This window comes from Plantibacter sp. MMLR14_011 (assembly GCF_001865025.1).
GTDB classification, from domain to species: Bacteria; Actinomycetota; Actinomycetes; order Actinomycetales; family Microbacteriaceae; genus Plantibacter; species Plantibacter flavus_A.
This window is the reverse complement of record NZ_MJGW01000008.1, coordinates 330,383-445,358: the sequence shown is the minus strand read 5'-3', so window position 1 is coordinate 445,358 and position 114,976 is coordinate 330,383. Positions and strand designations below refer to the sequence as shown.

The window sequence follows — 114,976 nt, the reverse complement described above, 5'->3', positions numbered from 1 at the left end:
CCTGCGGTCGTAGCCATCCCTCAAGTATGACAGCGGGATCGGGGATGCCGAGACCGTCCGATGGGCGGCAGAATGGAGACAATCATGACGACGACACCGCGACCTCGAGCCCCACGTCCACAGATCATCCTCGAGGTGGTCCGCAGTTCCTGGGTCACACCGCACCTCGTGCGCCTCACCCTCGGCGGTCCAGGCTTCGCCGACTTCCAGCCCAAGGACGCCACCGACAGCTACGTGAAGATCTCCTTCGCCAAGCCCGAACTCGGCCTCGAGCCACCGTATGACCTCGCGGCGCTCCGTGAGACGCTGGCACCCGCCGACCTCCCGGTCACCCGCACCTACACGGTGCGACGCGTGGACCAGGCGGCAGGCACCATCGACATCGACTTCGTGGTGCACGGCGACGAGGGCATCGCCGGCCCGTGGGCCGCTGCCGCTCAGCCGGGAGACCGCGTCGTGCTCGCCGGCCCCGGCGGTGCCTACCGGCCCGACCCGACCGCCGACTGGCACCTCTTCGCGGGCGACGAGTCGGCGATCCCCGCGATCGCCGCCGCCCTCGAGGCGCTCCCGGCGGACGCGAAGGGGCTCGCGTTCCTCGAGATCGGTGGGCGGGACGACCTCGTCGAGCTCGACCACCCGGCCGGGGTGCAGCTCATCTGGGTCGGCCGTGCGGCCCGCGACGAATCGACGGCCGCGCTCCTCGCGACCGCCATCGCCGGACACCCGTGGCCCGACGGACGCGTGCAGGTCTTCGCCCACGGCGAGCGGGAGTCGATGAAAGCACTTCGTGAGGTGTTCCTCACCCAGCGCGGGCTCGACCGCTCCCAGCTCTCACTGTCCGGGTACTGGGCCTACGGACGCACCGAAGACCGCTTCCAGGCGGAGAAGCGCGAACCGATCGGGGTCGTCCTGCCGGCCTCGTGACGCCCGCCCCGGCGCCGCGCTGCGGGCGGGCGCCTGACTCAATGTGAGGGGTCGGCCGGCTTGCTGCGCGTCCGGCGGACCCGCGACGGACGCTCGACGCGTGCCCGGATGTCCGGTGGAACGAGGTCGAGCAGCTGATCGCGACGCAACGGGAGGTCGAGCAGGCTGAGTTTCATCCGGCCCTTGCGCGAGTGCCGGCTCGGGTCGAGTCGCACGACGTTGGCTGCGTCGCGCACGAGCCGGACGGTCACGACCGCGCCACTTGCGACATCGGACAGGACCTGGCCGTCGATCTCGACGGCGGCCTGCTTCGTCGCCGTGCCGATCGAGAACTGCAGGCGCTCCGCCGGCCCGAGGATGAACGAGCGGTCGATGCCCGACATGGGCGCGACCGGCGTGACGACGGTGGCGGCGACGGCGGGGGAGAGCACCGGCCCGCCGGCCGCGTAGTTGTAGGCCGTCGATCCGGTCGGGGTGGCGATCACGATCGCATCGGCTTTGAAGTACCCGTAGGCGGTGCCGTCCACGGCGAGGTCGGCCATGACCACGCCGGTTCCCGGGCGCCGGGCGATGGAGACGTCGTTGAAGGCGAGGAGATGGGCGACCTGCTCGCCGGTGGTGATCGTCACCTCGAGGCCGTGGTGCGGTTCGAGGGAGAACTCGTTGTCGCTGACCCGTTGGAGTGCCTCAGCGAGCGCGGCCGGCTCGACCTCGACGAGGAAGCCGACGTTGCCGTAGTTGACGCCGAGCACCGGTGCGGATCGGCCGGCGAGCAGCCGCATCGCGCCGAGCATCGTGCCGTCGCCGCCCATCGCCACGGCGACGTCGACCGACGACGCGAAGGCGTCCTCGTCGAGCAGTTCGACGTCGTCGCCGAGCCGGTTGGCCTCCGCGCGGAGTCCGACGAGGCGCGCGCCGTGTTCGAGCCGCCATGAGCGGAGGATGCGGACGGAGTCGTCGATGTTCTTCGTCGGGTGCGTGATGAGGCCGATCGTCATCGACGGCCCGGTGGGGTGCTTCGTGCGAGTGGTGGTCACCCGTCGAGCATAGGCCGATCGCCTGACAGCACGACCGGGACGCGGGCTCCCGGCGGGCAGTGGCGTGCCTCGCGACCGACGCGCCCTGGGCCGCGTTTGGGATACTGGAGGGAGCCGGTCCGCCGTGATCCTCGCGGGGCGCCGAGCGTGGAGGAACGACATGAGCGATGTGACCGAGCACCCTGGCCGACCGCGGCGGGCGGGGCGGCTGACGTCGATCCTCATCGGAATCCTCTGCGCGGTGCTCGTCGTCGTCCTCGGGTTCGTCGTCTGGACCCAGATCGTCATGCAGGGCACGCGTCCCGCCGCACTCGCGGTGTGGGAGGACCCTGCGGTCTCCGTCACCGACGTCGGCGACGCCGTGATCCTCGCCCCGACCGCGGACGCCGAGCGTCCGGCCTCCGGTACCGGTCTCGTCTTCATCCCCGGGGCGAAGGTCGACCCCTACGCCTACCTGTACAAGCTGTCCGGCGTCGTCGAGGAGGCCGGCGTGACCGTGGTCATCACGAAGCCGACGCTCAACCTGGCGTTCTTCGACCAGCGGCCGCTGGAGACGTTCACCGCCGCCGCCCCGGACGTCGACACCTGGTTCGTCGGCGGCCACTCGCTCGGCGGGGTGCGCGCCTGCCAGCTCGCAGAGGATCCCGCGGTGACGGGTCTCGTCCTGTTCGGGAGTTACTGCGCGAACGACCTCTCCGGCTCGGCTCTCGAGGTGCTGAGCCTCGCGGGGAGCGATGACGGACTGAGTACCCCGGAGAAGGTCGCCGACGCGCGCGTCCGGCTGCCCGCCGACGCGACGATGGTCGAAATCGGCGGGGCGAACCACGCGAGCTTCGGTGACTACGGGGTGCAGCCCGGTGACGGTTCGGCGACGATCTCCGGTGATGAGGCCCGCTCCGAGATCACGCGGAATCTGGTCGAGCTGCTCGGCTGAGCGGACGGGGTGGGCCCCGGCGGTCCGCAGGGACCCTGACGATCAGCCCTTCGGGACCGGCGGCCCGACGACGAGCAGGGCCGTGAAGACGGCGACGACCACGAGGCCGCCGACGACCACGAGCAGGACCGGGTGTCGGACGAGCCAGCGGGTCAGGCGGTCGAGCACGCGCTGGTCGCGCGGGTCGGCACCCGCCTCACGGCGCCATGTCCCGTCGAGTCGGCCGGTGCGGTCCGCCCAGAGGTCGAAGGGGATGGTCGCGTACGGGACGACGGCGCTCACGAGGCCCACGAGGATCGTGCCGATGGGCCAGCGCTGGTTGATCCCGATGAGCAGGACCATCGCGCCGTAGACGAGGAACACGAAGCCGTGCAGCGCGCCACCGATGCTCACGCCGAGGTCGGTCGTCTTCGTGACGTACTTGAGGATCATCCCGATGATGAGCAGGGTCCAGGTGATCGCCTCGGCGATCGCGATCAGGCGGAAGAGGCGGCGCGGCGACACAGGGGCTCCAAGGCTCGGGGTGCAGGTCTTCCAGCTTGCCAGGCACTGCTGAGAGGGTGCTCCCAGCGGGCGCCCGGTTCTGCCACCCTGGGTGGATCGGGAATACGCGTCGGAGCGACGCGGTTCACCGAGATGTATGCAAACACATACAATCGCCGTGACAGCTCGCGGCGAGCCACACGACGTTGGAGAACCCCATGACCACACCCCTCGAGTTCGGCATCGACACCTTCGGTGACGTCACGGTCGACGCCGACGGCGCACCACTGTCCCAGGCGCAGGTCCTGCGCAACGTCGTGGAGCAGGGTGTCCACGCCGAGGCGGTCGGCCTCGACTTCATCGGGGTGGGGGAGCACCACCGCGAGGACTTCGCGGTCTCGTCGCCCGAGGTCGTGCTGGCGGCGATCGCGGCCCGCACCGAGCGCATCCGTCTCGGATCCGCCGTCACGGTGCTGAGTTCCGACGACCCGGTGCGCGTCTACCAGCGGTTCGCGACGCTCGACGGCATCTCGGGAGGGCGGGCCGAAGCCATCCTGGGCCGCGGATCCTTCACCGAGTCGTTCCCGCTCTTCGGGTACGAGCTGTCGCAGTACGAGGAGCTCTTCGAGGAGAAGCTCGAGCTGTTCGTCGCCCTCCTCGAGCAGCGACCGGTCACCTGGTCGGGCAAGACGCGCGCGCCGCTCCGGGAGCAGTCGGTCTACCCGCGGGTGGAACACGGGAAGCTGAAGACGTGGGTCGGTGTGGGTGGAAGCCCCGAGTCGGTCGTGCGGACCGCTCGATACGGCCTGCCGATGATGCTGGCCGTTATCGGTGGTGGGCCGCTGCGGTTCGCCCCCTTCGTCGACCTCTACCATCGCGCACTCGCGCAGTTCCAGCTGCCGACCCAGCCCGTGGGCATGCACTCTCCGGCGCACATCGCCGAGACCGATGAGCTCGCGCAGGAGCAGCTCTGGCCGCACTACCGGGCGATGATGGACCGGATCGGCCGCGAGCGGGGCTGGAGCCCGATGACCCGTGGGCACTTCGAGCAGGAGGCCGGCCCGGAGGGTGCCCTGTTCGTCGGTTCGCCGGAGACGGTCGCACGGAAGGTCGCGACCGCGGTCGACGGCTTGGGGCTGTCCCGCGTGGATCTGAAGATCAGCAACGGTTCGCTGTCGCACGAGCACCTCATGGACAGCATCGGTCTGTACGGCTCCGCGGTCGTCCCGCGCGTCCGCGAACTGCTGACCGAGATTTCGACCGCCTGATCCGGTTCAGCGGATCGCCGGCGGGCGGTAGGGCATCGTCAGCGTCAGGACGGTGCCGCCGGTCTCGTCGTCGGCTGCCGGGCCGACCCTGAGGGACCCGCCGAACGCGCCGGCCCGTCGATCCAGTTGCAGCAGGCCGCCGGACGGTTCGGTGCCCTCGCGGAGACCGGAGCCGTTGTCGACGACGCGCAGCTCGACGGCGCCCGCAATCGTCCCGCGCCGCTCGGTGGCTGGCGACGAGACCCGGAGGTCCACGACGAGTCGATCGGCCGCCCCGTGGGTCAGCGCGTTCGTGACGCCCTCCTCGAGCGTGCGGACGACGACCGCGCGCTCCGCCGTCGTGAAGACGTTGTCGATCGGGTCGTCGAGGAGCCGGAAGTCCGGCGAGACGTCGAGACTGGTGGTGATCGACGGGGGGAGCCGTTGCAGGATCGCGCGGATGCTCGGTGCGATCCCGACCTCGAGCAGCGGCGGTGACAGGAGCCGGCTGAGCTCGCGCACGTCGCGCTCGCGCACGGTCCGGAGTTCCTCGCCGAGGGACCGAAGGGTCCTGGCCGCATCCGACCCGACGTCCGGGCCGCCCTGTTCGAGTGCTGTCGTGACGGACGCGAGCTGGGCGCTGATCAGGACGAGGTGCTGCTGCAACGTGCCGTGCAGCCCTTCCGCGACCTCCCGCTTCACCCGCAGCTCCTCACCCTGCAGGGATTGGAGGGCGAGGTCGGCCCGGTGTCGCTGATCGGCGTGCGCGCGCTCCTGCTCGCGGGCGCGTCGCCGGGCGGCACTGAGGCTGAACCCGAACGTCGCGCAGACCGCCAGGGCGAGCGTCGTCGTCCCGGCCTCGACGAGGACCGTCTGCAAGCTCGGGTCGCGGTACACGCCCAGTAGGAGCTGGAGGCCGCTCCGCAGCAGCCCCGTCAGCACCGCCACGAGGAGGACACCCCCGAGCACCTTCGGGCGCCACCACTCGTGGAGCGACGGCCCCCACCTCGACCACAGCAGGAGTGCGAGTACGAGGATCGCCGCGCTCAACGAGACGAGGTTGGCGGTGACCCGTTCGGCGAGCATGCCACGCGTCCCACCCGGGGCGACCCAGGTGTAGATGTAGACGCTCTGGAAGGACACCGCGAGTCCGAAGACCGCTGCCATGGCACCACTGGCCGTGATGAACGCCCGGCTGTCGCTCCAGCGCTCAGCGCGAGCGGTCCGGGCCTCCTGGGTCATGGCTCCATTCTGACCTGCCGTGCGCGCCACCGCCGACATCGACGTGCGGTCGCTCGGGAGCTTCCCCCTCGGTCGTTCCCATCTCGATCCGGGATACTCGGAACATGCACCACCAGTCGCACTCCGACCCCTCGCCCGCCGCGCTGTCCACGGTCGACGATGCGACGACGGACGTCTCGACCACCAGGCCGCTGCGTGTCGGGGTGATCGAGGACCAGCCGCTGCTCGGCGGCATGCTCGCCGAGCTGCTCGACGGGGCGCCAGGCGTGACGTTCGTCGGGCGTGCGGGTACGGTCGCTGAGGCCCGCAGGCTGTTCCTCCCGGGGACGGTGGACGTGCTGACCATGGACATCGAGCTGCCCGACGGCAACGGGGTGAGCCTCGGCGTCTCCCTCCGCCGGGCGCAACCCGGCCTCGGTGTCGTCCTGCTGTCCGCCTACGACCTGATGGACATGCTGCTCGAGATGCCGGCCGACGTCCGCGAAGGGTGGAGCTACCTGTCGAAGACCTCGTCACTCACGCGCGAGATCCTCCTCGAGGCCATCCGGGTCTCCGCTCGCGGCGAGACGATGCTCGATCCCGAACTCATCGACCGGACCAGGCCCAGGGCGGGGTCGAGTCTCGAGTCGCTCACCGACCGGCAGTACGCCGTGCTGCAGCTGCTCGCGACCGGTCGCTCGAACACGGGGATCGCGACCAGGCTCGGGATCGCGGAGAAGTCCGTTCAGAACCACCTCACGGCGATCTACGCCGCACTCGGGATCGAGCATGACACCTCGAGCAACCCACGGGTGTCGGCCGTTCTCGCCCTCCTCTCCGAATCCGGCCGCTTGTCCTGACCGGACGTCCGCGGTCGATGCGCGGGCTCAGCGTCCGCGGTCCGGCGCTTCGAGATCGTCCACCGTCCGATCAGGGCGCCATCCGCGCCAGACCGGATGCCTGAACCGTCCATCCGGTGTCCACTCGCTGAAGCGGACCTCCCCGATGAGGACCGGTTCCACCCAGTTGGCGTCGGCCGCGTCGGCCGGCGGGACACCCACGAGAGCCGTCGACGCCCGACCCAACCGTTCGAAGCGCAGCGCGGTCGCCGCCAACTCCCGATCGCTGAAGCCGCTCCCGACCCGCCCCGCGTAGTGCAGCAGCCCATCCGCGCCCGGCACCCCGAGCAGGAGGGACCCGATCCCACCCGAGCGCCCGCCCCGACCGGGACGCCAGCCCGCGACCACCACCTCCTCCATGCGTTCGTGCTTGAACTTGACCCAGGTGCTGCTGCGCCGACCCGGTCGGTAGCGGCCGTCGAGCTCCTTCGCCATCACCCCCTCCAACCGCAACCCCCGACTCACCTCGAGCGCATCGTCGAGCGAGCCGTCGATCGTCGGCGGCACCTGGACGACGGTCCCGGACGCGATCGTCCGCTCGAGCAGCTCCCGACGCTCCCGGTACGGCAGTTCCGTCCGATCCGTGTCGTCCAGCGCGAGCAGGTCGAACAGCAGCAGACGGACCGGTGTCCGACGGCGCTCCCGTTCGACGTCCCGCTCCGCGGTGAGCTGCATCCGACGCTGCAGGAGCGAGAAGTCGGGACGGCCGTCAGGCCCTGACGCCACGATCTCACCGTCGAGGACGACCGCACGGCCGGCGAGCGACGTCGCGAGCTCCTCGACCACCTCCGGGTACGCCATCGTGAGGTCCTTGCCGTTCCGGCTCGACAACCGCACCCGCCCCGTCGAGCCGTCGACGCTCGCGATCGCACGGATGCCGTCCCACTTCATCTCGAACGCCCAGTATCCGTCGTCGACCAGCTCGCCGGGTGCCGCGACACTCGCGAGCATGGGGGTGGGGATCCCACGAGGCCGTACGACCGGTGGAGCCGGCGGGTCACCCGGCGCGCGCATCCGGTGGATGAGCCACGACGGCGCCTCCCGTCCCGTTCCGCCCGCGGTCCGGATGAGCGCGAACCGCATCGGCCCGCCGAGCGCGCCTCCCGCCCGGCCGTGCAGGGTCCCGATGACCTCGTCGTCGCGCCATTTCTCCAGCTCGTAGGTGCCCGCGTCCCAGATGGTCACCTCGCCGGCCCCGTACTCCCCAGCCGGGATCCTCCCCTCGAAACTGCCGTACTCGATGGGGTGGTCCTCCGTGCGCACCGCCAGGTGGTTGCTGCTCGGATCCGTCGGGACCCCCTTCGGCAGGGCCCACGACACCAGCACACCGTCGTGCTCGAGCCGGAAGTCATGGTGCAGTTTCCGGGCCTCGTGTCGCTGGATCACGAACGAGGGCGGTGTCCCGGCAGCGGCAGGCGACGGCGGTCCGTCCGGGACGGGCTCGGGCGTCCGCTCCGCGTCCCGCTTCCGCCGGTACTCCGCGAGCCGGTCCTCGTGTTCCGACGGGCGGATCGTGATCGACGGACGCGGGTCGCCGAGCACCCGCAACGGGTCCTCACCGTCCGCCAGACGCTCGAGCACCGCAGGGAACTCCAGCTGTACCAGCCCCGGATCGTCGAGCTCCTCCCACCGGCGGGGAGCCGCCACCGTCGGCCGCGACCGACCACGCAACGAGAACGGCGCGATCGTCGTCTTCGACCCGTTGTTCTGACTCCAATCGACGAAGACCTTCCCCGTGCGTCGCTGCTTCGACATCTCGCTCACCACGAGGCCCGGCTCGTCCGCGGCCAGCGCCCGCGCGAGCTCATGCGCCACGAGCGACACCTCCTCGGAACTCTGCCGGCCGTCCAACGCCGCATACAGGTGGATCCCTTTGCTCCCACTCGTGAGCGGGACCGGATCCAGCCCCATGTCCACCAACACCGCCCGCGCCAGGCCCGCGACCCCCGCGCACTCTGCGAGGGACACCCCCTCACCCGGATCGAGGTCGAGGACGAGACGGTCGGGCGGACGGCGCTCGCCGGATCGGTCGAACCGCCACTGCGGCACATGCAGCTCCAGCGCACCCAACTGCGCCAGCCACGTGAGCGTCGCGAGATCGTCGACGATCGGGTACTCGTTCGTGTGATCGCTGTGCTCGATGGGGAGCCGCTGGACCCAGTCGGGAGCCGCGGTGCCCAGATCCTTCTGGAAGAACCCGGACTCCGGCGCCGCAGCCGTCCCGACGCCGTGCACCCAGCGTTTCCGGGTCACCGGCCGATCGGCGAGGTGCGGGAGGAGGTGTTCGGCGACCGCGGCGTAGTAGGCGAGGACCTCGGCCTTCGTCGTGCCGGTCTCGGGGTACAGCACCTTGTCGAGATGGGTCAGTTGGATCCGGCGTCCGTCGACGTCGACCCACTGCGTCTGCGCGCCGCCACCGCTCGTCCTCGCCATGGCGATCAGCCTGCCGCCCACGGGCGTCAAGGGCTAGCCCTTGACGATGTTCCGGGTGTCTACTGGTCACCACGACAGCGCGGGCGGATCCGCCGGCGGACGGGAGCGGTCATGCGGGCGATCTGGAAGGGTGCGGTCACCTTCGGCCTGGTGAACGTCCCGGTGAAGGTGTACAGCGCCACGGAGGACCACGACCTGTCGCTGCACCAGGTCCACGACGCCGACGGCGGGCGCATCCGGTACCAGCGCAAGTGCGAGGTCTGCGGCAAGGTCGTCAGCTACGACCACATCGACAAGGCCTACCAGGACGGCGAGCAGACGGTGGTCCTCACCGCCGACGACCTGGCATCGCTCCCCGAGGAACGCAGCCGCGAGATCGAGGTCGTCGAGTTCGTGCCGAGCGACGACCTCGACCCGATCATGTTCGACCGCAGCTACTTCCTCGAACCCGACTCCTCGTCGTCGAAGGCCTACGTCCTGCTCCGGCGGACGCTCGAGGAGACCGACCGCACGGCCATCGTGCGGTTCGCTCTCCGCCAGAAGACGCGTCTCGGCGCCCTCCGGGTGCGCGAGGACGTCATCCTCCTGCAGACTTTGCTGTGGGAGGACGAGGTCCGCGAGGTGCGGTTCCCGGCCCTCGAGGAACGCGTCCGCATCTCCGCCAAGGAACTCGAGATGTCGGAGGCGCTCGTCGAGTCCTTCTCGTCCCGCTTCCGCCCGGACGCGTTCGTCGACGAATACCAGGCACAGCTCCGGAAGCTCATCGAGGCGAAACTCGAGCAGGGCGACGCACTCGACACCGCCGCCACCTTCGGCGAGCAGCCCGAACCCGACGACGACACGGGCGCCGAGCCGATCGACCTCATGGAGGTGCTGCAACGCAGCATCGAACGGCAGCGCGGCACGACCGGCGCGAAGACGGCGAGCGGGGCGAAGCGATCCGGCACCGCCAAGCCCGCCGCGACGAGCAGCTCGGCGAAGACCGGTACTGCGAAGACTGGTACCGCGAAGACCGGTACAGCGAAGACGGGTACCGCCAAGACGAGTGGCGCGAAGACCGGTACCGCCAAGACCGCGCCGTCGAAAGCGTCGACCGCGACGAAACGCAAGAAGAGCGCCTGAGCGACGACGCCCGGGCCGAGAGGGAGCACGACATGATGGAGCACCGCATCACCCCGTTCCTCTGGTACGACTCACAGGCCGAGGAGGCGGCGACCTTCTACGTGTCGCTGTTCCCCGACTCCCGGATCACCTCGGTGAGCCGCTACCCGGAAGGCGGACCCATGCCGGCCGGCCAGGCGATGGTCGTCGAGTTCGAGCTCGAAGGCCTCCCCGTCAGCGCGATGAACGCCGGGCCCATCTTCTCCTTCACCGAGGCGTTCTCCTTCTCCGTCAGAGCCGACACCCAGGACGACATCGACCGACTCTGGGACGCCCTCATCGCCGACGGCGGCGCCCCGAGCCAATGCGGCTGGCTCAAGGACCGCTGGGGACTGTCCTGGCAGATCGTGCCCGGCATCCTCGCCGAACTGCAGAACGACCCCGACCGTGAACGCGCGGCACGAGCCATGCGATGCATGATGGGGCAGACCAAGCTCGTCATCGCCGAACTCGTCGCCGCAGCGGACGATCGCTAGCGGCTCCTCCACAATCGACCGACCGACGGGACACCGCCCCTCCGAGACACCGACGCAGTCCACCGTCAGCAGCTCCTGACAGACTTGCCGCATGTCCCACCCCAGCACGCCCACCCCCGCCCACCCCGAACCAGCCCCCACCGGATCGGTCGCCGAGGCCACATCGGCGCTCGCCGCACTCACGGGCGTTCCGGGGGCCACGTTCCACGACGGTCAGCTCGAGGCGATCCTCGCGCTCGTCGACGAACATCGTCGTGCGCTCGTCGTCCAGCGCACCGGTTGGGGCAAGTCCGCCGTCTACTTCATCGCGACTGCCCTCCTGCGCCGACGGGGCGCCGGGCCGACCCTGTTGGTCTCGCCGTTGCTCGCGCTCATGCGCGACCAGGTGGCGGCCGCCGAGCGCGCCGGTGTGCGCGCGGTGGCGATCAACTCGGCGAACGCGCACGAATGGGACGACGTCCGGGCGCGGCTGGAGGCCGACGAGGTCGACGTCCTGCTCGTTTCACCCGAGCGGCTCAACAATCCGCGCTTCCGCGATGAGCAGCTCCCGACCCTCGTGGCCCGCACGGGCATGCTGGTGGTGGACGAGGCGCACTGCATCTCCGACTGGGGTCACGATTTCCGACCCGACTACCGGCGGCTCGCGGAACTGATCGGGCGTCTTCCTACCGAGGTCCCGGTCTTGGCGACCACCGCGACGGCCAACGCACGCGTCGTCCGCGACATCGCCGAGCAGCTCACCGCACCCGGTGCCGCAGCCTCCCGCGGAGCCGAGGTGCTCACCATCCGTGGCTCGCTCGCGAGGGCGTCCCTCCGGCTCGGCGTGCTCCGGCTGCCGGAGTCACGGGACCGCCTCACCTGGCTGCTCAGCCACCTCGGCGGGCTCACCGGGTCCGGCATCATCTACACGCTCACGGTGTCGGCCGCGGAGGACACCGCGCGGCTGCTGCGCGAGGCCGGTCACGAGGTCCGGGCGTACACCGGCCGGACCGATCCCGACGAACGCGAGGAGTCCGAGCGGCTCCTCAAGGAGAACCGCCTGAAGGCGCTGGTCGCGACGAGCGCGCTCGGCATGGGGTTCGACAAGCCGGACCTCGGGTTCGTCGTGCATCTCGGCGCTCCGTCCTCGCCGGTGGCGTACTACCAGCAGGTCGGCCGTGCAGGCCGTGCCACCGAGCACGCGGACGTCCTGCTCCTGCCCGGAGCGGAGGACGAGGAGATCTGGCAGTACTTCGCGACCGCGTCGATGCCGGACGAAGCGCGGGCCACCGCGGTCCTCGACGCACTCGACAGCCAGCCGCGGTCCACGCCCGCGCTCGAGGCGCTTGTGAACCTGCGTCGCACACCCCTCGAACTCCTCCTCAAGGTGCTCGACGTGGACGGCGCGGTCCAGCGGGTGGCCGGGGGGTGGGTGTCGACCGGGCAGCCGTGGGTCTACGACCGGGAGCGGTACCGGCGGATCGCCGAGGCCAGGGTGGCGGAGCAGCAGGCGATGCTGGCCTACGAGCGGGGCGACGAGTGCCGGATGCTCGTGCTGCAACGTGAGCTCGACGACGCAAGCGCGGTGCCCTGTGGCCGATGCGACCGGTGCGCCGGGCCGTGGTTCCCCACCGAACTCGACAGTGCGGCGGCCGCTTCGGCGTCGGAGGCGCTCGGGCGGGTGGGCGTCGAGCTCGAACCGCGGGCGCAATGGCCGACGGGAGCCGACCGCCTCGGCGTCACCGCGGACGGCGCAGCGGTGAAGGGACGCATCGCGCTCGAGGACCGCCTCGAGGCCGGGCGCGCCCTCGCTCGGCTCACCGACCTCGGCTGGGGCGGTGTCCTCCGCGAGCTCTTCGCCGCGGGCGCGCCCGATGCTCCCGCCTCCCGCGCGGTCATCGACGCGAGCGTCCGCGTCCTGGCGGATTGGCCGTGGACGCAACGACCGGCCGCCGTGGTCAGTGTGCCGTCACGGTCGCGTCCGCAGCTCGTCGACTCCGTGGCGAGGGGCATCGCGTCGCTCGGGCGACTGCCCTACCTCGGGGAGCTCGACCTCGTCGGCGACGGCCCGCGCGGTGGTCCCGGCGGCAACAGCGCCTACCGGCTGGCCGGGGTCTGGGACGCCTTCACCGTCGGATCCGAACTCCGCGCGCAGCTCGCAGCGCTCGAGGGTGCGCCGGTCCTGCTCGTCGACGACCGCGCCGACAGTCGGTGGACGCTCACCGTCGCCGGTCGCGCGCTCCGCCGCGCAGGGGCCGGCCCGGTCCTCCCGTTCGCGCTCGGGATCGTGGGCTGATCGCCCGTCAGCCCTCGTGGAGACTGGAGCGGGTGTCCTTGGCCAGGTGCCGCGGCAGCAGGATCGTGCAGACGAGTCCGACGACGGCTGCTGCAGCGCAGATCGCGAAGCTCAGGCGGAAGGCGTCCGCACTGGGTGTCGTGACAGCTCCGTCGGTCACGACCTGGGAGGCCAGGATGGCGCCGATCACCGCACTCGCGATCGTGGAACCGAGCGTCCGCATGACGGAGTTGAGTCCGTTGGACGCCGCCGTCTCGCTGGGCGGGACGGCACCCATGATGAGCGTCGGCATGGCGGCGTAGGCGAACCCCACTCCGAAGCCGACCGCGGTGGCCGTGAGCACGGTGTGCCAGACCTCGGTCATGAGTCCGATCGCGATCGCGTACCCGACCGCGATGATCGCGATGCCGATCAGCAGGCTCAACCGGGCGCCCTTGGCTGCGGTCAACCGCGCGGCGACCGGCGACATCGCCCACATGATGAGACCGCTCGGCATGAGGCAGAGGCTCGCGATGAGCATGTTCTGCCCGAGACCGACCCCGGTGCCGACCGGCGCCTCGAGGATGCCCGGGAGGACGACCGTGCTGCCGAAGAAGGCGAAGCCGACCGTGATGGATGCGAGGTTCGTGAAGAGCACCGTCCGCCTGGCGGCGATGCGCAGGTCGACGAGCGGGCTGGAGGACCGTACCTCGAACCACCCCCAGAGCAGGAGCACGACGACGCCGCCGATCAAGCAGCCGAGGGTCCCGACGCTCGTCCAACCCCACTCGTTTCCTTTCGAGACGGCGAGGAGGATGGGGACGAGTCCGGCGGCGAGACCGATCGCGCCGATCCAGTCGAAACCGCCTTCGCTCCGAAGGGTGCTCACCGGGACGAAGCGCGCGACGAGGACGAAGCCGATGAGGCCGAGGGCACCTGCGACCCAGAACAGCACGTGCCAGTCCAGGTACTGCGAGATCACGGCGGAGATCGGCAGGCCGACGGCACCACCGATACCGAGCGTGGCGCTCACGAGCGCGACCGCGGGGCCGAGGCGCTTCGCGTGGAGCACGTCGCGCAGGATACTGATGCCGAGCGGGATCACGCCCATCGCCATCCCCTGGAGGGCCCGGGCGACGATGAGCGGGACGATCGTGGATGAGAAGGCGGCGAGCACCGATCCGGTCATCATGATCCCGAGCAGGACGAGCACCATCCGTCGTTTGCCGTAGAGGTCGCCGAGCCGCCCGGCGATCGGGGTCGCGACCGCGGCCGACAGGAGCGTCGCCGTCACGACCCACATGCTGTCGGAGGCGTGTACGCCGAGGATCGTCGGGAGCGACGGCACGAGCGGGGTGACGAGCGTCATCATGAACGCCGCGACGAGACCGGTGAAGGCGAGGCTCGTGACGACCGCGCGCTCCGGAAGCGGCTTGCGGAGCGCCTCCCGCTCCTCGTCGCTGAGCCAGGGACGCTCGGCCTCAGGCTGGTCCTCGTCGTGGTCGTCGGGCTGCGCTGAATCCTGCGTCACGGGTCCTGTTCCTGTGGAGAGTCGATGCGGCCGAGGCCACTCGGAGTCGAACACCGTCCGTCGGTGCGGTATTCCCGGCTCGGCCGGGCCGATGTCGTCCGGCCTCGTCGTCGGTTCAGCGCGGGAGGCGGGGGATCGCCGCGATGAGCTGCTTCGTGTAGGCCTCGGCGGGATCATGGAGGATCTGAGCGGTGGCGCCGGCCTCGACGACCTGCCCGTGTCGGAGGACCACCGTGCGTTCACACAGCGCTGCCACCGTGCCGAGGTCGTGCGAGACCATGACGAGGGCCAGGCCGTTCGAAGCCCGCAGCTCGGCGAGGAGCTCGATGATCTGGATCCGGGTGCTCATGTCGAGGGCGCTGACGGGCTCGTCGGCGAGGAGGAGCCGGGGGTTCGGGACGATCGCGCGGGCGATGGCGATCCGCTGCCGCTGGCCGCCCGAGAACTCGTGCGGGAACCGCGACGCCGCGTCGGCGGGCAGTCCCACCGCCTCGAGCGCCGCGGACGCGCGGACGGCCGCCTGCTCGGTGGTCGCCAGCCGGAGGGAGCGCAACGGTTCGGCCACGATGCGCCCGATACGTTGCCGCGGGTCGAGCGAGGAGTACGGATCCTGGAAGACGGCCTGCACCGATGTGCGGAACCGACGGACCCGCGTCCGGTCGCGGGGGTCCAGCGCGCCACCGTCGAACCGGACCGAGCCCGAGGTCGGCCGGTCGAGGCCGAGCAGCAGTCGGAGGAGGGTGCTCTTGCCGGCGCCGGACTGACCGACGATCCCGACGGCCTCGCCTGCGCCGACGGCCAGCGAGACGTCGTCCAGGGCCTCCTGACCACCGCGGTATCGGAAACCGACTGCGTCCAGCTCGAGGATCGGCGTCGCCGTGATCGGTGCATCGGTCATCGTGGGTCCTCCAGCGCGTCGTCGAGCGCGCGGGCGCTGGCGACCAGACGACGGGTGTCCTCGTGCTGCGGTGCCGTCAGTACCTGCGCCACCGCGCCGCGTTCCACGGCCCGACCATCGCTCAGCACGACGACCTCGTCGACCATGGCCGACACGACGGCGAGGTCGTGACTGATGAACAGGAGCGCCATGCCGCGTTCCCGGACGAGCCGGTCGATGAGTGCGAGCACCTCCGCCTGGACGGTCACGTCGAGGGCCGTCGTCGGCTCGTCCGCGATCAGGAGCTGCGGGCGACCGGCGAGCGCGATGGCGATCGCGACCCGCTGCCGCTGCCCGCCGGACAGCTCATGGGGGTAGGAGGCGGCGATGCGGGTGGTGTCGGTGAGGGACACCTCGACGAGGGCCGCTTCGACGGCCTCCTCGAGCCGTTCGCCCCGGAGCCCCCGATGGCGACGCAGAGGCTCGGCGAGTTGGGCGCCGACCCGCATGAGCGGGTCGAGTGCGGTCAGCGGCTCCTGGAAGACGAGTCCCGCCACCCGGCCGCGGAGCGGCCGCAGCGCGCGGTCCGGGGCGCCGATCACCTGGGTGCCGGCCAGTTCGACGCTTCCGCTCGCGCTCAGCTGCTCGCCGAGCAGCCCGATCACCGCGAGGGAGGTCAAGGACTTCCCGGACCCGGAACCGCCGATGAGGCCGAGGCGACCCCCGGCGGCGATGGTCAGGTCCAGCCCGTCGAGGAGCGGCCGATCAGCGCCGTCGGGACCTCCGCGCCGGATGCCTCGGGTGATGGTCAGGCCGGAGATGTCGAGGAGATCGCTCATGCGCCGCGCCTCCTCGTCGGATCGCCGAGGTCCCGCAGGCCGTCCGCGATGAAGTTCACGCCCACCACGAGCATCACCACGGCGACGCCCGGAGCGATCGCGCCGATCGGTGCCGTCGTGACGGTGGCCTGGGCCTCCTGCAGCAGGCGTCCCCAGGAGGCGTTCGGCGGTGGCGCGCCGAGACCGAGGTACGACAGGCTCGCTTCGGCGAGGACGGCGATGCCGAACTGCAGTGCGAGGTTGACGCTCAGGGTGGGCCAGATGTTCGGGAGCACGTGCTGGCCGATGACACCGGCCCAGCTCGTCCCGGCGGTCCTGGCCGCGACGACGTACTGCTCGCTGAGGACCCGCTTCGTGAGGATCCGGGTCAGGCGGGCCACGATGGCCGACATGGCGAGTCCGATCGCGATGATCGCGGTGCCGAGTGACGCGCCCTGCGCGGCCACGATGAGCATGGCGAGCAAGAGCACCGGGAAGGCGATCACGACGTCGAGCGCGGCGGAGATCGTGTCGTCAAGCCAGGCCGATGCGAAGGCCGCGGCGAGTCCCACGGCGATCCCGATGACCGCCCCGACCGCGACGGCCCCGGCGCCGGTCACGAGCGCGATGCGCGCGCCGATCATGAGCTGGGTCATGAGGTCGCGACCGAGCTTGTCGGTACCGAGCCAGTGGGTGCCGGTCGGACCCTCGAGACGACCGCCGGAGGTGTCCGTGGGGGCGAAGGGCAACCACACGAGCGAGACGGCCGCCAGGACGGCGATGACGCCGACGAGGACCAGTCCGACGGTCAGCGTCGCGGACCTGGCGCGTCGCCGCACCGGGCGGCGGTCGGCGAGCGCGGTCTGGGCGTCGACGGCGCTCATCGGAGCCCGCTCCCCGAGATCGAGGTGCGCAGACGCGGATCGATGAGCCGCTGCGCGATGTCGGCGACGAAGCCCGTCAGGAGGACGACGAGAGTCGAGACGAGGAGGATGCCCTGGATGTTCGGGTAGTCGTGCTGCTGGATCGCCGTCAGGAGCATCGACCCGAGGCCCGGCAGGCTGAACACGCTCTCGACCACGACCGCGCCGAGGAAGGTGGTGGCGAGCTCGATGCCGAGGATCGCGACGACGGGCACCGCGGCGTTCCGGGCGCCGTGTCGGAGCAGGGCCTCGCCGAAGCCGGCTCCCTGCGCCCGTGCGGAGCGCAGATAGTCGCTGCCGACCACGTCGAGCGTGGCGGAACGGACGTACCGGGTGATCGACGCACTCATGACGATGGCGATGGTGATGACCGGAAGGGCGAGGCTCGTGAGCGCCGAGGCGGGGTCGGCCCAGTCGTCGCGCGGGAAGCCACCGGACGGGAACAGCCGGAGCGTCACCGCGAACACGCTGACGAGCAGGATGCCGACCCAGAACACCGGCACGGCTATCCCGAGCTGCGAGAGGCCGGACAACGCGATGCCGTACCAGCGGTCGGCTCGGAGCGCGGACACGACCCCGGCCACGAGGGCGAGCACCACGGCGAGGAAGAACGCGAGGAGCGTCAGCGGCACGGTGACCTGGAGGCGCGACGCGATCTCGGGTCCGACCGGGAGCGAACTCACGAACGAGGAACCGAGGTCGAGGGTCAGGACGCCGCCGAACCAGGCCGCGAACTGCTCGCCGAGCGGCCGGTCGGCTCCCACCTGCTCGCGTGCAGCGTCGATCTGCTCCTGCGTGGCGTTCACCGAGAGGAGGGCGTTCGACGGGTCGCCCGGCAGCAGGCGGAGCAGCACGAACAGCACGGTCATGGCGACGAGGAACGACACCACGAGGAACGCGGATCGGCGCAGCAGGTAAGCGAGCATGGTGGACCTCAGCGTAGCGAGGCCCGGGCCGACCGGGCGGTGCCGGTCGGCCCGGGCGACGACTACTTGCGGACGATGTCCGCCACGAAGAACTGCGAGTTCAGGCCGTTGACGCCGTATCCCGAGACATCACTCGCGGCGACGACGATCTGCGGGTAGAGGTACAGCCACACGCTCGCTGCGTCCTCGGCGATCTGCTCGTTGACGAGCTTCAGCTTCGCGGTCTGCTCCTCGGTGGTCGTCGCCTGTTCGGCCTCCGACACCCACTGGGTCACCTCGGGGTTGTCGTAGCCCCAGTAGAAGTCCGGGTTGCCGTACCAGACGACGTCACGGTCGTTCACGTGCTCCTGGAGCGTCGCCTGGAAGTCGCGTTCCTTGAACACCTTCGAGTACCACTCGTCCGCACTGATCGTGTTGATCTCGACCGTGATGCCGACCTTCGCGAGTTCACTCTGGAGGAACTCGGCGACGGCCGGGTGCGGGTCGTAGCTCGGGGTGTCGAGCGTGAACGTGAAGCCGTCGGCGAAGCCCGCCTCGGCGAGCTGTTGCTTGGCGAGCTCGGGGTCGTAGGGGTTCACCTGCGTGAGGTCTTCGTACCAGGGGTCCGTCGGCGGGACCATCGACCCGATGAGTGTGCCGTAGTCACCCCAGATGGACGAGAGCAGCTTCTTGGTGTCGATCGCGGAGTACACGGCCTTCCGGACGAGCGCCTGGTCGAACGGGGCGACCCGGTCGTTGAAGGCGAGCAGCTCCTTCGTCGTGGAGTCACCGTCGGAGACGACGTAGTCCGCGTTGTCGGTGAACTGGCTCAGCTGGTCGGGGCTCTGCACGCTCGTGATGATGTCGATCTGCTTGGTGACGAGCGCATTGCTGAGCGCGGTCGCGTCGGTGAAGTAGGTGAAGACCACCTCCGCGTTCTTGGCGGGCTCACCCCAGTAGTCGTCCCAGCGCTCGAGGCTCAGGGTGCTGCCGCGCTTCCAGTCGCCGAGCGTGTACGGACCTGTGCCGTCCTCGGTGGTCTTGAGGTCCTTCGCCGCGTCGTTGACGATCCAGACGTAGCTCAGGTTGTAGATGAAGGAGATGGAGCGCTCGGAGAGGGTGATGACGACGGTCTTGTCGTCGGGGGTCGCGATGTCCGAGATCACCGCGAAGCTGCTCTTCCGCGCCGACTGCGAGTCCTCGGCGGTCACGGCCTCGATGCTCGACTTCACATCTGCCGAGGTGAGTGGGTCGCCGGAGTGGAAGGTGACGCCGTCCTTGAGGGTGAAGGTGTACGTCAGGCCGTCGTCGCTCACGGTGCTGTCGGCGGCGAGCACGGGCTCGACCTCGCCGTCGTCCGTGAGGCGGTAGAGGCCCTCGTACACGTTGCCGGTGAAGGCCTCCGTGACGCCCTGGCCGCCGCCGCCGGTGTTGCTGAGGTTCTGCGGCTCGTAGAGCGAGCCGACGGCGATGGTCGCGTCGTCGCCCGTCGCCGAGCTGCCACCACCACCGGCGCAGCCGGCGAGGGCGACGGCGGCGGCGACGGACAGGGCGACGAGCCCGATGGTTCTCTTCACGGATACTCCTGTGGTGTGGGGGGTGCTGGTGCTGGGTGCGGGCTGTGGGGTGTGGCGGTGTGGACGGGTCAGACGGCGTAGAGGTCGAAGCCCTCGCGGAACCGGACGATCCGTTCCCCGGCGAGGACCGCTCCGGCGAACCGGTTCTGCGGCGGCGGCATCGGACAGTTGTACTGCACGGAGAAGCCGCAGGGCGGCACGAACGCGCGGTTGAAGTCGAGGACGACCTCGCCCGCCGTGCCGAAGCCGCCGTCGTCGGTCCGCTGCACGAACAGGAACCGGCCGGCGCCGTAGGTGCCCGATTCGTCGTCGCGACCGTTCGTCGCGTCGCCGAACACGAGGAGCAGCCTGCCGCCGTCGTCGAAGGCGCTCATCGTGTACTCGACCCCGTCTCGCGTGAACACGATGTCGCCGGGGACGACGAGCTCCCGTGATCCGCCGTTGTCGCGGATGTGCTCGAACGGCACGGTCCGCGAGCCGTCGACCGGCGTGAACCGCGCCGTCTGGACCCAGGCGGGGTCGTACGGGAAGACGTCGATGCCCTCGAACGCGCGGATAGCGGGTGCGTTCGCGTCCCAGCGGCGGACACCGACCTCGTCCTGGCCCGTGTCGAGGTGGGTGCGGCGGAGCGTCGTCACCGTGACGCCGCTCGGCTGCTCGGCGTCGATGGCGGCTGCGGCCTCGTCGACGGTGGCCGGCGTCTCCTCCGCGAGCCACCGTGTCTCGACGAGGGCGAGGTTGCCGAGCGGCGAGGTCACGGCGGCTCGGCGGTCGTCGCGCCAGGCGTCGTGCTCGGCGATCGCGTTCGGCTGCGGGGCGGTGTGGATCGGCATGTCTCGATTCTCCGGATGACGGCGGGCGGGTCCCAATCATGTGTCCTTCGGAGTCCAGCTCGTTTCGGGCGGGAACTATTCCCGAGCCCGGCGACGACCCTGCGCAGGACGGCGAGCGACGGGGTCGCGCCGTTCTGGGAGGATGTCCTCATGAACGCCACGCTCGTCCGCATGCCCGCCGATCGACTGCGGGGGTGGATGCTCGCCGCGAACGCGCAGTACCGCCTCGAACGCATCGAAGCGGGGGAGACCGAGGCGGAGGCGACGGCGAAGGCGGCGCAGTCCCTCGCCGAGACGTTCCCGGCCGGCCGGCTCCAGGTCGGACACCTCGTCTTCGAGGTGGTCCTCGACGACGCCGCGGTCGGCGTGCTCTGGATCGGACCGCGGAGCACGAGCCACCCGGACGAGTGGTGGGTCTGGGACGTGGAGATCGACGAGTCGTTCCGTGGCCGTGGGCTCGGTCGGCAGGCCATGCAGCTCGCCGAGACGGCGGCCAAGGAGCAGGGCGCGAAGACGCTGGGGCTGAACGTGTTCGGGTTCAACCGGATCGCGCGCGGCCTGTACGAGTCGCTCGGCTACGAGACGATGGCCGTGCAGATGCGCAAGGCGCTCTAACGCGGGTCCAGCCCGTCGATCAGCTCGGTCATGACCCGGTCGGCGAGTGATGGAGGCTTCGGGTGCCCGTCGGCGGTGGTCCGCGAGGTCGTCGCGCGGTCGAGCGCGAGGACCTCTCCGTGGAGGTGCTCCATCTTCGCGTCGAGCCTGGAGGCCGCCTCGGCGGCGTGCTTGAGCTCGGCGAGCAGACTGTCCGGCACGGCCTTGTCGTATTTGTAGTAGATCTTGTGTTCGAGGCTCGCCCAGAAGTCCATGGCGATCGTCCGGAACTGGATCTCGACGGGCACCTGTACGACGCCGTCGGACATGAACACCGGAACCTCGACGATCACGTGGAGGCTCTGGTACCCGTTCGGCTTCGGGTTCGCGATGTAGTCCTTGACCTTCACCACGGTGATGTCCTGCTGGCTCGTCAGGAGTTCGAACACCTTGTACGTGTCGGAGATGAAGCTGCAGGTGACGCGGATGCCCGCGATGTCCGTGATGTGTTCGCGGATGTCGTCGATGTCCTGCCCGTACTGCTTGCGTTCGATCTTGCCGATGATGCTCTCCGGCGACTTCAACCGCGAGCTGATGTGCTCGATCGGGTTGTAGTCGTGGATCTGCGTGAACTCCTCCTTGAGGATGTTGAGCTTCGTGGTGATCTCGTCGATGCCGAACTTGTACAGCATCATGAACCGCGTGAACTCGTCCTTGAGGCGCTTCAGCTCCTCGAGGTTGTCCGACGACGTTGGTCCGGTCATGGGCGTGCACTCCAGCTCTGTCTCCGACGGGCCGACGGCCCGCTCGCACTCTACTGAAGCGGCCTTGGAACGCCTCTCAGCCTCCTGTGAATCAGGACCGTGCCGGGCGCTTCAGTGCTGCAGGGCCGCGCGGCGGCGTGACGAGGCCTGGAGCCGGCGGGCGCGCCCGGCGGTCAGCATCAGGCCGAGGACGACCCCGGCGACGGCACCGGACGTGTTCGCGAGGAGGTCGCGGGGATCGCTCACGCGTCCGGGGATCGCGAGCTGCGCGGCCTCGATGCCGACCGTCAGCGCCGCTGCGACGAGGATGGCGAGCCACCAGCGCCGCCGTCCGAGCAGGAGCAGGAAGAAGACGCCGATCGGGACGAACATGGCGATGTTCGCCCCGAACTCGAGGCGTTCGTAGGTGATCCAAGCCGTCGACTCCCACCGAGCGAGGACGTCGACGAGTCGGTACACGAGGGATTCGGTCCTGCCGTCGAAGGGCCGAGGGCCGAGGGTGATGGTCGCCACGAGCGCGAGGTACACCACGGTGAGGGTGCTGAGCACGGGATGGCGGCGGAACATCGGCCCAGCATGCCCCAGTCACCTTGGCGGCGCTTGAGTGTTCCCTGGACGGGGTCGATGCGTCGCCGATGAGGCCGGTCGGATCGTCAGCAGCGCGTCAGCGCCCTCGCAACCGCTCGATGTCGCGTCGTTCACGCTTCGTCGGTCGACCGGCGCCCCGGTCGCGGACGGCCACGACCTGCCGTTCCGCCGGCGTCGGCAGCGGGGGAGAGCGGTCGATGAGACACTCCGCCGCGACGTCCGTGCCGACCCGTTTCGCGATGAGGCGCCGGACCTCCACGATCCGGTCGAAGCCCGCCACGCGGAGCCGGACCTCGTCGCCGATCCTGACGGCCTGTGCCGGTTTCGCCCGATCGCCGTTGACCCGGACGTGGCCGGCTCGGCAGGCGGTCGCGCCGGCCGAGCGGGTCTTCGTCAGCCGGACCGCCCAGATCCATGCGTCGACGCGCACGCTCGACGGGCTGTCCATCCTCCGATGGTAGAGCAGCCCATCGGTAGACTCGACCCGTGACTGACGGGGCGGGGCGCGGGGCTCGACGGACCGGTGAGGACCGCGTCGTCACCCTCCCGAACGCGCTCAGTGTCTTCCGGATCCTCCTCGTCCCGGTCTTCCTGATCCTCCTCGTGCAGGGGCAGGACCTGTTGGCCCTCGCGACGCTCGCGTTCTCCGGCGTCACCGACCTGCTCGACGGATGGATCGCGCGACGGTTCGACCAGATGACGAAGCTCGGCCGTCAACTCGATCCGGCCGCCGATCGCCTCTACATCCTCGCGGCGTTGATCGGTCTCGCGGCCCGCGGACTCATCCCGTGGTGGTTGCTCGTCGTCGTGTTCGCCCGCGACCTGCTGCTCGTCGGGCTCGCCGTCGCGCTCCACCGGTCCGGCACCGGCGTGCTGCCGGTCATCCGCGTGGGGAAGTGGGGTACGGCGCTGCTCTTCATCGGGCTCCCGGTCCTCATGCTCGGCCAGGCGTTCCCCGCCGTCGCGATGATCGCGGCGCCGCTCGGTTGGGTGTCGGTGATCGCCGGAGCGACGCTCTACTGGTGGGCCGGCATCCTCTATCTGCTGCAGACCGTGCGCATCTCGGGGGATGCCCGTTCGAAGCAGCGGGAACGGGCCGGATCCGGCGGGTCACCCTCGACCGGGCGGCTCGACACCGACGCCACATCGGATACGCTTGACGGAGAGGAGGTCGACGGTGGCTGAGCACGATGAGAAGTATCCCGCGACCGGGGCGTACACGCCGGGAGCTGTCGACGACGGCGGCCCGACGAGCGGCTCGGGCGATCGGGAAGTCGACACGACACTCACCTTCGGTGAAGACCTCGGAGCGGCCCTCGCGGCGATCGACTCCGACGTCACCGCTGAGGAGCACGAGGCGATCGCGGCCCTGCCGTCCGGTTCCGCCCTGCTGATCGTCCGTCGTGGTCCGAACGCCGGTGCGCGGTTCCTCCTCGACGCCGACGTCACGACCGTCGGACGTCACCCCGAGGCAGACATCTTCCTCGACGACGTCACGGTGTCGCGTCGGCACACCGAGTTCCACCGTCACGGGACCGCGTTCGAGATCCGCGACCTCAACTCGCTGAACGGCACGTACTTCGACGGTGTCCGCATCGACAAGGCGATCCTGCGTGACGCCGCCGAGGTGCAGATCGGCAAGTTCCGCCTCACCTTCTACGCGTCGCGGATCGACCTCGCCTCCCAGCTGGGAAGCTAGTGGCGGCAGCCAGCGCGAACGCGCGAAGCGATGGCGCTCCGCTGCTGAGCATCGGGCAGGTGCTCGCACGCCTCACTCCGGAGTTCCCCGAACTGAGCAATTCGAAGCTCCGGTTCCTCGAGGAGCAGGGGCTGGTGTCCCCGGCACGGACGAAGTCGGGTTACCGGAAGTTCTCGAGTGAGGACCTCGAACGTCTGCGGCTGATCCTGTCGATGCAGCGCGACCACTACTTCCCCCTCAAGGTCATCCGCACCTACCTCGTCGAGGTCGACGCGGGGCGGTCGCCCCTGTTCCCGGGCAGCGGGCAGGCCGTCGGCGCGCCGTCGATCCATCCCGGCGTTCGCAGGTTCTCGCGGAACGAACTGATCCGTGAAGCCGGCGCCACCCCGATGCTCTTCAACGACGCCGTGAGCGCGTCGCTGATCCTGCCCGCCGAGAACTACGGCGAGGACGTCGCGTCCCTCCTGCGGATCCTGGTGGAGTTGCAGCGCTCCGGCATCGAACCCCGGCACCTCCGCGGGTTCCGCGCCTCGATCGAGCGCGAGGTCGGGCTCATCGAGAGCGCGTTGAGCGCCGTCGCCAAGCGGAACGACGCCGCCGGCCGGGCACGCACCGCCGACCGGGCGCTGGAGATCGCCGCACAGCTCGAGGGCGTGCGGTCGAACCTCGTCCGCTCGGCACTCGAGCGACACCAATCCTCCTGATCGACCTCCCAGGGCGTAGACTGCCCTCATCCATCACGGCCAGGTCACAGTTCGATCACTCGTCACGACACGCCGTCCGTTTCGAACGGATGTCGCAGCGTTGACCGGGGCGGATCGGTAGCGTGGTGGGAGTGGTCAAGCCGTCTCGACGCCCCCGTCGAGACCGAACCGACCGTGCAGCGAACATCGAGGAGAAGCAGACATGAGTGAACTCAGTCGCGACGGGGCGTCACGGTACGGTGACCTCGGGCTGCTGTTCACCGACGGGCTTCCAGAACTCGAAGAGGGCCAGGGCTACCGCGGAGCGGTCGCCGCCCGCGCAGCCGGCATCAGCTACCGCCAGCTCGACTACTGGGCCCGGACGGGTCTGGTCGAGCCGACCGTGCGCGGTGCATCCGGGTCCGGAACGCAGCGCCTCTACGGCTTCCGCGACATCCTCGTCCTCAAGCTCGTCAAGCGACTGCTCGACACGGGCATCTCCCTGCAGCAGATCCGCACGGCGGTCGACCAGCTCCGCGAAGCGGGCATCGTCGACCTCGCCCAGACCACGCTCATGAGCGACGGCGCGAGTGTGTACCTCTGCACCTCCAACGACGAGGTCATCGACCTCGTCAGTCGCGGACAGGGCGTCTTCGGCATCGCCGTCGGCAAGGTGCTGCGCGAGGTGGAGTCCACGCTCATCGAGTTCGACGCACAGTCGGCCGACCCCATGGACGAGCTCGCAGCACGTCGCTCCGCTCGTAGCGCCTGACCCGAGCTGAAGGCGCAGGTCCTGAGCCTGTCGAAGGGCTCACCGACGCGCGCCACACGTTCCCTGAGCACGCATCCCGGGTACTTGGTGCTCCTGCCGGTCTCTGAGCCTGTCGAAGGGCGACCCGAGCGAGCGCCTGGGCCGGGAGGCGGCCGAGCGTTCTCGCCGCGACCTCAGCTGTCGGTGGAGGGCGCTTCGACGGCGGCGGGGCTGGTGACGGCAGCCGGCTCCGGGGGAGCGCCGTCGGCGTACTCGCCGACGCGGCCCGTGCGCAACACGCGGTCGAGGAGGGAGTCGAAGTTCTTCGCCATCTCCTGCGCCGTGTCACCCGGCCACACGTGGACGGGCTTGGCGGCACCCTGCGCCTGCTGGAGGGACGTGCGCTCCAGCAGCTGCGGGTTGAGGATGAGGGGACCGAACATGTCGCGCAGTTCCTTGATGCGGAACTGGTGCTCCATCGACTGCGGACGCACCCGGTTGACGATGATGCCGAGCGGCTGCAGCCGGGGGCTCAGCCCGCGACGGATCTCCTCGACGGCGCGGAGGGCGCGGTCGGCGGCGGAGACCGAGAACAGGCCCGGCTCCGTGACGACGGCGACGCGGTCGCTCGCCGCCCAGGCGGTGCGGGTGAGCGCGTTGAGCGAGGGGGCGCTGTCGATGAGGACGAGGTCGTACTCCTCCTCGACGTGCGCGAGTGCCTCTTCCAGGCGCCAGATGTCGCGGATGCTGGGGTGCGGGCCGTCGAAGTTGATCGCAGACGGGCTGCCGATCATGACGTCCATCTTGCCCGGGTGGATCTTCGTCCAGCCGCTCGCCACGATCGCCTGCTCGACGATCTTCTTCTTCGGCGAGGTCAGCACATCCGTCACCGTGAGGTGCCCTGCGACGTCGACGGCCATGCCGGTCGAGACGTCGGATTGGGGGTCGAGATCCACGACCAGCGTGCGGATGTCCTTCGAGAACGCGGCGGAAGCCAGGCCAAGGGTGACGGTGGTCTTGCCGACGCCCCCCTTCAGGGAGCTAACGCTGAGTACATGCACAAGGCTCAACGTTACCGTGACTAGGCTAGGGAATCTCAACGTTTGCTGAGTTGGCTGTTGTGGGAAGGGTTCCATGTTCAGGAAGATTCTTGTCGCCAATCGCGGAGAGATCGCCATCCGGGCGTTCCGTGCCGCGTACGAGCTGGGGGCGAAGACGGTTGCGGTGTTCCCCTATGAGGACCGCAACTCGATGCATCGGCTGAAGGCCGATGAGGCTTACCAGATCGGCACGGAGGGTCATCCGGTGCGCGCCTACCTCGACGTCTCGGAGATCATCCGCGTCGCGAAGGAGTCGGGCGCCGACGCGATCTACCCCGGGTACGGCTTCCTCTCCGAGAATCCGGAACTGGCCGAGGCCGCCCGGGCAGCCGGCATCACCTTCATCGGTCCGCCGTCCTCCGTCCTGGAGATGGCCGGTAACAAGGTGACCGCCAAGGAGCACGCCATCGCGGCCGGGGTCCCGGTCCTGAAGTCGACGCCGGCCAGCCGCGACATCGAAGAGTTGCTCGCCGGTGCCGCCGACATCGGGTTCCCGATCTTCGCGAAGGCGGTCGCCGGTGGTGGTGGACGTGGCATGCGCCGCGTCGACAACGCCGAGGACCTCCGCGGAGCCCTCGAGGCCGCCATGCGCGAGGCGGACAGCGCCTTCGGCGACCCGACGATGTTCCTCGAGCAGGCCGTCGTCCGCCCCCGGCACATCGAGGTCCAGATCCTGGCGAGCGCCGACGGCGAGACCATCCACCTCTTCGAGCGCGACTGCTCGGTGCAGCGCCGACACCAGAAGGTCGTCGAGATCGCGCCGGCCCCGAACCTCGACGAGGACACCCGCCAGGCGATGTACCGCGACGCCATCGCGTTCGCCAAGTCGATCGGCTACGTCAACGCCGGGACGGTCGAGTTCCTCCTCGACACCGCGGGGGAGCGGGCCGGCCAGCACGTGTTCATCGAGATGAACCCGCGCATCCAGGTCGAGCACACCGTGACCGAGGAGGTCACCGACGTCGACCTCGTCCAGTCGCAGATGCGCATCGCCGCCGGCGAGTCGCTCGGCGACCTCGGCCTCACGCAGGAGTCCCTGCACCTCCGCGGCTTCGCGCTCCAGTGCCGCATCACCACCGAGGACCCCACGGCGGGCTTCCGTCCCGACACCGGGAAGATCACGACCTACCGTTCTCCGGGCGGCGGCGGCATCCGACTCGACGGCGGTACGGTCGCCTCCGGCGCCCAGATCAGCCCCCACTTCGACTCGATGCTCGCGAAGCTCACCTGCCGCGGGCGCACCTTCGAGGCGGCCGTCACCCGCGCCAAGCGCGCCCTCGCCGAGTTCCGCATCCGCGGCGTCTCCACGAACATCCCGTTCCTGCAGGCGGTCCTCGAAGACGCCTCGTTCGTGGCCGGCGACCTCAGCACCTCCTTCATCGACGAGCGTCCGCAGCTCCTCCGCGGGCACGTCTCGAAGGACCGCGGGACGAAGATCGTGAACTGGCTCGCCGACGTCACGGTCAACCAGCCCAACGGGTCGCGTCCGTCCGGACCGGACCCGGTCGAGAAGCTGCCCGCGATCGACATCACGGCCGACGCCCCGGCCGGCTCGCGTCAGCGGCTGCTCGAGCTCGGACCGAAGGGCTTCGCTGACGCCCTCCGCGCCCAGACCGCCCTCGCCGTGACCGAGACCACCTTCCGCGACGCCCACCAGTCGCTCCTGGCCACGCGCGTCCGGACGAAGGACCTGCTCGCGGTCGCACCGTTCGTGTCGCGGCTCACCCCGGAACTGCTCTCCGTCGAGGCCTGGGGTGGCGCGACGTACGACGTGGCCCTCCGCTTCCTCGGTGAGGAGCCGTGGGAGCGACTGGCCTCGCTGCGTCAGGCGATGCCGAACATCGCGATCCAGATGCTGCTGCGCGGCCGGAACACCGTCGGCTACACGCCCTATCCCACGGAGGTGACGAACGCCTTCGTGCGGGAGGCCGCCGACACCGGTATCGACATCTTCCGGATCTTCGACGCCCTCAACGACGTGTCGCAGATGCGCCCGGCCATCGATGCGGTCCTGGAGACGGGGACGACCGTCGCAGAGGTCGCGGTCTGCTACACCGGGGACCTGCTGAACCCGGCCGAGGACCTGTACACCCTCGACTACTACCTCCGTCTCGCCGAGAAGATCGTCGAGTCCGGTGCCCACGTGCTCGCCATCAAGGACATGGCGGGGCTCCTCCGTCCATCCGCGGCGGCCAAGCTCGTCGCGGCGTTCCGCGAGCGGTTCGACCTGCCGGTCCACGTGCACACGCACGACACCCCCGGTGGACAGCTGGCGACCCTCCTCGCGGCGAGCAACGCGGGCGCCGACGCGGTCGACGTCGCGAGCGCGCCGATGGCCGGCACGACGAGTCAGCCGTCCGCGTCCTCGCTGGTCGCCGCGCTGGCCCACACCGAGCGCGACACCGGCATCTCCCTGCAGGGGATCGCCGACCTCGAGCCCTACTGGGAGGCCGTCCGCGCGATGTACCGGCCGTTCGAGTCAGGACTCGCGGGCCCGACCGGTCGCGTGTACACGCACGAGATCCCGGGCGGTCAGCTGTCGAACCTCCGCCAGCAGGCGATCGCGCTCGGACTCGCAGACCACTTCGAGCTCATCGAGGACATGTACGCGGCCTCCAACAAGATCCTCGGTCGGGTGCCCAAGGTGACCCCGTCGAGCAAGGTCGTCGGCGACCTCGCCCTCCACCTCGCCGCCGTCAAGGCTGATCCGGCGGACTTCGAGGCCAACCCCGACAAGTACGACGTCCCGGATTCCGTCGTGGGGTTCATGGCGGGCGAACTCGGGGAGCTCCCGGGCGGATGGCCGGAGCCCTTCCGCTCGAAGGTCCTCGCCGGTCGTTCGGTCGACATCGGGATCACGCCGATCTCCGCTGAGGACCAGGCCTCGCTCGACGGCGAGTCCACCGAGCGCCGCTCGACCCTCAACCGCCTGTTGTTCCCGGCGCCGACCAAGCAGTTCGAGCAGCAGCGCGACCTGTACGGCGACCTCTCCGTCGTCGACACCGCCGACTACCTGTACGGCCTCGAGCCGGGCATGGAGCACGTCGTCGAGATCGACAAGGGCGTCCGGCTGTTCGTCGGGCTCGAAGCGATCGGTGCGGCCGACGAGAAGGGCATGCGCACCGTCATGGCGACCCTCAACGGTCAGCTGCGGCCGGTGTTCGTCCGCGACCGCAGCATCGAGGTCGACTCCCGCGCGGCCGAGAAGGCCGACACCTCCGTCCCCGGCCAGGTGGCCGCCCCGTTCTCCGGTGTCGTGACCGTGAAGGTCGCCGTCGGCGACCGCGTCGAGGCCGGCCAGCCGGTCGCCTCGATCGAGGCCATGAAGATGGAGGCGGCGATCACGACCGCCGTCGCCGGCGTCGTCGAGCGCCTCGCCATCCCGGCGACCCAGCAGGTCGAGGCGGGCGACCTGCTCGTCGTCGTGAAGCCGAGCGCCTGACCCTCCCGAGACCGGCCGCGTCCCTCCTCGAGGCGACGCGGCCGGTCTCCGCGTCCACCACACCTGTCCCGCCCGGAAGGATCCAACCCGTGACGACACGACCCATCAGACACTTCGGCGACCCGGTCCTGAAGGCTCCGACGGCCGAGGTCGTCACGATCGACGACGACATCCGCAGCCTCGTCCGCGATCTCGTGGACAGCGTGGAGCTCCCCGGCCGTGCCGGCGTCGCCGCGACGCAGATCGGCGTCGGACTCCGCGTGTTCAGCTACAACGTCGACGGCGTCATCGGGTACCTCATCAACCCGAAGCTCGTCGAGGTGCGCGGCGAACTCGAGGAGATCGGCGAGGGCTGCCTGTCGGTGCCCGGACTCTGGTTCCCGACGCCGCGCCATCCCTACGCCCGTGCCGTCGGCATCGACCTCGACGGGCAGGAGCTCGTCGTCGAGGGTGAAGGACTCCTCGCCCAGGCGTTGCAGCACGAGACCGACCACCTCGACGGCATGCTCTACCTCGACCGGCTGTCGAAGGAGCACCGCCGCGAGGCGATGAAGCAGGTCCGCGAGAGCGACTGGTTCTAGACGCCGGTCGACGGGCCCGGCGGTCGTCGACCGACCGCCGAGCCCGTCGAGGCGCTACTTCAGGGACATCCCCTGGGTCTCGGGCGAACCCGCTCCGAGGTACATGCCCTCGATCGTCTCCGCGAAGTCCTTGAGGATCACGTTCCGCTTGATGCTGAGCTTCGGCGTGAGGTGCCCGCTCGCCTCCGTGAGCTCGTCGTCGAGGATGACGAACTTGCGGATCGACTCCGCGCGGGACACCTTGGTGTTGGCCTCGTCGATGGCGCGCTGGACGGCGGCGAGCACCGCGGGGTTCCGAGCAGCCTCGGCGGCGCTCATCGAGGCGTCCTGGCCGTTGTTGGCGAGCCATGACGGCAGCATCTCGGTGTCGAGCGTGATGAGGGCGCTGATGAACGGCTTCTGATCGCCGACGACGACGACCTGGCCGACGACCGGGGTCGCGCGGATCGGGTCCTCGAGCGCCGCCGGGGCGACGTTCTTCCCGCCGGCGGTGACGATGATCTCCTTCTTCCGCCCGGTGATCGTGAGGAAGCCGTCGGCGTCGAAGGAGCCGATGTCGCCGGTGCGGAACCAGCCGTCGTCGAAGGCCTCCGCCGTCGCCTCGGGGTTCTGCCAGTACTCCTTGAAGACGTTGATCCCGCGCACCTCGACCTCGCCGTCGTCGGCAATGCGGAGGGAGACGCCGGGGAGCGCCGGTCCGACCGTCCCGATCTTCGACTTCTGGGCGAGGTTGACCGTCGCGGGCGCGGTGGTCTCGGTGAGGCCGTAGCCCTCGAGGATCACGATGCCGAGCGCGTGGAAGAAGTGACCGAGTCGCGGACCGAGTGGAGCGCTGCCGGAGACCGCGTACCGCACCCGGCCGCCCATGGCCGTGCGGATCTTCGACAGCACGAGGCGGTCGAGGACCCGGAACTTCACCTTCAGGCCGAACGGCACGGAACCGCTCTCGAGGGCCTTCGAGTAGGCGATCCCGGTCTCGGCGGCTGCACGGAAGATCTTGCCCTTGCCGCCGGCCTCCGCCTTCTGCTCGGAGGAGTTGTAGACCTTCTCGAAGACCCGGGGGACCGCGAGGAGGAACGTCGGCTTGAACGTGCCGAGCGAGGGGAGCAGCTGCTTCGTGTCGGGCTGATGGCCCGTCTTCACGCCGGAGTGCACGCACAGCACGGCGATGAAGCGCGCGAAGATGTGCGCCGTCGTGATGAAGAGGAGGGTGGAGGCACCGGGAGCGGACACGACGTCCTTGAGTGCGACTGCCGAGTTCCGCGACAGCTCGACGAAGTTCGAGTGGGTGAGGACGCACCCCTTCGGCCGACCGGTCGAGCCGGAGGTGTAGATGAGGGTCGCCATGTCGGAACCCACGGCGAGGTTGCGACGGCGTTCGATCTCCTCGTCGGGGACGTCGACGCCGGCGGCCGCGATCTTGTCGAGGTCACCGAGGTCGATCTGCCAGACCCGCGCGACGTCGGGGAGGTCACCGTGCACCTCGTCGAAGCGGGCGAACTGGTCGGGTGTCTCGACCAGCACGCTGGTCGCTCCCGAGTCGCTGAGGATCCACTGCACCTGGCTCGGCGAGCTGGTCTCGTAGATCGGGACGAGGAGTGCTCCGGCGAACCAGACGGCGAAGTCGATGAGGGTCCACTCGTACCGGGTCTTGCACATGAGCCCGATCTTGTCGCCGGGTTCGATCCCCGCGGCGACGAGGCCCTTCGCCAGGGCGACGACCTGCGCGTGGAATTCGGCGGTGGTCACGTCCACCCACTCCGACCCGCGGGGAACGGCGAACAGCGCGGCGTCGGGCGCAGCAGCCAGGCGCTTCACGAGCAGATCGGTCGCATTGGCGGATGGGTCTGCTGCGACGACTGCAGGGACGTCGAACTGTTCCACGGCAACTCCTTCGGTACCAGGTCGGCAAGATGTTGCTCCATCCTAGAGCACGGGTGTTTGCGCGGTTTCTGTGGCGCGCAGACGCTCAGTAGACTCGACTGCGGCGCGCGGGCGACCGACTCGACTGACGGTCGGTCACACGCCGCTGCCGGTATCGGCGACATCAGGACAGGGAGACGGCACCGTTATGGCAAACGCGATCGGCATCGACATCGGCGGGACGAAGATCGCGGGCGGGGTCGTCGACGACGACGGCCGGATCCTCGCGGCCGGGCGCACGCCGACGCAGGCCTCCGATCCCGACGCCATCATCGACGACGTCGTCGCCATGGTCCGGTCCTTGGACGACGGCAGCATCTCGAGCGTGGGCGTCGCAGCGCCGGGGTTCTTCGACGCCACGCGCTCGACCGTCTACTACTCGCCGAACATCGCCTGGCGGAACGAGCCCCTGCAGGCCCGGCTGGCCGCGCGGCTGCCCGACAAGGTCGTGACGATCGAGAACGACGCGAACGCCGCGGGTTGGGCCGAGTTCCGGTTCGGTGCGGGGCGCGAGGAACGCAGCATGGTCATGGTGACGATCGGCACGGGAGTGGGCGGGGCGATCGTCCTCGACGACCGGCTGCTGACCGGTGGCTTCGGCAGCGGTGCGGAACTGGGACACATGCGCCTCATCCCGGACGGTCTGCCCTGCGGCTGCGGCGCGCGTGGCTGCGTCGAGCAGTACTGCTCGGGGAACGCGTTGCTCCGGCTCGCGAACGAGGCAGCGGACGCCGGTGGCGACGGTGCCGCCCTCGCCCGAGCCCGTGCCGCGGCCGGCGGGCTGCTGAACGGACACCACGTCTCCGCCCTGCTCGAGTCCGGCGATCCCGGCGCGCTCCGGTGCCTCAATGAGCTCGCCGATCTGCTGGGGCAGGCTCTTGCGAGCATGTCGGCCATCCTCGACCCCAACATCTTCGTGATCGGCGGCGGCGTCGCCCAGGCCGGCGACCTCCTCCTGGACCCCGTTCGTGAGGCGTTCCTGACACACCTCCCGGCGCGCGGGTTCCACCCGGAGCCGTCCTTCAGCATCGCGCAGCTCGTGAACGACGCCGGGGTCATCGGCGCCGGCGATCTCGCCAGGAGCGCCCTCGTCCTCGGCTGACGACGACGGCAAGACGGAGGAGCACGATGTTCTACTGGTTCATGAAGTACCTGGTCGCCGGCCCGATCCTCAAGTCGATCTTCCGGCCGTGGGTGATCGGCGCCGAGAACATCCCGGAGCACGGCGGCGCGATCATCGCCAGCAACCACCTGTCCTTCATCGACTCGGTGATCCTCCCGCTGTGCGTCGATCGGCGGATCTCCTTCCTGGCCAAGAGCGAGTACTTCCGCGGCAAGGGTTTCGGCGGCTGGGCCACGAAGACCTTCATGCTCGGCACGGGGCAGCTCCCGATCGACCGGTCGGGAGGTAAGGCCTCCGAGGCCTCGCTCAACACCGGACTCGCGGTCCTCGGTGGCGGTCACCTGCTGGGGATCTATCCGGAGGGCACCCGTAGCCCCGACGGGACGATGTACCGCGGCCGCACCGGCGTCGCGCGGATGGTGCTCGAGGCCGGGGTCCCCATCGTCCCCGTCGCGATGATCGACACCGAGAAGGTCATGCCCATCGGCACGAAGCTGCCCCGGATCCGTCGGATCGGGATCGTCATCGGCAAGCCGCTCGACTTCTCGCGGTTCGAGGGCATGGAGGGGGACCGCTTCATCCTCCGCAGCGTCACGGACGAGTTGATGGTCGAGCTCCGCAAGCTCTCGGGCCAGGACTATCGCGACGTCTACGCCACGAGCGTCAAGGAGCGCGCCGCGTCGGCGTGACGCTAAGCTGAAAAACCGGGCCGCGATCGCGGTCCGTTCCCCCTTCCGGGCGGGCTCCGGAGCGCGTCCGGTCGAAGAGAAACAGGAAATCCGTGTCCCACGCTACAGAACCAGTCGTCATGGCCGAACCCTCGGTGATCGCCGGACTGGACTATTGGCGTGAGCTGCCGATCAAGCAGCAGCCGTCATGGCCGGACCAGGCCGCGGTGGCGCGTGCCTCCGCCGAACTTGCGACCCTCCCTCCGCTGGTCTTCGCCGGCGAGGTCGACATCCTGCGCGACCGGTTGGCCCGGGCGGCGAGCGGCAACGCGTTCCTGCTCCAGGGCGGCGATTGCGCCGAGACCTTCGCCGGTGCGACCGCCGAGCAGATCCGCAACCGCGTGAAGACGGTTCTGCAGATGGCCGTCGTGCTCACGTACGGTGCGTCGATGCCGGTCGTCAAGATGGGCCGGATGGCCGGGCAGTTCGCCAAGCCGCGCTCCAACGACTCCGAGACGCGGGGCGACGTCACCCTGCCCGCCTACCGCGGCGACATCGTCAACGGCTACGACTTCACCCCGGAGTCGCGCACGGCCGACCCCGCTCGGCTCGTCAAGGGGTACCACACCTCCGCATCGACGCTGAACCTCATCCGGGCGTTCACCCAGGGCGGGTTCGCCGACCTCCGCGAGGTCCACAGCTGGAACAAGGGGTTCGCCGCCAACCCGGTGAACCACCGCTACGAGGGACTGGCGCGCGACATCGATCGTGCGATCAAGTTCATGGAGGCGGCCGGAGCCGACTTCGACCAGCTGCGGGGTGTCGAGTTCTACTCGAGCCACGAGGCGTTGCTCATGGACTACGAGCGACCGATGACGCGGATCGACTCGCGGACCGGCACGCCATACAACACCTCCGCCCACTTCGTGTGGATCGGGGAGCGGACCCGCGAGCTCGACGGCGCGCACGTCGACTTCCTGTCGCGAGTCCGCAACCCGATCGGCGTGAAGCTCGGCCCGACCACCTCGGCCGACGACATGCTGCGTCTCATCGACAAGCTCGACCCCGAGCGTGAGCCCGGGCGCCTGACGTTCATCACGCGGATGGGTGCGGGCAAGATCAGGGACGCCCTGCCTCCGCTGCTCGAGGCGATCAAGGGTGCCGACGCGACGCCGCTCTGGGTCACCGATCCGATGCACGGCAACGGACTCACGACGCCCACCGGCTACAAGACGCGTCGCTTTGACGACGTCGTGGACGAGGTCAAGGGGTTCTTCGAAGCCCACCGCTCCGCAGGGACGCACCCCGGCGGCATCCACGTCGAGCTCACCGGCGACGACGTCACCGAGTGCCTGGGCGGCTCGGAGCAGATCGACGAGGCCACCTTGGCGACGCGGTACGAGTCGCTGTGCGATCCTCGCCTCAACCACATGCAGTCGCTGGAGCTCGCCTTCCTCGTGGCGGAGGAACTCGCCGCCGCGAAGTAGGTCTCACACGACGAAGCGCCCGTGCCGGATCCGGCATGGGCGCTTCGACGTGTGACAGCCGTGTGGGTCGAGCAGGTGTCGCCGTGGCTACAGACCGAAGTCGGTGATGTTGACGGTCGAGCCCTTCTTGACGGACTTGCCCGCCGGGGGATCGGTCTTCTTCACCTTGAAGATGTCGCGGAAGGCCTCTGCCACGGCGATGTCACCGACGGTGAACCCGGCGTCCTGGAGTGTCGTGATGGCCTGATTGATCGTCTGGCCGGTGGTGTCGGGGACGGCGACCAACTCGACGCCCTTGGACACGATCAAGGTCACGTCGTCGCCCGGGATGAAGGCCGTCTCGTTCCCGTCCGCATCGGTCTTGGCCTGGATGCCGATGACCTGCCCAGCGGGGATCGTGTCGTCGAACGCCTCGTCGGAGGTCCCCACGCCGAGCCCGACGGATTCGAGCGCGTCGCGCGCCTGATCCGGCGTCATCCCCGAGACCGAGGGCACCTGTCCGGCCGACACGAGCAGCGTCACCGTGGAGCCTTGGAAGGACGGCCCACCCTGGCTGTAGTCGGCTCCCGAGGTCGCGTCGGTCGCCGCGAGCACGATGTCCTTCGCGATGCTCGGGTCGAACTGCTGGTTCACGGTGCCGACGGCGACGCCGAGCGCGTCCAACTGCTGCTCGGCGTCGGACTGTGCGAGCCCGGCGAGGACCGGGATGTCCACCGGCTGCGGTCCCTGGGAGACGAGGACCGTGACGGAGCTGCCCTTGTCGATCTTCGAGCCGGACGGCGGATCACTGCCGGCGACCGTGCCGGCCGGGACGGTGAGGCTGAACGTCGCGCCTTCGACGGGCACGAAGCCCAGCTCCACGAGTTTGGCTGACGCCTGGTCGAAACTCCCGTCGGCGACGTTCGGGACCTCGACGAGCGAGCCGGGGCCCTGGCCGAAGTACCATCCGGTCCCACCGGCGAGCGCAGCGAGCATGAGGACGATCGTGAACAGCGCGACGCCCACGCGGCTGCGCTTGCGCGCCTTCGTGGCGAGCTTGCCCGGACCGTCCGTCGCGTCGGCGCGCACCGGGACCTGCTGCGGTTTGGTGTTGCGGCCGATGACCTGGGTGACGTCGTCGGCGTGCTCGCTCGAGTAGGAGGCCGGCATGACGATCGTGGGCTGCGCCCCGGTGGCGACCGAGGTGAACCCGAGACTGGACTCGATGGACCGCAGGCGCTCGAGCATCTCGCCGGCGTTGGACGGACGATCGTCCGGTTCGCGCTCCGTGGCCCAGAACACGAGGTCGTCGAGTTCCTTCGGGACGGCGGGGTTCTTGGCGCTCGGTGCGGGGACCGACTCGTTGGCGTGCTGGTAGGCGATCTGCATCGGCTGCTCGCCCTTGTAGGGCTGCTCGCCGGTGAGCATCTCGTAGAGCATGATACCGAGTGCGTAGATGTCGCTCCGCGCGTCGGCCTGTCCACGGGTGACGAGTTCGGGGGAGAGGTAGGCGATCGTCCCGAGGAGTGCCTGGCCGGTGGCCGTGTTCGCGCTCGCGGCTCTCGCGAGGCCGAAGTCGCCGATCTTGATGCGCCCGTCGTCGGCGAGCAGGACGTTCTCCGGCTTGACGTCGCGGTGGACGATGCCGGCGCGGTGCGCGGCGGCGAGACCGGACAGCACGGCGTCGAGGATGTCGGCGGCCTGCCGAGGGGTGAGCGTGCCGTTGTCGCGGATGAGGTCGCGGAGGGTGATCCCCGGCAGGTGCTCCATGACGAGGTAGGCCATGTCGGAGTCCTGGCCCTGGTCGAACACGCTGACGACGTGAGGGTTCGCGAGCCGGGCGGCGGAGCGCGCCTCCTGGATGAAGCGGTTCTTGAACGTCGTGTCGTCCGAGAGATGGCCGTGCATGACCTTGATCGCGACGCGCCGTTCCAGCCGGAGATCGGTGGCGAGGTACACCGTCGCCATGCCGCCCCGGGCGATGCGTGAGCGCACCTGATATCTCCCGTCGAGGAGACGGCCGATCATCGGATCGGTCTGCTGGTTGCTACTCACCAGTCGAGTGTATGGAACGTCGGGCGCGAAGAGCTGTCAACACCCCGGGAGGGCGGCGAGGCGCCCGGATCGTTACCCGAACGCGATCCGACGGCGCCGAGCGGAGCGCGGTCGTGGCAGACTGCTGTGCGTGACTGAGCAGAATTCCGAACTCGTGTGGTTCACCCTTCCCGATCTGGCGACCGAACTCGGGCTGCCGATCCGACGCATCCGCCAGTACCTCGAGGAGCGCGACCTCCTCGCCGTCCGGCGCGACGGCGTGCTGCAGGTGCCGTCGTCGTTCATCGCGGACGGCGGGCCGGTGCACAACCTGCGCGGCACGCTCACGCTGCTGTCCGACAACGGCTTCGACGACGAGGCCGCGATGGTCTGGATGCTCGAGGACGACGACGCGATCGGGACCTCCCCGATCCAAGCCCTCCGCGAGGGACGTCGTTCCGAGGTCCGCCGGGTGGCTCAGGCGCTCGCCTGATCCTGAGCTGTCCGAGCCGGACGGCTCAGGTCTCGCGGCGTGCGACCGCGACCGCGAGGCCGCGCAGGTGGGCCCGGGCGTCGTCGTTGATCGGAGCCTCGCCCAGTGCGGAGAGTGCCCTTGCGACGTGGTCCTGGATGAGCTTCTCCACCTGGTCGACGGCCCCGCTGTCGCGGATGGTCGCCTGGAGCAGGCCGATCTGGTCGTCGTCGAGTTCGGGGTCCCCGAGCAGCTCGTCGAGGATGGCGCGCGCGCCCGGCTGGAGGGCCTCCCTCGTGAGCGCGATGAGGATGGTCCGCTTGCCCTCGCGGAGGTCGTCGCCACTCGGCTTGCCGGTCACAGCGGGATCGCCGTAGACGCCGAGGAGGTCGTCGCGCAGCTGGAACGCGATGCCGAGGGGGAGGCCGTACCCGCGGAGCGACGCGAGCTGCTGTTCGTTCCCGCCGCCGAGGAGCGCCCCGAGCGCGAGCGGGGACTCGATGCTGTACTTGGCCGATTTGAAGATGAGGACGCGCTCGGCCCGGCGGCGCTGTTCGTCGTCGGCGGCGTCGCGCCAGGCGCGCTCCTCGAGGATGTCGAGGTACTGGCCGGCCGTGACCTCGGTCCGCATCCGGTTGAACTCGGCCCGCGCTGCGCGAGCGGCGGTGCGGTCGTCCAGCTGGTCGAGTCCGTCGTCGAGGAGTTCGTCACTCCAGCCGAGGAGCAGGTCGCCGAGGAGCGTGGCGGCTCCGGTACCGAAGGTGGTCGGGTCGCCGTCCCATCTGCTGCGGCGGTGCAACTCCGCGAAGGAGACGTGAGCCGACGGTGCGCCACGGCGGGTGTCGGAGTTGTCGATGATGTCGTCGTGGACGAGCGCTGCGGCATGGAACAGCTCGAGTGCTCCACAGGTCGCGATGACGGTCTCGAGGCCGCCCTGACCGCTGGCGTGTCTCCCGGTCGAGACGGCCTGCCAGCCCCGGAAGCAGAACTGTGCTCGGAACCGCTTCCCACCGCTGAGAAATTCCCGGGAGAAGTCGAGGAACGGGGAGAGCTCCGGGCCGATCTGCGCGACAATGGAGCTTCGCGAGGATAGAAAGTCGGAGAGCCCGCGGCCCACCAGGGTGGCGAGTTCATTGCTTTCGATCACGCACCTAGCCTAGTCATGCTTCGGTGGCTAGACTCGATCAACAACGTCGCGTCGTGTGACCTTGAGGGGAATCAGATGCCACTTTCAGAGCAGGAGCAACGGCTCCTCGATGAGATGGAACGCCACCTCTACCGCAGCGATGCCGATTTCGTCTCCAAGGTCAGCGCTGGCGCGGGCAAACCGAGTTACCGCGGAATCGCGCTCGGCTCCCTCATCGCGGTGGTCGGGGCGATCGGCCTCGTGCTCGGAGTCGTGATCCAGCAGCCCATCGTCGGTCTGCTCGGGTTCGCGATCATGCTCACGGGCGTGCTCGTGGCGACGAAACCGACCCGGGCTCCGCTCGAACAGCCGCGTCCTCGTCAGGCGGCTCCGGCCGGCCAGAAGTCGTCGCGTCTGATGGACCGCTTCAACGATCGCTGGGACAAGCGTCAGTCAGGCGACGAACGCTAGCGAGGCCCGGTCACCCGGTCGCTCCTCGGTCGGCCACCTGACTCCACTTCGCTCCCTCGCGGCGCCGCCGCACCACGACCCTGAACGGGGCCGATCTTCGGATCGGCCCCGTTTCGTCGTTTCGGGCCCTCCCTGATCGTCCCGGGTATGACAAAACCCCTCCATTTCCCTCCACCCCGCAGAGTCCTGACTTTGCGGGGTTTTTTTCATGGGCAAATGGACCAATGTGGGGGAATGTGCTGCATTGGTGGTGCAAAGTGGAGTAAAGTGGAGCCCAACCAAGATGTTGGCCAGAACGATTGGGGGCGGGGGCGTATGTTCCTCGGTAGTCACGCCCCCAAACTCGACGAAAAAGGTCGCATCATCCTGCCGGCGAAGTTCCGCGATGAGCTCTCCGGCGGGGTCGTCATGACTCGAGGCCAGGAGCACTGCATCTACGTCTTCAGCACGCGGGAGTTCGAGGCGCTCCACGAGAAGATCCGCCAGGCTCCGGTCACCAGCAAGCAGGCCCGCGACTACCTGCGCGTGTTCCTCTCCGGAGCGAGCGCCGAGACGCCCGACAAGCAGCACCGCGTGACCATTCCGTCCAACCTCCGCCAGTACGCCGGGCTGAGCCGCGACCTCGTGGTCATCGGCGCCGGCAGCCGCGCGGAGATCTGGGACGCCGAGGCATGGGAGTCCTACCTCGCCGAACAGGAGAGCGTCTTCTCCGAGACCGCCGAGGAGGTGATCCCCGGACTCTTCTAGTGCCCTGCCCCCTGACTCCCAGCCGTCCCGCCCTGACACACTTCCCCGGTGTCAGGTCGGAGCCCGCCCTGACACACTTCCCCGGTGCCAGGTCGGAACGGATGGGGATCAGGGGTCAGGGACCGTCCGGATTACGCATATGGCCATCAACGACATCCACACCCCGGTCCTCCTCGAGCGATGCATCGAGTTGCTCGCCCCCGCCGTGTCACACGAGGGCGCGGTCCTCATCGACGCCACACTCGGCATGGCGGGCCACGCCGAGGCCATGCTCGAGCGGTTCCCGCAGTTGACCCTCATCGGGCTCGACCGCGACCTCGACGCGCTCGACATCGCTCAGGAGCGGCTCGCGCGCTTCGGGTCGCGCGCTCGGTTCGTCAAAGCCGTCTACGACGACATCGACGAGGCGGCCGAGGAGCTCGGGTTCCCGCAGGTGGACGGGATCCTGTTCGACCTCGGTGTCTCCTCGCTGCAGCTCGATCGGACCGAACGCGGCTTCTCGTACTCGCAGGACGCTCCTCTCGACATGCGGATGGACGCGTCGAGCGAGCTGACGGCGGAGACGGTCCTCGCCACCTACGACGAGGTCGCGCTTCGGAAGATCTTCTGGGAGTACGGCGACGAGAAGTTGGCGCAGCGCTACGCACGCCGCATCGTCGAGGAACGCCAGCAGCGACCCCTGACGAGTTCCGGTCAGCTCGTCGAACTCATCGATCGGGCCACTCCGGCGGCCGCACGTCGCACCGGACACCCGGCCAAGCGGGTCTTCCAGGCGCTGCGCATCGAGGTCAACGCGGAGCTGTCGGTCCTCGAGGCCGCCGTGCCCCGCGCGCTCGACCTGCTTCGGGTCGGAGGCCGGATCGTGTTCCTGTCGTACCAGTCGCTCGAGGACCGGATCGTCAAGCGCGAGCTCCAGGCGCGGGCGAAGTCGACCACGCCGGCGGGGCTGCCCGTCGAGCTCCCGGAGCACAGCGCGGAGCTGAAGCTCCTCGTCAAGGGCGCCGAACTCGCCACCGAGCCCGAGATCGACGAGAACCCCCGAGCGAAACCCGTGCGACTCCGCGCGGCCGAACGGCTGAGGAGGCCAGCATGAGCGGAGCGACCGCAGCACTCGATCTCGCACCAGAACGGCTCGGACGCGCTCGGCCGCAGCCGACCCGGACGGCCCCCGAACGGCAGCACATCCGTGCGGTCACGACCGGGGCGCGCTCGAAGCTCCGACCACGGCCGATGTACGCGGTCATCGTCGTCGGTGCGGTCGTCGCCATCGTCGTCGGTCAGTTGCTCCTCAGCGTCGGGTTGAGCCAGGGCGCATACCAGATCCAGCAGCTCGAGGGGAAGCAGGTCGAACTCGGCCGCACCTCGGCCGCGCTGGCCGAGGACCTCGACCGCCTGGCCTCGCCCCAGTACCTCGCCGTGAACGCGCAGGCACTCGGCATGGTGGGCAACTCGCTCCCGACCTACCTCCGACTCTCCGACGGTGCCGTGCTGGGGACGCCCACGCCGGCGTCGGCGAGCACGAGTCCGATCTTCAACGCCGCCCTCGTGCCGAACGCACAGGCCGCGACGCTCCCGCTCGTCGGCGGGCAGAACGCCGCCGCCGCAGACGGCGCGTCGAGTCAGGAAGCGGTCACCCCGCCCGTACCGTTGCAGGACGGGCTGCCGTCGCCGACCACACGATGACCGGACGGCTCACGGTGAAGGACGACGCCCTGCTCGGAGGTGCGACGTCGGGAGAGGACGCGGTGCGGGCATCATGGTGAGACACACGAAGACCACGCGCCGACGCCTCGCGTTCACCATCGTCGCGGTCTCCATCGTGATGACGCTCTTCGTCCTGCGTCTGGTGGACATCCAAGTGGTCCGCGCGAGTGCCTTGAGCGCCGAATCCCTCGAGAAGACCGAGACGGGTGACACGATCCTCGCCACCCGCGGCAACATCCTCGCCTCCGACGGTTCGGTGCTCGCCGAAGCGGTCATGCGGTACAGCATGGCGGCATCTCCGAAGGACGCCGGTCCGTTCGAACGCGACGTCGACGGCGCCGAGCAGACGATCACCCTCGAGCAGGCGACGAACGAGATCGGCGCGATCATCGGCAAGCCCGGTCCGGAGGTCCTCGCGCTCATCACGGACGCCCTCGCCGCGGACAAGGACTCGCTCTACGCCCTCATCGCGAAGAAGCTCACGCTCGACCAGCTCCGAGCGCTCAAGGCGCTGGAGATCCCGTGGACGACCTTCAAGGAGGAGCCCTACCGGGTGTACCCGAACGGTGCCGTCGCCGGCAACATCGTCGGCTTCGTGGGCGAGGAGGGCGAGGCCCAGGCGGGCGTCGAACTCATGGAGAACTCCTGCCTCGCCGGCAAGGACGGTCGCACGACGTACGAGAAGGGCAGTGGCGGTCTCCCGCTCCCCGGCACCACGGTGACGAAGCCGGCGAAGGACGGCGGCGACGTCGTGCTCACGCTCGACAAGGACATCCAGTGGTTCTCGCAGCAGTCGCTCGCCGCGCAGGCCGAAGCGGTCGGTGCGAGCTGGGGCGTCGTCACGGTGATGGAGGTCAAGACCGGCAAGCTCCTCGCCGTCGCCGAGTACCCGGCCGTCGACCCCGGCAACGTCAGCGCGACGCCGTCCGAGGACCGAGGCTCACGGGCCTTCGCCGCGCCGTTCGAACCGGGATCGACGTACAAGTCGCTCACCGCCGCGGCGCTCATCGACCAGGGTGTCGCGAATCCGAACTCCCAGGTGGTCGCTCCGTTCCGGTACAAGCCCTCGAACGGTGCCGACATCAACGACAGCGAGTTCCACGCGGATCTGAACCTCACCCTGTCGGGTGTCATGGTCGAATCGTCCAACACGGGGATATCGCAGTTCGGCGAGAAGATGAGCGCCGACACCCGCTACGCGTACTTCCAGAAGTTCGGTCAGCTGCAGAAGACCGAGGTCGGCTTCCCGAGCGAGTCCGGTGGCCTCATGGCGGACCCTGCGGACTGGGACAACCAGACGGACTACGCGACCATGTTCGGTCAGGGCTTCTCGACGACCGCGATCCAGGGCGCCAGCCTGTACCAGACGATCGCGAACGGCGGTGTCCGCATGCCCGTCCAGCTGGTCGAGGGGTGCCGGAACGCCGACGGCACCATGACCGACGTCCCCGACGCGACCGGGACCCAGGTCGTCTCCGCCGACGCGGCGAAGCAGGTCAGCGACATGCTCGAGATGGTCGACCAGGAGAGCTGGGTCGCCAAGAACGTCGACGTCCCCGGCTACCGGGTGGCCATGAAGACCGGTACCGCACAGCAGCCCGACGGCGACGGCGGCTACAGCTCGAGCTACCTCGTCTCGATGGCCGGTTTCGCCCCTGCGGAAGCGCCGCAGTTCGTCGTTTCGGTGAACCTGGCCGACCCGGTTAAGATGAATTCATCGGCTGCAGTCGCTCCCATCTTCCGGGATGTGACCACCCAGGTGCTGAAGAGCAGGGGAGTGCAGCCGTCCACGGAGCCGGCACCGAACCTGCCGCTCAGATTTTGAACGACCTCATGAAGGATGGGCTCAGCGTGAACAATCAGGGCCCGATCAGCCTCAGGCCGGAACATCCGCAACGGCGGGCGCTCTCGCAGCTGGTGACCGAATTCGACCTCGACCTGCACGGCTCGGCCGACGGCGTGGAGATCAGCGGCGTCAGTCTGAGCTCCGGTGCCGTCGAGCCCGGTGACCTCTACATCGGCATGCCGGGTGTCCGCGCCCACGGTGCCGCGTATGCGGAGCAGGCGAAGGAACGCGGCGCTGTCGCGGTGCTCACGGACGACGCCGGACGAGACCTGGCCGCAGCGGCCGGTCTGCCGATCATCGTCGTGCCGGAGCCACGTGCCGCCCTCGGCCACCTCGCCGCCTGGGTCTACCGCACGGCCGAGGAACCACCGACGCTGTTCGGCGTGACCGGCACCAACGGCAAGACGAGCGTGGTCTATCTCCTGAGCGGCATGCTCGCGCAACTCGGGATCGTCTCCGGGCTGAGCTCGACCGCGGAGCGGCGCATCGGCGACCTCGCGGTGACGAGCTCCCTCACCACGCCGGAGGCCAGCGAGCTGCACGCGCTGCTCGCGCGCATGCGCGAGTCCGAGGTGCGCGCGGTCGCCATCGAGGTCTCCGCCCAGGCGCTGACGAGGCACCGCGTCGACGGCATCGTCTTCGACGTGGTCGGCTTCACCAACCTCAGCCACGACCACTTCGACGACTACGGCGACTTCGACGAGTACTTCGCGGCCAAGCGGGAGCTGTTCGAGCCCGATCGCGCCCGACGAGGCGTGGTCACGATCGATTCCGAGTGGGGCGGCCGGCTCGTCGAGCAGAGCCGGATCCCGGTGACGACCCTGACGACCCGCCCGGAGGTCGACGCCGACTGGCGCATGACGATCCTCGAGGAGACCGCCGGTTCCACGACGTTCCGCCTCGACGGCCCCGGCGACCAGGTGCTCGTGACGAGCGTGCCGCTGCTCGGCTGGTTCATGGCGGCGAACGCCGCGCTCGCGATCGTGATGCTCGTCGAGTCCGGTGTGGAGTTCGACATGATCGCCCAGGCCCTCGAGCGGGACGGTGGGATCGACGCCTACATCCCCGGGCGTGCCGAGCGGATCAGCGGCGACCGCGGCCCGGTCGTGTACATCGACTACGGGCACAGCCCCGACGCGTTCCTCAACACCCTCGCGGCCATCCGGGCCGTCACGCCGGGCCGCGTCATCATGGTGTTCGGCGCCGACGGAGACCGCGACACGACGAAGCGTCGCGACATGGGCGCGATCGCGGCCCGGGGTGCCGACGTCGTGGTGGTCACCGACTTCCATCCCCGGAGCGAGGACCCGGCGTCGATCCGACGCGTGCTCCTCGAAGCCGCCCGCGAAGCCGCACCGGACGGCGAGTTGCACGAGGTCGCCGACCCGGCGACCGCGTTCCGCACCGCCCTCGCGCTGGCCGGTCAGGGCGACACCATCCTCTACGCCGGACCGGGGCACGAGGACTACCACGAGGTGGCCGGCGTGAAGCTCCCGTACTCGGCGCGCGACGACTCGCGCGACGCGCTGCGCGAGGCAGGGTGGCTCTGATGATCGATCTGACCCTCACCGAGATCGCCGCGGCGACCGACGGCCGACTGATCCCCGGTCCGGCGGACCCCGGCCTCGTCGTGTCCGGCGTCGCCGACACCGACTCCCGACTCGTCACGCCCGGCGACATCTTCGTCGCGAAGCCCGGCGAGGAGACCGACGGACACCTGTTCGCCGATGCGGCGGTCGCCAACGGCGCCGCGCTGCTCATCGTCGAACGGGAGCTGGCCGTCGCCGTGCCGCAGATCGTCGTCGAGAACTCCGTGACCGCGCTCGGTGCCCTCGCCACCGAGGTCATCACGAGGGTGCGCGCGCTCGGACGACTCCGGATCGTCGGTATCACCGGCTCCAACGGCAAGACCACGACCAAGAACCTCCTCGCCGCGGTCCTCGAGCGCGTCGGGGAGACGGTCAGCCCCAAGGCCTCCTTCAACAACGAGGTCGGAGCGCCGATCACCATGCTGCGCGTGACGAACGAGACGCGGTTCCTCGTCGCGGAGATGGGTGCCAGCGGCATCGGCGAGATCGCCCGACTCATCCGCATGGCGAAGCCCGACATCGGCGTGGTCCTGAAGGTCGGACTCGCGCACGCGGGGGAGTTCGGCGGGATCGAAGCGACCGTCACGGCGAAGACCGAGATGGTGTCCGAGCTGCTCCCGGAGGACGTCGCCGTCCTCAACCTCGACGATCCACGGGTGGCCGGTATGGCCCATGCCACCCAGGCACGCGTGCTCTGGTTCGGCCTCGACGATCGCGCCGCCGTTCGCGCGACCGACATCGTCGCGACGGCGTCCGGAACCGCGTTCACGCTGCACCTGCCCGACGGTTCCTCAGCGCCCGTCCGGTTCAAGGTGCTCGGTGAGCACCACGTCATGAACGCCCTCGCCGCGGCCGCAGCCGCCCACGAACTCGGTGTGGAGATCGACCTCATCGTCGACGCCCTCGAGAGCGTGAGTCGGGCGGAGCGCTGGCGGATGGAGCCCCTCGGTGGACGCGACGACGTGTCCATCATCAACGACGCCTACAACGCCAGCCCCGACTCGATGTCGGCCGCCATCCGGACCCTCGCCCAGATCGGTGCTGAACGCGGCCGGACCATCGCGGTGCTCGGTGCCATGAGCGAACTGGGCGACTGGGCGGGCGAGGAACACGACCGGATCGGGCTCCAGGTCGTCCGGCTCGGCATCGGCCGCCTCGTCGTGGTCGGCCCCGAGGCCCGCCGCATGCACATCACCGCGATCAACGAAGGGTCGTGGGACGGGGAGTCGGTGTACTTCGCGACCGCGGACGAGGCGTTCGCGTACTTGAGCGCGGAGATCGCCCCGGGCGACACCGTGCTCGTCAAATCGTCCAACGCGGCCGGACTCCGGTTGCTGGGCGATCGACTGGGGGAGTTGTACGCATGAGAGTCCTGTTGGCCGCGGGAGCGATCTCGCTGGCGTTCTCCCTCTTCCTGACCCCGCTGTTCATCAGAGCGTTCCGCAAGCTGGCCTGGGGCCAGTTCATCCGTGACGACGGACCACAGAGCCACCACACGAAGCGCGGGACCGCGACGATGGGCGGCGTCATCATCATCGTCGGCACCCTCGTCGGTTTCTTCGCGAGCTATCTGATCTTCCAGGAGCAGGTCGGGGTCTCGGCGCTCCTGGTCCTGCTCATGATGGTCGGCCTCGGCATCGTCGGATTCATCGACGACTTCCTGAAGGTCCGGAAGAAGCAGAGCCTCGGCCTCGGCGGGTGGGCGAAGGTCGCCGGGCAACTCATCGTCGCGACGGTCTTCGCCGTCCTCGCGATCAACTTCCCGAACACCGAGGGGTTCACCCCGGCTTCGACGAACATCTCGATCATCCGCGACATCCCGATCAACTTCATGGCGATCGGCATCCCGGTGATCGGCATCCTGCTGTACATCCTCTGGACCTCGGTGATCGTGGCCGCGACGTCGAACGGCGTGAACGTCACCGACGGGCTCGACGGGCTCGCCACCGGCGCCTCGATCCTCGCGATCGGCTCGTACATCATCATCGGCTTCTGGCAGTTCAACCAGTCGTGCTTCAGCTCTTCGCTCGCCTCCGACGTCGCCTACAAGTGTTACGACGTCAGGGATCCACTCGACCTCGCCGTGGTCGCAGCGGCGATCGTGGGAGCGCTCATCGGGTTCCTCTGGTGGAACACCTCGCCGGCACAGATCTTCATGGGTGACAGCGGGTCGTTGGCGCTCGGTGGAGCGCTCGCGGCTCTGGCCATCCTCAGCAAGACCGAGCTCCTCCTGGTGCTCGTCGGTGGTCTCTTCGTCATCGAGGCCGGTTCCGTGATCGTCCAGCGGGTCTACTTCAAGGCGACCCACGGCAAGCGCATCTTCCTCATGAGCCCCATCCACCACCACTTCGAGCTCAAGGGTTGGGCCGAGGTCACCGTCGTCGTCCGCTTCTGGATCATCGGCGGTCTGCTCGTCGCCGCGGGTGTGGGTTCCTTCTACCTCGAGTGGCTGAGCCGATGAGCGCTGAGCGCCTCGACGGGCTCCGCAGCTGGCACGCCGACTGGCGTGATCTGCGGGTCGCCGTCCTGGGACTCGGGATGACCGGGTTCTCCGTCGCTGACACCCTCGCCGAGCTCGGCTCGGAGGTACTGGTCCTGGCAGGCGAGGCCGCGGACGAACGTGCCGAACTCGTCGGCGTCATCGGTGCGCGGCTCATCCAGCGGGACCTGTCGACCGTGCCGTCAGAGCTCGTCGAGTTCGCTCCGGAGCTCGTCGTCGTCTCACCCGGATTCCACCCCGACCACGCCGTCGTCACGTGGGCGCAGGCGGCCGGGGTCGCAGTCTGGGGTGACATCGAGCTCGCCTGGCGGGTCCGCGACAAGGTCGGCACCCCGGCCGAGTGGATCTGCATCACCGGCACGAACGGCAAGACCACCACCGTTCAGCTGACGGCGTCGATGCTCGTCGAGGCGGGCTTCCGCGCGGCGCCCTGCGGCAACATCGGCGTCCCGGTCCTGGACGCCGTCCGTGATCCGCAGGGCTTCGACTTCTTCGTCGTCGAGCTCTCCAGTTACCAGTTGCACACCCTCGGCCTGCAGGGCGGTCGGAGCATCGTCTCACCGCTCGCCAGTGTCTGCCTGAACCTCGCCGACGACCACCTCGACTGGCACGGCTCAGCCGAGGCGTACCGGGCGGCGAAGGCCGTGGTGTACGAGAACACGAAGGTCGCGTGCGTCTACAACCGCGCTGACGCGGCGACCATGTCGATGGTCGAGGAGGCCGAGGTCGTCGACGGCGCCCGCGCCGTCGGGTTCGGCCTCGACGTCCCCGGACCGAGCGACTTCGGCGTCGTGGACGGCATCCTGGTGGACCGCGCGTTCCTCGACGACCGTCGGACGAGCGCCCTCGAGATCACGACGGTCGAAGCGCTCGCCCAGCGCGGACTCGCCGCTCCGCACATCGTCGCCAACATCCTGGCGGCCGCGGCCCTCGCCCGGGCCGCCGGCATCACGGTCGAGGCGGTGCGCGACACCCTGCTGTCGTTCGGCCTGGACGCGCACCGGATCCAGCTCATCGCGCGAAGGCTCGAGGTGGACTGGATCGACGACTCGAAGGCCACCAACCCGCACGCCGCCGACGCCTCGCTCGCCGCCTACCGCTCGGTGGTGTGGATCGTCGGAGGCCTGTTGAAGGGCGTCTCGATCGATCGTCTGGTGGAGCGGCACGCCGACCACCTGCGCGCGGCCGTCGTGATCGGCGCCGACCGCTCGGAGGTCCTCGCGGCATTCGCGCGACACGCGCCGACGCTGACCGTCATCGAGGTCGACGCAGCGGAGACTGAACACGTCATGCCGGAGGCCGTTCGCCGGGCCGCCGAGGTCGCGCAGGCAGGGGACACCGTGCTCCTCGCTCCTGCAGCCGCCTCGATGGACCAGTTCACGGACTACGGACACCGTGGTCGCCTGTTCCAGGCCGCCGTCGAAGCAGAGCTGGGAGGTGAGGCGGATGATCGATCCGCCTCGCGCTGACCCGCGCCGCGCGCGGTCCTCATCGTCCCGGATGACGACGACCGCCTCAGGCAGTGGGACACCCGACGCGCCGACGTCGCCGAAGGGCATGTCGAGTGCACGGATCTCGCTGGGCAAGGTGCTGCGTCCGGAGTCGAAGAACTACTTCCTCCTCCTGGGTGTCACCCTCTTCCTCGTCGGGCTCGGGCTCGTCATGGTGCTGTCCTCGTCCTCCGTCGAGTCCTACGAGGCCGGCGACGGGTATTTCGGGCTGTTCTGGCGCCAGGCGACGTTCGCGATGATCGGTGTCCCGCTCATGCTGATCGTGAGCCGCTTCCCGGCACGGTTCTGGAAGAAGTGGGCGTGGGTGTTCCTCCTCGTCGCCATGGGCCTGCAACTGCTCGTCTTCACACCGCTCGGCTACGAGATCGGCGGCAACCGCAACTGGATCGAGATCGGCGGCTTCACCGCGCAGCCCTCGGAAGCGGTCAAGCTCGCGCTGGTCGTGTGGCTCGGGCTCGTGCTGACGATCAAGCAGCCGCGTCTCCTTGAATGGAAGCACGCCCTGATCCCGGTCATCCCCTTCGCCGGTCTCTCCATCGGCCTCGTCCTGCTCGGTGGCGACCTCGGTACCGTCGTGATCATGGCCCTCATCGTGTTCTCGGCGCTGTACTTCGCCGGAGTGCGACTGCGCTACATCGCGATCCCGGTGGTCGCCGGGGCCGTGCTGTTCCTCATCATGGCCGTCACGAGCGCCAACCGCATGCAGCGCATCATGGCGTTCTTCGGCGACGGCAAGGGCGACTACGAGAACGCCGACTGGCAGTCGACCCACGGCACGTGGGCCCTGGCGAACGGCGGCCTCTGGGGCGTCGGTCTCGGCAACTCGCGCGCGAAGTACGGATGGCTGCCGGCGATCTCGAACGACTTCATCTTCGCGGCGATCGGCGAGGAGCTGGGCCTCATCGGCGCCGTCCTCGTCCTCGGACTGTTCGTCTTCCTCGCCGTCATGTTCATCCGGGTGATCCGTACCAGCGACGACTCCTTCGTCCGGATCACCACCGGCGCCATCATGGCCTGGATCATCGGCCAGGCACTCGTGAACATCGGCGTCGTCCTCGGAGTCCTCCCCGTGCTCGGCGTGCCGTTACCGCTCCTGTCCTCGGGCGGCACGGCGCTGCTCACCACCCTCGTCGCGATCGGGATCGTCCTGTCGTTCGCCCGGGAGCGGGGGCGCCCCGCGTCCCAGCAGTCCCGTCGGTCACCCGCTCGACGTCCCCAATCCTCCGGAGTCACCCGATGACGACCTTCCTCCTGGCCGGCGGCGGCACCGCCGGCCATGTCAATCCGCTGTTGGCGGTGGCCGACGGCCTCCGCGCCAGAGACCCTGAGGCGACCATCCTCGTGGTCGGTACGGCGGAGGGCCTCGAGGCGCGACTCGTCCCGGAACGCGGCTACGAACTGCTCACGATCCCCAAACTGCCCTTCCCCCGCCGGCCGAACATCGATGCGCTCCGCTTCCCCGGTCGCCTCCGCCGGACGGTCGCAGCCGTGGTCGCGATGATCCGGGAGCACCGGGTGGACGTCGTGATCGGTTTCGGCGGCTACGCGGCCGCACCGGCGTACACGGCGGCCAGGCGCGCCGGTGTTCCGCTGGTCATCCACGAGGCGAACGCCCGTCCGGGCCTCGCGAACCGGCTCGGCGCGAGGTACACGCCTTACGTCGGTGTCGCCTTCCACCACACGCCCATCCGCAACGCACGCTTCGTCGGCATGCCGCTGCGTCGCGAGATCGAGGAGCTGGACCGCGAGGCGCTCCGGCCGGCGGCCCTCGCGGAGTTCGGCCTCATGCCGGACCGACCACTGCTGCTCGTCACCGGCGGTTCGCTCGGTGCGAGACGGATCAACGCGACGATGAGCCAGAGCGCCGAAGACGTCGTCGCGGCAGGTTGGCAGGTGCTCCACATCACGGGTGCGAAGAGCGAGATCTCGGATCCCGGTGTCGACCACTACCACCTCCTCGAGTACTGCTCCCGGATGGAACTCGCCATCGCCGCCGCCGACTTCGCGGTGTCGCGTGCCGGCAGCGCCACGGTCAGCGAGCTGTGCGCGGTCGGGCTCCCGGCCGTCTACGTCCCCTATCCGGTCGGCAACGGTGAGCAGCGCTTCAACGCCGCCGACGTCGTGCGGGCCGGGGGAGCGGTTATGGTAGATGACGCGCAGTTCGTGCCGGTCTGGGTGCGTGAGCACCTCGTCCCGTTGCTGAGCGATCGGCACCGGGTGGACGACCTGGCCGCCCAATCCAAGAGCGTCGGCGTCTCCGACGGCACGGCTCGCGTCATCGCCCTCATCGATGAGGCGCTCCAACCATCGGTGCAGCGCGTGCGCGGCCGGTGATCCAGTCTTCCCAGAAAGCGTGACACCGTGATCAAGCCAGACCCCACCGTCGAGATCCCCGCCGACCTCGGCGTCGTGCACTTCGTCGGCATCGGCGGCAGCGGGATGAGCGGCATCGCCCGGTTGTTCGTGAGCGCCGGATCGCGTGTGACCGGCTCGGACGTGCGCGAGTCGAAGAACATCGACGCACTGCGCGAGCTCGGCATCCCGGTCGCCATCGGGCACGATGCACGGAACGTCGGCGACGCTGACACCCTCGTCGTGACCGGAGCGCTCTGGGCTGACAATCCCGAGTACCTGCTCGCGAAGGAACGGGGTCTCACGATCCTGCATCGATCACAGGCGCTCGCATGGCTGACCTCCGGGACGCGACTCATCTCCGTCGCGGGGGCCCACGGGAAGACGACGTCGACCGGCATGATCATCACGGCGCTCCTGGAGCTCGGTGCCGACCCCAGCTTCGTCAACGGTGGCGTGATCGAGTCCCTCGGGCTGAGCTCGGCCAGAGGCGCCGGAGAGCTGTTCGTCGTCGAGGCGGACGAGTCGGACGGTTCGTTCCTGCTCTACGACACGGCGGTCGCGCTCATCACGAACATCGACCCGGACCACTTGGACCACTACGGCTCGCTCGAAGCGTTCGAGCAGGCGTTCGTGACCTTCGCCCAGCAGGCACGCGAACTCGTCGTCATCTCCTCGGACGACGCCGGTGCGGTCCGGATCACCCCGGCGCTCCGCGAGGCCGCGGACGGCAAGCGTGTGCTGACGTTCGGAGAGGCCGCCGACGCGGACGTCCGACTGCACGACGTCGGCTCCACCGGTCCGGTCTCCTTCCAACTCAGCTACGAGGGCACCAGCTACGCGGCTACCCTCCGCGTGCCCGGGCGCCACAACGCCGTCAACGCGGCCGGCGCCTTCGCGGTCCTCGTCGGTGTCGGATTCGACCCGGCGGACGCGCTCCGAGGCATCACCGCCTTCGGCGGGACGCAGCGCCGATTCGAACTGCACGGTGTCGTCGACGGTGTGAGCGTCTACGACGACTACGCGCACCACCCCACCGAGGTCGCCGCAGCCCTCGCCGCAGCGCGCACCGTGGTCGGCGACGGACGCATCATCGCCGTCCACCAACCGCACCTGTACAGCCGGACCCGACTGTTCGCCCAGGAGTTCGCCGACGCCCTCGAACGGTACGCCGACCACACGGTCGTGCTCGAGGTCTACGGTGCGCGCGAGGACCCCGAGCCCGGCGTGACCGGTGCGACCGTGTCGACCCGGTTCTCCGCCGCGGACCGCGTCGCGTACATCGACGACTGGCAGCGCGCCGCGGACTACACGGCGACGGTCGTGCGACCAGGCGACTTCGTCATCACGCTCGGATGCGGCGACGTCTACCGGATCGTTCCGCAGCTCCTCGAGGCCATCGCCGGTCGCGAGTCCCTCTGATGGGCGTCCGGTGAAGCGCCCGGACGGCTTCGACCCCGCGGCCAGTCCGCGCCCCGAGCGTCAGACACGGCCGGCGGTGTCGGCCCCGGTCGACCGTGGCGGTGTGCCCGCTGAGCCCGGCGGCGAGCAGGAGACGGACGTCATCGAGCTGGACGCCGCGCGGCTCCGGCCGAAGCGGTCGGACGCCGGCGCACCGTCCAAGCCGTCGGGCTCCACGGCGAAGGCGAAGTCGAAGTCGGCGTCAGGCACATCGACGGCGGCGCCGTCCTCGACGGTCGGAGCGAAGCCGGCGGCGACGTCCTCCGCCTCGTCTACGGCGACCATGGAGCGCCCGGACGAACCGGAGGACGAGGCGTTCCTCACCCCGCGTGAGGCCGCCAAGCTGCGACGTCGTCATGAACGCCAGGAGATCCGTCGGTTCACGGCCCGCAAGCGAGGCCGCCACCGTCCCTGGGTGATCACCGCCGCGATCCTCGGCGTGCTGATCGTCGTCTCGCTCGCGGGCGCCTATTCGCCCCTGCTGGCCGTCCGGTCCATCGAGGTCGTCGGTGCGAGCCGGGTGAACCAGGCCGAGATCACCGAGGCGCTCAGCGACCAGCTGGGTCGCCCGCTCGCCCTGGTCGACGCTGGCGCCGTCAAGGCGGTACTCGTCGGGTACCCGCTCATCGCGAGCTACTCCCTCGAATCCCAGCCCCCGAGCACGCTCGTCGTGCGGATCGTCGAACGCGAGCCGGTGGGCGTCCTGCAATCAGGGTCGGTGTACACCCTCGTCGACGCCGCCGGGGTCACCATCGAGCGCAGCGACCAACCGATCGCCGGGTATCCCACGCTCATGGTCACTGGTGGCCCGACCTCCAAAGGCTTCGTCGCCGCGGCCGCAGTGATCCGGGCGTTGCCGACGGATCTGCGCGCCCGAGTGGCGTCCGTTTCGGCGTCGACCGCGGACGACGTCACCCTCACGCTCGTGGACTCGCCCGCCGAAGTCGTGTGGGGGAGTGCGGAGGACTCGGTCCTCAAAGCGCGGATCCTCGCGACCACGATGGCGGCCACCGACCCGTCCCAGGTGAACCAGTACGACGTGTCGTCGCCGTCCGCCGCCATCGTCCGCTGAGGAAGCGCACCGGGATATTCCCGTCGATGTGCCGACACGCCCGGAAGCGTCCCGACACGGTCGGGGCTGGGCCCTAACGTCGTGCTCAGGACAGAAAATGCATACGCAGCATAACTTTAAACCTTAACTAGAGGTTGAGAGTTCTCACGGAGGCCTGAAGTGACTACAAACCAGAACTACCTCGCCGTCATCAAGGTCGTCGGTATCGGCGGCGGCGGTGTCAACGCGGTCAACCGCATGATCGAGCTCGGCCTCCGAGGCGTGGAATTCATCGCCATCAACACGGACGCGCAAGCGCTGCTGATGAGCGATGCCGACGTCAAGCTCGACGTCGGCCGCGAGATCACCCGCGGCCTCGGCGCCGGTGCCGACCCCGAGGTCGGACGCCGCGCGGCGGAGGATCACGCCGAGGAGATCGAAGAGGCGATCGCCGGAGCCGACATGGTGTTCGTCACCGCCGGCGAGGGTGGCGGCACCGGAACCGGTGGCGCACCCGTCGTGGCGCGGATCGCGAAGTCGATCGGTGCGCTGACCATCGGTGTCGTCACGAAGCCCTTCGGCTTCGAGGGTCGTCGCCGTCAGGCCCAGGCCGAGCTCGGCGTCGCCCGCCTGAAGGAGGAGGTCGACACGCTCATCGTCGTGCCGAACGACCGCCTGCTGGAGATCAGCGACCGCGGCATCAGCATGCTCGAGGCGTTCGCGACCGCCGACCAGGTACTCCTCGCCGGTGTCCAGGGCATCACCGACCTCATCACCACCCCCGGCCTCATCAACCTCGACTTCGCCGACGTCAAGTCGGTCATGCAGGGAGCCGGCTCCGCCCTCATGGGTATCGGCTCCTCGCGCGGCGCGGACCGTGCCATCAAGGCGGCTGAACTCGCCGTCGCCTCCCCGCTGCTCGAAGCGAGCATCGAGGGTGCCCACGGTGTCCTGCTGTCCATCCAGGGTGGCTCGAACCTCGGTATCTTCGAGATCAACGACGCCGCCAAGCTCGTCCAGGAGGCCGTGCACCCCGAGGCGAACATCATCTTCGGTGCGGTCGTCGACGACACCCTCGGCGACGAGGTGCGCGTCACGGTCATCGCCGCCGGATTCGACGGTGGCGAGCCCCTCACCAGGACGGCGGCCTCGCCTGCCGACGCGGTCATCTCGGGCGGCGTCATGAGCACCTCGGACGAGGCACCCAGTGCTCCGATCAGCACCTCGGCCAGCGCGGCCTCCGAGTCGTCCGAGCACCGCTCGGCACCTGCTGCGGCGCCGGTCGCCTCCGGCGGTGACTGGGGCTCCAGGCAGAACGCGTCCTCGCCCTTCTCCGGCGCGACGCACCGCCAGCCTGAAGCGGTCGTCGAGACCGCCGTCGTCGACCCCTCGTTCGACGACGAGGGCGAGCTGGACATCCCCGACTTCCTGAAGTAGTGGGCGGCGACTCGATCACCCCGGCCGGATCGGGCTCTTCGGAGCCCGATCCGGCTCTGGTCGATCGCCTCGCGGCGATCCGCGGCCGCGTCGCAGACGCCGCCCGGGCGGCCGGCCGCTCCCACGAGCCGACGCTCATCGTCGTGACGAAGTTCCATCCGGTCGCACTCGTGCAGCAGCTCGCGGCCGCGGGGATCACCGACGTGGGGGAGAACCGACACCCGGAGGCCCGAGACAAGGCCGAGGCGGCCGCCGGACTCGGGTTGCGGTGGCACTTCATCGGCCAGTTGCAGACGAACAAGGCCAAGCAGGTGCGCCGATACGTCGACGCCGTGCACTCGGTGGACCGCCCCGAACTCCTGCGCGCGCTGTCATCACCGGACCGCCTCCTCGAGGTGTTCCTCCAGGTGAACCTGACCGACGACCCGGGTCGCGGCGGTGTGGTCGGCGATGCGGCGCTGGAAGCGCTCGCCACGGAGACGCTCGAAGCCCAAGGCGTCCTCCTGCGAGGTGTGATGGCCGTCGCCCCGCTCGACGAGCCACCGGCCGATGCGTTCGCGCGCGTCGTCGCGGCGTCCGCGCGGGTGCGATCCCTCGCTCCGCAGGCCGACGGTCTGTCGATCGGGATGAGCCACGACTACGTCGAGGCGATCGAAGCGGGCGCGACACACCTACGCATCGGCACGGCAATCACCGGGAATCGTCCGGTGTGACGTTAATCTCGAAGGTGCAAGGACCGCAGATCACGGAGGAAACGATGTCGAACCCACTGAAGAAGACCATGGTGTACCTCGGGCTCGCCGACGATGATCTCGAGTACGAGCAGCAGCACGCTGCCCAGGCCGAGCCCACGCAGCAGGCCGAGCCTCGCCGGGCGGAACGTCCTGAGCGCGCAGAGCGGGTCGAGCGCGTCGAGAAGGCCGCTCCCGTGACCCCGCTGCGCAAGCCGGTCCCGGTCCGTCAGCCGGTCGCCCCGAGCTCCGACCTCAACGAGATCCTCACGGTGCACCCCAAGCAGTACCGCGACGCTCAGATCATCGCCGAGAGCTTCCGCGACGGTGTGCCGGTCATCATCAACCTCTCCCAGATGAGCGACGGCGACGCCCGACGCCTCATCGACTTCGCCAGTGGCCTCTCACAGGGCCTCTACGGGAAGATCGAGCGAGTGACGAGCAAGGTCTTCCTGCTCTCGCCCGAACACGTCGCCGTTTCCGGCGACAACGGGCAGGGGGCACCGGAAGCGACCGAGGCGACCTTCTTCGCTCAGTCATAATCGAGGGGTGGCTTCTCTCATCTCCGTGATCGGCACGATCCTCTATCTCGCGCTGCTCCTGTACTTCTTCGTCCTCTGGGCGCGGTTCATCCTCGACCTGGCTCGGGTGCTCCGCCCGCAGTGGCGACCGTCGGGCGTCGGCCTGGTCCTCGCCGAGCTGAGTTTCACGGTCACCGACCCGCCGATCCGGTTCTTCCGCCGCGTCCTGCCGCGCGTCGCGGTCGGTCCCGTCGCGCTCGACTTCGGTTGGACGCTGACGATGCTGTGTTGCATCATCGCGATGACGCTCGTCCAGCTCCTGTAGCCGCCGACGTCGGTGCACGCGCAGGGTTCACGACGATTGTGCGGCTACGATAGAACGCCCGTCACCTGACGGGAAGCTCCGACGCTGACAACATGTCTCACCCACTGGGTCAGACTTTGCTAGCGTGGGGGCGTTGTACACAGATTTTCGATTCGACAGTGAAGGTGGTTCGCTATGGCGCTCACTCCCGAAGACGTGGTCCAGAAGCGGTTTCAGCAGACCAAGTTCCGCGAAGGCTACGACCAGGACGAGGTGGACGACTTCCTCGACGAGGTCGTCGTCGAACTGCGTCGCCTCATCCAGGAGAAGGACGAGGTCCAGCAGAAGCTGACCGCGGCCGAGGCCAAAGTCGCCGAGTTGCAGAAGGGCGGTTCCTCCGCTCCCGCCGCGCTCGCAAAGGCTGAGCCCGCTCCCGCACCGGCTCCGGTCGTCGCACCCGCAGCGGCTCCTGCCGCCGAGTCGACCGATAACACGGCCGAGAGCTCCAACAACCTCCTGCAGCTGGCGCGCCGCCTGCACGACGAGCACGTCGCAGAGGGCGCTCAGCGTCGCGACGCACTCATCGCCGAAGGTCACGCGACCGCGGCACGTGTCGTCGCCGAGGCCGAGGCCAAGCAGCGCGCACAGATGCAGATCCTCGAGCAGGAGCGCTCCGTGCTGGAGCACAAGATCGACGAGCTGCGCAACTTCGAGCGTGAGTACCGCTCGCAGCTCCGCAGCTACATCGAGGGTCAGCTGAAGGACCTCGACGCCTCGTCGTCGAGCTCCGCTCCCGATGCGAAGTCCGGCGTCACCGCCGACAGCGCAGCGGTCTAGCGCAGACACCCGGTTGTCTCCCGCATCACCGTCGAAGGCCAGCGCCAGGACTCTTGCAGTCCTGGCGCTGGTTGCCGTCGTGGCCTATTCGGCCGATCAGTTCACGAAGTTCCTCGTCACCACCAACCTGACGGTCGGTGAGTCCGTCCCCGTCTTCGGGCAGGCGCTGGTCCTGTACTTCGTCAAGAATTCGGGTGCCGCTTTCTCGCTGGGGGCCGGCTACACCTGGATCTTCTCGATCCTCGCCGCGGTCGTCGTCGTCGTCATCGTCTGGTTCGCGCGCCGCATCCGTTCGCGAGCGTGGGCGATCGTCTTCGGTCTGCTCCTCGGCGGCGTGCTCGGCAATCTGACCGACCGCCTCTTCCGAGAGCCGTCCTTCGGCCTCGGCCACGTCGTCGACTTCATCTCGACGCCCTGGATGCTCCCCGCGATCTACAACGTGGCCGACATCTGCATCGTGGTCAGCATGGCGCTGTTCATCCTCCTGACGCTCTTCGGTGTCAACCTCGACGGCACGCGCACGACGCGAGCGAGTGAACGGGCCGCCCAGGAGGCGGAGGACCGCGAGGCCGAAGCCGACGCGGCCACCCTCGATCCCGCGGAGCCTGGTGACGCGAACCCGGACGCAGGTCGCCCGTGAACGAGTCCCGCAGCCTGTACGTCCCCGACGGACTCGACGGCGAGCGCGTCGACGCCGGACTCGCCAAGCTCCTGGGCTTCTCGCGCAGCTACGCGGCCGAGGTGGCCTTGGCCGGCGGAGTCGCCATGAACGGGAAGTCGGTCGACAAGTCCGATCGCCTGCTCGGCGGCGCCTGGCTCGAGATCGAATGGACGCCTCGACGGGAGGCCGTGATCGTCCCGATCGCCGTCCCCGACCTCGGCATCGTCCACGACGACGACGAGATCGTCGTCGTCGACAAGCCTGCGGGCGTCGCGGCGCATCCTTCGGTCGGTTGGGAGGGACCGACGGTGCTCGGTGCCCTCGCGGCGGCGGGCTTCCGCATCTCGACCTCGGGAGCCGCCGAGCGCGCAGGCATCGTCCATCGGCTGGACGCCGGGACGAGCGGCCTCATGGTCGTCGCGAAGACCGAGCGGGCCTACACCTGGCTCAAGCGGGCCTTCCACGACCGCGAGGTCGAGAAGATCTACCGCGCTGTGGTGCAGGGGCACCCCGATCCACTCGCGGGCACCATCGACGGACCGATCGGCCGCCATCCGCGTCACGACTGGCGGTTCGCCGTGACAGCCGACGGCAAGCCGTCGATCACCCACTACGAGACGCTCGAGGCGTTCCCGTACGCCTCGCTGCTCGAAGTGCACCTGGAGACCGGCCGCACCCACCAGATCCGCGTGCACATGGCGGCCCAGCGGCACCCCTGCGTCGGCGACACGATGTACGGAGCCGACGCTGCGCTCTCAGCTCGGCTGGGGCTCACCCGCCAGTGGCTCCACGCCACGAAGCTCGGGTTCGCCCACCCGGCCACGGGGGAGTTCGTGCGGTTCGAGGCTGCCTATCCGGCGGACCTCCAGCACGCCCTGTCCGTGCTCGAACTCGACTGAGCCGACGCCCAGCCCTCCCGTCGCCATGCGTGACGACGTCGCAGGAGTCGACCGTCAGCGGTGACGGTTAGGCTGGATCACAGACCACCTCGGCGTCCGCGCCGAACCCCACAGCACGATCCCCGGAGGCGCCGTCCGTGCCCACGTCCACCGATTCGTTCGTCCATCTGCACGTCCACAGCGAGTATTCGATGCTCGACGGAGCAGCCCGCGTGAAGCCGCTCATCCAGGCCGCGGTCGAGCAGGGCATGCCCGCCGTCGCCGTGACCGACCACGGCAACATGTTCGGCGCATTCGACTTCTGGCGCACGGCGACCGATGCCGGGATCAAGCCGATCATCGGGACCGAGGCGTACATCACCCCGGGGACCGCGCGCGGCGACCGGACGCGGATCAAGTGGGGCGACGGCGGGGGAGACGACGTCTCCGGCGCCGGCGCCTACACGCACATGACCTTGCTCTCGGAGACGACCGAGGGGATGCACAACCTCTTCCGGCTCTCGTCGAAGGCGTCGATCGAGGGGTACTACTTCAAGCCGCGCATGGACCGGGAGATCCTGAGCCAGTACAGCGCCGGTCTCATCGCGACGACCGGCTGCCCGAGCGGCGAGGTGCAGACGAGACTCCGTCTCGGCCAGTACGACGAAGCGGTCAAGGCCGCTGCGGACTTCCGCGACATCTTCGGCGCGGAGAACTACTTCTGCGAGATCATGGACCACGGGCTCGGGATCGAGCGCCGGATCATGGCCGATCTCATCAGGCTGTCGAAAGACCTCGGTCTCCCGCTCCTCGCGACGAACGACCTCCACTACACGCACGCCGCGGACGCCAAAGCGCACGCCGCCCTCCTCTGCGTGCAGTCCGGTTCCACGCTCAACGACCCGAACCGCTTCAAGTTCGACGCCGACGAGTTCTACCTGAAGTCCGCGGACGAGATGCGCCGGCTGTTCCGCGAGTACCCCGAGGCGTGCGACAACACCCTCGCGATCGCCGAGCGGTGCGACGTCGCCTTCGACACCTCGGCCAACTACATGCCGCGGTTCCCCGTGCCGGAGGGCGAGAACGAGGAGAGCTGGTTCATCAAGGAGGTCGAGACCGGGCTGAACCTGCGGTACCCGAATGGGATCCCCGCCGACGTCCGGGAACGGGCGAACTACGAGACGCGTGTCATCGTGCAGATGGGTTTCCCCGGGTACTTCCTCGTCGTCGCCGACTTCATCCAGTGGTCGAAGCGCAACGGCATCCGCGTCGGGCCCGGTCGTGGTTCCGGTGCGGGGTCCATGGCGGCGTACGCGATGCAGATCACCGACCTCGACCCACTCCGCCACGGGCTCATCTTCGAGCGGTTCCTCAACCCCGACCGCGTGTCGATGCCCGACTTCGACGTCGACTTCGACGACCGCCGACGCGGCGAGGTCATCAAGTACGTCACCGAGAAGTACGGCGACGAGCGCGTCGCGCAGATCGTCACGTACGGCACCATCAAGGCCAAGCAGGCGCTCAAGGACTCGTCGCGCGTCCTCGGCTTCCCGTTCGGCATGGGCGACAAGCTGACGAAGGCCATGCCGCCGGCGGTCATGGGCAAGGACATCCCGCTCGAGGGCATCCTCGACACCAAGCACCCGCGGTACAAGGAGGCGGTCGACCTCCGTGGCATCCTCGACACCGACCCGGAGGCCCGGACCGTCTTCGAGACCGCGCTCGGCATCGAGAACCTGAAGCGTCAGTGGGGCGTGCACGCGGCCGGCGTGATCATGTCGAGCGACCCGCTCATCGACATCATCCCGATCATGAAGCGCGAGCAGGACGGCCAGATCGTCACGCAGTTCGACTACCCGGCGTGCGAGTCCCTCGGATTGATCAAGATGGACTTCCTCGGGTTGCGCAACCTGACGATCATCAACGACGCCCTCGACAACATCAAGAGCAACCGCGATCTCGACCTCGTCCTCGAGGATCTCGAGCTCGACGACCGCGGCGCCTACGAACTCCTGTCCCGAGGCGACACCCTCGGGGTGTTCCAACTCGACGGCGGACCGATGCGCGCGCTGCTGCGCCTCATGAAGCCCGACAACTTCGAGGACATCTCGGCGCTGATCGCCCTGTACCGGCCCGGGCCGATGGGCGCGAACTCGCACACGAACTACGCGCTGCGGAAGAACGGCCTGCAGGAGATCACCCCGATCCATCCGCAGCTCGAGGAACCGCTCTCCGAGATCCTGTCGACGAGCTACGGCCTCATCATCTATCAGGAGCAGGTGATGGCGATCGCGCAGAAGGTCGCCGGCTTCTCCCTCGGACAGGCCGACATCCTCCGTCGTGCGATGGGCAAGAAGAAGAAGTCCGAACTGGACAAGCAGTTCGAGGGCTTCTCCGGCGGCATGGTCGCGAACGGCTTCTCGATGGAGGCCGTCAACAAGCTGTGGGAGATCCTCCTCCCGTTCTCGGACTACGCCTTCAACAAAGCGCACTCCGCCGCCTACGGGGTCATCTCCTACTGGACGGCGTACCTCAAGGCGCACTACCCGGCCGAGTACATGGCCGGTCTGCTGACGAGTGTCGGCGACTCCAAGGACAAGATGGCGCTCTACCTCAACGAGTGCCGCCGCATGGGGATCCAGGTCCTGCCGCCCGACGTCAACGAGTCCATCGGGTTCTTCGCCGCAGTCGGGGAGGACATCCGGTTCGGCCTGGGTGCCGTGCGCAACGTCGGTTCGAACGTCGTGGAGCTCATCCGGCAGGCACGCGAGCGCGAGGGGCGGTTCACCTCCTTCCACGACTTCCTCCGCAAGGTGCCGCTGCCGGTGGCGAACAAGCGGACCATCGAGTCGCTCATCAAAGCCGGCGCGTTCGACTCCATGGGCGACAGCAGACGTGCGCTCTACGAGATCCACGAGGACGCCGTCGACTCGGTCGTGAAGGACAAGCGTGCCGAGGCGTCCGGGAGCATCGGCTTCGACTTCGACAGCCTGTTCGCCGAGGTCGGCGAGGTGCCGCTCGCGAGCGTCCCCGCGCGTCCCGACTGGAGCAAGCGCGACAAGCTCAACTTCGAGCGGGAGATGCTGGGGCTGTACGTCTCGGACCACCCGCTGGCCGGACTCGAGATAGAGTTGGCGAAGCACGCCACGACGACCATCACCGACCTCATGACCTCCGAGGGCATGGACGGCGAGACCGTCGTGATCTCGGGGCTCGTCACGAGTGTCCAGCATCGGATCGCCAAGGCCTCCGGCAACCAGTACGGCATGATCCAGGTCGAGGACTTCGGCGGCGAGATGACCGCCATGTTCATGGGCAAGGCGTATCAGGAGTTCGCCTCCGAACTCGTCGGCGACTCGATCGTGGTGGTCCGCGGACGGGTCAGTGTCCGAGACGACGGGATGAACCTCCACGCGTACAGCATCTTCTCGCCCGAACTGCCAGAGGCCGGTGCCGACCGCATGCTCCAGCTGTCGATGGCGGACGCCCGGGCGACGACCGAGACGGTGACCACGCTCAGCGACGTCCTGACGCGGCACGCCGGGTCGACCGAGGTCCGGTTGAAGCTCATCCGAGGCGAGATCGCGCGGGTGTTCGAGCTGCCCCATCGCGTCAGTCTCTCGTCCGGACTCTTCGGCGAGCTGAAGTCCCTGCTCGGCCCGAACTGTCTCGGCTGACCCCGCTGGGGCGCTGGCGGCAGCCGGGACGGACCGCTGCGGACGATAGGCTGTGACGGCCATGATCACCACCATTGACCTCAGGGGAGTGCGGCCGAGCCGCACCGAGCTCCTGGACATGCTGCCCCGTCCCGTCGTCGACATCACCGCGGCAGCGCATGCCGCTCAGACGCTGATCGACGACGTCCGAGCGGACGGTTCCGAGGCCCTCTCGGCGCAGGCGGACCGGTTCGACGGGGGACGCCCTGAGCGGATCCGCGTCCCACAGGCCGAGATCGACGCCGCCGTCACGGCACTCGAGCCGGCCGTGCGCGCCGCGCTCGTGGAGGCCATCGACCGGGTCCGGACCGCCACGAGAGCGCAGGTCCCGCCGGAGCGTACGACCGAACTCGGCGACGGCGCGACCGTCGTGCAGCGCTGGGCCCCGGTCGGTCGCGTCGGCCTCTACGTCCCGGGCGGGAAGGCCGTCTACCCCTCGAGTGTGGTCATGAACGTCGTGCCGGCCCAGGAGGCCGGCGTCGGTTCCGTGGCGCTCGCTTCGCCCCCGCAGCGCGAGTTCGGCGGGCGCGTCCACCCGACGATCCTCGGCGCCGCCGGGCTGCTCGGGGTGACCGAGGTCTACGCCATGGGTGGTGCCGGAGCGATCGGTGCGTTCGCCTACGGAGTACCCGACCTCGCCCTCGATCCTGTCGACGTCGTGACCGGCCCGGGCAACATCTTCGTGGCGGCCGCCAAGCGCCTCGTGAAGGGGCAGGTGGGGATCGATGCCGAGGCCGGGACCACCGAGATCCTGGTCATCGCGGACGCCGGCGCCGATGCCCGGCTCGTCGCGGCCGACCTCGTGAGCCAGGCGGAACACGACGAGGCGGCGGCATCGCTGCTCGTCACCGACAGCGCGACGCTCGCGACCGCGGTGGAGGAGTGGCTGCAGCGGTACGCCGCAGGCACGCGTCACGGATCGCGCGTCGTCGAGGCCCTGGGCGGACCGCAGTCGGCGATCGTGCTCGTCGACGACCTGGAGGCGGCCGTGGCGTTCAGCAACGCGTACGGGCCGGAGCACCTCGAGGTGCAGACGCGCGACCCGGAGTCGCTTCTCGGCGCCATCACGAACGCCGGCGCGATCTTCCTCGGTGATCACACCCCGGTGAGCCTCGGAGACTATCTGGCCGGGTCGAACCACGTCCTCCCCACGGGCGGCCAGGCGCGGTTCTCCTCGGGCCTCGGAGCCTTCACCTTCCTCCGGCCGCAGCAGGTCGTCCGGTACGACGAACCGGCGCTCCGCCAGGTCTCGGCCCACATCGTGGCCCTCTCGGGCTCGGAGGACCTGCCGGCGCACGGCGAGGCGGTGACGGCCCGCTTCGGGCTCGTTGACGCCGAAATCCGTGCGGCCGACGACACCACCGCCCCCACCGCCCCCGAGGGAGCCCGCTGATGTACTGCCCGTTCTGCCGCCACCCGGACTCCCGGGTGATCGACTCCCGCACCAGCGACGACGGACTCGCCATCCGCCGACGTCGGCAGTGCCCCGAGTGCGGGAGGCGCTTCAGCACCATGGAGACCTCGAGTCTCGGCGTGATCAAACGTTCCGGCGTGGTTGAGCCCTTCAGCCGGGAGAAGGTCGTGAGCGGTGTCCGCAAGGCCTGCCAAGGCCGCCCGGTGACGGACTCGGACCTCGCCGTCCTGGCTCAGCGGGTGGAGGAGTCCATCCGCGCCACCGGCGCGTCGCAGATCGACGCGAACGACATCGGTCTGGCGATCCTCGCACCGTTGCGGGAGCTGGACGAGGTCGCATACCTCCGCTTCGCCAGTGTCTACCAGGCCTTCGAATCGCTCGACGACTTCGAGTCCGCGATCGCGCTGCTGCGCGTCGAGCACGCTTCCGGTGCCGCCCCCGTGCCGTCCGAGGAGCTCTGAGCCGTGTACCGCTTCCTGTTCTCGCACGTGCTGTCCAAGCTCGATCCCGAACGCGCACACCACCTGGCCTTCGACGTCATCCGAGCGCTTCCCGCGACCGGCCTCGGCCCCGCCATCAGGCGCTGGACGCTGCCGCGACTCGACCAGTCGGTGGAGACGCTGGGGCTGCGGTTCGAGACCCCGTTCGGTGTCGCCGCCGGCTTCGACAAGGACGGCAAGGGGGTCCTCGGTCTCGGACTGCTCGGGTTCGGCCATGTCGAGGTGGGCACGATCACGGCGATCCCGCAGCCAGGTAATCCCAAGCCCCGACTGTTCCGACTCATCGCCGATCGGGCGGTCGTCAACCGCATGGGCTTCAACAACGGGGGAGCCGACCAGGCCAGGCGTCGGCTCGAACGGACCGCGCGGGTGAGCCGCCGACCCGTCCTTGGCGTGAACATCGGCAAGAGCCGTGTCGTGGACGTCGCCGACGCCACGGCCGACTACGTCCGGAGCGCGACGCTCCTCGCGCCCGTGGCCGACTACCTCGTGGTCAACGTCAGCTCACCGAACACCCCTGGGCTCCGCGGCCTCCAGGAGCTCGACCAGCTCGCGCCGCTGCTCGAGGCCGTCCGCGCCGCCGCCGGTTCGACGCCGTTGCTCGTCAAGATCGCGCCCGACCTCAGCGATGCGGAGGTCGACCGCATCGCAGAGCTGGTCGTGGAACTCGGCCTGGACGGCGTCATCGCGACGAACACGACCATCTCGCGCGACGGACTGACCACCGATCCCGCCATCGTCGAGGCGGCCGGGGCCGGCGGACTGTCCGGAGCACCGCTGGCCGCCCGCTCGCTCGTCGTCCTGCGGCGCATCCGGGCCATCGTGCCCCCGGAGATGTGCGTCATCTCGGTCGGAGGCGTCGACACCGCCGAAGACGTCCAGGAGCGTCTGGCCGCGGGAGCCACGCTGGTGCAGGGGTACACGGCGTTCCTGTACCGCGGGCCGCTCTGGGCGAGGCACATCAACCGCGGACTCGACCGACTGGCTCGAACCGGCCGCTGAGCGGTACCACGCGCTGTCGACGACGAACGCCCGCCGGTCTGGGACCGGCGGGCGTTCGGTTTCGTGGGACTACTTGTTGGGGAACTGGCCGCGCTTGACCTGCGGCTTGGGCAGGCGGAGCGGGCGCAGCTGCAGCGCGCGCATGGCGGCGTACCAGCGCACGCCCCGCTCGTCCTGCCCGAACTTCGCCCGCAGCGCCTTCCGGACGCGGAAGCCGAGGAAGAAGCAGTCGGCGATCGCGATGATGAAGAACACCCAGAGGGTGAGCATGCCGTAGACCTGGATCTCGGGCACCGGCATGAAGGTGAGGATGATCACGAGGAACATCACCGGGATCATGAACTCACCGATGTTGAACCGGGCGTCGACGTAGTCGCGGACGAACTTCTTCTGCGGGCCGCGCTCGCGTGCCGGGAGGAACTTGTCGTCGCCGGCGGCCATGCCGGCCTGCGCCCGCCTCCGTGCCTCGGCCTGCTGCGCCTTCGCCGCCTTCGAGGCCTCCTTGCGGTCGGAGGGGACGAGTGGACGCTTGTTCTGCGCCTCGCGTTCCGCCCGGGACGGGGTCGGTCGACCCTTCGCCTCCTTGGCGCCGCGGGCGAGGCGCTCAGCCGTCTGCGCTGCGGTCTCGACGATCGGCTCTGATGCCGGGGTGCTCTGCTGTTTGGCCACGATGGAACGTCCTTGATTCGGGGATTCCCTTAAGATTACTCGCATGACGACAGGTACCACGACGGAATCGACCCAAGACCCACGCAACGACCAGGAAGTCCTCGATCGGCTGCGCGAATCCGTCGCCGGTGCGTTGCCGTCGTCGATCGCCGATCTGTCGGCGCTCGTCCGCATACCCTCGGTGTCGTGGTCGGCGTTCGACGCGGCCGAGGTGGCGCGGAGTGCCGAGGCGGTCGCGGAGCTCGCACGCGGTCTCGGTGTCTTCGACGAGGTCTCGGTGCGGCGGTCCGCCATCGACGGCGGAGCGGAGCTCGGGCAGCCCGCCGTGCTGGCCCGACGAGAACCGCGGAACGGCCGACCGACCGTGCTGCTCTACGCGCACCACGACGTCCAGCCCCCTGGAAGCGACGACAAGTGGGACTCGCCGCCGTTCGAGCCGACCGTCCGCGACGGCCGCATCTACGGACGGGGCGCGGCTGACGACAAGGCCGGCGTCATGTCCCACATCGCCGCGATCCGAGCCGTCACCGAGGTCCTCGGTTCCGACCTCGACCTCGGTATCGTGCTGTTCATCGAGGGCGAGGAGGAGTTCGGCTCGCGGTCCTTCGGTTCCTTCCTGGAGGAGCACCGCGACACCCTCGCTGCGGACGTGATCGTCGTCGCCGACAGCGACAACTGGGACGAGCGGACGCCGGCGCTGACGATCGGTCTGCGCGGCAACGTCACGTTCCGGCTGCGCGTGAAGACCCTCGACCACGCCTCCCACTCCGGGATGCTCGGGGGAGCGGTGCCGGACGCGATGCTGGCCGCGGTCACCCTGCTCGCGACACTGTGGGACGCGGACGGTTCAGTGGCGGTCGCCGGACTCACCTCGCACGACGCCGTCACCCCGGAGTTCGACGAGGCGCAGCTCCGCGCCGAGTCAGGTCTGTCCGAGGGGGTCACGCCGATCGGACGCGGCTCGATCCTCAGCCGGATCTGGTCGCAGCCCGCGATCACCGTCACGGGCATCGACGCACCGTCGGTGGCCAACGCCTCGAACACGCTCATCCCGGAAGTGTCGGTTCGCATCAGTGCGCGGATCGCCCCCGGGCAGGATCCGGCCGAGGCCTACCGTGCACTCGAGGCCCACCTCCTCGCCAACAGCCCGTTCGGCGCGCAGCTGACGATCGACGAGGTCGACCAGGGGAGCCCGTTCCTCGTGGACACGAGCGGTTGGGCCGTCGCCGAGGCGAAGCGCGCCATGGCCGACGCCTGGGAGGTCGAGCCCGTGGAGACGGGCGTCGGCGGATCGATCCCGTTCATCGCCGACCTCGTCCGAGTCTTCCCGGACGCCCAGATCCTCGTCACCGGTGTCGAGGACCCGCACTCGCGCGCCCACAGCCCGAACGAGTCGCTGCACCTCGGCGTCTTCCAGAAGGCGATCCTCACGGAGGCGGTGCTCCTCGCTCGCCTGGCGGCCGCACCCCGTCCGTCCTCGGACGCGTAGACGCGACGGACGCGCCGCCGCACTTCCAGGGGTGCGTCCGTCGCGGCAGGCGGTAGAATCTCACACAGGCGTCGACCCGGCGCCGCCAGACCTCGCGAGGAGCATCATGAGCGACACCATCCTGACCGAGACCAAGATCGACGCGGCTCACGGCGTCGGCCTGTCCGACACGGCGGCGCAGAAGGTCAAGAGCCTCCTCGAGCAGGAGGGTCGCGACGACCTCCGTCTCCGCGTGGCCGTGCAGCCGGGAGGATGCTCGGGCCTCATCTACCAGCTGTACTTCGACGAGCGCATGCTCGACGGCGACGCCACGGTCGACTTCGACGGCGTCGAGGTCATCGTCGACAAGATGAGCGTCCCCTACCTCGACGGCGCCAAGATCGACTTCGAGGACACCATCCAGAAGCAGGGGTTCACCATCGACAACCCCAACGCCGAGGGCAGCTGCGCCTGCGGCGACAGCTTCCACTGAGCCAGATTCTTCCTGAAGGGGAAATTGCCCGGTCCCGGGTGGTTTCCCCTTCGTCATTCCGGTCACGATCCCGCACCGCGGACGCGAATGGTCCGGCGTTCACCGCCCATCCCCACTAGACTGGGGGGCGATCCACAGGTGTGTATTCGAAAGGTTTCAGAGGTGCGCTCGACTCGTCGTCTCAGATGGGCTGCCATTCCGGTCGCAGCCACACTCGCCATAGTCCTGGCGGGTTGTACGCAGGCGGAACTGCATGGTTACCTGCCGGGATTCGTCGAGGGCGAATCTCCCGTCACGAACCACACGGACCGCATCGCGGGCCTGTGGGTGACGGCATGGCTGGTGCTGCTCGCAGTCGGCGTCATCACGTGGGGGCTCATCATCTGGGCCGTCATCGTGTACCGACGCCGCAAGGGGCAGACCGGTCTCCCGGTCCAGCTGCGGTACAACATGCCGATCGAGATCTTCTACACGATCGTCCCGCTCATCCTGGTGCTCGGCTTCTTTGCCTTCACGGCACGCGACCAGAACGCGATCGAGACCCAGTACGAGGATCCCGACGTGGCCATCGAGGTCTTCGCCAAGCAGTGGGCGTGGGACTTCGTGTACGACGAGGCCGTCAACGGCCAGGACGTCTGGACCGCAGGCGTGCAGGCCGATGAGAAGCCCGGTGGCGTCATCGACCAGGACGCACTCCCGACGCTCTACCTGCCCGTCGGCAAGACGGTGAAGATCGCGCTGCAGTCGCGCGACGTCATCCACTCCTTCTGGGTCATCGACTTCCTCTACAAGAAGGACATGATCCCGGGCAAGACGAACTACATGTCCTTCACCCCTGAGCGCGAGGGCACGTACGCCGGCAAGTGCGCCGAGCTCTGTGGCGAGTACCACTCGCTCATGCTCTTCAACGTGAAGGTCGTCTCGCAGGCCGAGTACGACAAGCACCTCGAAGACCTGGCCGAGTCGGGCAACATCGGCGACTACGGCACGGCATACGACCGCAACAGCAACCTCCCCGGCACCAAGGCGCCGGCAGGTCTCGAAGAGCACGGAGACGGGGAATGACCTCCACCACGCTTCCCGCAGGCCAGGCGAGCGTCGTCGGACGCACCTCGGTCGAGCGCAAGGGCAACATCCTGGTCAAGTGGATCACCTCCACCGACCACAAGACCATCGGGTACATGTACCTGATCGCCTCGTTCATCTTCTTCTGCCTCGGCGGCGTGATGGCGCTCATCATCCGCGCCCAGCTCTTCGAGCCCGGCGGCACGATCGTGGAGACCAAGGAGCAGTACAACCAGCTCTTCACGATGCACGGCACGATCATGCTCCTCATGTTCGCGACGCCGCTCTTCGCAGGGTTCGCGAACGCGCTCATGCCGCTGCAGATCGGCGCACCGGACGTCGCCTTCCCGCGACTGAACGCCTTCGCGTTCTGGCTCTACGCCTTCGGTAGCCTCATCGCCGTCGGTGGCTTCCTCACCCCGCAGGGTGCCGCCGCCTTCGGCTGGTTCGCCTATGCGCCACTGTCGAGTACGACGTTCTCGCCAGGGCTCGGAGGCAATCTCTGGGTCCTCGGACTGGCGCTCAGCGGCTTCGGCACCATCCTCGGTGGCGTCAACTTCATCACCACGATCATCACGATGCGCGCCCCCGGCATGACGATGTTCCGCATGCCGATCTTCACGTGGAACGTCCTCGTGACGTCCATCCTCGTCCTGATGGCGTTCCCGGTGCTCGCAGCGGCCCTCTTCGGCCTTGCCGCGGACCGCGTGTTCGACGCCCACATCTACGACGCGGCCAACGGCGGCGTCATCCTGTGGCAGCACCTGTTCTGGTTCTTCGGGCACCCCGAGGTCTACATCATCGCGCTGCCGTTCTTCGGCATCGTCTCCGAGATCTTCCCGGTGTTCAGCCGCAAGCCGATCTTCGGCTACAAGACCCTGATCTACGCGACGATCGCGATCGCGGCCCTCTCCGTGACGGTGTGGGCACACCACATGTACGTCACCGGATCGGTGCTCCTGCCGTTCTTCGCCCTGATGACGATGCTCATCGCGGTTCCGACCGGCGTGAAGATCTTCAACTGGCTGGGCACGATGTGGCGCGGTTCGGTCACCTTCGAGACCCCGATGCTCTGGTCGATCGGCTTCCTGATCACCTTCGTCTTCGGTGGACTCACCGGTGTCATCCTCGCTTCGCCGCCGCTCGACTTCCACGTCTCCGACTCCTACTTCGTCGTGGCGCACTTCCACTACGTCGTGTTCGGCACGGTCGTGTTCGCCATGTTCGCCGGCTTCTACTTCTGGTGGCCGAAGTGGACGGGCAAGATGCTCAACGAGAAGCTCGGCTACTGGCACTTCTGGCTGCTCTTCATCGGCTTCCACACGACGTTCCTCATCCAGCACTGGCTGGGCGTCATCGGGTTCCCGCGCCGCTACGCGACGTACTCGCCTGAGGACGGCTTCACCTGGATGAACCAGCTGTCGACCGTGGGCTCGTTCATCCTCGCCATCTCGCTGCTGCCCTTCTTCCTGAACGTGTACATCACGATCCGGAAGGCTCCTCGAGTCACCGAGGACGACCCGTGGGGGTACGGTGGATCGCTCGAGTGGGCGACCAGCTCGCCCCCGCCGCGTCACAACTTCGTCTCCATCCCGCGCATCCGCTCGGAGCGCCCGGCCTTCGACCTCCACCACCCCGAGGTCGGTATCCCGGTCGGCGTCGGTCCCGCGAAGGACGCACCTGACGCACCCACGCTCGACATCGACGCCGGAAAGGTGAAGTAGCCGCCATGCGCGCCAATATCATCCTCTTCACGATCCTGACGGTGTTCTGCGCCCTCCTCTGCGCGGTTTACACGGTGTGGTCGCTCGTCGACCCGCTGCACGGCCGGGTCGAATGGGTCGGCACGGTCACCCTGGCTCTCGCCGCGATCCTGAGCGCCTTCCTCGGCTTTTATCTCAGCCGGGTGCACAAGAGCCAGGGCGCCGAGCTCCCCGAGGACACGCTGACGGCGAACATCGACGACGGCGACCCGGAGATCGGGCACTTCAGCCCGTGGAGCTGGTGGCCCATCATCCTCGCCGGTGCGTGTGGTCTGCTCGTACTCGGTCTAGCGGTCGGGTTCTGGATCGCGATCATCGGCATCCCGCTAGTTGTCATCGCGGTCGTCGGTTGGAACTACGAGTACTACCGCGGATACTTCGCACGCTGATGGTCGCCTCGTTCAGCATCCGTCGCGGTCAGCCCGACGACCGTTCAGCCGTCTTCGCGCTGGCCGGCCAGCTGATCACCGGGTCCATCCCGCCTGCGGCGGACGACTTCATGGCCGCGTACAACAACGTCATGCGCCCTCGTGAAGACGAGACCAACGTGCTGTACGTCGCGGTCGACGAAGCGAACCGTGTTGTCGGATACACCCTGATGACGGTGTCGCGGCTGCTGCACGCGGCCGGCCTGACCGCTCACCTGCAGGAGCTCGTCGTCGACGAGACCGCCCGCGGCGACGGCATCGGATCGGCCCTCGTCGAGGCGAACGAGCACTATGCCGTCGAGCGCGGTGCGCGCCAGCTGACGATGTCCACCTCTCGAGCTGGCGACTTCTACCGTCGTCTCGGCTACAACGTGACGGCGGAGTTCTACAAGAAGATCCTCCCGCTGGGCTGACCCCCAAGCTGTCATCGAAGAGCCCCCGAGCCACCGCTCGGGGGCTCTTTCGTGTTCTGGTGCGCGCCTAGACGTGGAGAACAAGCAGCTGGCAAGGTGTGGGGACCGCCCCTGAAGGTCATGAGCGTCACCCTTCGGTTCGTCGAGACTTCACGGTGGCAGCCGTATTCAGGTGACGCCTCCTCACGCCTCGTAGGCCGGGGGAGCGCGCCCGCCCGGCCCCGAAGGCTGTCGAGAGGCACACGCCGCCCTCAGCGGACTCAGCGTGCGTGCGAACAGACCTGGCGTAGGCCGTTCCCCGGTCCCTGAGCCCGTCGACGGGCAGGCGTCGTCCGGTGGCTCCTCTGTACGGTCCCGATCAGCCTGGGACGAGAACGTCGGATCCGAAGCCGGTCGACAGGCTCACATCGTCTGCGGTCGCGCAGGAAGGGCGGTGGACCGCGGTGAGCGATCCACAGGTCTCCGAAGCTTGTCGACGGGCTCATGTCGCCCGCAGCGGCCTTCCGCGCCCGGAGAGCGGGGGAGCGGGATCGCACGGACCTCCATTGTCGCCGCGTCGTGTCGCAGCACAGTTCCACGATCCCCGCCGCAGAACGACGAAAGCCCCGCAGTCCGTGAGGACTGCGGGGCTTTCCAGTGGCATCCGCCTAGTGGTGGTCGCCGTGGGAACGTTCGATCTCCGTGTTCGTGACGGGAGCGATCCGATCCTCGAAGAACCAGCGGGACATCGCGGCGCGAGCCTTCTGGACACCGGTGATCTTGCCCTTGGCGTTCGGACGGATCATCAACGGCTTGTGGTCGTCGTAGCTCGCGAGGCGCCAGCGCTCGTACTCGTCGACGGGCTCGTGGACCTCGATGAACTCGCCACCGGGGAGGCGGACGATGCGCCCGGTCTCGTAGCCGTGGAGGAGGATCTCGCGATCCTTCTTCTGCAGCGCCAGGCAGGTGCGCTTCGCGATGAAGTAGGCGATGAACGGTCCGAGGATGAGGATCGCCTGCAGCGTGTGGATCACACCCTCCATCGTCACCTTGAAGTGGGTGGCGATGATGTCCGAGCTCGCAGCAGCCCAGAGGGCGGCGTAGAAGGTGACACCGGCAGCACCGATCGCGGTGCGGGTCGGCGCGTTGCGCGGACGGTCGAGGATGTGGTGCTCGCGCTTGTCACCCGTGATCCACGCCTCGACGAACGGGTAGATGAACACCGTGACGATGAACAGACCCAGGACGAGGACGGGAAGGATGATGTTGAACGAGAACGTGTGATCCCAGAGGACGAACTCGAGGTGTGGCGGAACCAGCCGGAGCGCGCCGTCGGCGAACCCGATGTACCAGTCAGGCTGCGTACCTGCCGAGACCGGGGAGGGGTCGTATGGCCCGTAGTTCCAGATCGGGTTGATCGTGAACAGCGAGGCGATGAGCATCACGACACCGAAGACGATGAAGAAGAAGCCACCGGCCTTCGCCGCGTAGACGGGGAGGACGGGGAATCCGACCACGTTCTGCTCGGTGCGACCGGCGCCCGGGAACTGCGTGTGCTTGTGCACGACGACGAACACCAGGTGCAGGGCGATGAAGAGCAGCACCAGCGCCGGCAGGAGCAGGATGTGGAGCGTGTAGAGGCGGCCGACGATGTCGGTGCCCGGGAACTCTCCACCGAACAGCAGGAAGGTCGTCCACGTACCGATGATGGGCAGACCCTTCACCATGCCGTCGATGATCCTCAGACCGTTACCGGAGAGCAGGTCGTCGGGCAGCGAGTATCCGGTGAAGCCCTCGGCCATGGCGAGGATGAACAGGACGAAACCGATCACCCAGTTCAGCTCACGCGGCTTGCGGAACGCACCGGTGAAGAAGATGCGCAGCATGTGCAGGCCGATGGATGCCACGAACAGCAGGGCAGCCCAGTGGTGCACCTGACGCATCAGGAGGCCGCCGCGGATGTCGAAGGAGATGTCGAGCGTCGACGCCATGGCGACGGACATCTCGATGTTCTTTAGCGGGACGAAGGACCCGTCGTAGTGGACCTCCGCCATCGATGCCTGGAAGAAGAAGGTGAGGAAGGAGCCCGACAGCAGGATGATGACGAAGCTGTAGAGCGCGACCTCGCCGAGGAGGAACGACCAGTGGTCGGGGAAGATCTTGCGGCCGAACTCCTTCACGGCGACCGAGATGGACGTCCGCTCTTCGAGGTAGTTCGCTGCAGCGCCGGTGAATCCACCGGAGCTCTTCGCCGGAGCGGCCTTGGCCTGCTCAGGGGCGCGTGTTGCGGTCGAGGTGCTCAATGACGCTCCCAGAAGCTCGGGCCGACAGGTTCGTGGAAGTCGCTCCGCGCGACGAGGTAACCCTCGTCGTCGACGGTGATCGGCAGCTGCGGAAGCGGCCGGGCGGCCGGTCCGAAGATGACCGCGCAGTGGTTCGTGACGTCGAACTGCGACTGGTGGCAGGGGCAGAGGAGGTGGTGCGTCTGCTGCTCGTAGAGCGCGACAGGGCAACCGACGTGCGTGCACACCTTGGAGTAGGCGACGATGCCGTCGTAGGACCAGTCCTTCTTGGACTCCTCCTCGACGAGGTCTTCGGGCTTCAGCCGCATGAGCAGCACGATCGCCTTCGCCTTCTCGTTGAGGACGTGGTCGGCCTCGTGGAGGTTCTCGGGGATCACGTGGAACGCGCTGCCGAGCGTCACGTCGGACGCCTTGATGGGCGTTCCGGAAGGGTCACGGGCGAGGCGCGTGCCTTCCTTCCACATCGTGTGCTGCATGAGCTCGACGGGGTCTTCGTCGTACGGCGCGAGACCGCGGAACAACGCGATGCCCGGGAGCGGGAAGACGATGAGGGAACCGATGAGGCTGTTGCGGATGAGCGCGCGTCGACCGATGCCGGACTCGACGTTCGCCTGGTGCATGATCTCCACCGCGCGATCGCGGCTGACCTGGTTGCCGCCGACCTTGTGACGGTAGTCGATGCCTTCCTCGTCGTGCATGAGGGCCTTGCCCCAGTGCACGGCACCGATACCGATCGCGAGCAGGGCCAACGCCATGCCGAGACCGATGAACAGGTTGTTCAGACGGACCGAGGCGATGTCCTCGGGCTCGATCGGGAACGCCATGTAGGCGGCGACCGCCCAGACGCTGCCGGCGATCGACAGGTAGAAGAGGGTGTAGACGGCGCGCTCGGCCCGCTTGTCCTTCTTGGGGTCGAGGTCCGTGACGCGCTTCCGGTGGGGAGGCAGGCCGGGGTCGACGACGGCATCGCGGGAGATGACCCCGGTACCGGTCGCGACCTGCAGCTCCTGCCCGTGGGCGGACGGTTCGGCAGACGAGTCGGCGGCTGGGTGACCCGAGCCGCTCGAGTTGTCGTGAGCCATGGTGCTCCTTCTTACGTGTTGTCGATCCGCGTCGGTCAGTTCGACTTCGCGGTGATCCAGACGGTGAGGGCCACGATCGAGCCGAGGCCGAAGATCCAGAGGAACAGGCCCTCGGAGACGGGGCCGAGCGAGCCGAGGTCGTTGCCGCCCGGTGACGGGTTCTTCTCCATGAACTTGAGCGCGGTGATGATGTCGCGCTTGTCCTCGGGGGAGAGGTTCATGTCGTTGAAGACGGGCATGTTCTGCGGGCCGGTGATCATGGCCTCGTAGATGTGGGCGGCGCTGACGCCGACGAGCGAGGGAGCGTACTTGCCCTCGGTCAGGGCGCCACCGGCGGCTGCGACGTTGTGGCACATCGCGCAGTTGATGCGGAACAGCTGGGCGCCGTTGGAGGCGTCGCCCTCGCCGTCGAGGTACTGCTCCTCGGGGATCTCCGGGCCGGGTGCGACCGAGGCGACGTAGGCCGCGAGGGAGGAGATCTGCTCCTCGGTGAACTGCACGGGCTTCTCCGGGGCCTGCGGGCCCTGGTTCTGCAGCGGCATCCGGCCGGTGCCGACCTGGAAGTCGACGGCGGCGGCACCGACGCCGAGGAGGCTCGGTCCGGCGGTCGTGCCCTGCATGTCGAGGCCGTGGCAGGTGGCGCAGTTCGCGGAGAAGAGCTTCTCGCCCTCGTCGACGGAGGCCTGCGACTTGGCGGCGGCGACGGGCTCGGCGCTGGCCGTGCTGACGCTGACGGCTGCGTAGGCGCCTCCGGTCACGAGGAGGCCGATCGCGAGCAGTGCCGCCGAGGCGAACGGGCTGCGGCGGCCGCTCTTGCGCGTGGCACGGGCGGCCTTCTTGGACGCCTTGGTGGTCGTCGTCTGGGTGGGGTCAGTCTTCATGGAGGCAGTCATTCCGGGTCAGCGCAGGATGTAGATGACGAAGTAGAGGCCGATCCACACGACGTCGACGAAGTGCCAGTAGTACGAGACGACGATGGCGCTCGTCGCCTCCTTGTGGCCGAATCGTTTGACGGCGTAGGCACGGCCGATCACGAGGAGGAAGGCGATGAGGCCGCCGGTCACGTGCAGGCCGTGGAAGCCGGTCGTGAGGTAGAACGCCGAGCCGTACGCGTTCGAGCTGAGGGAGATGCCCTCGCTGACGAGCGTCGCGTACTCGAGGATCTGGCCGGCGACGAACACGGCACCCAGGGCGTAGGTGAGGAAGAACCACTCGACCATGCCCCACTTGCGCGGGCTCCAGCCGGTCATGCGGGGCTGCATGCGCTCCGCTGCGAAGACGCCGAACTGGCACGTGAACGACGAGGACACGAGGATGATCGTGTTGATCGTCGAGTACGGGACGTTCAGGCGACCGGCCTCGGCCGCCCACAGTTCGGGAGCCATCGATCGCAGCGTGAAGTAGATCGCGAAGAGGCCGGCGAAGAACATGACCTCGCTGCCCAGCCAGACGATCGTTCCAACCGCGACCGTGTTCGGTCGGTTGATCCGGGGCGCGCTCGGCGCAAGGTTGATTGAGGTGCTCGTCACCCCTCCATTATGGCCGAAAGCCGGAGCGGTTTTTCGCATTTCGGCGGCGGCGAGCACGGTCGGATCAGTAAGGGTAGCCTTATTTCCTGACCGGGATCTTCGGTTCTGCTGCGGGATTCATGTGATCTTCGCCTCCACTGGCCGCTCGAGGCGTCGGCGAGTCGCGCTTGTAAGATCGTCGACATGCCTCTCACGACCTGGCCGACGCTCATCGGCGACCTGCTCGCCGGAACCGATCTCAGTGTGTCGGAGTCGACGTGGGCGATGGAACGGATCATGACCGGCCAGGTGACGGACGCTCAACTGGCCGGCTTCCTGATCGCGTTGCGCCGCAAGGGGGAGACGGTCGACGAGATCGTCGGGTTCCGCGATGCGATCCTCGACCACGCGAAGCCCCTCGTCGCCCCGTCCCGGGCCCTCGACATCGTCGGCACCGGCGGCGACCGCTTCGGCACGGTCAACATCTCGACGACCGCGTCCATCGTCGCGGCCGCGACGGGCATCCCCGTGATCAAGCACGGCAACCGCGCGGCGAGCTCCGCCTCGGGATCGAGCGACGTGCTCTCGGCGCTCGGCGTCGACCTCGCCCTGCCGACGGACCTGGTGGGGGAGGTGCTGGCGTCGACGGGCATCACCTTCGCGTACGCGGCGGCGTTCCACCCCGGTTTCGGCCACGCAGGGGCGGTCCGTGCGGAGCTCGGCGTGCCGACGGTCTTCAACTTCCTCGGTCCGCTCGTCAACCCGGCCCGCCCGGAGGCGTCGGCGGTCGGCGTCGCGCACGCCGACCGCATCCCGCTGTTCGTGGGCGTGTTCCAGACGCGTGGGGCGACCGCCCTCGTCTTCCGGGGCGACGACGGACTCGACGAGCTGACGACGACTGGACACAGCCACCTCTGGGAGATCACCCGCGGAGCCGTCACCGAGCACGACCTGGATCCCCGGGAACTCGGCATCCGCCGTGCGTCGATCGACGATCTCATCGGCGGTGACGCCCAGCACAACGCCGGTGTCGTGCGCGCCACGCTCGCCGGCGAGGAGGGTCCCGTCCGCGACATCGTCCTGCTGAACGCCGCGGCGGGGATCGTGGCGTTCGAGCTGTCGGAGGATCCGATGCAGGCGCAGCGGCCGATCCTCGAGCGGTTCGCCGCAGGGCTCGTGTCCGCCGCGGCCGTCATCGACTCGGGTGCGGCGACCACGACACTCGACGCCTGGGTGGACGCCACCCGTACGCTCGGCTCGCGCTGATCCGCGCCGTGGCCGGGTCCTCTGGCCCTACCGGCGGTGGGCCGCAGCGCGTAGGTTGAGACCCGATGCCGGCATACCCGGTCGGCGGACCCGAACCGATCTTGCAGGAGGATTCAATGAAGAAGCTCATCAATGATCCCAAAGACGTCGTCGTCGAGGCGGTGGCCGGATTCGGCGCCGCGCACCCCGACCTCGTCACCGTGTCGCTCGACCCGGTGTTCATCGCCCGAGCCGATGCCCCGGTCGCCGGGAAGGTGGGGATCGTGAGCGGCGGCGGCAGCGGGCACGAGCCCCTCCACGGCGGGTTCGTCGGATTCGGGATGCTCGACGCCGCCGTGCCCGGCCCGGTGTTCACCTCGCCCACTCCGGACCCCATCCTCGCCGCCACGAAGGCGGTGGACGGTGGTGCCGGCGTCCTGCACATCGTCAAGAACTACACGGGTGACGTGCTCAACTTCGAGACCGCGGCCGATCTCGCGCTGGCCGAGGGCATCGAGGTGCGCTCGGTCATCGTCGACGACGACGTCGCGGTGAAGGATTCGCTCTACACGGCGGGACGTCGGGGTGTCGCCGGCACCGTCCTCGTGGAGAAGCTCGCCGGGGCTCGTGCCGAGGCCGGGGGAGGCCTCGACGAGGTCGCCGACCTCGCGACCAAGGTCAACGAGCGCACCCGCACGATGGGCGTTGCACTCACCCCGTGCGTCGTCCCGCACGCGGGCGAGCCGAGTTTCACCCTGGCCGACGACGAGATCGAGATCGGGATCGGTATCCACGGTGAGCCCGGCCGTGAACGCATCCCCCTGGAGCCCGCCGACCGGATCGTCGACCGGCTGCTCGCCGCCATCCTCGAGGACCTTCCGTACGCACCCGACGAGCGTGCCCTCGTCCTGGTGAACGGGATGGGCGGGACGCCGCAGGTCGAGCTGCTCATCGTCTTCCGCCGTGTGGCCGAGGCGCTCACGGAGCGCGGGATCGAGGTGGCACGGTCGCTCGTGGGGAACTACACGACCAGCCTCGAGATGCAGGGTGTGTCGATCACCCTCCTGAAACTCGACGATGAACTGATCGAATTGTGGGACGCCCCGGTGCAGACCGCGGCGCTCCGGTGGGGGCGGTAGACGGATGGGATTGGACGGAGCCTGGGCGATCGCCTGGATGCGGGGGAGTGCGGCGGTCGTCGCGGAGCATCGCGTGGAGCTGATCACGCTCGACCGTGACATCGGGGACGGCGACCACGGCGAGAACCTGGACCGCGGGTTCTCCGCGATCCTGCCGAAGCTCGACGAGCAGCCTGACGATGCGACACCCGCCGACATCCTCAAGCTCGCCGCGACGACGCTCATCTCGACCGTCGGAGGAGCGAGCGGCCCGCTGTACGGCACCGCGCTGCTCAAGGCGTCGATCGCCGTGGCCGGTCAGGAGGATCTCGACGCCGATGCCGTCGTCGCCCTGCTGACGGCGGCGCGCGACGGGATCGTGCTCCGTGGCAAGGCCGAGGTCGGCGACAAGACCATGGTCGACGCGTGGACGCCCGCCGTCGACGCTGCATCCGCTGCGGCGGCAGCGGGGGAGTCGCCGGCACGGGTGCTGGCTGCCGCTGCAGACGCCGCGTGGGGTGGCGCCGCGGCGACCGAGCCGCTCGTCGCCCGCAAGGGTCGCGCCAGCTACCTCGGTGAACGGGCCGTCGGGCATCGCGACCCTGGGGCGCAGTCCACCTCCTATCTCCTGCAAGCTGCGGCGGCGGCCGCTGAGGAGGGCGCTGCATGAGCGGGGGAGCCGTCGGCCTCGTCTTCGTCTCGCACAGCGCGCTGATCGCGGAGGGGCTCATCGCCCTGGCCCGGCAGATGGCGCCCGACGCGGCCCTCGCCGCGGCCGGTGGTACCGATGACGGAGGGATCGGCACGAGCTTCGAGCTCGTTTCCGCCGGGATCGGCGCGGTGGACTCCGGGGACGGGGTGGTGGTGCTGTGCGATCTGGGGTCGGCGATCCTGACCGCTGAGACGGCACTCGACTTCCTCGACGACGACGTCCGAGGCCGGGTACGCATCGTCGACGCCCCGCTCGTCGAAGGCGGGGTCGCCGCAGCCGTGGCCGCGCAGACCGGCGCGACGCTCGACGAGGTCGTGGACGCCGCGCGGTCGGCAGCCGGCGGTGACCCTGCCCGGCACGGCGCCGACGAGGCGACTCGGGCGGGTGGGTCCGACGACCCGACGGCGCCCCACGCCGCAGCCTCCGTGACCCTGCGGAACAAGGACGGGCTCCACGCTCGACCCGCTGCGGAGTTCGTGAAGCTGGCGAGCACGTTCGCGTCCAAGGTGGTCGTGAACGGGAAGGACGCCAAGAGCCTGCTCGGGATCATGTCACTGGGCCTTGTCAAAGGGGCGGTCGTGGAGCTGCAGGCGGACGGTCCGGATGCGGAGGATGCCATCGGGGCACTGGCGTCGCTCATCGAATCCGGCTTCGGAGAGGTCTGACGGGTCGCGCTCGGGGCGGAAGCAGGTCGGCGCCCCGTGCGCAACGGGGTGGTCGACGCCGACGGTCGGCGTAGCATGACCCGCATGAACGAGCAGACGAAGACGTCGGACACCGAAGACCGCCAGTGCACGGTCTGTGGCCATCCGCTCGCCGAGCACACCTTCGACCGTTCCTCCGGGCACGATCACTTCATGACCTGCCCGACGGGGGAGCGGCTTCCGGACCCGGCGCAGTCCGCCGTCCCGGTCAACGAGTTCGGGATGCCGCTCTGGGACCAGGACCCCGATCGACCTGCTCCGTCGGCCTGACGACCCCGCTGGCCTGAGCCGTCATCCGAGGAGGAGCAACGACCGGACGGCGACACTGACACCGGTTTCGCGCGACGCCGACGTCTCGTGGAGAGCACTGCCGTCGATGAGCCAGCGCACCCATCGGACGAGTTGCTCCGGTGTGGCGTCGGAGCGGGCTGCGGTGGTGCGAACCGCCTCGGTGATGTGGTCGAGCAGGAAGCGGTCGACCATGTCCCGCTCGACGTCGAGGACGGCCGCCACGTCGTGGACGTGCGCCATGCCCTGGACCGCGCGAGCGAAACCGGCCGTCTGGTCGGCAGCCCGCTGGCGGTCGAGTGTGCCGAGGTAGGTGGCCAAGGCGGGTCGCCCAGGCCCGGCCCGTGCGGCGAGGTGGAGTTGCTCCTCGGTCCAGGCGGCGCTCACCCGCAACAGGGTGACCAGGATGTCGAGCTTGGTGGGGAAGTAGTGGAACAGGGTCCCCGAGGAGATGTCCGCCGCCCGGCAGATGTCCGCCGTCGACGTGGTCTCATATCCCTCGGCCGCGAAACAGCGGTAGGCCGCAGCGAGGATCGCGGTCTGGCGCGCGGTGAACCGCTGTGGGTCGACGATCCTCGGCATGTCTGCTCCCATATTCCTAGAGCGCCTACTCTAGCGCACGCGCTCTATGAATTCGGACCAGATCAGAGGCGATTTCTGTTCCGATCGATTGTTGCGCGCAGCTCGGAGTGTGGAGCGCCGGTGGTTCTCATCGAGCACTCCGCCGTCCTGTGGACGGCCGGGCGATCATGGGGGAGCAGGCGGGACAGTCCACCTGCCGGACCCGCCCTGCCCGCGTGAGCTCGAGGTGTACGGGTGCATCGTCGTCGGGCTGTCGGATCGCGTGATGTCCGGCGCTTCCAACTATCGCCCCCGCGGTGGATATGCACGTCGACAGCATCTTCGCCGAGTCGCACCTGCACGATCGGATCCACGCGGTGACGACCCTGGGGCAGGACCTCCGGAACGGGCGGCTTGGCATGCCGGATGAAGCTGAGTTGACATAATGTGCATTATCAGCTCTTTCAAGCCCGCTGCGAGCGGGGTCGGATCGGGTCGCGTCGGCCTACATCTCCGACCTGAGGATCGCGGCGACGACCGGGGCGCGTCAGGAGCCGATGTACCGAGCGAGATGTTCTCCGGTCAGTGTCGAGCGATCGGCGACGAGCTCTGCGGGCGTCCCGCTGAACACCAGGCGTCCGCCGTCATGACCTGCGCCGGGTCCGAGGTCGACGATCCAGTCCGCATGCGCCATGACCGCCTGATGATGCTCGATGACGATGACCGACTTGCCGGAGTCCACCAGTCGGTCCAGGAGCCCGAGTAGGTTCTCCACGTCGGCGAGGTGCAGGCCCGTCGTCGGCTCGTCCAGGATGTAGACCTCGCCCGAATCGGCCATCTGCGTCGCCAGTTTGAGTCGTTGTCGTTCGCCTCCTGACAGGGTCGTCAACGGCTGTCCGAGGCTGACGTAGCCGAGCCCGACGTCGGCGAGTCGCGCCAGGATGACGTGCGCTGCGGGCGTCCGGGCCGGCCCGTCGGCGAAGAAGGCCCCGGCCTCCGTCACCGACATCGCGAGCACCTCGCTGATGTCCCGCTCCCCCAACTGATATTCCAGAACGGAAGCATCGAACCGGCGACCCTCGCACACCTCGCAGACGGTCGAGACGCTCGCCATGACGCCGAGATCGGTGAAGACGACACCTGCACCGTTGCAGTTCGGGCAGGCTCCCGCCGAGTTCGAGCTGAACAACGCCGGCTTGACCCCGTTGGCCTTCGCGAACGCCTTGCGGATGGGCTCGAGCAGACCCGTGTACGTCGCCGGGTTGCTGCGACGCGAGCCGCGGATCGGGCTCTGGTCGACTGTCACCACACCGGGTCGCCCGGCGACCGAACCGTGGATGAGGGAGCTCTTGCCCGAGCCGGCGACACCCGTGACGACCACGAGGACGCCGAGCGGCACGTCGACGTCGACGCCCTGCAGGTTGTGCCGGTCGGCGCCGCGGATCTCGATGACACCGGTCGGCCGACGCAGCGCCGGCTTGAGCGTGGCGCGGTCGTCGAAGTGGCGTCCGGTGAGCGTGTCGCTCGCTCGGAGGCCGTCCACCGTCCCCTGGAACGTCACCTGTCCCCCGCCGGTCCCGGCTCCGGGACCGAGGTCGACGACGTGGTCGGCGATCGTGATCGTCTCCGGCTTGTGTTCCACGACGAGGACGGTGTTCCCCTTGTCGCGGAGCCGCAGGAGCAGTTCGTTCATCCGCTGGATGTCATGCGGGTGCAGTCCGACGGTCGGCTCGTCGAACACGTAGGTCACGTCGGTGAGCGACGACCCCAGGTGGCGGATCATCTTCGTGCGCTGCGCCTCCCCACCGGAGAGGGTGCCCGTCGTGCGGTCGAGTGACAGGTACCCCAGCCCGATGGCGACGAAGGAGTCGAGCGTCTCCTGGAGGACCGTCAGGAGTGGGCGCACCGACGGTTCGTCGAGCGCCCGGGTCCACGCCGCGAGGTCGCTGATCTGCATCGCGCACAGTTCGGCGATGTTCCGACCGGCGATGCGCGAACTCCGTGCGGCCTCGCTCAGTCGGGTCCCGTCGCACGCCGGACACGTGGTGAAGGTGACGGCACGGTCAACGAATGCGCGGATGTGCGGCTGCATCGCCTCACGGTCCTTCGAGAGGAACGACTTCTGCACCTTCGGGATCAGGCCCTCGTAGGTCATGTTGATGTCGCCGACCTTGACCTTCACCGGCTCCTTGTGGAGGAAGTCGTGGAGCTCCCGCTCCGTGTAGTCCTGGATGGGCTTGTCCGCGTCGAGGAATCCGGATCCCGTGAAGATCCGTACGCCCCAGCCGTCTGCTGTGTACCCGGGGATCGTGAGCGCGCCCTGGTTGAGCGACTTCGTGGCGTCGTAGAGCTGGGAGCGGTCGATGTCGTTCACCGTCCCCATCCCCTCACACCGCGGGCACATGCCGCCGGTGATCGAGAAGCTCCGCCGTTCCTTCGTGCTCTGGCCCCCGCGCTCGATGGTCACCGCTCCGGCTCCGCTGATCGAGGCGACGTTGAAGGAGAAGGCCTGCGGAGAGCCGATGGACGGGTCTCCGATCCGACTGAAGAGGATGCGCAGCATGGTGTTCGCGTCGGTCGCCGTGCCCACCGTCGAACGCGAGTTCGCGCCCATCCGCTCCTGGTCGACGATGATCGCCGTGGTGAGTCCCTCGAGCACGTCGACATCGGGCCGCGCCTGCGACGGCATGAAGCCCTGGACGAACGCGCTATAGGTCTCGTTGATCATCCGCTGTGACTCGGCGGCGATCGTCCCGAAGACGAGGGAGCTCTTCCCCGAGCCGGACACGCCCGTGAACACGGTGAGGCGGCGCTTGGGGAGGTCGACGTCGACGTCGCGCAGATTGTGCTCGCGGGCACCCCTGACCCGGATGACGTCGTGGCTGTCGGCGGCCCTGGTGTGCATCGGCGTCTCGGTCATGGCGATCAGCGTATCCGTCGTCATCGGCCGGCGTCTCGCCTCGATCGACAGTGGATCCGCTCGACATGGAAGGTCATGCTGTGAAACACCTGTGTGAATGCGTCACACTGGTGGAACGCACCCGGTCCGCTCGGGAGCACCGCACTGTCCACCGTCAGGAGCCGACCATGTCCGACCCATCCACCACCACCTACACGCTGAACTCCGCCAAGCTGACCGCGAGCCAGATCTCCGGTGTCCGATGGGCCTTCGCCGTCGGCGGGATCCTCACGATCCTCTTGGGTGTCTTCCTGCTGGTCGCGCCGAAGGCCTCACTGGTCGCCGTCGCGTGGATCTTCGCCGTCTACTTCCTGATCGCCGGGATCGCCCGCATCACTCGTGGCGTCGTCGCCCGGGAGCACGGCGGACTCTGGCGGGTCCTCACGATCGTGTTCGGAGTGCTGTTGCTGGCGGCCGGTGTCTACATCTTCATCGATCCGCTGCTCGGCATCGGCGCACTCGTCTTCGTGATCGGCGTCTCCTGGATCGTCGAGGGCGTGGCCTCGCTGTTCGACTCGGCACCGGACGTGTCGCGGTGGATCACCGTCCTCTACGGCGTCATCAGCGTCGTCGCCGGCGTGTTCGTCCTCGCGAACCCGCTGCTCGCCGCCGTGACCCTCCTGCTCGTCACCGCGTTCTTCCTCATCGCGGCCGGCGTCGTCGAGATCATCCAGGCGATCACCTTCGGCAAGCAGGTGAAGCGGGCCGGTCTCGCCGGCTGACCCCGGGTGGCAGGACGACGAACGCCCGGCCCTCGAGGGACCGGGCGTTCGTCGTGTCGGGATCGTCGCCTACTCGGCGACGAAGTCGCTCGTGTCCCCCACGTAGCGGGTGTGGTCCTCGGGGATCGGGTCCACGGCGGCCGAGGCGACCTCGGCCGCGAACTCGCCCACGTTGTAGAGGCGACCGGCCGACTCCTTGCGGGAGCTGATCGCACCGGGGTTGGCGCGTTCGAGGAGGGTCGCGGTGATGGTCCCCTCGATCATGTCGCCCGAGACGACCACGAACTCGACGCCGGCGGCGTCGAACTGGTCCTGCTTGGCGCGGAGCGCGTCCTCGCCCGCGCGCTTGGAGGTCGCGACCGGCACGTACTCGGGCATCGTCGGCGTGGTCCGGATGAAGTGCGCCTGGTGGCTCGTGACGAACACGATCCGCGAGCCGGGGCGGAGCAGCGGGAGCGCGTGTTCGACGACGCTCACCTGTGCGTCCCGGTTGAGCTGCATCGCGTAGTCCTCGGCCATGCCGCTCTCCATCCCTCCGGAGGCGTTCAGCACCAGGACGTCGAGGTCGCCGAATTCGGCCTTCGTCGTCGCGAACATCGCGGCGACCGAGGCGGGGTCGGTGAGGTCGGCCCCGACCACCAGGGCCTGCACACCGAGGGCTCGCACCTCGTCGGCGAGCTTGACGGCGCGCGCCTCCTTGTTCCGGTAGTTGATCACGACGTTGGCGCCGGCACCGGCGAAGTACCGGATGGTGTCGGCACCGATGCCGCGGGACGAGCCCGTCACGAGGACGTTCTTCCCGGAGAGGGATCCGGCGGCCAGGGGGTTCGTCACGTGAGGGCTCCTTCAGATCTGGGGCCGCTCATCGGCGGCTGGTTCCAGCCAACGACCTTACCAACAACCGGCAGACGGATCCGGTTCGATGGTCCGCCCAGCTGATAGCGTTGAACCCGACCGGCGCACCGTCTCGCGCTCCCCCGGACTGCGAGGCGGCAGACGCGAGAGCCGATCCGGGAGGAATCCGCACCATGGACGTCATCACCGAGTACGCCTGGATCGCCTGGTTGGTCCTGATCCTCGTGTTCGTCATCATCGAGATCCTGTCGCTCGAGTTCACCTTCCTCATGCTCGCGCTCGGCGGCACCGTCGGGCTGCTCTCCGGCCTCCTCGGCGCTCCGTGGTGGCTCCAGCTGCTCATCGCAGCCGCTGCCGCCCTCCTGCTCCTGTTGGCCGTCAGGCCGCCGCTGCTCCGAGCGCTGCAACGCGGTGCTGACCCGGCGAAGAGCAACGTCGATGCGCTCCTCGGCATGCCGGGGCTCGTGCTCTCGACGGTCACCCCGCACGGTGGCCAGGTGAAGCTCGGCAACGGCGAGGTCTGGACCGCCAGGACCCCGCACGACTCCCCCGCGTCGTCTCTCGAGCCCGGCACGCGCATCGTCCTGTCCGTCGTCGACGGCGCCACCGCCGTCGTCGTCCCCGTCCCGACCCACCCGGCACCGCTGGGCGAGCAGAAGGAGTAGTCGTGAACGACATCTCATCAGGAGCGATCATCGGTTGGGCGATCGCGGCCATCGTCGTCGTCTTCGTACTGGTGGTGCTGTTCCGATCCATCCGCATCATCCCGCAGGCGAGCGCCGGTGTGGTCGAGCGGCTCGGCAAGTACCACAAGACCCTCTTGCCGGGGCTGAACCTGCTCATCCCCTTCATCGACCGGTTGCGGCCGCTCATCGATCTGCGCGAGACCGTCGTCTCCTTCCCGCCGCAGCCGGTGATCACCGAGGACAACCTCGTCGTCTCGATCGACACGGTCGTCTACTTCCAGGTGACCGACGCCCGAGCCGCGACGTACGAGATCGCGAACTACCTGGGTGCCGTCGAGCAGCTGACCACGACGACGCTTCGAAACGTCGTCGGTGGGCTGAACCTCGAGGAGGCGCTGACGAGCCGCGACGAGATCAACAGCAAGCTCCGCATCGTGCTCGACGAGGCGACCGGCAAGTGGGGCATCCGCGTCGGACGCGTCGAGCTCAAGGCGATCGACCCGCCGCTCTCCATCCAGGACTCCATGGAGAAGCAGATGCGGGCAGAGCGCGACCGTCGAGCCCTCATCCTCACCGCCGAGGGAACCAAGCAGTCGGCCATCCTGACGGCGGAGGGTGCGCGACAGGCGGAGATCCTCCGCGCCGAGGGTGATGCCCAGGCGGCTGTGCTCCGTGCACAGGGTGAGGCGTCCGCCATCCAGACGGTGTTCAAGGCCATCCACGACGGCGACCCCGACGAGAAGCTCCTGGGCTACCAGTACCTGCAGATGCTCCCGAAGCTCGCGGAAGGCCAGGCGAACAAGCTCTGGGTCATCCCGAGCGAACTGACCGAGGCGCTCAAGGGCATCGGCTCCGCCTTCGGGCCGGGCAACACCCGCGACCCTGCGGCCACGGCACGGGCGGCGGCCGCAGCTGCGCAGGCGCCCTCCTTCGCCGCAGCGCCGGCCGCGTCACCCCAGACGCCTCCAGCACCGACGACCCCCGTCCAGTCCGAGGGCTGAGCACGCGGTGACGACAGCGGTCCTCCCCTACTTCCGTCCGGCCCGCCCTCGGGTCCTCGCCCATCGAGGGCTGGCCGGGCCGGGGGTTCCCGAGAACACGCTGTCGTCCTTCCGTCGTGCCCTGGCCGCCGGCGCCGAGTACGTCGAGACCGATGCGCACTGCACGCGCGACGGACACGCCGTCCTCTTCCACGACCCGTCCCTGCGCCGCATCACGGGCGATCCGAGACCGATCGTCGACCTCGAACTCGCGGATCTCCAGCGGATCGACCTCGGCGGCGATCGCATCCCGACGTTGTCGGAGGCGCTGGCCGAGTTCCCCGGAGCACGCTTCAACCTCGACATCAAGGCCGCGGCCGCGGCTGCACCGGCGGCTGCCGCCATCATCGGTGCCGACGCCGCCGATCGGGTGCTCGTCACCTCCTTCGATGAAGGCAGACGTTCCGCGATCGTGCGGGCCGTGGGGCTGGAGGCCGGTGCCGACTCCGTGGCATCATCCGCGTCGGCCCGGATCCTGCTCCGCGTCCTCCCCGCAGCCGCCCTCGGGCTCCGCGGAGCGCTCCGCCGGTCGCTCGCCGGTGTCCAGGCGCTCCAGGTGCCCGAACGGTTCCGCGGCGTGCCCGTCGTCACGAAGCGCCTCCTTGCACAGATGCACGCCCTCGGCGTCGAGGTGCACGTGTGGACGGTCAACGACCCCGCCGACATGCGACGCCTACTGGATCTCGGCGTCGACGGCCTCGTCACCGACCGCTGTGATCTCGCGCTCGACGTGGTCCGCTCACGCTGACGGCTCAGCTCTCCGCATCCGGCGTGGCTCCAGCTGGGCATGAGCTGATAGCTAGATGGGTGAACGGAACAGTTTACCCAGCTTGTGGGTTTATAACTGTGGATGCCGAGCGAGAGGAGACCACACAATGGCAGATCGCAGTTTGCGCGGAATGCGCCTGGGCGCCCAGAGTCTACAAACGGAAGAGGGCGTCATATTCTCGGCGCGGAGCAACCACATCTACCGGTGTCAGAGTTGCGAGCGCGAGACCACGATGACCTTCGCCGCCGACGCGGAAGTCCCCGAACTGTGGGAGTGCCGGCACTGCGGTGCGGAGGCCGTCCTCCTCGTCGACTCGAAGCCCGTCGTCGTCGACCGCGGTGACGTGAAGACGCCCCGCAGCCACTGGGACATGCTGCTCGAGCGCCGCTCGCGCGACGAGCTCGAGGAGCTGCTCGAAGAGCGCCTCTCATATCTCCGGGCCCGGCGCGGCCAGCAGAAGAGCGCGTGACACCGAGCCCCTGACAGGCCTCCCCTCGATCGGCTGATCCGATATCGGATCAGCCGATCGTCATGTCCGGGGACGGTTCGAGATGCGCCGAGGCCTGGCGGCGAACCCGGCGAGGACCAGCGAGGCGAGTCCCATGCCACCGATGAACATCTCGAGCTGGTGACCGAAGGCCATCGACGGCGTGACCGTGTCCGCGAGCGGCACCTCGGAGACCATCGATCCGGGGCGGAAGGCCGGGATGCTGTCGATCGTCGATCCGTCTGGGCCGATGATCTGACTGGTCCCCACGGTCGAGATGTTCACGACCGATCGTGCCGACTCGATCGCCCGGAGTCGAGCGATGGCCAGCTGCTGTTGATTCTCGTCCGTCTGCCCGAAGTCCGCGTTGTTGGTCTGGGCGAACACGATGCGCGCGCCACCCGCCACCGCGTCTCGGGTGAGCCGGTCGTCGGCGATGTCGAAGCAGATGCTGATCCCTGCGAGCACCCCGTCGATGTCGAAGACGTTGTCCTTCGTACCCGGGGTGTACTCGCGCTGGATGAGGCCGATGAGGTCGGGTGCGAACGGCTCCCAGAACGTCCGGTCCGGGACGTATTCGCCGAACGGGACCGGGTGCTTCTTGTCGTAGACGTCGCGGACGCCGTCCGAGGCGTCCCAGAGGAGCGACGAGTTGTAGTAGCGATCGCCGCGCTGAGAGATCGCACCGACGACGAACGGTGCGTCCATGCGGCGGCTCAACGCGTCGAGGGCTGCAGCCGATTGGGGAACCCGCTGCGGGTCGAGGTCTGCGCTGCCCTCGGGCCAGACCACGACGTCGACGTCCGCATCGAGCACCGGCAGCGTCTCGTCGATCTGGGTCTGCATGACGGTGCCGGGTGCTGCGGCATCGAAGTAGCCGGCGGGGCCGTTGCCCTGGATGGCAGCCACCCGCATGCTGCCGGTCGTCGCCGTCGGCCATGCCGGCACCACGAGTACCGCGATGACCGCCAGGACCGCGGTCCCGACCCGGCTGACCGTCGGGAGCTCCGCGGTCGCGGCGAGCTGCAGGGCGAGTGCCACGAGCAGCACCATGAGGAACGACAGCCCCGAGAACCCGACCCAGGCGACGAGCGGGGCGAACGGGCTCTCGGACTGGCTGAGCGCCATCCTCGCCCACGGGAATCCGCCGTAGGGCCAGGTGCTCACGAGCGTCTCGCGCGCGGTCCACAGGGCGGCGACCACCGCGGCGGTCAACCAGACCCGTCCCCCGACGCCTGGGAAGGCGCGCGGTACCCAGCGGTACGCCAGGGTGATGAGCACGGCTCCGAGCGCGAAGAAGATGGCCTCGAGTGTCGACAGCGCCGCCCAGGGGACGGGACCCAGGTAGGCGGTCGCCCACTCGATGTGGATCAGGTAGAACGACTCCCCCGCCAGGAAGCCGATCAGGAGCGCACCGCCGACGCTGCGTCCCATGAGGGTGAGGAGGACGAGGGCGATGCCGACGAACGTCAGGGGCCAGACCCCGCGGTCCGGGAAGCCGGCGTCGAGGACCGGCCCGGCGGCGATGGCCACGACGGCCGCGAGCCAGAGCGGGAGCGGTGGACGACGATCGACCAGCGCGTCGATCGGTCGGAGCCGGCGGCTCCGACGGTGCGGGGACCTCACAGCGAGCTGTACGCGACGATGCCGCGTCGGATCGAGTCGAGCGCCTCGCGCGAATGACGGCCCACCGGTCCGTCGACGACGCGGAGCTGATCGAGCAGGTCGATGGTCTGCTTGCACCACCGCACGAAGTCCCCGGCGGCGAGTTCCGCCTCGATGAGCACCGTGTCGAGGTTCGCGCCCTTGGCCCACTGGTGCATGGCGAGCGAGAGTCCGGTCGAGATCGGGTTGCTCCCCGGGAGGCGGTGCTCCCGTTCGCTGTCGTCGAGCCGACTCCAAAGGTCCTGCGTCCGTTCGAGTGCGGACCGGAACGGGCCGCGGGGCAGGAAGCGTTCCGGGGTGTTCTGCTCCTCGCGCCGTGGTTCGTACACGATCGCGGCGGCCATCGCGGCGAGGGATGCGGCGTCGAGGTCGTTCCACGCACCGGTGCGCAGGCATTCCGCCACGAGGAGGTCCCGTTCTCCGTAGATGCGCTTCAAGGTGCGTCCGGGAGCCGCGACGACGACCGCGCCGTGCTCGTCGCGTGCCAGGTACTCGTACTCGAGCAGCACGTCGACGACCCGGTCGAACACGCGCGCGACCGCGCCCGTCCGCGTCTGGATCTGCTGTCGCAGCTGGTCGGTCTGCTTCTTGAGCTTGAACCATCGTTCCGCCCAGCGAGCGTGGTCCTCGCGGTGCGGGCAGACGTGGCAGGCGTGAGCCCGCATGCGCTTGCGGAGTTCGGCGAGCTTGCGTTGGCGACGGTCCTTCGACGCGCGCGAGCCGTTCGGCTCGCCTTTGCGTTCGAGGTCCGTGAGCTCGCGCCGGATTCCCGCGTACTCGACGAAGTTCCCGAGGTGGCACGACATGGACTTCTCGTAGCCGGCGAGCGAGGACTCCTGCTCGCGCACCTTCCGGGCGATCCCGACGACGGCTCGGTCCGCCTGGAACTGTGCGAAGGACGACTCGAGGATCTGACGGGTGCGTTGACGGCCGAACTGGTCGATCAGGTTGACCGCCATGTTGTAGGTCGGGCGGAAGCTGGAGTTGAGCGGGTAGGTGCGTCGGGAGGCCAGCGAGGCGACGGACTGCGGGTGCAGCCCCTCGGTCCACTGGATCACGGCGTGGCCCTCGACGTCGATGCCACGGCGTCCGGCGCGCCCGGTGATCTGGGTGTACTCCCCCGGGGTGATCGGGACGCGTGCCTCACCGTTGAACTTCTCGAGCTTCTCGAGGACGACCGTCCTGGCCGGCATGTTGATGCCGAGCGCGAGGGTCTCGGTCGCGAAGACGACCTTCACGAGCTTCCGCCGGAAGAGCTCCTCGACGACCTCCTTGAACGCCGGCAGGAGACCGGCGTGGTGGGCGGCGACGCCCCGCTCCAGACCATCGAGCCACTCCCAATAGCCGAGGACGGCGAGGTCCTCGTCGAGCAGGGTCCGACAGTGCTCGTCGACGATCTGACGGATCTCGTCGCGTTCGTGCGCCTCGGTCAGCCTGATGCCGGAACGGAGGACCTGCTTCACCGCCTGGTCGCACCCGACGCGGCTGAAGACGAAGAAGATCGCCGGGAGCAGGAGGTGGTCGTCGAGCATCTGGACGAAATGCCCGCGGTCGAGCTTCTCGGCCCGATGCGGGGCTCGGCGCTGGTTGTAGCGGCTGATGTCCTTGTACTGACGACTGTTCGGTGCACGGCCACCGAACTGCGCCATACGGACGAGCTCCGGGTTGACCTGGTGGGTGTCGGCGAGGCTCGGCGCGGCGAACAGGTCGATGAGCTTGTTCCGCATCAGCACGTGCTGGGTGAGCGGCACCGGGCGCTCCTCGGACACGATCACGGCGGTGTCACCGCGGACGGCCTGCAGCCAGTCACCGAACTCCTCGGCGTTCGACACGGTCGCGCTCAGCGACACCATCCGGACGGCCTGCGGGAGGTGGATGATGACCTCCTCCCACACCGCTCCGCGGAACCGGTCCGCCAGGTAGTGCACCTCGTCCATGATGACGAAGGCGAGATCGGTCAGCGCGTCGGAGTCCGCGTACAGCATGTTGCGGAGGACCTCGGTCGTCATGACGACGATGCGGGCGTTGCCGTTCACGTTCGTGTCGCCCGTGAGCAGGCCGACGTGCTCGGACCCGTACTCGGCGGTGAGTTCCTGGAACTTCTGGTTGCTGAGCGCCTTCATCGGCGTGGTGTAGAAGACCTTGCCGCGGTCGCCGTGCATGGCGAGGGCGATCGCGAACTCGGCGACGATGGTCTTTCCGGCCCCCGTCGGTGCGGCGACGAGGACGCTGCTGCCGTTCTCGATCCGCTCGCACGCTTCGAGTTGGAACGCGTCGAGGTCGAAACGCTGCCTCGCGCGGAACTCCTGGAGCCTCGGTGTCGCGTTCCGGACCGCCGCTGCCCGATACCGTTCGGCAGGCGAAGCGGTGTCGCTCATGCGAGCCCCGCGCTACCGAGTTCGGCGTCGATGCGTCGCTGCCGCTTGGCCGCACTGCGGTCGTGGAGGACGGCGACGCCGTACGCCGCGAAGTACAACAGGACCATCGGGATCGCGAGGACGAACATCGACACGATGTCGGCGGCGGGCGTGGCGATGGCCGTGAAGAGCACGATGACGAGGATCGCGACCCGCCACGCCTTGATGATCGCCGCTGCGGAGAGCACACCGACGAAGTTCAACAGGACGAGGAACACCGGCAGCACGAAGGCGACACCGACCGCGAGCACCAGCTTCAGGACGAAGTCGTAATAGGTGGTGGCGTCGAGGAAGTTGGCCGCCGCCGTCGGGGTGAAGCCGAGCATGAGCTCGACGATGTGCGGCAACACGAACCAGCCCGCGTAGCAGCCCGCCAGGAACAACGGCACCGCGGTCGCGAAGAACCCGATCGCGTATTTCAGCTCCTTGCGCGTCAGGCCGGGCACGAGGAAGGCCCAGATCTGGTAGAGCCACACCGGGCTGGACAGGACCACGCCGGCGGTGAGGGCGATCTTCATGCGCAGGTCGAACGCGCTCGTGACGTTGGTGAAGTTCAGGAACGCCTGCCCGCGATCGTCGGCTATGACGAGGATGGGGGCGCTCATCGCCTCGATGATCCACTCGGAGGCGATGAAGCCCGCGACCATGCCGACGATGATGCCGATGGCGGAGTAGAACAGACGCTTCCGCAACTCGACGAGGTGCTCGCCGAGCGACATCCGCCCTTCGCGGTTCTGTTTCTTGGGACGCTTCTCGGTCAGGGCCACGGCGACATCGTCCGTTCCTGAGCAGCGTGTTTGAGGCGCACTCGTCGGGGGCCAGGTGCTGGCGTCATCGGGCTCGGGTGGTCCTCAGGGTTACGGCTTGACCGGCGGGTCGGTCGGCTTCTGCGGGGCCGTCGCGGCCGGGGTCTGGTCGGCGGGTGCCGCACTCGCGGGCGGAACCGTGCCCGTCGCGTCGGGCGAGGCGGGCTCGTCGTCGCGCATGCTCTTGACCTCGCTCTTGAAGATCCGCATCGACTGACCGACGCTGCGGGCGAGACCCGGGAGCTTCGGTGCTCCGAACAGCAGCAGGACGATGAGGAGGATGATGACGAGGTGCCACCCGGTGAATGCGTTGCCGAACATAGTCTTCGTTCCTGATCTTCGAGGTCGAGGTCCACTCACTCTACCCTGCATCTCCCGTTCGACCGCCTGGAGTCTCGGGAGTCAGCTACCGGATGTCGTGCGGTACTGCGCGAGACCGGCGGCCGCCCAATCGGCGACCGCGTCGCGCGCGTCCGCCGGCCCGAGCACCGTGATGAGCCCGGGGTGCGCGGCGACCAGTCGTTTGAGGCCGTGATGGTGAGCGAGGCGCAGGGTCGCGGTGACCTCGACATCGGCGTCTTCGCGGCCTGCGGGGCCACCTGGCGCGCTGTCGACGGCGACCACGTAGTCGTCGATGAGCGGGAGGACCGAGCGTCGGACGAGCACGGTGACGTTGCGATCGGAGTCGCTCGGCTCGAACAACGCGGTCGGGACGACGACGTCCGCTTCGCGGAACACGACCTCGGCATCGGTCTCGCGCAGCTCGGTCATCCGATCGAGCCGGAAGCGACGCGTCGCCTCGCGCAGGTGGCACCACCCGTAGAGGTACCAGTCCTGGTCCTGGGATTCGAGACGCAGTGGGTCCACCAGTCTCGCCTCGGTCGCCCCGCTCGCGTCGACGTAGTCGAACGCGACGCTGTGGCCGGCGGCCAGGGCCGACCGGATGATGCCGACCGCCTGCGCGGAGTAGGACTCGGTGACCGCGAGCTGGCCCGGAGCCGACGACGCCCCGCGGGCGAGTTTCGCCATCACGCCCCCGATGACGTCGCTGTCGACGAACTCGGGGAGGCGCTGGAGCGACTGCAGACCGGCGATGAGGGCCGAGGCCTCGCGGGCTGAGAAGCGAGGACTGTCGTCGAGCGCGACCCGGTGGGTGAGGACGATCTCGTCGTCCTCCTCGAAGCTGCCCCAGTCGATGTCGAAGAGGTCGCCGGCGAGGTACTGCCGGGTGTCGCCCGGCACGCCGGACACCGTCAAGAGCTCGACCGCTTCGCGGATCTGGCGCGGGGACAAGCCGAAGTGCCGCGCGGCCTCGTCGACCGTGACCCGCTCGCGGTCGATGAGGTACGGCACGAGCGAGAGGAGGAAGATCAGCTTGTCCTGGGCGCGGGGCGCCGCCGGTCGCTTAGCCACGGGCGGTCTCCTCGGGGTGGGGTGCGTCGTCGGTCGCGCGGTGGCGGGCGACGACCAGCTCGAGTCTGGACGCCACGGCCTCGACGAGTGCCGGAGGGTCGAGGACGACGACCTCCGGGCCGAAGCCGGCGAGCTCGTCGGCGAGGATGTGGTGGTCGAGGTACGGGATGGTGAGTTCCGTGCGCTCCGTGTCGCTGACGCCGTAGCGGTTGCCGAGGCGGGCCGCGGCGTCGGTCCCGGGCCGGACACGGACGAGGGCACGCTGCGACGAGGACACGCGGCGCAGGCCGTCGATCGCGTCGGCGGCGTGGTCGCGGTCCTCGGCGGGGAACGACTCCCCCGTCGGCTTGACCGGACCGACGATCCGCGACAGGAGGAACGTCCGGGGCTCGTCCACCGTCCGGTCGGTGGCGTAGAGGTGCCAACGACCCTCGTGCTGGACGAGCGCCAACGGTGCGACGGTGCGGACGCGTGGCCGCGCCTCGCCGGGCTTCAGGTAGGGGAAGGCGACCACGGACCGACGTTCGAGCGCCGCGTCGAGCGGTTCGAACGAGGCCTCCCGGGTGCGGAGTCTCGGCGCGTATCCGATGATCGGTTCGTCGGGCTCGATGCCGAGCGACCGCAACTTCGTCATCGCGCGCTGCGACTGGCCGGAGAGCGACCCCTCACGCCACACCGTGGCGGCGAGCGACAGCAGTGACAGCTCCGCCGGGGTGAACCGGACGTCGGTGGGAAGCTCGTAGGCGCCCTTCGGGATCCGATAGCGCATCGACTGGTTGTTGCCGGGTTCACCCGGCTGTTCGATCGTCTCGAGCGGGACGCCGAGTTCGCGGATGTTGTCCTTGTCGCGCTCGAACTGTCGCTCGAGGCTGGCGTTGCCGCCGCCACTCGAATACTGCTGGCGGTACCCCTGGACGGTCGACAGGATCTCGTTCTTCGTCAGGCCGGTCTGCGTGGCGAGGAGCGCGAGCACGAGGCTGAAGAGTCGCTCCTCCACCGGGACCGGCTTCGGGGACTCGCTGGCTGAGGACACCGGTCCAGTCTACCGACGGACGGCCCGTCCCCCACCCGCGACGCGGGCGTTGGACGGGCCGTCTCCGAGGCGTGTCGGTTACTGTGCCGCGCGCTGGGTGCCGAGCACGTCGATGACGAACACGAGCGTCGCGCCGGCCGGGACGCTGCCCGACCCCTGCTCGCCGTAGCCGTCCTTCGGCGCCACCACGAGGATGATCTGCGAGCCGACCTGCTGGCCGACGACCGCGTCGTTGAAGGCCTTGATCATCTGACCACCGTCGGCCTGGAAGACGAGGGGCTGACCCTTCTCCCAGCTGCTGTCGAAGACGCTCTTCTGATCCCACAGCACACCGGTGTAGTTGACGATGACCTGGTCGCCGGCCTTGACCGTGGCACCGTCGCCGACGCGGGACAGGGTGTGCTTCGTCTCGGTCGGGGCGGGGGCCGCCGGGATGGTGATACCGGGCTGGCCGCTCGGAGCGGTCACGACGGACGGGAACCCCGACGGGATCGGGCGCTCGGCGCCGTCGGCCTTGGGCAGCGCCGCACCCTGGATGTCGGCGACGAGGATGATCGCGTCGTCCTTCTTGATGCCGTTCGCCTCGCTGCCACCGCTCGGGCCGAAGGCGTCCTCGGGTGAGATCGCCGCGACGACACGGGATCCGACCGTCGTGCAGGCGAACGCCTTCGCGAAGCCGGGGAGGCTTCCGGACAGGGCGATGAGGGTGCTCGCGGGCCCGTTGAAGTCCGTCTGCTGCAGGACGTCTCCGGTGCGTCCGTTGAGGAGCATCAGGTTGAGGTTGACGGTGCCGTCGGCCGAGACCTGCTGACCGTCGCCCTGGATGACGACCTGGCGCTCCGTCGTCTTCGTGTACAGCGGCGTCGGGAGATTCACCTTCGGGGTGGATCCGAAGTCACCGGACACGCTGATGAGCTTCGTCGCGTCGCCGGCGGACGCCGCGGTGTCGCAGGAGGCCGAGCCCGGCGCGGTGCACCCGGTGAGGGAGACGAGCAGGAGGCCTGCTGCGGCGATGAGAGCTGGTGCAGTGCGCACGGATCCTCGTTTCGGTGGTACGGGTGGGACGGCAGGTCGCCGTCGCACAGTTTAGTCGACGTGAACCGGGGTCAACGATCGTCGCCGAGAGCCGGCTCAGCGGCGGACGGTTCGATCGACTCGTCCGGCCCCGCGCTGTCACCGTCGAGGCCCCGTGCCCGGGAGAGCTCGGCGCTCGCCCCGGCGCTCCTGGCGCGCTTCCGCAGGATCTTCGCACTCGCGGAACGTTCCCCGAGGGCGCCCGGCGTCCACAGCTCGACGTCCTCGGCGCTGAAGTCGCTCTTCGAGGCGCGTCGCTTGAGCTCGGGCAGGACCGTGCCGGGCGCGAGCTTCCGTGCGGTGATGAGGAAGCCCGTGTGCCCGATCATCCGGTGGTCCGGTCGGACGGCGAGCCCCTCGACGTGCCACCCGCGCATCATCGTCTCGTTCGACTGCGGGTTCGTGAAGCCGCCCGTCCCTCGGATCGCCTCGGCGACGCGCGACAGCTGGGTGACCGTGGCGACGTAGCAGAGGATCACTCCGCCGGGCTTCAGCGCCTCCCACGCGGCGTCGAGGCACTCCCACGGTGCGAGCATGTCGAGCACCACGCGGTCGACGGACTCGGCGGGCATCGTCTCGGGCAGGGTCTCCTGGAGGTCGCCGACCGTGACCGACCAGTTCTGCGGGTCGTAACCGAAGAAGGTCGCGACGTTGCCTCGCGCGACGTCGGCGAACTCGTCCCGACGCTCGAAGGAGGCCAGTCTGCCAGACGGCCCGATGGCCCGGAGGAGCCAGAGGGAGAGCGCGCCGGAACCGACACCGGCCTCGACGACCGTCGCGCCGGGGAAGATGTCCGCCTGTCCGATGATCTCGGCCGCGTCCTTCGGGTAGATGATGGCGGCACCGCGAGGCATCGACATCACGAAGTCGACCAGCAGCGGCCGGAGCGCGAGGTGCTCGATGCCCTCGGTGTTGGCGACGACGCTGCCGTCCGGCAGGCCGATGATCGAGGTGTGCTCGATCATCCCGCGGTGCGTGTGGAAGACCTTGCCGGCCTCCAGCGTGATGGTGTTCTTCCGCCCCTTCGGTCCGGTCAGCTGCACGCGGTCGCCCTCGCGGAAGGGGCCGCTGTTCGCCGGCTGGTGGTTCGCGCTCATCGCTGTGCTGCCTCTGTCTCGGGGTGGTGGGTGGTGCCGCTCGCGGCCGAGCGAAGCTCGGCGAGGTCGGCGACGGAGCGCCCGGCGAGGGTGTCCCAGGTGGTGTGGTGCGGTCCCTCGGGGATCGGCACGATGTGCGGGACGGACACGGCGATGGTCCCCGCCGCGAGCGCGGACGCGAGACCGGTGGCGGAGTCCTCGATCGCGATGCACTCGCGCGGGTCGACGCCGAGTGCCGCTGCGGCCCTGAGGTAGGGGTCAGGATGGGGCTTGGGCTGCTCGACCTCGTCGCCGGCGACGATGAGGTCGAATGCGTCGAACGGGATGCCGCCTGCGATGTCCTCGGCCATGGACCGGATCGACATGGTGACCAGCGCGGTCGGCACGCCGGCCTCCCGGAGCTCGTGGAGCAGCTCCTGGGCACCGGGACGGAACGGGACGCCGCGTTCCTGGATGAGGCGCCGGACGTGGTCCGTGAGATGGGTGACGATCGTGTCCGCGTCCAGCGCGACGCCGCGGCCCTGGAGGACGGCGGCGGAGTCCCAGAGGCCGTTCCCGACGAGCAGGAGGCCGTCCTCATGGGTCCAGGTGCCGCCGTGGGCCGCGACCAGCTCGGTCTCGGCCTCCATCCAGTAGGGCTCGGTGTCGACGACGGTGCCGTCCATGTCCCAGAGGACTGCGGCAGGGAGGAGAGTGGTCACGGGGTGCCATGCTACCGGGTGCTGAAGCGCCTATCCTGGATGGATGGTCGCGGAAGGTCCCCGTGCACCGAGGAGTGAGACGTGACGGAAGACACCAAGGAGCCGCTGGGCGGTCGCCTGCTCGTCGTGGCGTTCGAGGGTTGGAACGACGCCGGCGAGGCGGCGAGCGGCGCGGTGCGCGTGCTTCGCGACTCGCTCGCCCTCCGCCCGCTGCTCGAGATCGACCCGGAGCCCTACTACGACTACCAGTTCAACCGGCCGACGGTCGGCGTCGACGAGGACGGCAAACGGTCCCTGACCTGGCCCGGTACCACGATCTCGGGGCCCGACCCCGAGGCGGCGAAGCCCGCGACCCCCTTGGCGGAGGACGCCGCGCTCCGCGTCAGCGAGGGCGGCGGTGACAACGTCTACGTGCTGCTCGGTGCCGAGCCGTCGCGCGGATGGAAGGCGTTCGTCGACGAGATCCTCGCCGTGATCACCGAGCAGCGCATCACCGGCATGGTGATGCTCGGTGCGATGCTCGCCGACGTCCCGCACACGCGACCGATCTCGGTCTTCGCCTCGAGCGAGAACGCTGAGCTGCGGCAGGCGCTGCAGCTCGAACGCAGCACCTACGAAGGACCGGTCGGCATCCTCAGCGTGCTGGCCGACGCCGCCGAGCGGCAGGGCGTCCAGAGTCTGTCGGTCTGGGCCTCGGTCCCCCACTACGTGCACAGCGCGCCCTCCCCGAAAGCCGTGTTGGCGCTGATCGACAAGCTCGAGGAACTCATCGACGTCGTCATCCCCCGCGGAGCCCTCGTCGAGGAGTCCGGTGAGTGGCAGAGCGGGATCGACACGCTCGCCGCCGAAGACGAGGACATGGCCGCCTACATCCAGCAGCTGGAGCAGGCGCGCGACACCGTCGAGTCGCCCGAGGCGAGCGGCGAGGCCATCGCCAAGGAGTTCGAGCGGTACCTCCGTCGGGACGAGGGCAGGGGCGACGAGCCCTGGCGGAAGGACCGCGAGTAGCCCGGTCCCATCGCGGTGGGGTGACTCCGGTGAGTCGCCGTCCTGCTCAGCGCACGCCGAGGAGCGCGTCGACGGCCGACCGCGCGAGGTCGGCGTCGTCGACGCCGGTCGTCGCTGCGGCGTCGACGAGTGCGATGGCACCCGGGGTGTCGAGGTCGTCCGCCAGTCGGACCCGCATCGCCTGCAGCAGCTCGACGGCGGACGCTCCACTCGCGGCGTCCGTCGCGAAGGCCGAACGCCAGGTCCTGAGCCGACGATCGGACAGGACGAGGTGCTCGTCGTGCCACTCCCAGTCGCTGCGGTAGTGGTTCGCGAGGATCGCGAGTCGGATGGCGGAGGGGTCTGCTCCGTCGGCGGCCAGGCGTGAGACGAGGACGAGGTTGCCGAGGGACTTCGACATCTTCGTGCCCTCGTAGGCGACCATGCCGGCGTGGCTGAAGACCTTGGCGAGTGGACGACCGGACAGCGCCGCGGCGTGCCCGGCGCTCAGGTCGTGGTGTGGGAAGACGAGGTCGGAGCCGCCGCCCTGGACCGTGAAGTCCGATCCGAGATGCTGGAGGGCGATGACCGAGCACTCGATGTGCCAACCGGGACGCCCTCGGCCGACGGGCGACTCCCAGCTCGGCTCGCCGTCGCGCGCCGCCCGCCAGAGCAGTGGATCGAAGGCGTCGCGTTTCCCGGCGCGGTCGGGGTCTCCCCCGCGCTCGGCGAAGAACGCGGCCATCGTCGCCTCGTCGAGCCCGCTCTCCGCGCCGAGGTGCCAGACGTCGTCGGCCGCGGCGCGCACGTCGAAGTAGACGTCGTCCCCGGCGGCACTGTCCGGGGTGTCGACCGTGTAGGCGACCCCGCGTTCGACGAGCAGCGCCACGGCGTCGGCGATCGGCCCGATGACCTCGGTGACCGCGACGTAGTCCTCGGGGGGAAGGATGCTGAGGCGCTCCATGTCGCTCCGGAAGAGTTCGACCTGGCTCGCTGCGAGTTCGACCCAGTCGACGCCGGTCGCGGTGGCCCGCTCGAGCAACGGGTCGTCCACATCGGTGACGTTCTGGGCGTAGTGCACCTCGTAGCCGGCGTCCAGCCAGACGCGCTGCAGGGTGTCGTAGGCGAGGTAGCTCGACGCGTGGCCGAGGTGGGTCGCGTCGTATGGCGTGATGCCGCAGACGTACAACCGCGCCGTGCGTTCGGCGGAGGCTTCGATGAGCCCGGCGCTCGGGGTGTCCCAGAGACACGGGGCCGCGCCGGAGCCGGGCAGCTTCGGGACGACCGGGGCGGACCAGGCCCTCACGCGTTGATCACGCCCGTGCCGAGCAGCACCAGCAGGACGACGCCGAGCACGATGCGGTAGACGACGAAGGGCAGGAAGCTGCGCTTCGAGATGTAACTCATGAAGAAGGCGATGACCGCGAGGCCGACGACGAACGCGATGACGGTGGCGACGAGCGTCTCGACCGGTCCGTACGGGCTCGGCTCGCCGATGCTCTTGAAGACCTGGTAGAAGCCGCTGCCGAACACCGCGGGGATCGCGAGCAGGAAGGCGTACCGCGCCGCAGCACGGCGCTCATAGCCCATGAACAGCCCGGCGGTGATCGTGCCGCCGGAGCGGGAGACACCGGGGATGAGAGCGAGGGCCTGGGCGCCTCCGAAGATCGCGCCGTCGCGGTAGGTCAGGCTCTTCAGACGTCGCTTCTTCGCACCGACCGCGTCGGCGACACCGAGCAGGATGCCGAACACGATGAGCATGATCGCGACGATCCACAGCGACCGGAAGGTCGTCTCGATCTCGTCCTGGAACAACAGGCCGAGCACGACGATGGGGAGGCTGCCGATGATGATCAGCCACCCCATGCGGGCGTCGGCGTCATCCCTCGGGATCTTGCCGACGAGGGCTTTGCACCAGGACGAGATGATGCGGACGATGTCGCGCCAGAAGAACACCACGACGGCGGCCTCGGTACCGATCTGGGTGATCGCCGTGAACGCCGCGCCAGGGTCCTTCGCTCCGGGGAGGAACTCGCCGAGGATGCGCAGGTGTGCGCTCGACGAGATCGGGAGGAACTCGGTGAGTCCCTGGACGAGTCCGAGGATGATGGCGTTGATGAGGTCCACAGGGCACCTTTCTGCAGCCGGATGGCTGGTGTTCGGCCGGATCCGGCAGTCGTCGGCGGGGCGGCTCCTGGAGCGTCTCGCGGCTCGGAGGGCGCGGAGACGGACCGTGGGAAGTCAGTAGTCGAGGAGGAGGTCCGTGAGGACCTGCTTGCCAAACCCTAGCGCGTCGAGCGGCACGCGCTCGTCGACTCCGTGGAACATCGCGGGGAAGTCCAGGCGTTCCGGCAGGCGCAGCGGAGCGAAGCCGTACCCGGTGATGCCGAGGAGCGAGAGCGCCTTGTTGTCGGTACCGCCGGAGAGCATGTACGGGAGCACCGGGGCGCCGGGGTCATGGCGCCCGAGGGTCTCGACGACCGCGTCGACGAGCGGACCCGAGAACGGTGTCTCGAGGCCGATGTCGCGGTGCATGACGACAATCTCGATGTCCTCACCGACGATCTCCGCGACGCGCGCGAGCACGGCGTCCTCCTCGCCGGGCAGGGTGCGGATGTCGACGAGCGCCTCGGCGCGATCGGGGATCACGTTGTGCTTGTATCCGGCCTGCAGCAGGGTCGGGTTGCTCGTCGTGCGGAGCGAGGCCTGGATGAAGCCGGAGGCCGTACCCGTCGCGAGGGCGAGCTCGTCCGGGCCGAGCCGTTCGGGCGTGGTGCCGAGGATGGAGGCGATCTCACGGAGCAGCTGCTCGGTGGTGTCGGTGAGTCGGACGGGCCACTCGGTGCGTCCGATGGCCGCCACCGCTTCCGCGAGGCGGGTGACGGCGTTGTCCTGCACGTAGCGGGATCCGTGGGCCGCCCGTCCGGTCGCGACCAGTTTGATCCAGACGAGGGCCTTCTCCGAGGTCTGGAGGAGGTAGGAGCGGCGTCCGCCGAAGGTGATCGAGTACCCGCCGACCTCGCTGATCGCCTCGGTCGCGCCGGCGAAGAGCTCCGGTCGTTCGGTCACGAGGTGGTAGGAGCCGAACACGCCGCCGTTCTCCTCGTCCGAGAACATCGCGATCACGAGGTCGCGTTCCGGCCGACGGCCGCTGCCGAGGATCTCGCGGAGTGACGCGAGGATCATCGCGTCCATGTTCTTCATGTCGACGGCCCCGCGTCCCCACAGCAGGCCGTCCTTGATCTCGCCGCCGAAGGGGTCCACCGACCAGTTCGCAGGATCGGCGGGCACCACGTCGAGGTGCCCGTGCACGACGAGCGCCGGCTTCTCGGGGTTCGCGCCGGCGACCCGTGCGACCACGCTGGTCCGGCCCGGAGCGGCGTCGATCAGCTCCGGCTCCAGACCGAGGTCGCGGAGGTACGCCTCGACGTATTCGGCGGCCTCCGTCTCGCCGTTGGAGCGGCCCTCGCCGTAGTTCGTCGTGTCCATGCGGATGAGGTCCTGCGCGATCCGCGTGGTCTCGTCGAGTGTGAGGTCGGATGCGTCTGAGCCGGAGGTCATGGCTCCACGGTACCCGTCGGCCCTGACCGCTGCACCTCTCCCCCGTTCTGCGCGGCCGCCGCACGGCCGGAGGGCGTCGAGCAGATCCTCCGGCGGTACGAGGTGGTGAACGGCTGTCGAAATCCGTGCTAGAGTTTCTTCTCGTGCCCAGCGAAAGCCGGACACGATCACAACACGCGCGGGTGGCGGAAATGGCAGACGCGCTAGCTTGAGGTGCTAGTGCCCTTACGGGCGTGGGGGTTCAAGTCCCCCTTCGCGCACACCGTGTTGAGACGGCGAACGGCCGGAGCGAAAGCTCCGGCCGTTCTTGTTTTCCCGCCGCACTCCACGACACGCCGACACCCGAGATCATCGTCGCTTCGAGCGAGATCCCGCACACCTTCGCCGGTCCTGGACCCTGCTCCGCCGGTACCGGGCCTCCTCCGCCGGACCCTGAGCCTGTCGAAGGGTCGACCGAGCTGGTGGTCCCTGGTGGGCACTTCGACAAGCTCAGTGACCGGGAGAGTCCCGCCCGGAACACGCCGGTCCCTGAGCCTGTCGAAGGGCAGGAGGACGCGCGTGAGGAGCGGTGCCGTCCTCAGTGCCCGTGGCCGAGGCGCCGACGGAGCAGATCGATGCGGGCCTGTAGCTGGGTCACGCTCGCCTGTGCCACCGCGGGTCCGCCGCAGACGCGTCGCAGTTCGGCGTGCACGAGTCCGTGCGGCTCCTTCGTGTGCTTCGCGTAGAGACCGACCAGGGTGTTGAGCACCTGGCGCTGTTCCTTGAGCGTGCGGTAGAGCGGAGCGGGGATGTCCGCCTGCGGACTCGGCGAGGCTGCGTTCTTGTCGACGAACGCCCCGCGCTTGGCCTGCCGGCTCTGGCGTTGCACGAGCAACTCGTGCACCTGTTCAGGTTCGAGGAGCCCGGGGAACCCGATGAAGTCGAACTCCTCCTCGGTGCCGGGCTGGGCGAGCTCGCCGAACTCGTCGCCGTCGAACACGACCCGGTCGAAGTGCGCGTCCGAGGAGACGGCCTGCCAGGTGAACTCCTCGAGGAGTGAATCGGAAGCCTTGTCCTCGCGCTCCGCGGCCGCCATCATCGCGTCCTCCGGATTGAAGAGGTCGCCCTCCGCGTCCGGGTCGCTCGGGCGGTCGAGTGCGTGATCGCGTTCGAGCTCGAGTTTCTCCGCGAGGGCCATCAGGTTCGGCACGTTCGGGAGGAAGATGCTCGCGATCTCGCCGCGTCGTCTGGCCCGGACGAATCGCCCGATCGCCTGCGCGAAGAACAGTGGCGTGGCGGACGACGTCGCGTAGACGCCGACGGCGAGTCGTGGGACGTCCACGCCTTCCGACACCATGCGGACCGCGACCATCCAGCGCTTGGTGTTCCCCGAGAAGTCGGCGATCCGGTCGCTGGCCTCCTTCTCGTCGGAGAGGACGACGGTGGGCTGCTCCCCCGTCAGCTCGTGCAAGATGGCCGCGTAGGCGCGCGCGGTCGTCTGGTCGGTGGCGATCACGAGTCCGCCGGCGTCCGGGACCGCCTGACGGACCTCGGACAGCCGGAGGTCGGCGGACTTCAGGACCGCTGGGATCCAGTCGCCCTGCGGGTCGAGTGCGGTCCGCCAGGCAGCGGAGGTGATGTCCTTCGTGTTGCCCTCGCCGAGGCGGGCCTCCATCTCGTCGCCGGCCTTGGTCCGCCAGCGCATGTGGCCGGCGTAGACCATGAAGAGCACCGGACGGACGACCCCGTCCTGGAGCGCGCGACCGTATCCGTAGTTGTAGTCGGTGACGGAGGTCCGGATGCCCTGGTGATCAGGCTGGTAGACCACGAACGGGATCGGCGCCGTGTCTGACCGGAACGGGGTCCCGGTCAGGGACAGCCGGCGGGTCGCCCGCGAGAACGCCTCGTGGATGCCGTCGCCCCAGCTCAAGGCGTCGCCGCCGTGGTGGACCTCGTCGAGGATGACGAGGGTGCGACCCGAATCGGTCGTGCGCTGATGGACGGGCGGGTTCGCCGCGACCTGGGCATAGGTGACGGCGACGCCGTGGTAGTGGCGGCCGAAGACCTGGTCGCGGTTCGCGAAGTTCGGGTCGAGGCGGATGCCGACCCGGCTCGCGGCCTCGGCCCACTGACGCTTCAGGTGGTCGGTCGGGGCGACGACCGTGATGCGGTCGATCGTGCCGCGATGGAGGAGTTCGGAGGCGAGCCGCAGCGCGAACGTCGTCTTGCCTGCGCCCGGTGTCGCCGCCGCGAGGAAGTCACGGGGTTCGGTGGTGAAGTACTGCTCGAGCGCCTCGGCCTGCCAGGCTCGAAGCTTGCTCGCCGTGCCCCACGCTGCGCGTTCCGGGAAGGCCGGTGAGAGGTGTTCGGCTGCGGACCCGCCCAGGTGCTGGGTCGAAGAGATTTCCGCGTTCACTGGAGACCACTGTACCCGGCCGAACCGACACCGCCGACCATCGCGTGCGGCCTCGACAGCCGTCCGGATGTCCGACTCGCGACTGATCCGCCAGCCGAGGGGCGGGCGTACGCTGGAGGTTCCGGATGCACAGCAGGAGGAACCACCCATGACCGAACAGCACCATCCCTGGTCGCGGTACGTCGCCATCGGCGACTCGTTCACCGAGGGGATCGGCGATCCCGAGCCGGGTGCGCCGGGCGGGCACCGCGGGTGGGCCGATCGGGTCGCCGAGGTGTTGGCCGCGCAGAACTCGGACTTCGCCTACGCCAACCTCGCGGTGCGCGGCAAGCTCGCACAGCAGATCCTCGACGACCAGGTGGAGCCGGCCCTGGAGCTGCACCCGGACCTCATCACGATCTCCGCGGGCGGCAACGACGTGATCCGGCCCGGCACCGACCCCGATGACATCGCCAGACGACTCGAGCAGGCGATCATCCGGCTCCGGAGCGACGGAGCGACGGTCGTGCTGTTCACCGGCGTAGACGTCGGCTTCTCCCCCGTGTTCCGCAGCATCCGCGGCAAGGTCGCGATCTACAACGAGAACCTGCGGGCCATCGCTGCCCGACACGACTGCATCATCGCGGATCAGTGGTCGCTCCAGGCGATCCAGGATCCGCGGATGTGGGCCCCGGACCGGCTGCATCTGAACGCGCTCGGCCATCACGAGGTCGCCCGTCTCGTCCTCCACGCGCTGAACGTGGAGAACGACCTCAAGCCGCTGCAGCCGGAGCCGCTCCCCGTGCGGCGTTGGCGTCAGGCCCGGACCGAGGACCTCGCCTGGGCGCGGGAGTACCTCGTGCCCTGGGTGCTCCGCCGGGTGCGGCACCAGTCGTCCGGCGACCACATCACCGCCAAGCGACCGATCGCCGGTCCGTTCCTGACGGTTGCAGCCCAGGACCAGGAACTCGACGTCTGACCGTCCGGCCGATCACCCGGGCTCCGGCGTCTGGCGCGGTCACGGGTTGGTCAGGCGCCACCAGGGCGTGACCGGGGCGATGTCCGCGTCGAGAGCCAGCGGGACGTCGATCGTCGCCGCACCGCCCTCCGCGCCGGCACCCACGGTGTAGCTGAGCTTCCCGACCGTCGAACCGGCGGCACCCGCCTCGATGGCTCTGGCGCGGCTCTCGACGGTGATCGGGGTGTCCTGCCAGACCAGCACTGAGGCGTCGGACGCCACGACGACCTTCGCCGCCTCGTCCCACGCGGTCGAGTAGGAGCCGACCGATTGCCCGGCGGTGGCGAGCTGGACCTGGTGGAATCCGGCCGGCACGCTCTGCAACAGGGAGACCACTGCCTCGTTGAGCACGGTGTGGTCGTCGGCACCGAGGATGACGCCGACGACGGTCACCGTCCGCCCCTCCACCTGGAGGTCCGCGGAGAACAGCAGGCAGGCGCCCGAGGCGTCGTCGGTCCCCGTCTTCATGCCGGTCACCCCGTACTGACCGAGGAGGGCGTTCGTGTTCTCGACCTCGCCGATGGCGGGCAGTACCGCCGTGGGCTCCTTGACGATCGACGAGAGTACCGGGTCGGCGAGCACGAGCTTACCGATGGTCACGAGGTCGCTCGGGGTGCTGACATTCGTCTCGCCCAGGCCGCTCGTGTTCGTGACGGTCGTGCCGGTCAGCCCGTGTGCGTCGAGCCAGGCGCGCGCCGCGTCGAGGTACGCGTCGACCGAACCGAAGGCCCAGACGGCGAGCGAGATGCTGTAGTTGTTCGCCGACGGGAGGAGGAGCGCTTCGAGCATCTGCCGCTGGGTGAACACCGACCCGGCGACGACGGGTGCCGCTGAACCGTTCTCCGCGATGGTGTCGTAGTAGAACCCGACGTCGGCGTCGGTCAGCGTGATGGACGGCCCCTGGTCGCCCGCGGCGAGCGGCTTGGCCTCCAGCACGACGAGGGAGGTGATCGTCTTCGTGATGCTCGCGATGGGGAACGGCGTCTGTTCGCCACTCGAACTCAGGACGCCGTCGAACCCGACGGCACCGAGGGCGCCCCGCCCGAATCCGGGCCAGGCGACCGGTGTGGTCTGCTGGACGAGCGAGGTCGTGAGGGCGTCGCCGGCTTCGAGTGTCGCAGCCGCGGCCGGGACCGGTCGGAGCAGCGCGCCTGCGCTGTACCCGAACAGCCCGATCAGGAGGGCGAGGACGCCGAAGACGGCGAGACGGCGGCGGCGATAGATCTGTCGTCTCGTGAGTGGCACCCGGTCATGCTACCCGGCGCTCCTGCGCGTCCCCTGTCGCGACCTGCCGCCGTGCCGGTGGTCTTCGAGCAGCGTTGGACCGTGGTCAGCGGACCCGGAGCTCCCAGAGGGCGACGGCACTGGCCGACGCGACGTTCAGCGAGTCGACGCCGTGGAGCATCGGGATGGTTACGATCGTGTCGGCGGCGGCGAGGGCCGAGGCGCTCAGACCGTCACCTTCAGCGCCGAGCACGATGGCGAGCCGTTCCGGGGCGGTCCGAGCATAGGTGTCGAGGTCCACGGCGTCGTCGGCCAGAGCGAGGGCGGCCGTCTCGAAGCCGGCATCCCGCAGGACGTCGGATGCGACATCCCATTCCGGCAGGCGGGTCCACGGCACCTGCAGGACCGTGCCCATGCTGACGCGGACGCTTCGACGGTACAGCGGGTCGGCGCAGCGCGGGGTGATCAGGACCGCGTCGGCACCGAGGCCGGCGACGGAGCGGAAGATGGCGCCGACGTTGGTGTGGTCGACGATGTCTTCGAGGATGACCACCCGGCGGGCGTCGGCGAGGAGTTCGGCGGGGTCGGCGAGCGGTGGGCGGTGCATCGCCGCGAGCGCTCCCCGGTGCAGGTGGAAGCCCGTCAGCTGCTCCAGGAGTGCGGGCTCGCCGACGAAGACCGGGACGTCGTGGTCCTCGAGGAGTGGCGAGACGTCGTCGAGCCACTTCTCCTGCAGCAGGACCGATCGCGGTCGGTGCCCGGCGCGCAGCGCACGTTCCATGACCTTCGTGGACTCGGCGATGTACAGGCCACCCGCGGGTTCGGACACCCGGCGGAGGGCGACGTCCGTCAGCCGCGCGTAGTCGTCGAGTCGTCCGTCGTCGAGATCGGTGATCCGGATGACCTGCATGGGAGACGTCCTCTCGACGCGATGTTCGACCTCCACCTTGCCAGAGTGGGAACACGATCGAAAACGAGGCCGTTTAGACTCAGGGGAAGCGATGGCCCGGAGCACTCCGATCATCGCGGACGGATGGACGGAGCAGGCATGAGCACGCTGATCGCAGCAGGGGATCCCGCTGACGAGACGGCCGAGGCCGGGCTCGAACGGGCGATCGAGCTGCTCGCGGACCGACGCGTCGCCTTCCTCACCGGGGCCGGCGTCAGCACGGACTCCGGCATCCCCGACTATCGGGGCCAGGGCGCTCCGGTGCGGACCCCCATGACGGTCGACCAGTTCCTGTCCAACGACGACGCCGCGCGCAAACGCTACTGGGCCGGCAGCCACCTCGGGTGGAAGCGGTTCGACGGCGCTCGACCGAACGCCGGCCACCGGGCGATCGCGCTCCTCGAGGAGGCCGGCATCGCCGACGGCGTCATCACGCAGAACGTCGACGGCCTCCACGTCAGGGCCGGATCGCGCCGCGTCGTCGACCTGCACGGGTCGATGGACCGCGTCAGCTGTCTCTCCTGTGGGCAGAGCTACGCCAGGTCGAGCATCGCGGAGCGCATGACGTCGCTGAACCCCTGGCTCGACACCGAGACGGACGTGACGATCAACCCGGACGGCGATGCCGAGGTCGGGCGCGTGGACGAGATCGTCGTCCCCGTGTGCACGGTCTGCGGTGGCATGTTGAAGCCGGACGTGGTCTTCTTCGGCGAGTTCATCCCCACGGAGAAGTACGCCGAGGCGGCGGCACTCGTGCGCGGCGCCGACGCACTCGTGATCGCCGGGTCGTCGCTCGTGGTCAACTCGGGCATCCGGCTCCTCGAACTCGCCCGCCGGAAGCGGTTGCCGATCGTCGTCATCAACCGTGGCGTCACGAAGGCGGACGGCCGTGCGGACGTGAAGCTCGACGCGGGTGCCAGTGAGACGCTCACCGGGATCGCCGCTCGCCTGGTCCCGTCCGCGTTCACGAGCGTCGTCTCGCAGGAGGCGACCGACGCCTGACGCCTCAGACGTCGGTGTGGTCGTCCGCGAGGAACGCGGTGAGGCGTTGCGCCGCGTCGTGCGGCTCCTCGTAGTGGATGAGGTGTCCGACGCCCGGGATGACGTGCAGCTGCGCGTCGGCGAACCGCTTCGCGAGCGCGTACTGCGCGGCCACGGGCGTGATGTCGTCGCGCTCGGCGGCGATGAGCAGCGTGCGGCTGGGGATGCGGTCGGCGTACTCGCTGACGTCGTGGCTGACCGAGGCGGTGAACGACTCGAGGACGACCTCCCGGTCGGCGAAGGCGCTGAAGTACTGGTCGTGCTGCGCGTGGATCCACCGACGGAGCGTCGGGTCCTTCGTCTTCGCCATCGCGACGCTCATGATGCGGACGACACCCTTGTTCCGGAGGAAGGCGAAGCCCAGGCGTTTCGGGAGCTTCGCGGACGACCAGTAGTAGAAGACCGCGAGCCTCGTCAGGACACCTCGAGGGCCCTGGAGCGCCGGGGCGGCGATCGGGTTCACGAGGATGAGATCATCCGGTCGGAGTCCCCCGGCGACGGCGGCGCTCGACACGATCGAGCCGAACGAGTGCCCGAGCAGGACGACCCGGCCGGTCAGGTGCAGCTCCTCGATGAACCGTCCCAGCCAGGCTGCGTACCCCTCGACGGAGTGGGTGGCGTCAGGGAAGGGTGCGGAGCTGCCGAAGCCGGGGAGGTCCGGAGCGATGATCCGGAATCCGGAGAGCTGCGCGACGACCGGTTCGAGGCCGTGGTGGTCGCCGCGGAACCCGTGCACCATGACGATCGTCGTCGACGCCTCTCGGTCGCCGTAGTCCCAGAACCGGGTCTCGGCCCCGTCCACGATGAGCGAGCGCTCCCGGACGGGGATGCGGTCGAGCTGGTCGGCGTACGGTGATTCGACGGGCATCCACTCAGTCTAGGCAGTCCGGCTCCGCGTTCACGCGACGACGCGGAGCGTGCCGTCCCGGCGTGGCACAGGCCTCTGTCGGAGGTGCGTCATAGGGTGAAGGCGTGAACACGGTCGACGCGAACCCCCACTGGACGGACCGCCTGGCGGTCTTCGATCTCGAGACGACCGGCATCGAGGTGGAGACGAGTCGCATCGTGACCGCCTTCGTCGGTGTCATCGCCGCGGACGGTTCGGTCGAACGCTCGTGGTCGTGGATGGCCGACCCCGGGGTCGAGATCCCCGCTCGCGCCGCCGAGATCCACGGCGTCACGACGGAGCGTGCCCGGGCGGAGGGGCGTCCGGCACCGGCCGTCGTCGGAGAGATCGTGTCCGTCCTCACCGAACTGTTCGCCGCACGGACCCCGGTGGTCGCCTACAACGCGCCCTACGACTTCTCTCTCCTGCACTTCGAGGCGGAGCGACACGGGGTGACCTCGATCACCGCCCCGTCCCCCGTCGTCGACCCGCTGATCCTCGACCGACGGCTCGACACGTTCCGCCGCGGCAAGCGGACGCTCGAGGTCGTCGCCGCCCTGCACGGCGTTCCACTGGAGGGTGCGCACGACGCGGGCGTGGACGCCGTCGCCGCCGGACGCGTCGCTCAGGCCATCGGCCGACGCTACGCCGACGCGTTGCCGACGAGCGTGGACGAGCTGCACGAGGCTCAGCGGACCTGGTCGCTCGAGCAGGCGGAGAGCTTCCAGTCCTACATGCGCCGCGTGCGCGACCCCGAATTCGTCGCCGACGGCGCTTGGCCCATTCGCACCGGACGCCCTGCCGCTCGACCCGAGACGCCGGTCATCGTCCCAGCGGACCAGCTGCCCATCGGTATCTGAGTCGCACGGACTCCCCACGACGACGAACGCCCCGATCCGAGGATCGGGGCGTTCGTGTATGACAGCGGAAGGACTACTTGCCGAAGCCCTTGAAGCGCTGGTTGAACTTCTCGACGCGACCGGCGGAGTCCATGATGCGCTGCTTGCCCGTGTAGAACGGGTGCGACTCGGACGAGATCTCCACGTCGATCACCGGGTAGGTGACGCCGTCGAGGTCGATCGTCTTGCCCGACGAGACCGTCGAGCGCGTGAGGAACGTCGCGCCGGAGGCGAGGTCGCGGAAGACGACGGCTTCGTACGTGGGGTGGATGTCAGATTTCATCAGCAGTCCTTGTTGAGTGGATGGTGTGGGTAGTACCCGCGCTCGGAACTCCAGGCACGAGGCAGAAAGCTCTTGGCTCCGCGAGCCAAAGGTCGACTTTACCAGACTCGGCGCGCGTCTGCTCGCCTGCCGAGGTCGACCCGCCGAGGTACGGCCGTCAGGAGGGGGCGACGGCCGAGCGTCCGGCGCGGGCGGAGCGGGCGTGGAAGCGTCCGTCCTCCTCGGTCAGCTCGATCGGGAGGTCGAAGGTCTCACTGAGGTGCTCGGCCGTGAGGGTCTCGGCGATCGGTCCGGCGGCGACGACGCCGCCGTCGCGAACGAGCAGGACGTGCGTGAAGCCGACGGGGATCTCCTCGACGTGGTGGGTCACCATGATGATCGCCGGTGAGTCGTCGGCGCTCGCGTAGCCGCCGAGCAGCTCGACGAGCTCCTCGCGCGTGCCGAGGTCGAGGCTCGCGGCCGGCTCGTCGAGCAGGAGGAGTTCGGGGTCGGTCATGATGGCCCGCGCGATCTGCACGCGCTTCTGCTCGCCGTCGCTGAGCGTGCCGAAACGGCGGTCGGCGAGGTGGTCGAGCTTCCATTCGGCGAGGACCCGCGAGGCCCGCTTCACATCGATGTCCTCGTACTGCTCGACCCAGCGGCCGGTGACCGAGTAGGCCGCCGTGAGCACGACGTCCAGGACGGTCTCCTCCGGCGGCACCCGCTTCGCGAGGGCGGAGGACGCGAAGCCGATGCGCGGTCGCAGCTCGAAGACGTCGACCCGGCCGAGCGTCTCGTCGAGCACGGAGACCGTGCCCTTCGAGGGGTGGATGAGCGTCGCCGCGAGCTGCAGGAGCGTCGTCTTGCCTGCGCCGTTCGGGCCGAGGACGATCCATCGCTGGTCGCCCGTCACCGTCCAGTCGACGCCATCGAGGATGGGGTTGAGATTGCGGACGACGGACACATCGGAGAACTGCAACACGCTCGGCATGGTCCTAGCCTATCCGCCAAGACTCGTCCCGCGTCGCCGTCCTCCGAGGTGTCCGCTGGTGGTTCAGACCAGGCTGCGGTACAGCTCCGCCGTCTGGGTGGCGATGCGCGACCAGCTGAAGTCGGACTCCGCGCGTCGGCGACCAGCGGCCCCGTAGGCCCTCGCCTGGGCGGGATCCTGGACGACCTCGGTGAGGGTGGCGGCGAGGTCGGCGACGAAACGCTCCGGGTCGAGTGGGGTGCCGGTGCCGTCGGACGCCTGCGCGAGGGGGACGATCCTCCCGGTCACACCGTCCTGCACGACCTCAGGGATGCCGCCGGTCCCCGTCCCGACCACGGCGGCACCGCAGGCCATCGCCTCGAGGTTGACGATGCCGAGCGGCTCGTAGATCGACGGGCACACGAAGGTCGTGGCGGCGGTGAGGACGGTGCACAGCTCGTGACGCGGGAGCAGCCGTTCGATCCACACGACCCCGGTGCGC

108 protein-coding genes and 1 tRNA gene (2 of these 109 cut by a window edge) are annotated in these 114,976 nt (G+C 69.0%); 63 read left to right on the top strand and 46 right to left on the bottom strand.

Annotated features, from left to right (window positions below; translation table 11 throughout):
• A protein-coding gene (locus BIU99_RS06505) for a hypothetical protein (RefSeq protein ID WP_064296129.1) crosses the window boundary here: on the bottom strand, positions 1 to 17 show its start. 382 nt of this gene lie to the left of the window's left edge; 17 of the gene's 399 nt are visible here — the first part of the coding sequence; the start codon lies at positions 15 to 17; its stop codon lies beyond the left edge, outside the window.
• A 67-nt stretch (positions 18 to 84) separates the two neighbouring features.
• Between BIU99_RS06505 and BIU99_RS06500 the strand changes: the two genes are divergently transcribed.
• Positions 85 to 924 (top strand): siderophore-interacting protein, encoded by an 840-nt coding sequence (locus tag BIU99_RS06500; RefSeq protein ID WP_139205353.1) that lies wholly within the window; start codon positions 85 to 87, stop codon positions 922 to 924.
• A 38-nt stretch (positions 925 to 962) separates the two neighbouring features.
• On the opposite strand, the gene BIU99_RS06495 is transcribed toward BIU99_RS06500, so the two are convergent.
• Positions 963 to 1,961: an NAD(+)/NADH kinase gene (locus tag BIU99_RS06495; RefSeq protein ID WP_254773584.1), complete on the bottom strand. Its 999-nt coding sequence runs from the start codon at positions 1,959 to 1,961 to the stop codon at positions 963 to 965.
• Positions 1,962 to 2,121: 160 nt separating this feature from the next.
• Between BIU99_RS06495 and BIU99_RS06490 the strand changes: the two genes are divergently transcribed.
• A complete protein-coding gene (locus BIU99_RS06490) occupies positions 2,122 to 2,895 on the top strand; it encodes an alpha/beta hydrolase (protein WP_083397218.1) in 774 nt (257 codons plus the stop codon).
• Between the two features lie 42 nt (positions 2,896 to 2,937).
• On the opposite strand, the gene BIU99_RS06485 is transcribed toward BIU99_RS06490, so the two are convergent.
• Positions 2,938 to 3,399 carry a DUF3817 domain-containing protein gene (locus BIU99_RS06485; protein WP_071260320.1) on the bottom strand — a complete coding sequence of 154 codons (462 nt, stop codon included), beginning with the start codon at positions 3,397 to 3,399 and terminating at the stop codon, positions 2,938 to 2,940.
• 197 nt (positions 3,400 to 3,596) lie between these two features.
• Here BIU99_RS06485 and BIU99_RS06480 point away from each other — a divergent pair, with 197 nt between their 5' ends.
• A complete protein-coding gene (locus BIU99_RS06480) occupies positions 3,597 to 4,646 on the top strand; it encodes an LLM class flavin-dependent oxidoreductase (RefSeq protein ID WP_071260319.1) in 1,050 nt (349 codons plus the stop codon).
• A gap of 6 nt (positions 4,647 to 4,652) precedes the next feature.
• On the opposite strand, the gene BIU99_RS06475 is transcribed toward BIU99_RS06480, so the two are convergent.
• Positions 4,653 to 5,867 (bottom strand): sensor histidine kinase, encoded by a 1,215-nt coding sequence (locus tag BIU99_RS06475; protein WP_071260317.1) that lies wholly within the window; start codon positions 5,865 to 5,867, stop codon positions 4,653 to 4,655.
• A 104-nt stretch (positions 5,868 to 5,971) separates the two neighbouring features.
• Between BIU99_RS06475 and BIU99_RS06470 the strand changes: the two genes are divergently transcribed.
• The gene (locus BIU99_RS06470; protein WP_083397217.1) at positions 5,972 to 6,706 is read left to right on the top strand and encodes a LuxR C-terminal-related transcriptional regulator; all 735 of its coding nucleotides are present in this window, start codon (positions 5,972 to 5,974) and stop codon (positions 6,704 to 6,706) included.
• Positions 6,707 to 6,733: 27 nt separating this feature from the next.
• On the opposite strand, the gene BIU99_RS06465 is transcribed toward BIU99_RS06470, so the two are convergent.
• On the bottom strand, positions 6,734 to 9,178 hold the full coding sequence (locus tag BIU99_RS06465) for an ATP-dependent DNA ligase (RefSeq protein ID WP_071260393.1): 2,445 nt from the start codon (positions 9,176 to 9,178) through the stop codon (positions 6,734 to 6,736).
• A 111-nt stretch (positions 9,179 to 9,289) separates the two neighbouring features.
• On the opposite strand from BIU99_RS06465, the gene BIU99_RS06460 reads away from it, so the two are divergent.
• From BIU99_RS06460 to BIU99_RS06450, 3 genes are all read left to right on the top strand, one after another.
• Complete coding sequence (locus tag BIU99_RS06460) at positions 9,290 to 10,300, top strand: Ku protein (protein WP_071260315.1); 1,011 nt, start codon at positions 9,290 to 9,292, stop codon at positions 10,298 to 10,300.
• A 32-nt stretch (positions 10,301 to 10,332) separates the two neighbouring features.
• A complete protein-coding gene (locus BIU99_RS06455) occupies positions 10,333 to 10,815 on the top strand; it encodes a VOC family protein (RefSeq protein ID WP_371263765.1) in 483 nt (160 codons plus the stop codon).
• A 91-nt stretch (positions 10,816 to 10,906) separates the two neighbouring features.
• Positions 10,907 to 13,090: an ATP-dependent DNA helicase RecQ gene (locus BIU99_RS06450; protein WP_071260311.1), complete on the top strand. Its 2,184-nt coding sequence runs from the start codon at positions 10,907 to 10,909 to the stop codon at positions 13,088 to 13,090.
• A 7-nt stretch (positions 13,091 to 13,097) separates the two neighbouring features.
• On the opposite strand, the gene BIU99_RS06445 is transcribed toward BIU99_RS06450, so the two are convergent.
• The 7 genes from BIU99_RS06445 to BIU99_RS06415 form a co-directional block, all read right to left on the bottom strand.
• Positions 13,098 to 14,600 (bottom strand): MFS transporter, encoded by a 1,503-nt coding sequence (locus BIU99_RS06445; RefSeq protein WP_254773583.1) that lies wholly within the window; start codon positions 14,598 to 14,600, stop codon positions 13,098 to 13,100.
• 115 nt (positions 14,601 to 14,715) lie between these two features.
• Entirely contained in the window at positions 14,716 to 15,498 is a 783-nt protein-coding gene (locus BIU99_RS06440; protein WP_071260309.1) for an ABC transporter ATP-binding protein, read from the bottom strand.
• A complete protein-coding gene (locus BIU99_RS06435; protein ID WP_071260307.1) occupies positions 15,495 to 16,316 on the bottom strand; it encodes an ABC transporter ATP-binding protein in 822 nt (273 codons plus the stop codon). Before BIU99_RS06435 ends, BIU99_RS06440 begins: the two co-directional genes overlap by 4 nt.
• A complete protein-coding gene (locus BIU99_RS06430) occupies positions 16,313 to 17,179 on the bottom strand; it encodes an ABC transporter permease (protein ID WP_071260304.1) in 867 nt (288 codons plus the stop codon). Before BIU99_RS06430 ends, BIU99_RS06435 begins: the two co-directional genes overlap by 4 nt.
• A complete protein-coding gene (locus BIU99_RS06425; RefSeq protein WP_071260301.1) occupies positions 17,176 to 18,144 on the bottom strand; it encodes an ABC transporter permease in 969 nt (322 codons plus the stop codon). The genes BIU99_RS06430 and BIU99_RS06425 overlap by 4 nt, the downstream gene beginning before the upstream one ends.
• A 62-nt stretch (positions 18,145 to 18,206) precedes the next feature.
• Positions 18,207 to 19,700, bottom strand: coding sequence for an ABC transporter substrate-binding protein (locus BIU99_RS06420; protein ID WP_071260299.1), 1,494 nt, complete (start codon positions 19,698 to 19,700; stop codon positions 18,207 to 18,209).
• A gap of 68 nt (positions 19,701 to 19,768) precedes the next feature.
• Complete coding sequence (locus BIU99_RS06415) at positions 19,769 to 20,533, bottom strand: DUF1684 domain-containing protein (RefSeq protein ID WP_083397215.1); 765 nt, start codon at positions 20,531 to 20,533, stop codon at positions 19,769 to 19,771.
• 150 nt (positions 20,534 to 20,683) lie between these two features.
• Here BIU99_RS06415 and BIU99_RS06410 point away from each other — a divergent pair, with 150 nt between their 5' ends.
• Entirely contained in the window at positions 20,684 to 21,148 is a 465-nt protein-coding gene (locus BIU99_RS06410; RefSeq protein WP_064297018.1) for an N-acetyltransferase, read from the top strand.
• Here the strand turns inward: BIU99_RS06410 and BIU99_RS06405 are convergent.
• From BIU99_RS06405 to BIU99_RS06395, 3 genes are all read right to left on the bottom strand, one after another.
• Positions 21,145 to 21,891, bottom strand: coding sequence for a GTP pyrophosphokinase family protein (locus BIU99_RS06405; RefSeq protein WP_082916274.1), 747 nt, complete (start codon positions 21,889 to 21,891; stop codon positions 21,145 to 21,147). The two genes, BIU99_RS06410 and BIU99_RS06405, sit on opposite strands and share 4 nt — an antisense overlap.
• 111 nt (positions 21,892 to 22,002) lie before the next feature.
• Entirely contained in the window at positions 22,003 to 22,458 is a 456-nt protein-coding gene (locus BIU99_RS06400; RefSeq protein WP_079002583.1) for a VanZ family protein, read from the bottom strand.
• A gap of 97 nt (positions 22,459 to 22,555) precedes the next feature.
• The gene (locus tag BIU99_RS06395) at positions 22,556 to 22,927 is read right to left on the bottom strand and encodes an RNA-binding S4 domain-containing protein (protein ID WP_071260296.1); all 372 of its coding nucleotides are present in this window, start codon (positions 22,925 to 22,927) and stop codon (positions 22,556 to 22,558) included.
• A gap of 38 nt (positions 22,928 to 22,965) precedes the next feature.
• Between BIU99_RS06395 and BIU99_RS06390 the strand changes: the two genes are divergently transcribed.
• The 4 genes from BIU99_RS06390 (at position 22,966) to BIU99_RS06375 (ending at position 25,633) form a co-directional block, all read left to right on the top strand.
• A complete protein-coding gene (locus BIU99_RS06390; protein ID WP_071260293.1) occupies positions 22,966 to 23,664 on the top strand; it encodes a CDP-alcohol phosphatidyltransferase family protein in 699 nt (232 codons plus the stop codon).
• Complete coding sequence (locus BIU99_RS19325) at positions 23,657 to 24,178, top strand: FHA domain-containing protein (protein WP_139205352.1); 522 nt, start codon at positions 23,657 to 23,659, stop codon at positions 24,176 to 24,178. Before BIU99_RS06390 ends, BIU99_RS19325 begins: the two co-directional genes overlap by 8 nt.
• Positions 24,178 to 24,882, top strand: coding sequence for a MerR family transcriptional regulator (locus tag BIU99_RS06380; RefSeq protein ID WP_064297015.1), 705 nt, complete (start codon positions 24,178 to 24,180; stop codon positions 24,880 to 24,882). Before BIU99_RS19325 ends, BIU99_RS06380 begins: the two co-directional genes overlap by 1 nt.
• A gap of 202 nt (positions 24,883 to 25,084) precedes the next feature.
• The gene (locus tag BIU99_RS06375; RefSeq protein ID WP_064297014.1) at positions 25,085 to 25,633 is read left to right on the top strand and encodes a MerR family transcriptional regulator; all 549 of its coding nucleotides are present in this window, start codon (positions 25,085 to 25,087) and stop codon (positions 25,631 to 25,633) included.
• Positions 25,634 to 25,806: 173 nt separating this feature from the next.
• Here BIU99_RS06375 and BIU99_RS06370 read toward each other — a convergent pair whose 3' ends face one another.
• On the bottom strand, positions 25,807 to 26,673 hold the full coding sequence (locus tag BIU99_RS06370; protein WP_079002579.1) for a ParA family protein: 867 nt from the start codon (positions 26,671 to 26,673) through the stop codon (positions 25,807 to 25,809).
• Between the two features lie 73 nt (positions 26,674 to 26,746).
• Between BIU99_RS06370 and BIU99_RS06365 the strand changes: the two genes are divergently transcribed.
• Together BIU99_RS06365 and BIU99_RS06360 are read left to right on the top strand one after the other, a co-directional pair.
• Entirely contained in the window at positions 26,747 to 30,154 is a 3,408-nt protein-coding gene (locus tag BIU99_RS06365) for a pyruvate carboxylase (RefSeq protein WP_071260291.1), read from the top strand.
• An 89-nt stretch (positions 30,155 to 30,243) separates the two neighbouring features.
• A complete protein-coding gene (locus BIU99_RS06360; protein WP_064297012.1) occupies positions 30,244 to 30,735 on the top strand; it encodes a peptide deformylase in 492 nt (163 codons plus the stop codon).
• 54 nt (positions 30,736 to 30,789) lie between these two features.
• On the opposite strand, the gene BIU99_RS06355 is transcribed toward BIU99_RS06360, so the two are convergent.
• Positions 30,790 to 32,619 carry a long-chain fatty acid--CoA ligase gene (locus tag BIU99_RS06355; RefSeq protein ID WP_071260288.1) on the bottom strand — a complete coding sequence of 610 codons (1,830 nt, stop codon included), beginning with the start codon at positions 32,617 to 32,619 and terminating at the stop codon, positions 30,790 to 30,792.
• Positions 32,620 to 32,806: 187 nt separating this feature from the next.
• Between BIU99_RS06355 and BIU99_RS06350 the strand changes: the two genes are divergently transcribed.
• The 3 genes from BIU99_RS06350 (at position 32,807) to BIU99_RS06340 (ending at position 35,936) form a co-directional block, all read left to right on the top strand.
• On the top strand, positions 32,807 to 33,760 hold the full coding sequence (locus BIU99_RS06350; RefSeq protein WP_064297010.1) for an ROK family glucokinase: 954 nt from the start codon (positions 32,807 to 32,809) through the stop codon (positions 33,758 to 33,760).
• Between the two features lie 26 nt (positions 33,761 to 33,786).
• Complete coding sequence (locus BIU99_RS06345; RefSeq protein WP_064297009.1) at positions 33,787 to 34,470, top strand: 1-acyl-sn-glycerol-3-phosphate acyltransferase; 684 nt, start codon at positions 33,787 to 33,789, stop codon at positions 34,468 to 34,470.
• 119 nt (positions 34,471 to 34,589) lie between these two features.
• Positions 34,590 to 35,936: a class II 3-deoxy-7-phosphoheptulonate synthase gene (locus tag BIU99_RS06340; protein ID WP_064297008.1), complete on the top strand. Its 1,347-nt coding sequence runs from the start codon at positions 34,590 to 34,592 to the stop codon at positions 35,934 to 35,936.
• An 87-nt stretch (positions 35,937 to 36,023) separates the two neighbouring features.
• Here BIU99_RS06340 and pknB read toward each other — a convergent pair whose 3' ends face one another.
• Positions 36,024 to 37,970, bottom strand: coding sequence for a Stk1 family PASTA domain-containing Ser/Thr kinase (gene pknB / locus BIU99_RS06335; protein WP_064297007.1), 1,947 nt, complete (start codon positions 37,968 to 37,970; stop codon positions 36,024 to 36,026).
• Positions 37,971 to 38,100: 130 nt separating this feature from the next.
• On the opposite strand from pknB, the gene BIU99_RS06330 reads away from it, so the two are divergent.
• Complete coding sequence (locus BIU99_RS06330) at positions 38,101 to 38,442, top strand: Rv2175c family DNA-binding protein (RefSeq protein ID WP_064297006.1); 342 nt, start codon at positions 38,101 to 38,103, stop codon at positions 38,440 to 38,442.
• Between the two features lie 25 nt (positions 38,443 to 38,467).
• Here the strand turns inward: BIU99_RS06330 and BIU99_RS06325 are convergent, their stop codons facing one another.
• Positions 38,468 to 39,568 carry a polyprenyl synthetase family protein gene (locus tag BIU99_RS06325; protein ID WP_064297005.1) on the bottom strand — a complete coding sequence of 367 codons (1,101 nt, stop codon included), beginning with the start codon at positions 39,566 to 39,568 and terminating at the stop codon, positions 38,468 to 38,470.
• Positions 39,569 to 39,643: 75 nt separating this feature from the next.
• Between BIU99_RS06325 and BIU99_RS06320 the strand changes: the two genes are divergently transcribed.
• The 24 genes from BIU99_RS06320 (at position 39,644) to BIU99_RS06205 (ending at position 66,780) form a co-directional block, all read left to right on the top strand.
• Complete coding sequence (locus BIU99_RS06320) at positions 39,644 to 40,018, top strand: DUF3040 domain-containing protein (protein ID WP_064297004.1); 375 nt, start codon at positions 39,644 to 39,646, stop codon at positions 40,016 to 40,018.
• Positions 40,019 to 40,333: 315 nt separating this feature from the next.
• Positions 40,334 to 40,765: a division/cell wall cluster transcriptional repressor MraZ gene (gene mraZ, locus BIU99_RS06315; protein ID WP_064297003.1), complete on the top strand. Its 432-nt coding sequence runs from the start codon at positions 40,334 to 40,336 to the stop codon at positions 40,763 to 40,765.
• A gap of 139 nt (positions 40,766 to 40,904) precedes the next feature.
• Positions 40,905 to 41,858, top strand: coding sequence for a 16S rRNA (cytosine(1402)-N(4))-methyltransferase RsmH (rsmH, locus tag BIU99_RS06310; protein ID WP_071260286.1), 954 nt, complete (start codon positions 40,905 to 40,907; stop codon positions 41,856 to 41,858).
• On the top strand, positions 41,855 to 42,448 hold the full coding sequence (locus BIU99_RS06305; RefSeq protein ID WP_064297001.1) for a hypothetical protein: 594 nt from the start codon (positions 41,855 to 41,857) through the stop codon (positions 42,446 to 42,448). The genes rsmH and BIU99_RS06305 overlap by 4 nt, the downstream gene beginning before the upstream one ends.
• 73 nt (positions 42,449 to 42,521) lie before the next feature.
• Positions 42,522 to 44,294, top strand: a complete 1,773-nt coding sequence (locus tag BIU99_RS06300; protein WP_064297000.1) for a penicillin-binding protein 2 — start codon at positions 42,522 to 42,524, stop codon at positions 44,292 to 44,294.
• A gap of 26 nt (positions 44,295 to 44,320) precedes the next feature.
• On the top strand, positions 44,321 to 45,865 hold the full coding sequence (locus BIU99_RS06295) for a Mur ligase family protein (RefSeq protein WP_236555472.1): 1,545 nt from the start codon (positions 44,321 to 44,323) through the stop codon (positions 45,863 to 45,865).
• Entirely contained in the window at positions 45,865 to 47,271 is a 1,407-nt protein-coding gene (gene murF, locus BIU99_RS06290) for a UDP-N-acetylmuramoyl-tripeptide--D-alanyl-D-alanine ligase (RefSeq protein ID WP_071260390.1), read from the top strand. Before BIU99_RS06295 ends, murF begins: the two co-directional genes overlap by 1 nt.
• Positions 47,268 to 48,365, top strand: a complete 1,098-nt coding sequence (gene mraY, locus BIU99_RS06285) for a phospho-N-acetylmuramoyl-pentapeptide-transferase (RefSeq protein ID WP_064296998.1) — start codon at positions 47,268 to 47,270, stop codon at positions 48,363 to 48,365. The genes murF and mraY overlap by 4 nt, the downstream gene beginning before the upstream one ends.
• Complete coding sequence (gene murD, locus BIU99_RS06280; protein ID WP_071260282.1) at positions 48,362 to 49,873, top strand: UDP-N-acetylmuramoyl-L-alanine--D-glutamate ligase; 1,512 nt, start codon at positions 48,362 to 48,364, stop codon at positions 49,871 to 49,873. The genes mraY and murD overlap by 4 nt, the downstream gene beginning before the upstream one ends.
• A gap of 31 nt (positions 49,874 to 49,904) precedes the next feature.
• Positions 49,905 to 51,155, top strand: coding sequence for a putative lipid II flippase FtsW (gene ftsW, locus BIU99_RS06275; protein ID WP_254773582.1), 1,251 nt, complete (start codon positions 49,905 to 49,907; stop codon positions 51,153 to 51,155).
• A complete protein-coding gene (locus tag BIU99_RS06270) occupies positions 51,152 to 52,249 on the top strand; it encodes a glycosyltransferase (protein WP_071260280.1) in 1,098 nt (365 codons plus the stop codon). The genes ftsW and BIU99_RS06270 overlap by 4 nt, the downstream gene beginning before the upstream one ends.
• A 27-nt stretch (positions 52,250 to 52,276) precedes the next feature.
• A complete protein-coding gene (gene murC, locus BIU99_RS06265; RefSeq protein ID WP_071260278.1) occupies positions 52,277 to 53,689 on the top strand; it encodes a UDP-N-acetylmuramate--L-alanine ligase in 1,413 nt (470 codons plus the stop codon).
• A 103-nt stretch (positions 53,690 to 53,792) separates the two neighbouring features.
• Positions 53,793 to 54,800, top strand: coding sequence for an FtsQ-type POTRA domain-containing protein (locus tag BIU99_RS06260; protein WP_254773581.1), 1,008 nt, complete (start codon positions 53,793 to 53,795; stop codon positions 54,798 to 54,800).
• Positions 54,801 to 54,959: 159 nt separating this feature from the next.
• Positions 54,960 to 56,216, top strand: coding sequence for a cell division protein FtsZ (gene ftsZ / locus BIU99_RS06255; RefSeq protein WP_064296993.1), 1,257 nt, complete (start codon positions 54,960 to 54,962; stop codon positions 56,214 to 56,216).
• Entirely contained in the window at positions 56,216 to 56,929 is a 714-nt protein-coding gene (locus tag BIU99_RS06250) for a YggS family pyridoxal phosphate-dependent enzyme (RefSeq protein ID WP_231884433.1), read from the top strand. Before ftsZ ends, BIU99_RS06250 begins: the two co-directional genes overlap by 1 nt.
• Before the next feature lie 44 nt (positions 56,930 to 56,973).
• Positions 56,974 to 57,489, top strand: a complete 516-nt coding sequence (locus BIU99_RS06245) for a cell division protein SepF (RefSeq protein WP_064296992.1) — start codon at positions 56,974 to 56,976, stop codon at positions 57,487 to 57,489.
• Between the two features lie 7 nt (positions 57,490 to 57,496).
• A complete protein-coding gene (locus BIU99_RS06240) occupies positions 57,497 to 57,793 on the top strand; it encodes a YggT family protein (RefSeq protein WP_064296991.1) in 297 nt (98 codons plus the stop codon).
• A 174-nt stretch (positions 57,794 to 57,967) separates the two neighbouring features.
• Positions 57,968 to 58,609, top strand: a complete 642-nt coding sequence (locus BIU99_RS06235) for a DivIVA domain-containing protein (RefSeq protein WP_064296990.1) — start codon at positions 57,968 to 57,970, stop codon at positions 58,607 to 58,609.
• Positions 58,569 to 59,249 (top strand): signal peptidase II, encoded by a 681-nt coding sequence (gene lspA / locus BIU99_RS06230; RefSeq protein WP_079002561.1) that lies wholly within the window; start codon positions 58,569 to 58,571, stop codon positions 59,247 to 59,249. Before BIU99_RS06235 ends, lspA begins: the two co-directional genes overlap by 41 nt.
• Positions 59,246 to 60,169 (top strand): RluA family pseudouridine synthase, encoded by a 924-nt coding sequence (locus BIU99_RS06225; RefSeq protein ID WP_071260274.1) that lies wholly within the window; start codon positions 59,246 to 59,248, stop codon positions 60,167 to 60,169. The genes lspA and BIU99_RS06225 overlap by 4 nt, the downstream gene beginning before the upstream one ends.
• 191 nt (positions 60,170 to 60,360) lie before the next feature.
• A complete protein-coding gene (dnaE, locus tag BIU99_RS06220) occupies positions 60,361 to 63,825 on the top strand; it encodes a DNA polymerase III subunit alpha (RefSeq protein ID WP_064297037.1) in 3,465 nt (1,154 codons plus the stop codon).
• 61 nt (positions 63,826 to 63,886) lie between these two features.
• Entirely contained in the window at positions 63,887 to 65,257 is a 1,371-nt protein-coding gene (gene hisD, locus BIU99_RS06215) for a histidinol dehydrogenase (protein WP_071260388.1), read from the top strand.
• The gene (nrdR, locus tag BIU99_RS06210; protein WP_064296987.1) at positions 65,257 to 65,739 is read left to right on the top strand and encodes a transcriptional regulator NrdR; all 483 of its coding nucleotides are present in this window, start codon (positions 65,257 to 65,259) and stop codon (positions 65,737 to 65,739) included. Before hisD ends, nrdR begins: the two co-directional genes overlap by 1 nt.
• A 3-nt stretch (positions 65,740 to 65,742) precedes the next feature.
• A complete protein-coding gene (locus BIU99_RS06205) occupies positions 65,743 to 66,780 on the top strand; it encodes a quinone-dependent dihydroorotate dehydrogenase (RefSeq protein WP_071260272.1) in 1,038 nt (345 codons plus the stop codon).
• Positions 66,781 to 66,849: 69 nt separating this feature from the next.
• Here BIU99_RS06205 and BIU99_RS06200 read toward each other — a convergent pair whose 3' ends face one another.
• Positions 66,850 to 67,449: a DUF3043 domain-containing protein gene (locus BIU99_RS06200; RefSeq protein ID WP_064296985.1), complete on the bottom strand. Its 600-nt coding sequence runs from the start codon at positions 67,447 to 67,449 to the stop codon at positions 66,850 to 66,852.
• A 43-nt stretch (positions 67,450 to 67,492) separates the two neighbouring features.
• Here BIU99_RS06200 and BIU99_RS06195 point away from each other — a divergent pair, with 43 nt between their 5' ends.
• The 6 genes from BIU99_RS06195 (at position 67,493) to BIU99_RS06170 (ending at position 73,079) form a co-directional block, all read left to right on the top strand.
• On the top strand, positions 67,493 to 68,938 hold the full coding sequence (locus tag BIU99_RS06195) for a dipeptidase (protein ID WP_071260269.1): 1,446 nt from the start codon (positions 67,493 to 67,495) through the stop codon (positions 68,936 to 68,938).
• A gap of 106 nt (positions 68,939 to 69,044) precedes the next feature.
• Positions 69,045 to 69,410 (top strand): iron-sulfur cluster insertion protein ErpA, encoded by a 366-nt coding sequence (erpA, locus tag BIU99_RS06190; RefSeq protein WP_064296983.1) that lies wholly within the window; start codon positions 69,045 to 69,047, stop codon positions 69,408 to 69,410.
• Positions 69,411 to 69,572: 162 nt separating this feature from the next.
• A complete protein-coding gene (gene coxB, locus BIU99_RS06185; protein WP_071260266.1) occupies positions 69,573 to 70,475 on the top strand; it encodes a cytochrome c oxidase subunit II in 903 nt (300 codons plus the stop codon).
• On the top strand, positions 70,472 to 72,199 hold the full coding sequence (ctaD, locus tag BIU99_RS06180; protein ID WP_064296981.1) for a cytochrome c oxidase subunit I: 1,728 nt from the start codon (positions 70,472 to 70,474) through the stop codon (positions 72,197 to 72,199). Before coxB ends, ctaD begins: the two co-directional genes overlap by 4 nt.
• 5 nt (positions 72,200 to 72,204) lie before the next feature.
• On the top strand, positions 72,205 to 72,627 hold the full coding sequence (locus BIU99_RS06175; protein ID WP_064296980.1) for a cytochrome c oxidase subunit 4: 423 nt from the start codon (positions 72,205 to 72,207) through the stop codon (positions 72,625 to 72,627).
• Entirely contained in the window at positions 72,627 to 73,079 is a 453-nt protein-coding gene (locus BIU99_RS06170) for a GNAT family N-acetyltransferase (protein ID WP_071260264.1), read from the top strand. The genes BIU99_RS06175 and BIU99_RS06170 overlap by 1 nt, the downstream gene beginning before the upstream one ends.
• 647 nt (positions 73,080 to 73,726) lie before the next feature.
• On the opposite strand, the gene BIU99_RS06165 is transcribed toward BIU99_RS06170, so the two are convergent.
• The 4 genes from BIU99_RS06165 to BIU99_RS06150 are packed head-to-tail and all read right to left on the bottom strand — an operon-like array spanning position 73,727 to position 78,011.
• Entirely contained in the window at positions 73,727 to 75,361 is a 1,635-nt protein-coding gene (locus BIU99_RS06165; protein ID WP_064296978.1) for a ubiquinol-cytochrome c reductase cytochrome b subunit, read from the bottom strand.
• On the bottom strand, positions 75,358 to 76,443 hold the full coding sequence (locus tag BIU99_RS06160; RefSeq protein ID WP_071260261.1) for a ubiquinol-cytochrome c reductase iron-sulfur subunit: 1,086 nt from the start codon (positions 76,441 to 76,443) through the stop codon (positions 75,358 to 75,360). Before BIU99_RS06160 ends, BIU99_RS06165 begins: the two co-directional genes overlap by 4 nt.
• A 35-nt stretch (positions 76,444 to 76,478) precedes the next feature.
• Positions 76,479 to 77,324 carry a cytochrome c gene (locus tag BIU99_RS06155; RefSeq protein ID WP_064296976.1) on the bottom strand — a complete coding sequence of 282 codons (846 nt, stop codon included), beginning with the start codon at positions 77,322 to 77,324 and terminating at the stop codon, positions 76,479 to 76,481.
• An 18-nt stretch (positions 77,325 to 77,342) separates the two neighbouring features.
• The gene (locus BIU99_RS06150; RefSeq protein WP_079003936.1) at positions 77,343 to 78,011 is read right to left on the bottom strand and encodes a heme-copper oxidase subunit III; all 669 of its coding nucleotides are present in this window, start codon (positions 78,009 to 78,011) and stop codon (positions 77,343 to 77,345) included.
• 144 nt (positions 78,012 to 78,155) lie between these two features.
• Here BIU99_RS06150 and trpD point away from each other — a divergent pair, with 144 nt between their 5' ends.
• From trpD to BIU99_RS06125, 5 genes are all read left to right on the top strand, one after another.
• The gene (gene trpD / locus BIU99_RS06145) at positions 78,156 to 79,217 is read left to right on the top strand and encodes an anthranilate phosphoribosyltransferase (protein WP_064296975.1); all 1,062 of its coding nucleotides are present in this window, start codon (positions 78,156 to 78,158) and stop codon (positions 79,215 to 79,217) included.
• Between the two features lie 116 nt (positions 79,218 to 79,333).
• On the top strand, positions 79,334 to 80,335 hold the full coding sequence (gene dhaK, locus BIU99_RS06140; protein ID WP_064296974.1) for a dihydroxyacetone kinase subunit DhaK: 1,002 nt from the start codon (positions 79,334 to 79,336) through the stop codon (positions 80,333 to 80,335).
• 4 nt (positions 80,336 to 80,339) lie between these two features.
• Positions 80,340 to 80,984, top strand: a complete 645-nt coding sequence (gene dhaL / locus BIU99_RS06135; RefSeq protein ID WP_064296973.1) for a dihydroxyacetone kinase subunit DhaL — start codon at positions 80,340 to 80,342, stop codon at positions 80,982 to 80,984.
• Entirely contained in the window at positions 80,981 to 81,691 is a 711-nt protein-coding gene (dhaM, locus tag BIU99_RS06130; RefSeq protein WP_071260258.1) for a dihydroxyacetone kinase phosphoryl donor subunit DhaM, read from the top strand. Before dhaL ends, dhaM begins: the two co-directional genes overlap by 4 nt.
• An 84-nt stretch (positions 81,692 to 81,775) precedes the next feature.
• Entirely contained in the window at positions 81,776 to 82,000 is a 225-nt protein-coding gene (locus BIU99_RS06125) for a hypothetical protein (protein ID WP_133059937.1), read from the top strand.
• A gap of 21 nt (positions 82,001 to 82,021) precedes the next feature.
• On the opposite strand, the gene BIU99_RS20130 is transcribed toward BIU99_RS06125, so the two are convergent.
• Complete coding sequence (locus BIU99_RS20130; RefSeq protein ID WP_071260255.1) at positions 82,022 to 82,600, bottom strand: TetR/AcrR family transcriptional regulator; 579 nt, start codon at positions 82,598 to 82,600, stop codon at positions 82,022 to 82,024.
• Between the two features lie 526 nt (positions 82,601 to 83,126).
• Complete coding sequence (locus BIU99_RS06115) at positions 83,127 to 85,499, bottom strand: excinuclease ABC subunit UvrA (RefSeq protein ID WP_071260386.1); 2,373 nt, start codon at positions 85,497 to 85,499, stop codon at positions 83,127 to 83,129.
• Positions 85,500 to 85,666: 167 nt separating this feature from the next.
• Here BIU99_RS06115 and BIU99_RS06110 point away from each other — a divergent pair, with 167 nt between their 5' ends.
• Entirely contained in the window at positions 85,667 to 86,260 is a 594-nt protein-coding gene (locus tag BIU99_RS06110; RefSeq protein WP_175484355.1) for an HdeD family acid-resistance protein, read from the top strand.
• A gap of 69 nt (positions 86,261 to 86,329) precedes the next feature.
• Here BIU99_RS06110 and BIU99_RS06105 read toward each other — a convergent pair whose 3' ends face one another.
• Positions 86,330 to 87,094, bottom strand: a complete 765-nt coding sequence (locus tag BIU99_RS06105) for an SDR family oxidoreductase (RefSeq protein WP_071260252.1) — start codon at positions 87,092 to 87,094, stop codon at positions 86,330 to 86,332.
• A gap of 194 nt (positions 87,095 to 87,288) precedes the next feature.
• Here BIU99_RS06105 and BIU99_RS06100 point away from each other — a divergent pair, with 194 nt between their 5' ends.
• The 4 genes from BIU99_RS06100 (at position 87,289) to BIU99_RS06085 (ending at position 90,079) form a co-directional block, all read left to right on the top strand.
• Entirely contained in the window at positions 87,289 to 87,780 is a 492-nt protein-coding gene (locus BIU99_RS06100) for an NfeD family protein (RefSeq protein ID WP_064296968.1), read from the top strand.
• A 2-nt stretch (positions 87,781 to 87,782) separates the two neighbouring features.
• Complete coding sequence (locus BIU99_RS06095; RefSeq protein ID WP_071260249.1) at positions 87,783 to 88,802, top strand: SPFH domain-containing protein; 1,020 nt, start codon at positions 87,783 to 87,785, stop codon at positions 88,800 to 88,802.
• Between the two features lie 7 nt (positions 88,803 to 88,809).
• Entirely contained in the window at positions 88,810 to 89,589 is a 780-nt protein-coding gene (locus tag BIU99_RS06090) for a glycerophosphodiester phosphodiesterase family protein (protein ID WP_071260246.1), read from the top strand.
• 127 nt (positions 89,590 to 89,716) lie between these two features.
• Positions 89,717 to 90,079, top strand: coding sequence for an RNA polymerase-binding protein RbpA (locus BIU99_RS06085; protein ID WP_064296965.1), 363 nt, complete (start codon positions 89,717 to 89,719; stop codon positions 90,077 to 90,079).
• 60 nt (positions 90,080 to 90,139) lie between these two features.
• Here the strand turns inward: BIU99_RS06085 and lnt are convergent, their stop codons facing one another.
• From lnt to BIU99_RS06040, 9 genes are all read right to left on the bottom strand, one after another.
• On the bottom strand, positions 90,140 to 91,723 hold the full coding sequence (lnt, locus tag BIU99_RS06080; protein ID WP_240555457.1) for an apolipoprotein N-acyltransferase: 1,584 nt from the start codon (positions 91,721 to 91,723) through the stop codon (positions 90,140 to 90,142).
• Positions 91,720 to 94,140: an RNA helicase gene (locus BIU99_RS06075; RefSeq protein WP_071260243.1), complete on the bottom strand. Its 2,421-nt coding sequence runs from the start codon at positions 94,138 to 94,140 to the stop codon at positions 91,720 to 91,722. Before BIU99_RS06075 ends, lnt begins: the two co-directional genes overlap by 4 nt.
• Positions 94,137 to 94,898, bottom strand: a complete 762-nt coding sequence (gene tatC, locus BIU99_RS06070) for a twin-arginine translocase subunit TatC (protein WP_071260381.1) — start codon at positions 94,896 to 94,898, stop codon at positions 94,137 to 94,139. The genes BIU99_RS06075 and tatC overlap by 4 nt, the downstream gene beginning before the upstream one ends.
• Positions 94,899 to 95,036: 138 nt before the next feature.
• A complete protein-coding gene (tatA, locus tag BIU99_RS06065) occupies positions 95,037 to 95,306 on the bottom strand; it encodes a Sec-independent protein translocase subunit TatA (RefSeq protein WP_064296963.1) in 270 nt (89 codons plus the stop codon).
• An 81-nt stretch (positions 95,307 to 95,387) separates the two neighbouring features.
• Positions 95,388 to 96,398, bottom strand: coding sequence for a YafY family protein (locus BIU99_RS06060; protein ID WP_071260240.1), 1,011 nt, complete (start codon positions 96,396 to 96,398; stop codon positions 95,388 to 95,390).
• Positions 96,391 to 97,431: a YafY family protein gene (locus BIU99_RS06055; protein ID WP_071260237.1), complete on the bottom strand. Its 1,041-nt coding sequence runs from the start codon at positions 97,429 to 97,431 to the stop codon at positions 96,391 to 96,393. Before BIU99_RS06055 ends, BIU99_RS06060 begins: the two co-directional genes overlap by 8 nt.
• A 78-nt stretch (positions 97,432 to 97,509) precedes the next feature.
• The gene (locus tag BIU99_RS06050) at positions 97,510 to 98,466 is read right to left on the bottom strand and encodes an FKBP-type peptidyl-prolyl cis-trans isomerase (protein WP_071260235.1); all 957 of its coding nucleotides are present in this window, start codon (positions 98,464 to 98,466) and stop codon (positions 97,510 to 97,512) included.
• A gap of 71 nt (positions 98,467 to 98,537) precedes the next feature.
• Positions 98,538 to 99,602, bottom strand: coding sequence for a tRNA (adenine-N1)-methyltransferase (locus BIU99_RS06045; protein WP_071260233.1), 1,065 nt, complete (start codon positions 99,600 to 99,602; stop codon positions 98,538 to 98,540).
• On the bottom strand, positions 99,599 to 100,303 hold the full coding sequence (locus tag BIU99_RS06040; RefSeq protein ID WP_254773580.1) for an HAD family phosphatase: 705 nt from the start codon (positions 100,301 to 100,303) through the stop codon (positions 99,599 to 99,601). Before BIU99_RS06040 ends, BIU99_RS06045 begins: the two co-directional genes overlap by 4 nt.
• Positions 100,304 to 100,384: 81 nt before the next feature.
• Between BIU99_RS06040 and BIU99_RS06035 the strand changes: the two genes are divergently transcribed.
• On the top strand, positions 100,385 to 101,311 hold the full coding sequence (locus BIU99_RS06035) for a PAC2 family protein (RefSeq protein WP_071260231.1): 927 nt from the start codon (positions 100,385 to 100,387) through the stop codon (positions 101,309 to 101,311).
• A gap of 46 nt (positions 101,312 to 101,357) precedes the next feature.
• Here the strand turns inward: BIU99_RS06035 and mshC are convergent, their stop codons facing one another.
• The 3 genes from mshC to BIU99_RS06020 form a co-directional block, all read right to left on the bottom strand.
• On the bottom strand, positions 101,358 to 102,596 hold the full coding sequence (gene mshC, locus BIU99_RS06030; protein ID WP_071260228.1) for a cysteine--1-D-myo-inosityl 2-amino-2-deoxy-alpha-D-glucopyranoside ligase: 1,239 nt from the start codon (positions 102,594 to 102,596) through the stop codon (positions 101,358 to 101,360).
• Positions 102,593 to 103,417: an undecaprenyl-diphosphate phosphatase gene (locus tag BIU99_RS06025; protein ID WP_071260226.1), complete on the bottom strand. Its 825-nt coding sequence runs from the start codon at positions 103,415 to 103,417 to the stop codon at positions 102,593 to 102,595. Before BIU99_RS06025 ends, mshC begins: the two co-directional genes overlap by 4 nt.
• 114 nt (positions 103,418 to 103,531) lie before the next feature.
• Positions 103,532 to 104,851 carry a M20/M25/M40 family metallo-hydrolase gene (locus tag BIU99_RS06020; RefSeq protein ID WP_071260223.1) on the bottom strand — a complete coding sequence of 440 codons (1,320 nt, stop codon included), beginning with the start codon at positions 104,849 to 104,851 and terminating at the stop codon, positions 103,532 to 103,534.
• 176 nt (positions 104,852 to 105,027) lie between these two features.
• Between BIU99_RS06020 and BIU99_RS06015 the strand changes: the two genes are divergently transcribed.
• Positions 105,028 to 105,111 (top strand) — tRNA-Leu (locus tag BIU99_RS06015).
• A 317-nt stretch (positions 105,112 to 105,428) separates the two neighbouring features.
• Here BIU99_RS06015 and BIU99_RS06010 read toward each other — a convergent pair.
• Positions 105,429 to 107,246, bottom strand: coding sequence for a DEAD/DEAH box helicase (locus tag BIU99_RS06010; protein WP_064296954.1), 1,818 nt, complete (start codon positions 107,244 to 107,246; stop codon positions 105,429 to 105,431).
• Between the two features lie 148 nt (positions 107,247 to 107,394).
• On the opposite strand from BIU99_RS06010, the gene BIU99_RS06005 reads away from it, so the two are divergent.
• Entirely contained in the window at positions 107,395 to 108,204 is an 810-nt protein-coding gene (locus tag BIU99_RS06005) for an SGNH/GDSL hydrolase family protein (protein ID WP_064296953.1), read from the top strand.
• A 39-nt stretch (positions 108,205 to 108,243) separates the two neighbouring features.
• On the opposite strand, the gene BIU99_RS06000 is transcribed toward BIU99_RS06005, so the two are convergent.
• Together BIU99_RS06000 and BIU99_RS05995 are read right to left on the bottom strand one after the other, a co-directional pair.
• Positions 108,244 to 109,488: a D-alanyl-D-alanine carboxypeptidase family protein gene (locus BIU99_RS06000; RefSeq protein ID WP_139205350.1), complete on the bottom strand. Its 1,245-nt coding sequence runs from the start codon at positions 109,486 to 109,488 to the stop codon at positions 108,244 to 108,246.
• Positions 109,489 to 109,573: 85 nt separating this feature from the next.
• Positions 109,574 to 110,377 (bottom strand): RNA methyltransferase, encoded by an 804-nt coding sequence (locus BIU99_RS05995; RefSeq protein WP_064296952.1) that lies wholly within the window; start codon positions 110,375 to 110,377, stop codon positions 109,574 to 109,576.
• A 138-nt stretch (positions 110,378 to 110,515) separates the two neighbouring features.
• Between BIU99_RS05995 and BIU99_RS05990 the strand changes: the two genes are divergently transcribed.
• Positions 110,516 to 111,418, top strand: a complete 903-nt coding sequence (locus BIU99_RS05990; RefSeq protein ID WP_064296951.1) for a Sir2 family NAD-dependent protein deacetylase — start codon at positions 110,516 to 110,518, stop codon at positions 111,416 to 111,418.
• Between the two features lie 4 nt (positions 111,419 to 111,422).
• On the opposite strand, the gene BIU99_RS05985 is transcribed toward BIU99_RS05990, so the two are convergent.
• Positions 111,423 to 112,325, bottom strand: a complete 903-nt coding sequence (locus BIU99_RS05985) for an alpha/beta fold hydrolase (protein WP_071260220.1) — start codon at positions 112,323 to 112,325, stop codon at positions 111,423 to 111,425.
• Positions 112,326 to 112,429: 104 nt separating this feature from the next.
• On the opposite strand from BIU99_RS05985, the gene BIU99_RS05980 reads away from it, so the two are divergent.
• A complete protein-coding gene (locus BIU99_RS05980; protein WP_071260217.1) occupies positions 112,430 to 113,203 on the top strand; it encodes a 3'-5' exonuclease in 774 nt (257 codons plus the stop codon).
• A gap of 73 nt (positions 113,204 to 113,276) precedes the next feature.
• Here BIU99_RS05980 and BIU99_RS05975 read toward each other — a convergent pair whose 3' ends face one another.
• The 3 genes from BIU99_RS05975 to glgA form a co-directional block, all read right to left on the bottom strand.
• Entirely contained in the window at positions 113,277 to 113,525 is a 249-nt protein-coding gene (locus BIU99_RS05975; RefSeq protein WP_056005588.1) for a type B 50S ribosomal protein L31, read from the bottom strand.
• Positions 113,526 to 113,682: 157 nt separating this feature from the next.
• Complete coding sequence (locus tag BIU99_RS05970) at positions 113,683 to 114,495, bottom strand: ABC transporter ATP-binding protein (protein ID WP_071260215.1); 813 nt, start codon at positions 114,493 to 114,495, stop codon at positions 113,683 to 113,685.
• Positions 114,496 to 114,558: 63 nt separating this feature from the next.
• Positions 114,559 to 114,976, bottom strand: the 3' end of a protein-coding gene (gene glgA, locus BIU99_RS05965; protein WP_071260213.1) for a glycogen synthase. It continues 764 nt past the right edge of the window; the window shows 418 of its 1,182 coding nt (coding positions 765-1,182); its start codon lies beyond the right edge, outside the window; the stop codon is at positions 114,559 to 114,561.

Coding starts and splice junctions, on each gene's coding strand:
- BIU99_RS06500 (WP_139205353.1), top strand. CDS start 85: ATGACGACGACACCGCGACCTCGAGCCCCACGTCCACAGATCATCCTC.
- BIU99_RS06490 (WP_083397218.1), top strand. CDS start 2,122: ATGAGCGATGTGACCGAGCACCCTGGCCGACCGCGGCGGGCGGGGCGG.
- BIU99_RS06480 (WP_071260319.1), top strand. CDS start 3,597: ATGACCACACCCCTCGAGTTCGGCATCGACACCTTCGGTGACGTCACG.
- BIU99_RS06475 (WP_071260317.1), bottom strand. CDS start 5,867: ATGACCCAGGAGGCCCGGACCGCTCGCGCTGAGCGCTGGAGCGACAGC.
- BIU99_RS06470 (WP_083397217.1), top strand. CDS start 5,972: ATGCACCACCAGTCGCACTCCGACCCCTCGCCCGCCGCGCTGTCCACG.
- BIU99_RS06465 (WP_071260393.1), bottom strand. CDS start 9,178: ATGGCGAGGACGAGCGGTGGCGGCGCGCAGACGCAGTGGGTCGACGTC.
- BIU99_RS06460 (WP_071260315.1), top strand. CDS start 9,290: ATGCGGGCGATCTGGAAGGGTGCGGTCACCTTCGGCCTGGTGAACGTC.
- BIU99_RS06455 (WP_371263765.1), top strand. CDS start 10,333: ATGATGGAGCACCGCATCACCCCGTTCCTCTGGTACGACTCACAGGCC.
- BIU99_RS06450 (WP_071260311.1), top strand. CDS start 10,907: ATGTCCCACCCCAGCACGCCCACCCCCGCCCACCCCGAACCAGCCCCC.
- BIU99_RS06440 (WP_071260309.1), bottom strand. CDS start 15,498: ATGACCGATGCACCGATCACGGCGACGCCGATCCTCGAGCTGGACGCA.
- BIU99_RS06435 (WP_071260307.1), bottom strand. CDS start 16,316: ATGAGCGATCTCCTCGACATCTCCGGCCTGACCATCACCCGAGGCATC.
- BIU99_RS06430 (WP_071260304.1), bottom strand. CDS start 17,179: ATGAGCGCCGTCGACGCCCAGACCGCGCTCGCCGACCGCCGCCCGGTG.
- BIU99_RS06425 (WP_071260301.1), bottom strand. CDS start 18,144: ATGCTCGCTTACCTGCTGCGCCGATCCGCGTTCCTCGTGGTGTCGTTC.
- BIU99_RS06415 (WP_083397215.1), bottom strand. CDS start 20,533: ATGCCGATCCACACCGCCCCGCAGCCGAACGCGATCGCCGAGCACGAC.
- BIU99_RS06410 (WP_064297018.1), top strand. CDS start 20,684: ATGAACGCCACGCTCGTCCGCATGCCCGCCGATCGACTGCGGGGGTGG.
- BIU99_RS06405 (WP_082916274.1), bottom strand. CDS start 21,891: ATGACCGGACCAACGTCGTCGGACAACCTCGAGGAGCTGAAGCGCCTC.
- BIU99_RS06400 (WP_079002583.1), bottom strand. CDS start 22,458: ATGTTCCGCCGCCATCCCGTGCTCAGCACCCTCACCGTGGTGTACCTC.
- BIU99_RS06395 (WP_071260296.1), bottom strand. CDS start 22,927: ATGGACAGCCCGTCGAGCGTGCGCGTCGACGCATGGATCTGGGCGGTC.
- BIU99_RS06375 (WP_064297014.1), top strand. CDS start 25,085: ATGAGTGAACTCAGTCGCGACGGGGCGTCACGGTACGGTGACCTCGGG.
- BIU99_RS06365 (WP_071260291.1), top strand. CDS start 26,747: ATGTTCAGGAAGATTCTTGTCGCCAATCGCGGAGAGATCGCCATCCGG.
- BIU99_RS06350 (WP_064297010.1), top strand. CDS start 32,807: ATGGCAAACGCGATCGGCATCGACATCGGCGGGACGAAGATCGCGGGC.
- BIU99_RS06345 (WP_064297009.1), top strand. CDS start 33,787: ATGTTCTACTGGTTCATGAAGTACCTGGTCGCCGGCCCGATCCTCAAG.
- BIU99_RS06340 (WP_064297008.1), top strand. CDS start 34,590: ATGGCCGAACCCTCGGTGATCGCCGGACTGGACTATTGGCGTGAGCTG.
- BIU99_RS06320 (WP_064297004.1), top strand. CDS start 39,644: ATGCCACTTTCAGAGCAGGAGCAACGGCTCCTCGATGAGATGGAACGC.
- mraZ (WP_064297003.1), top strand. CDS start 40,334: ATGTTCCTCGGTAGTCACGCCCCCAAACTCGACGAAAAAGGTCGCATC.
- rsmH (WP_071260286.1), top strand. CDS start 40,905: ATGGCCATCAACGACATCCACACCCCGGTCCTCCTCGAGCGATGCATC.
- BIU99_RS06305 (WP_064297001.1), top strand. CDS start 41,855: ATGAGCGGAGCGACCGCAGCACTCGATCTCGCACCAGAACGGCTCGGA.
- BIU99_RS06300 (WP_064297000.1), top strand. CDS start 42,522: ATGGTGAGACACACGAAGACCACGCGCCGACGCCTCGCGTTCACCATC.
- murF (WP_071260390.1), top strand. CDS start 45,865: ATGATCGATCTGACCCTCACCGAGATCGCCGCGGCGACCGACGGCCGA.
- mraY (WP_064296998.1), top strand. CDS start 47,268: ATGAGAGTCCTGTTGGCCGCGGGAGCGATCTCGCTGGCGTTCTCCCTC.
- murD (WP_071260282.1), top strand. CDS start 48,362: ATGAGCGCTGAGCGCCTCGACGGGCTCCGCAGCTGGCACGCCGACTGG.
- ftsW (WP_254773582.1), top strand. CDS start 49,905: ATGACGACGACCGCCTCAGGCAGTGGGACACCCGACGCGCCGACGTCG.
- BIU99_RS06270 (WP_071260280.1), top strand. CDS start 51,152: ATGACGACCTTCCTCCTGGCCGGCGGCGGCACCGCCGGCCATGTCAAT.
- BIU99_RS06245 (WP_064296992.1), top strand. CDS start 56,974: ATGTCGAACCCACTGAAGAAGACCATGGTGTACCTCGGGCTCGCCGAC.
- BIU99_RS06235 (WP_064296990.1), top strand. CDS start 57,968: ATGGCGCTCACTCCCGAAGACGTGGTCCAGAAGCGGTTTCAGCAGACC.
- lspA (WP_079002561.1), top strand. CDS start 58,569: ATGCGAAGTCCGGCGTCACCGCCGACAGCGCAGCGGTCTAGCGCAGAC.
- dnaE (WP_064297037.1), top strand. CDS start 60,361: ATGCTCGACGGAGCAGCCCGCGTGAAGCCGCTCATCCAGGCCGCGGTC.
- hisD (WP_071260388.1), top strand. CDS start 63,887: ATGATCACCACCATTGACCTCAGGGGAGTGCGGCCGAGCCGCACCGAG.
- nrdR (WP_064296987.1), top strand. CDS start 65,257: ATGTACTGCCCGTTCTGCCGCCACCCGGACTCCCGGGTGATCGACTCC.
- BIU99_RS06195 (WP_071260269.1), top strand. CDS start 67,493: ATGACGACAGGTACCACGACGGAATCGACCCAAGACCCACGCAACGAC.
- erpA (WP_064296983.1), top strand. CDS start 69,045: ATGAGCGACACCATCCTGACCGAGACCAAGATCGACGCGGCTCACGGC.
- ctaD (WP_064296981.1), top strand. CDS start 70,472: ATGACCTCCACCACGCTTCCCGCAGGCCAGGCGAGCGTCGTCGGACGC.
- BIU99_RS06175 (WP_064296980.1), top strand. CDS start 72,205: ATGCGCGCCAATATCATCCTCTTCACGATCCTGACGGTGTTCTGCGCC.
- BIU99_RS06170 (WP_071260264.1), top strand. CDS start 72,627: ATGGTCGCCTCGTTCAGCATCCGTCGCGGTCAGCCCGACGACCGTTCA.
- BIU99_RS06160 (WP_071260261.1), bottom strand. CDS start 76,443: ATGGCTCACGACAACTCGAGCGGCTCGGGTCACCCAGCCGCCGACTCG.
- BIU99_RS06155 (WP_064296976.1), bottom strand. CDS start 77,324: ATGAAGACTGACCCCACCCAGACGACGACCACCAAGGCGTCCAAGAAG.
- BIU99_RS06150 (WP_079003936.1), bottom strand. CDS start 78,011: ATGCGAAAAACCGCTCCGGCTTTCGGCCATAATGGAGGGGTGACGAGC.
- trpD (WP_064296975.1), top strand. CDS start 78,156: ATGCCTCTCACGACCTGGCCGACGCTCATCGGCGACCTGCTCGCCGGA.
- dhaK (WP_064296974.1), top strand. CDS start 79,334: ATGAAGAAGCTCATCAATGATCCCAAAGACGTCGTCGTCGAGGCGGTG.
- dhaL (WP_064296973.1), top strand. CDS start 80,340: ATGGGATTGGACGGAGCCTGGGCGATCGCCTGGATGCGGGGGAGTGCG.
- dhaM (WP_071260258.1), top strand. CDS start 80,981: ATGAGCGGGGGAGCCGTCGGCCTCGTCTTCGTCTCGCACAGCGCGCTG.
- BIU99_RS06125 (WP_133059937.1), top strand. CDS start 81,776: ATGAACGAGCAGACGAAGACGTCGGACACCGAAGACCGCCAGTGCACG.
- BIU99_RS20130 (WP_071260255.1), bottom strand. CDS start 82,600: ATGCCGAGGATCGTCGACCCACAGCGGTTCACCGCGCGCCAGACCGCG.
- BIU99_RS06115 (WP_071260386.1), bottom strand. CDS start 85,499: ATGACCGAGACGCCGATGCACACCAGGGCCGCCGACAGCCACGACGTC.
- BIU99_RS06110 (WP_175484355.1), top strand. CDS start 85,667: ATGTCCGACCCATCCACCACCACCTACACGCTGAACTCCGCCAAGCTG.
- BIU99_RS06100 (WP_064296968.1), top strand. CDS start 87,289: ATGGACGTCATCACCGAGTACGCCTGGATCGCCTGGTTGGTCCTGATC.
- BIU99_RS06085 (WP_064296965.1), top strand. CDS start 89,717: ATGGCAGATCGCAGTTTGCGCGGAATGCGCCTGGGCGCCCAGAGTCTA.
- BIU99_RS06075 (WP_071260243.1), bottom strand. CDS start 94,140: ATGAGCGACACCGCTTCGCCTGCCGAACGGTATCGGGCAGCGGCGGTC.
- tatC (WP_071260381.1), bottom strand. CDS start 94,898: ATGTCGCTCGGCGAGCACCTCGTCGAGTTGCGGAAGCGTCTGTTCTAC.
- tatA (WP_064296963.1), bottom strand. CDS start 95,306: ATGTTCGGCAACGCATTCACCGGGTGGCACCTCGTCATCATCCTCCTC.
- BIU99_RS06045 (WP_071260233.1), bottom strand. CDS start 99,602: ATGAGCGCGAACCACCAGCCGGCGAACAGCGGCCCCTTCCGCGAGGGC.
- BIU99_RS06020 (WP_071260223.1), bottom strand. CDS start 104,851: ATGACCTCCGGCTCAGACGCATCCGACCTCACACTCGACGAGACCACG.
- BIU99_RS06005 (WP_064296953.1), top strand. CDS start 107,395: ATGACCGAACAGCACCATCCCTGGTCGCGGTACGTCGCCATCGGCGAC.
- BIU99_RS05995 (WP_064296952.1), bottom strand. CDS start 110,377: ATGCAGGTCATCCGGATCACCGATCTCGACGACGGACGACTCGACGAC.
- BIU99_RS05990 (WP_064296951.1), top strand. CDS start 110,516: ATGAGCACGCTGATCGCAGCAGGGGATCCCGCTGACGAGACGGCCGAG.
- BIU99_RS05985 (WP_071260220.1), bottom strand. CDS start 112,325: ATGCCCGTCGAATCACCGTACGCCGACCAGCTCGACCGCATCCCCGTC.
- BIU99_RS05975 (WP_056005588.1), bottom strand. CDS start 113,525: ATGAAATCTGACATCCACCCCACGTACGAAGCCGTCGTCTTCCGCGAC.
- BIU99_RS05970 (WP_071260215.1), bottom strand. CDS start 114,495: ATGCCGAGCGTGTTGCAGTTCTCCGATGTGTCCGTCGTCCGCAATCTC.